Origin of the sequence: Paenibacillus tyrphae, from assembly GCF_024158745.1 — a bacterium.
GTDB lineage: Bacteria > Bacillota > Bacilli > Paenibacillales > NBRC-103111 > Paenibacillus_G > Paenibacillus_G tyrfis_A.
The window spans coordinates 57672-170997 of the sequence record NZ_JAMZAW010000020.1; the positions used below are offsets into that span (position 1 = coordinate 57672).

Annotated in this window: 46 protein-coding genes and 3 pseudogenes (1 of these 49 running past the window's edge); 24 read left to right on the forward strand and 25 right to left on the reverse strand. The window is 57.1% G+C overall.

The features are described from left to right. A protein-coding gene (locus NI000_RS26355) for a 2-hydroxyglutaryl-CoA dehydratase (protein WP_253414348.1) crosses the window boundary here: on the forward strand, nucleotides 1–179 show its 3' end. The gene continues 1462 nt to the left of window position 1, outside the view; the window shows 179 of its 1641 coding nt (coding positions 1463–1641); the start codon falls outside the window, past its left edge; its stop codon occupies nucleotides 177–179. Nucleotides 180–249: 70 nt separating this feature from the next. On the opposite strand, the gene cls is transcribed toward NI000_RS26355, so the two are convergent. Genes cls through NI000_RS26375 form a run of 4 tightly spaced genes read right to left on the reverse strand, consistent with a single transcriptional unit; the run spans nucleotide 250 to nucleotide 2942 of the window. Beyond that, a complete protein-coding gene (gene cls, locus NI000_RS26360) occupies nucleotides 250–1668 on the reverse strand; it encodes a cardiolipin synthase (RefSeq protein ID WP_253414349.1) in 1419 nt (472 codons plus the stop codon). 14 nt (nucleotides 1669–1682) lie between these two features. Beyond that, on the reverse strand, nucleotides 1683–1946 hold the full coding sequence (locus NI000_RS26365) for a YetF domain-containing protein (RefSeq protein ID WP_253414350.1): 264 nt from the start codon (nucleotides 1944–1946) through the stop codon (nucleotides 1683–1685). Then, a complete protein-coding gene (locus NI000_RS26370) occupies nucleotides 1861–2274 on the reverse strand; it encodes a DUF421 domain-containing protein (protein ID WP_253414395.1) in 414 nt (137 codons plus the stop codon). Before NI000_RS26370 ends, NI000_RS26365 begins: the two co-directional genes overlap by 86 nt. Nucleotides 2275–2312: 38 nt before the next feature. Beyond that, nucleotides 2313–2942 (reverse strand): L,D-transpeptidase family protein, encoded by a 630-nt coding sequence (locus tag NI000_RS26375; RefSeq protein ID WP_253414391.1) that lies wholly within the window; start codon nucleotides 2940–2942, stop codon nucleotides 2313–2315. A gap of 656 nt (nucleotides 2943–3598) precedes the next feature. Between NI000_RS26375 and NI000_RS26380 the strand changes: the two are divergent. The 5 genes and pseudogenes from NI000_RS26380 to NI000_RS26400 form a co-directional block, all read left to right on the forward strand. Next, a pseudogene (locus NI000_RS26380) lies at nucleotides 3599–3797 on the forward strand (IS110 family transposase); the annotation flags it as partial. A gap of 202 nt (nucleotides 3798–3999) precedes the next feature. Further along, entirely contained in the window at nucleotides 4000–4170 is a 171-nt protein-coding gene (locus NI000_RS26385) for a hypothetical protein (protein ID WP_253414351.1), read from the forward strand. A 16-nt stretch (nucleotides 4171–4186) separates the two neighbouring features. Continuing rightward, a complete protein-coding gene (locus tag NI000_RS26390) occupies nucleotides 4187–4909 on the forward strand; it encodes a helix-turn-helix domain-containing protein (protein WP_253414352.1) in 723 nt (240 codons plus the stop codon). 286 nt (nucleotides 4910–5195) lie between these two features. Next, entirely contained in the window at nucleotides 5196–5672 is a 477-nt protein-coding gene (locus tag NI000_RS26395) for a nuclear transport factor 2 family protein (RefSeq protein WP_253414353.1), read from the forward strand. Nucleotides 5673–5734: 62 nt separating this feature from the next. Beyond that, a complete protein-coding gene (locus NI000_RS26400) occupies nucleotides 5735–6514 on the forward strand; it encodes a TrmB family transcriptional regulator (RefSeq protein WP_253414354.1) in 780 nt (259 codons plus the stop codon). A 93-nt stretch (nucleotides 6515–6607) separates the two neighbouring features. On the opposite strand, the gene NI000_RS26405 is transcribed toward NI000_RS26400, so the two are convergent. Beyond that, on the reverse strand, nucleotides 6608–7105 hold the full coding sequence (locus tag NI000_RS26405; protein ID WP_253414355.1) for a DinB family protein: 498 nt from the start codon (nucleotides 7103–7105) through the stop codon (nucleotides 6608–6610). A 306-nt stretch (nucleotides 7106–7411) separates the two neighbouring features. On the opposite strand from NI000_RS26405, the gene NI000_RS26410 reads away from it, so the two are divergent. The 13 genes from NI000_RS26410 (at nucleotide 7412) to NI000_RS26470 (ending at nucleotide 22280) form a co-directional block, all read left to right on the forward strand. Next, a complete protein-coding gene (locus tag NI000_RS26410) occupies nucleotides 7412–8425 on the forward strand; it encodes a thiamine pyrophosphate-dependent dehydrogenase E1 component subunit alpha (RefSeq protein WP_253414356.1) in 1014 nt (337 codons plus the stop codon). Nucleotides 8426–8437: 12 nt separating this feature from the next. Beyond that, nucleotides 8438–9421, forward strand: a complete 984-nt coding sequence (locus tag NI000_RS26415) for an alpha-ketoacid dehydrogenase subunit beta (RefSeq protein ID WP_253414357.1) — start codon at nucleotides 8438–8440, stop codon at nucleotides 9419–9421. Nucleotides 9422–9439: 18 nt separating this feature from the next. Then, on the forward strand, nucleotides 9440–10732 hold the full coding sequence (locus NI000_RS26420) for a dihydrolipoamide acetyltransferase family protein (RefSeq protein ID WP_253414358.1): 1293 nt from the start codon (nucleotides 9440–9442) through the stop codon (nucleotides 10730–10732). A 35-nt stretch (nucleotides 10733–10767) separates the two neighbouring features. Continuing rightward, the gene (locus NI000_RS26425; protein WP_253414359.1) at nucleotides 10768–11907 is read left to right on the forward strand and encodes an acyl-CoA dehydrogenase; all 1140 of its coding nucleotides are present in this window, start codon (nucleotides 10768–10770) and stop codon (nucleotides 11905–11907) included. Nucleotides 11908–11921: 14 nt separating this feature from the next. Beyond that, nucleotides 11922–13262: an acetyl-CoA carboxylase biotin carboxylase subunit gene (locus tag NI000_RS26430; protein WP_253414360.1), complete on the forward strand. Its 1341-nt coding sequence runs from the start codon at nucleotides 11922–11924 to the stop codon at nucleotides 13260–13262. 17 nt (nucleotides 13263–13279) lie between these two features. After that, nucleotides 13280–13492, forward strand: a complete 213-nt coding sequence (locus NI000_RS26435; RefSeq protein ID WP_253414361.1) for an acetyl-CoA carboxylase biotin carboxyl carrier protein subunit — start codon at nucleotides 13280–13282, stop codon at nucleotides 13490–13492. A gap of 22 nt (nucleotides 13493–13514) precedes the next feature. Next, nucleotides 13515–14423 (forward strand): hydroxymethylglutaryl-CoA lyase, encoded by a 909-nt coding sequence (locus NI000_RS26440; protein ID WP_253414362.1) that lies wholly within the window; start codon nucleotides 13515–13517, stop codon nucleotides 14421–14423. Nucleotides 14424–14466: 43 nt separating this feature from the next. Then, nucleotides 14467–15249, forward strand: a complete 783-nt coding sequence (locus NI000_RS26445; protein WP_253414363.1) for an enoyl-CoA hydratase — start codon at nucleotides 14467–14469, stop codon at nucleotides 15247–15249. A 30-nt stretch (nucleotides 15250–15279) separates the two neighbouring features. Then, nucleotides 15280–16818 (forward strand): acyl-CoA carboxylase subunit beta, encoded by a 1539-nt coding sequence (locus NI000_RS26450; RefSeq protein ID WP_253414364.1) that lies wholly within the window; start codon nucleotides 15280–15282, stop codon nucleotides 16816–16818. Nucleotides 16819–16965: 147 nt separating this feature from the next. Further along, entirely contained in the window at nucleotides 16966–17865 is a 900-nt protein-coding gene (locus tag NI000_RS26455) for a LysR family transcriptional regulator (protein ID WP_253414365.1), read from the forward strand. A gap of 127 nt (nucleotides 17866–17992) precedes the next feature. Next, nucleotides 17993–19495, forward strand: coding sequence for a thiol-activated cytolysin family protein (locus tag NI000_RS26460; protein WP_253414366.1), 1503 nt, complete (start codon nucleotides 17993–17995; stop codon nucleotides 19493–19495). Then, entirely contained in the window at nucleotides 19452–20681 is a 1230-nt protein-coding gene (locus NI000_RS26465; protein ID WP_309247934.1) for a sulfite oxidase, read from the forward strand. Before NI000_RS26460 ends, NI000_RS26465 begins: the two co-directional genes overlap by 44 nt. A 153-nt stretch (nucleotides 20682–20834) precedes the next feature. Beyond that, nucleotides 20835–22280: a flavin monoamine oxidase family protein gene (locus NI000_RS26470; RefSeq protein WP_253414367.1), complete on the forward strand. Its 1446-nt coding sequence runs from the start codon at nucleotides 20835–20837 to the stop codon at nucleotides 22278–22280. 715 nt (nucleotides 22281–22995) lie between these two features. On the opposite strand, the gene NI000_RS26475 is transcribed toward NI000_RS26470, so the two are convergent. Then, nucleotides 22996–23613, reverse strand: coding sequence for a TniB family NTP-binding protein (locus tag NI000_RS26475; RefSeq protein WP_301292706.1), 618 nt, complete (start codon nucleotides 23611–23613; stop codon nucleotides 22996–22998). A gap of 109 nt (nucleotides 23614–23722) precedes the next feature. After that, complete coding sequence (locus NI000_RS26480; protein WP_253414369.1) at nucleotides 23723–24496, reverse strand: hypothetical protein; 774 nt, start codon at nucleotides 24494–24496, stop codon at nucleotides 23723–23725. A gap of 8 nt (nucleotides 24497–24504) precedes the next feature. On the opposite strand from NI000_RS26480, the gene NI000_RS26485 reads away from it, so the two are divergent. Next, nucleotides 24505–24657, forward strand: coding sequence for a hypothetical protein (locus NI000_RS26485; RefSeq protein ID WP_253414371.1), 153 nt, complete (start codon nucleotides 24505–24507; stop codon nucleotides 24655–24657). 114 nt (nucleotides 24658–24771) lie between these two features. Beyond that, a complete protein-coding gene (gene fabZ, locus NI000_RS26490; protein WP_036691017.1) occupies nucleotides 24772–25197 on the forward strand; it encodes a 3-hydroxyacyl-ACP dehydratase FabZ in 426 nt (141 codons plus the stop codon). A 54-nt stretch (nucleotides 25198–25251) separates the two neighbouring features. On the opposite strand, the gene NI000_RS26495 is transcribed toward fabZ, so the two are convergent. From NI000_RS26495 to NI000_RS26560, 14 genes and pseudogenes are all read right to left on the reverse strand, one after another. Further along, nucleotides 25252–33054, reverse strand: a complete 7803-nt coding sequence (locus NI000_RS26495; RefSeq protein WP_253414372.1) for an SDR family NAD(P)-dependent oxidoreductase — start codon at nucleotides 33052–33054, stop codon at nucleotides 25252–25254. 14 nt (nucleotides 33055–33068) lie between these two features. Continuing rightward, complete coding sequence (locus tag NI000_RS26500) at nucleotides 33069–45506, reverse strand: PfaD family polyunsaturated fatty acid/polyketide biosynthesis protein (protein ID WP_253414373.1); 12438 nt, start codon at nucleotides 45504–45506, stop codon at nucleotides 33069–33071. A gap of 53 nt (nucleotides 45507–45559) precedes the next feature. Then, on the reverse strand, nucleotides 45560–46309 hold the full coding sequence (locus NI000_RS26505; protein WP_253414374.1) for a polyketide synthase: 750 nt from the start codon (nucleotides 46307–46309) through the stop codon (nucleotides 45560–45562). 22 nt (nucleotides 46310–46331) lie between these two features. After that, a complete protein-coding gene (locus NI000_RS26510; RefSeq protein ID WP_036691009.1) occupies nucleotides 46332–47105 on the reverse strand; it encodes an enoyl-CoA hydratase/isomerase in 774 nt (257 codons plus the stop codon). Beyond that, nucleotides 47105–48364 (reverse strand): hydroxymethylglutaryl-CoA synthase family protein, encoded by a 1260-nt coding sequence (locus NI000_RS26515; protein ID WP_253414393.1) that lies wholly within the window; start codon nucleotides 48362–48364, stop codon nucleotides 47105–47107. Before NI000_RS26515 ends, NI000_RS26510 begins: the two co-directional genes overlap by 1 nt. A gap of 11 nt (nucleotides 48365–48375) precedes the next feature. Continuing rightward, complete coding sequence (locus NI000_RS26520; protein ID WP_253414375.1) at nucleotides 48376–49602, reverse strand: beta-ketoacyl synthase N-terminal-like domain-containing protein; 1227 nt, start codon at nucleotides 49600–49602, stop codon at nucleotides 48376–48378. After that, nucleotides 49580–49828, reverse strand: coding sequence for an acyl carrier protein (locus NI000_RS26525; protein ID WP_253414376.1), 249 nt, complete (start codon nucleotides 49826–49828; stop codon nucleotides 49580–49582). Before NI000_RS26525 ends, NI000_RS26520 begins: the two co-directional genes overlap by 23 nt. After that, the gene (locus tag NI000_RS26530) at nucleotides 49825–66204 is read right to left on the reverse strand and encodes an SDR family NAD(P)-dependent oxidoreductase (RefSeq protein ID WP_253414377.1); all 16380 of its coding nucleotides are present in this window, start codon (nucleotides 66202–66204) and stop codon (nucleotides 49825–49827) included. The genes NI000_RS26525 and NI000_RS26530 overlap by 4 nt, the downstream gene beginning before the upstream one ends. A 249-nt stretch (nucleotides 66205–66453) precedes the next feature. Beyond that, complete coding sequence (locus NI000_RS26535) at nucleotides 66454–74778, reverse strand: SDR family NAD(P)-dependent oxidoreductase (protein ID WP_253414378.1); 8325 nt, start codon at nucleotides 74776–74778, stop codon at nucleotides 66454–66456. Nucleotides 74779–74875: 97 nt separating this feature from the next. After that, nucleotides 74876–90385, reverse strand: a pseudogene (locus NI000_RS26540) (SDR family NAD(P)-dependent oxidoreductase); the annotation flags it as partial. Between the two features lies 1 nt (nucleotide 90386). After that, complete coding sequence (locus NI000_RS26545) at nucleotides 90387–101903, reverse strand: SDR family NAD(P)-dependent oxidoreductase (protein ID WP_253414380.1); 11517 nt, start codon at nucleotides 101901–101903, stop codon at nucleotides 90387–90389. Between the two features lie 23 nt (nucleotides 101904–101926). Then, nucleotides 101927–105328, reverse strand: coding sequence for an ACP S-malonyltransferase (gene fabD / locus NI000_RS26550; protein WP_253414381.1), 3402 nt, complete (start codon nucleotides 105326–105328; stop codon nucleotides 101927–101929). 35 nt (nucleotides 105329–105363) lie between these two features. Next, nucleotides 105364–106044, reverse strand: a complete 681-nt coding sequence (locus tag NI000_RS26555) for an MBL fold metallo-hydrolase (RefSeq protein ID WP_253414382.1) — start codon at nucleotides 106042–106044, stop codon at nucleotides 105364–105366. Between the two features lie 90 nt (nucleotides 106045–106134). Further along, nucleotides 106135–106896: a 4'-phosphopantetheinyl transferase family protein gene (locus NI000_RS26560; RefSeq protein ID WP_036690986.1), complete on the reverse strand. Its 762-nt coding sequence runs from the start codon at nucleotides 106894–106896 to the stop codon at nucleotides 106135–106137. Between the two features lie 328 nt (nucleotides 106897–107224). On the opposite strand from NI000_RS26560, the gene loaP reads away from it, so the two are divergent. Beyond that, nucleotides 107225–107779 carry an antiterminator LoaP gene (loaP, locus tag NI000_RS26565; RefSeq protein WP_253414383.1) on the forward strand — a complete coding sequence of 185 codons (555 nt, stop codon included), beginning with the start codon at nucleotides 107225–107227 and terminating at the stop codon, nucleotides 107777–107779. Between the two features lie 138 nt (nucleotides 107780–107917). Next, nucleotides 107918–109269, forward strand: a pseudogene (locus NI000_RS26570) (IS1182 family transposase). Between the two features lie 142 nt (nucleotides 109270–109411). Here NI000_RS26570 and NI000_RS26575 read toward each other — a convergent pair. The 4 genes from NI000_RS26575 to NI000_RS26585 all read right to left on the reverse strand — a co-directional run bounded on the left by NI000_RS26575 (nucleotide 109412) and on the right by NI000_RS26585 (nucleotide 111644). Next, entirely contained in the window at nucleotides 109412–109564 is a 153-nt protein-coding gene (locus NI000_RS26575; protein ID WP_253414384.1) for a hypothetical protein, read from the reverse strand. 97 nt (nucleotides 109565–109661) lie between these two features. Beyond that, nucleotides 109662–109832: an ATP-binding protein gene (locus NI000_RS37190; RefSeq protein WP_375541005.1), complete on the reverse strand. Its 171-nt coding sequence runs from the start codon at nucleotides 109830–109832 to the stop codon at nucleotides 109662–109664. 9 nt (nucleotides 109833–109841) lie between these two features. After that, entirely contained in the window at nucleotides 109842–110897 is a 1056-nt protein-coding gene (locus NI000_RS26580) for a sensor histidine kinase (RefSeq protein ID WP_253414394.1), read from the reverse strand. A 9-nt stretch (nucleotides 110898–110906) separates the two neighbouring features. Further along, a complete protein-coding gene (locus NI000_RS26585) occupies nucleotides 110907–111644 on the reverse strand; it encodes a response regulator transcription factor (protein WP_253414385.1) in 738 nt (245 codons plus the stop codon). Nucleotides 111645–111759: 115 nt separating this feature from the next. Here NI000_RS26585 and NI000_RS26590 point away from each other — a divergent pair, with 115 nt between their 5' ends. Then, nucleotides 111760–113172 carry a stalk domain-containing protein gene (locus NI000_RS26590; RefSeq protein WP_253414386.1) on the forward strand — a complete coding sequence of 471 codons (1413 nt, stop codon included), beginning with the start codon at nucleotides 111760–111762 and terminating at the stop codon, nucleotides 113170–113172. The last annotated feature ends 154 nt before the right edge of the window (nucleotides 113173–113326 follow it).

Here is a 113326-nt window from a genome sequence, read left to right on the forward strand (position 1 = left end):
AAAAAGGCATTGCCGACGAGCGTCTTCAGCAAATCCAACAGTGCCGGAAATGGAACCGTCCTCTGCGGACCAACCCTCATGTCGTCGCTTGTACAGCGGCCAATTTTCTTTACGGGATGCGCGGCGGGGGCAGCGGATTTTCTTTCCGCCGCTACAAGCAGGAAATTCAAAAAGTATAATCCGCCAGTTCTTGCAGGCTCCTGATTTGGATCAGGGGCCTTTTTGGTTGGAGCCGACCTCCTGCGTGCATCAAAATAACGGCGAGAGCGCCCGGGCAAGAGACTCTTTTATTTTCTGGATTGCATGCCGTTTACGGAATTCTGCAAGCAAGATCTCCGAACTTGCCTGTAAGTCCCGCTCGAAATCTTCCTCGAAGCGATCAACGACCTTGCGCTCAAAAAATACGGCATGGACTTCGAATTGGTCAAAAAAGCTGCGCATATCCATATTGGCCGTGCCGCAGCAAGCCAAGTCATCGACAATCATCACTTTGGCATGAATGAACCCTTTGTCATACTGAAAAAAACGAACTCCCGCCTCAAGCAGCTCCTGGACAAAGGATAAAGTCGCCCATTGCACAATTTTGGAGTCGGAAACCGCCGGAATAATGATGCGAACGTCAACTCCGCTCGCCGCAGCCGTCTTTAATGCCATCAAGATGCTCGGATCGGGAATAAAATAAGGCGTCTCCATATAGATCCGTTCCCTTGCCGAAACGATGCAAGAGAAAAACACCTCCAGCATCGTATCTCTATGCCCATCCGGGCCGCTTTTAATGATTTGCACCATCTCTTTCCCTGGTGAACCATCCATTGGAAAGTAATTGGATCCGGTTAATGCTGCTCCTTTGACATAGAACCAATCGGTTACAAATGTATACTGAAGCCATAACACCGCATCGCCTTTCACGCTTAGATGAGTATCGCGCCAGAACCCAAGATTCGAGTCTTTCCCCAAATATTCGTCCCCAATATTCAAGCCGCCGAAGAAGCAAATTTTTCCGTCGACGACCAAGATTTTTCTATGATTGCGGTAATTGAGGCGCCTGTCGATGAATGCCCTCCATAAGGGGGAAAAGCATCCCGTCTCGACGCCGGCGTCATGCAGTTGTGTCAAATAGTCCTCATTCAATTGATGGCTGCCGATCCCGTCATAAAGAAGGCGTACCTTGACCCCTTGTTTTGCTTTTTCAATCATCAATTGCTGAAAGCGAGTGCCGATATGGTCATCGCGGACAATGTAAAACTCGATATGGATATGGTCCATTGCCGCATTCATCGCTTCCAACATGGCTTCAAAGGCGTGAGCGCCATCAGGGAATACGCTTGTCTCATTGTGAACGGTGATTGGGGCGGACGGTATGTTTTGGAGTGAAGTAAGCAGCCCCTTTTGAAACCCAATGGATTCATTAAGCGATTCTTCAGCAGCCCGCTTCCTGCAATGAACCAACAAGTCCGTCTTGATTCGTTCCAAATCTGTGCTTGTGTATTTCGGTCGGGAGGAATATTTCTTCGCGATAAAAAAATACAACGGAATTCCGATGAGTGGGAAAATAAACTGAATGATAATCCATGCAATAGCTTTTTGAGGACGATGGTGTTCGATGATGACAATCAGTGCAATCTGAATGATAAATAGTAGAAGTAATCCCATTATGATCCACAGCAAATTTTTAGCCTGCCTTATCTTGAATATATTGAGTATTTTTCCCAAAAGGGTATGAAAGAATGCATTGGGCCGAATTCGATACGGACGGGCCTTCCGTTCGACTTTTTATCCAGAGTAATACTCCCGTCACTTTGCAGCTCGGCAAAAAACACCTCATGAATGGACTGCGCACCTAACCGCTTGATTTGCTCTTCAAGCCACTCGCGATTTAATTGCAGTTCCTTTAAATTCTTTTTTACGATTTTGCCATCGGCAATAAGCTCGGTTGGAAGATACAAACGCTCTTGAACAGGTAGCTGCAGATCCTTTTTTGATGACGATTGCCGGTTCTCCGTCGAGTAAAACTCGAATCATTGGAGATTTAAGACTTAGCTGCTCAATCATTATCGTTAGTAACGCCCATATGGTCATCGCCGTGATACCGGCAACGACTTTAATTTCTTTATTTACAACCATTTCACCGGCTATGTTTCCGAGAGCAATACCTGTAATATAAGTAAAAAACGTCATTTGACTTAATTGTTTTTTTCCTAAAATGCGCGTTAATAGCAGCAATACAATAAAACCTAACAAAGTTCGGATGGAGTATTGCCAAATCGTATCCATAATTCATCTCCATATGCATCATGCGCCCGGTGCGTTTTTTATTCCAACAATCCCAACTTTTCGTACACCTTTACCGAGACGACACCGTTAGGCGCCAAGCGGTGATCGCGTTGAAATTGTTTTACGGCCGCGGTTGTATTGGAGCGGAACTTGCCGTTACATATTCCATTGAAGTAACCAGCACTTTTCAAACGGGATTGAATGAGCTGCACGTCACCTCCGACGTCGCCCTCCGCCAAATCCCTTGGTCCATGATTCGGATCTCCCAATACATGCCCGTGAATTTTTACTACGGTGCCGAGCGGAATCATGTCGTACAATTCAATGACATCGCTATTGCGCATGCGGATGCAGCCATGGCTCAAATGCTGCCCAATAGAGTAAGGCTTATTTGTCCCGTGAATACCGTAATATCCCCAAGGCACGTTTAGACCAAGCCAACGCGGGCCAAAGGAAGGCCCCCAATCTTTACCCTTATAAATAACTTGGTATTCTCCAACCGGGGTAGGAGTGGATGGATTGCCGACGGCAATGGGGTATGTTTTGAATCGCTGTCCATACGCCCACACAACCAGTTGATGACGTTGAGGGTAAACCTCTATCGTATACATTCCTTGGTCAGCCACAATCGGTAAGGGCGGGTCATCATAGGGAGCCGAATGAGCCATTCCATGAGTCACGGTCAAAAGCAGCAAAGCTATTGTGATGGTACGCAGTAGAAGGTAATGAAGATTTCGCATGTTTTGTCTCCGGAAGTGAATATTTAACATGTTTTTTTAGGTTATCCTTATGGTGGAAGTTCATTCATCAATATTGAATGCTATGGACAACAAGTTCTGAAACTTGCCGGTATGAGCGCCCTCTGTTAAGCGTAAAGAAGATCGCTAATCACTTGGCCAAGCTGGCCGGATAGGGCGATCTCCCAGTGCCCCACGATCGTTGTATTACCGATTCATAAAACCGATAAAAAAGGCTTTCCATAGCCACCCTTTCGGGCGATTATAAAAAGCTAATCTGCTTTGCAGAGTCTATCGCGTTCGCTCAAAATTTTCCAGGAAACTGTTTGACAATGCCATCTGTCAGGATGTCCGCTAAATGAATCATATATCTGCTCCTCTGTACGTTTGAACTAAAACAGGCTGTTTTATATGGGGAAATATCTTATTTTATACAGAGGATTATTTACGGCGCTATGCCATTCTGCGAAGCCATGCATAGAGCACATTTTCTCAGTCTAATCGCACATAGCCTCGCGTTCACCACCATGGATGAAAATGGGGTTGCAAGTCGAAAAGTTTTTGGTGTTCGAACCCGGAGCCTAATCATGGAAAGTACAGGGGTATATTGGAAACCAATATGGAACATTCTAGAGTCCACCTGTCGATTGACTGGGCAAGAAAACCGATGTCAAAGATGATGTATGGATCGCTCAATTACATCGATGCGGACTCATCGAAGGAAGCTTTGTTCCTGAAGAACGAATTCGAAACTTGCGCGACTTAACTCGTTATCGTCGAAAATGGTCAAAACCAGTTTTTGAAAAAGAAGCTTGCCAACCGTAACAAGAGCGGAATCCAGTTCATAACATAAAGTGTGTTCCGGTGAGATCTGCAACGGAGGTTAAAAAAATGGATGATTTCAAAAAAGATCTTCAAAAATTGAGCCTTTCCGATTTTAGAACCAGTGAGATGGTACCTTCTCACATTCAAGCTCGACCCGGCTCGGATGCTCGTCTATGCTTCTTCAGCTGTTTTGGTTTCGGAGGCTTCATCTGCTTCAACTGTTTTAATTGTTTCAACTGCTTCAACTGCTTTGGTTGTTCTCGATGCTTTAGTTGCGCGCGTTGTTTCCGTTGCGCACGTTGCTTCTAATTTTCAAGCTTTCCCAATGGGATAATATCCCTCCCGGTCTAATGCACGACGCTTCGTTGCATTCTAAACATGTGATAGCTTTGCATGTCTCCCGGGAACCTTTGAAGCTGCGAATCTTTGAAGCGGCCAACCAGCATGAGAAGATAATCACATCCGGGCAAATTCAAATTTTACCCGCTGGAGAGAACATGTACTGCCAATGGGGAAGCACCTTATCTTTCATAAAATTAGAGGTGAATCCTTCGTTTCTCGATGGGGTAGCGGATGAATCGGGTTTTGGACATGCGGACAAACGGAGGCTGGAACAGCGACTGCTTGTTCAAGACGGCAAGCTTCTATTGCTTGCCAGTTGGATGCTGGAGAAGCTGCGTAACGGCGGTGCAAGCGGAAAGCTTTACAGCGATTCGATTGCGACGATGACGGCGGTCCATTTACTCCGGCACTATACGGCGAGCGTCAATCGGAACTTGAAGTCATCCACGTCGACCAACAAGCAAGTCTCAACAGTCATAGAATACATGCAGATGAATTTGGAAAAAGACATATCCCTTCAAGAACTTGCGATCGTTGCCAATATCAGTTTGTCACATTTGGTTCGGCTTTTTAAAAAGCAAACGGGTATGACGCCTCATCAATATTTGATTCATTTGCGGATCGAGCGTTCCAAGCAGTTCATTCGCTGCGGAAACATGAGTATGAGGGATGTCGCCGCTCAAGTCGGATTTTCCACCAGGCCCACTTCACCAAGTTATTTAAAAGAGTGACCGGATTGACTCCAATGAGTATGCTTCTGCTTTATGAAATGACACGATAACGTTAGCCCGAACCGCCGGCGGCAGTGCAATCAATTGCTACCCGGCGTTTTTTTATGGCGATTTTTGACCAAAACCTGCGCATTCCATTCAATATTCAGAGGCAAAGGGGACGCTATACTTGGGGTGTGAGTACGAAAAAATCGAAGAAAGAGGGAAGGGCAATGGAAGCTGCAAAGCTCGTAAGACAATTTTTGGAACTGGAAGCAAAACAGGATGTCGTGGGGTGGGGGTATTCATGGCCAACGATATTGTCTATGAGATGCCGTTCGGACTGCAGGGCGCTCGCGTCCAGGGCAAAGAAAACCTGATTCAATTGCTGGAGCAGTTTATTGGAAAAGAAAATGGGATGTACTCGTCATGGGACATTTTCAACATTCGTGTTTACGCGGCCGGCGGAGGCGAAGTGGAACAAGAAATCGTTTTCGCTGAAATGGATAGCAGAGGCATTGTAAAGCAGAACGGGTATGAGTATACACAATCCTATATCAGCTTGCTGCACGTCATCGACGGACGGATTACCTTGTGGAGGGAGTATTTCAATCCGATTCATCTACTACAGCTCGACAGGAATTACAAAATGGCCAGAGCAGCGGAATTGGATGCAGAGGTACGTGTGGTGCGGGTTGCCGAGCTTGCTCCCGAGGCGGCTATTGCTTCCCTGGATGAGTGGCTATTTTGGGCCCGAACGTTTGTTGGAAGCAGGGCATATTGACTTTTACAACAAATGGTAGTAGTATTTTGAAATACCCATAAATACAGAAGGGAGGTAACCCTTTGATTGACGAACTTCGCAAAATCGGTTTGTCGGATCTGGAGGCAAGATGTTACATGGTGCTTCATGAGGAGCCGAAAATATCCGGATATGAGGTAGCCAAAAAAGTTTCTGTTTCCCGCACAAATGTATATGCTGCACTTCGTTCATTGACTGACAAGGGCATGTGCCGGATGATAGAAACCGAACCTGTTCTGTATGATGCCGTGCCTATTGAGCAGGTTGTTCGATTGCTGCATACGGAATTTGAACAAACGACGAGATTGCTTCTGGAACAGTTGCACTCGCCCCCGCGGACTTCGCCGTCCTTCTATAGTTGGCAAGGGGACAAAGCGATTGAAACCGCGATTCGGCGTTTGGTATCGAATGCAGACAAAAGCATCATCGTCGATATTTGGTCTGAAGATATTCACTGGGTGGAAGAACCGTTGATGGAAGCGGAGAAACGAGGCCTCGCCGTCACACTGATCTCGATCGGCGAATGCCATGCGCGGCTGAAGAATGTTCTGGTACACAAACGAAGCGACGATTGGAACAATGCCCTTGCCAGAAAATTCTCCATTCTTTGCGATTCCCGCTCGACCCTGCTTGGCAGTTTTGGGCATGGGCTCAGACCTACAGTCCTGGAAACCGACCATCCCTCGCTTGTTGAATTGTTGCAAAATACGTTCTATCACGACATCGTTATGGAACAGATTGAGCGGGATTTCAGTAAGGAGCTGGCGGAAAAGTACGGGGACCATTACGAACGTATTATTGACTCCTATCGGAAATACTTGTGAAGGGTGAGTATTTCTTTTTTTTCGTCCCGAAAAAAAAGTCGCAGAGTACCGGCGGTCATGTCGATGCCCTGCGACTTTTTGGCGCGTCTTAGTTCATTTGCCTTCCTCGTCGGCGGAGGGACCGTAGAGGCCCGGCACCGGAATATCGAGAAGCCGCAAATAAACCCCGAGCTGTGCCCGATGGTGGACCATGTGGCTTAATCCGAAGGTGCGAAGCGCGATCGCCCGCGGTTGGCGCAGGATGATATGGTCGCCGTTCCGCAAGGTCCATTCCTCGCCGAGCGTTTTCTCATCGCTTTCGGCTAACAGCTTTTCAAGCTTGACGACGTTCGCGTCGAATTCCTCCAGCACGTCTTCGCGTCTTTCCAAAGGTTCCCGCCGAAGCGGCACGGTCGAAAGATCGAATTCGGGGTAAAGAAAAATCGCGACTTGCCAGTTCAGCAGGTTGATCAGGTGCGTGGACAGCCCGCCCAACGTCATCGATTTCACGTGCGGCTTCCACGTCATATGCTCCTCGGGCAAGCGCTCCAGGATGCGGCGCGTAGTGGCCAGCTCATGCATGGCGTCTCCGACGATCAGTTGTTTCACCATAGATTCCCTCTCCTTCCTTATATGGCTAGCATACTATAAACTCGGTCGAGTGGAAAGGCTTGTCTCGGTCGTTAAGTTTACATAATAATTATTACGTAATCTAAAAACGAAGTTCGGAAAATACTGCGTGCAATGACATAGGTGGATTTTAGGATACGAATTGTATCGCCAGCCAACAAAACCAACGTGGCTATATTTTTTTTGCATAGTTTCTATGCACAATATATATTTCACGATTGGAATGACGGTATGTAAAAATAAAGGAAACCGCAATATGCAGCGGCACCATTGTCGGAGGGATACGATATGAATGAAACCGGAAACGGTCAAGTCAAGAACCGGCACCAAGCATTAGGGTTATCGGATCAGCAGGTTCTTGAAATGTATCAGCATATGGTTTTGGCGCGAAAAGTAGATGAACGGATGTGGCTTCTGAATCGTGCGGGAAAGATCCCTTTTCTCGTTTCTTGCCAAGGTCATGAAGCGGCACAGGTAGGAGCGGCTTATGCGCTGGATCCAACGAAAGATTTTCTTTGTCCGTATTATCGGGACATGGGAATGGTCATTGTATTCGGGATGACGGCAAAGGAATTGATGCTTTCCGCTTTTGCCAAGGCGGGAGATCCGAACAGCGGCGGACGCCAAATGCCAGGGCATTATGGGAGTAAACGATTGAACATCCTTACGGGGTCCAGCGTCGTAACAAGTCAAGTGCCGCATGCTGTTGGAATCGCTTTATCTGGAAGTATAGAAGGGGAAAAGTTTGTCGTGTTAACGGCCTTCGGGGAAGGGGCCAGCAATCAAGGGGAGTTTCACGAAGCGGCAAACTTTGCCGGGGTGCACAAGCTGCCTGTCATTTTCTTCTGCGAGAATAACAAGTATGCCATTTCTGTCCCCTATTCCAAGCAGGCGGCTTGTGAAAGTATCGCGGATCGGGCAAAAGGTTACGGCTTTCCCGGCATCAGTGTGGATGGCAATGATCCCTTGGAAGTATATAAGGTCACGAAAGAGGCGGCCGATCGGGCCAAAAGAGGAGAAGGGCCAACGCTGATCGAGGTGGTCGTCTATCGTTTAGTTCCTCATTCAAGCGACGACGATGATCGAACCTACCGTTCCCGCGAAGAAGTGGAAGAAGCCAGGAAGAAGGACCCGCTCGTATCCTTCGGCCATTATCTTAAAGATTTGGAGATATTGGACGAACATCAAGAAAAGGAAATCCATGACCGGATGCTCACGGAAGTCGATGGGGCCACGGAATATGCGGAGAATGCCCCGGATTCGGCTCCGGAAGATGCCCTTAAACACGTTTATGCAGAATAGGGGGAGTGAGAAATGGCCGTGATTTCCTATCTTGATGCAGTGAGCCAAGCTCTTCGGGAGGAAATGCAGCGAGATCCGAGGGTATTCGTATTAGGAGAAGACGTCGGGCTACGCGGGGGTGTGTTTCGGGTTACACAGGGATTCTATGAGGAATTTGGCGAACAACGGGTTATCGATACGCCGCTATCGGAAGCGGCCATTGTCGGTGTATCGGTTGGGGCAGCCGCTTACGGATTAAGGCCTGTAGCCGAAATTCAGTTTGCCGAGTATATCATGCCTGCCGTCAACCAAATTGTGAATGAAGCTGCCAAAATGAGATACCGCTCGAACGGGGATTGGAACTGTCCCTTGGTCATTCGTGCCCCTTACGGAGGGGGAGTTCACGGCGCCCTTTATCATTCGCAAAGCGTCGAAGCCATGTTTTGCAATATTCCCGGGTTAAAAGTGGTCACACCTTCCACGCCTTATGATGCCAAAGGACTGCTAAAAGCAGCCATCCGCGATGAAGATCCCGTTCTTTTCTTTGAACATAAGCGATGTTATCGGTCGATCAAAGGAGAAGTGCCGGACTCGGATTACATGGTTCCCATCGGGAAGTCGGATATTAAGCGGCAAGGAGAAGACCTTACGGTTATTTCTTACGGACTTGCCTTGCATTTTGCGTTGGAAGCGGCAGAAAAGCTTTCCCGGGAAGGATACAGCGCTCACATTCTGGATTTGCGCACCCTCTATCCTTTGGATAAGGAATCGATTGTAGAGGCTGCCCGTAAAACCGGTAAAGTGTTAATTATTCATGAAGACAACAAAGAGGGCGGCGTTGGGGCGGAAGTTGCAGCTGTGCTCGCAGAGGAATGCCTTTTTGAATTGGATGCCCCGATCAAACGCCTTTGCGGTCCGGATGTCCCCGCTATGCCATATAGTAAGCCAATGGAGAAATTCTTCATGCTCAATCCGGATAAAGTATATCAGGCCATGAAACAATTGGCCGAATTTTGATCCGATCGGGAGGAGAGTATGGCCGAGAACATTGTTATGCCCCAGTTAGGGGAAAGTGTAACAGAAGGAACCATCTCCAAGTGGCTCGTCAACATCGGGGACAAAATCAAAAAATACGAGCCCGTATGCGAAGTGATTACCGATAAAGTGAATGCGGAGGTTCCTTCTACTTTTAGCGGCACGATATCCGAAATTGTCGTTCAAGAAAGCGAAACGGTACCGGTGGGAGCTTTGATCTGCCGTATTGCGGTGGAAGAGCAAGCGAGCACGCCGGTTGAATCCAAGACGCCAGCCGCCGCTCAAGATCAAGGAGCCGATGATGTGACAGCGCAGGCAGCCATGAGCCCGCGCTATTCGCCGGCTGTGCTTAAACTGGCGCAAGAAAACAACCTGGATCTTTCCCGTATGGAAGGATCAGGCGCTGCCGGACGCATCACCAGAAAAGACATCTTGGAGATTTTGCAAGGAAAGAGGCAGGCTGTAGCCGCTCCCGTTCCAAAAGCAGAACCTCCATCTCCGTCTAAGCCGTCCCAACCGGTAGAATCGGCCCGCGAAATTCCGAAACCGTCCGGTTCGGTTGAGGCCTTGTCTGCCGTCCATTTTCCGTCAAATCAAGCCGACGAGACGATTCCGGTTACCGCTATCCGCAGAACGATTGCCGAACGAATGGTAAAAAGCAAGCAGGAGATCCCCCACGCTTGGCTTATGGTCGAATGCGATGTCACCAATCTGGTACGTTATCGGGACCGGATCAAAGAGGAGTTTAAGCAAAAAGAAGGCATCCATTTAACTTATTTGCCATTCTTTATCAAGTCGGTTGTAGAAGCCCTGAAGGAATTCCCCATCTTAAATTCGCAGTGGGCAAACGATCACATGATCGTCAAAAAAGCGGTTCATCTCTCGATTGCCGTCGCCACCGATCAAGCGCTATTCGTTCCCGTCATTAAGAACGCCGACCAAAAAAGCATTTTCGGCCTTGCCAAAGCCATAGACGAATTGGTCAAGAAGGCGAGGGACGGCAAGTTAGCACTGGAGGATATTACCGGCGGAACGTTTACCGTCAATAACACAGGCTCTTTCGGCTCCGTCCTTTCAGCTCCCATCATCAATCCTCCGCAAGTGGCCATTCTAAGCGTCGAAGCCATCGTAAAACGTCCGATCGTCATAAATAACATGATTGCCGTCCGCGATATGATGAACATTTGTCTTTCCTTGGATCACCGGGTGTTGGACGGTCTTGTGTGCGGCCGCTTCTTGAAGAGAGTCAAGCAAAAGATTGAAGGCTATGGCATGGAAACCGGACTCTATTAACAACTCAGAATGTTTAAGTTAGGGGCGATGAAATCATGCACTTTGATTTAAGCGAAGAGCAAGCGTTGATCAAGAAGATGATGTGCGATTTTGCGGAAGGCGAGGTGGCTCCGGGCGCAGATGAACGGGATCGTACAAAGCAATTTCCGGAGGATGTTTTCGATAAATTAACGAAGCTGGGGGTCATGGGCCTGCCTTTTCCCGAACAATATGGCGGCGGGGGAGCCGATACCATAAGCTTTGCTATCGCGGTAGAAGAATTAAGCCGGGTATGCGCCTCCACAGGGATCACGTATTCCGCCCATATTTCGTTAGGCGGGGCGCCCATCCATTTATTCGGAACGCACGAGCAAAAGGAAAAATACTTAATCCCCCTTTGTACAGGAGAATACTTGGGCGCGTTTGGACTGACGGAACCGAACGCAGGTTCCGATGCAGGCGGAACCCAAACGACAGCGAAGCGGCAAGGGGATCAGTGGATTATTTCCGGTTCCAAATGCTTTATTACCAATGCAAGCTTTGCCAAAAACCTGGCGCTCACAGCCGTAACGGATCGCTCCAAAGGGACGGATGGAATCAGTGCGTTTATCGTGCCTACAGATGCGCCGGGCTTTACGGTCACCAGCAATTACGAAAAGATGGGTCTTCACGCCTCGAATACAACGGAGTTGGTTTTGGACAATGTAGCCGTTCCCAAAGAAAATCTCTTAGGGAAAGAAGGAAACGGATTCAAGCAATTTTTAGCTACGCTTGACGGTGGGAGAATCGGGATCGGAGCCATGGCGGTCGGGATCGCCCAAGGGGCTTACGAAAAATCGCTCCAATATGCCAAAGTAAGAAAACAATTTGGCCATAGCTTATCCGCCTTTCAAGCCATCCAATTCAAACTGGCCGACATGGCCATGACGATTGAAGTGGCACGCAACATGGTGTATAAAGCGGCCTGGCTAAAAGATCAAGGAAGAGGCTTCAAGAAAGAAGCGGCGATGGCCAAATTATTCGCTTCGGAAATGTGCATGAAGGTGTGCGATCAAGCCGTTCAGATCCATGGCGGGTATGGCTATATGAAGGAATACCAGGTGGAGCGGTTCTTCCGGGACGCCAAGCTTTTGGAGATCGGGGAAGGCACTTCGGAAATCCAACGTATGGTGATTGCACGTCAGATCGGCTGTTAAAGGGGATGGATTCTATGTTCAAGAAGATTCTAATCGCCAACCGGGGGGAAATTGCCTCCCGGGTGATCCGTACTTGCAAATCGCTGGGTATTGCCACCGTCTGCATCTACTCGGAAGCGGATAAGGAGGCCCCTCATGTCAAGATGGCAGATGAGGTCTACAGGGTGGGAGGTCCCAAAGTAGCGGAGAGCTACTTGAATATCGATAAAATTTTGGAAATCGCCCATCTTTCCAACGCGGACGCGATTCACCCCGGATACGGCCTTCTCTCGGAAAATGCCGAATTTGCCCGCCGCTGCGAGGAAGCCGGTATCGTATTCATCGGTCCGTCGGCGGACGTCATCTCCCGCATGGGCAGTAAAATTGAAGCCCGGAGTATCATGGAAAAGGCAGGTGTGCCTGTCGTCCCCGGCATTTCCTATCCGTTAGCGGATGCGGAAGAAGCGGTACGGACAGCCAGCCGTATCGGCTATCCGGTCATGCTCAAGGCTTCGGCCGGCGGTGGCGGGATCGGCATGCAGATCGTTCGCAGCGAATCGGAAATTCAGAAAGCATTTGAAGGGAACCGGAAGCGCGCCACAGATTTCTTCGGAGATGGGGCCATGTATATAGAGAAGGTTGTGGAAAATCCCCGGCACATCGAAATTCAGATTTTGGCCGATTCCTACGGGAATACCGTCTATTTATGGGAACGGGAATGTTCCATTCAGCGCCGCCATCAAAAAGTAGTGGAGGAGGCTCCTTCCACCTATTTGGATGAACTCACACGCAGCAAAATGGGAGAAGCGGCGGTAAGGGCGGCTCAATCCATCGGATACCGGAATGCAGGAACCATCGAGTTTTTAGTTGACGGGAACAAAAATTTCTATTTCCTTGAAATGAATACTCGTCTACAGGTCGAGCATACGATTACAGAAGAGATTACCGGCTTGGACTTGGTTGCAGAGCAACTGCGAATTGCGGCCGGACATTCCTTGAATTTCAGCCAATCCGATGTGGAACGCGACGGTCATGCGATTGAAGTGCGGATTTACGCGGAAGATCCGAAGACGTTCTTCCCATCTCCGGGAACAATTACGAAGTTTGCCATACCCGAAGGACCGGGAATCCGCCATGAGCTGGCTGTACATGAGGGCTCCGTGGTCACGCCTTTCTATGATCCGATGATTGCCAAGCTCGTGGTCAAAGGGAAGGATCGAGACGCGGCGATTGACCGGCTTCAAGAGGCGTTAGCCCATTATCAGGTTCAGGGAATCAAAACAAACATCCCGATGCTGCAAGAAGTCATCGCGCATCCCGCATTCCGTTTAGGCGATACATCAACGGGTTTCGTCGATAAGTATTTACGATCGTAAAACAGGAGGTTATTCAGGTGGGCAAAATCGTGGCGTTTATGGCGGGGAATGTGTACAAAATTCTGGTCAAGCAAGGGGATCAAGTCGAAGCGGGACAAGATGTGGCCATTTTGGAATCGATGAAAATGGAGATCCCGGTCACGATAAGTTCCGGCGGTACGGTAAAAGAAGTAAAAGTGAGCGAAGGCGACTTTGTGGATGAAGGAGATCTATTGATCGAGCTGGATTAAACGCATGCTGGAGGTCGGAGAAATGAACTGGCCGGCGAATGTAACGATCAAAGAGGTTGGTCCGAGGGACGGGTTGCAGAATGAGAAGGTCTTTGTTTCTACAGAGGATAAAATAGCTTGGATCAACCAGTTGTCCGGCACCGGAATGAAGTCTATTGAGATCACTTCGTTTGTGAATCCCAAGTGGATCCCGGCGCTGGCAGATGCCGCTGAAGTTGCGAAAGGAATCGAACGGGTGCCTGGCATCGTTTATTCAGCCCTCGTTCCGAATCGTCAAGGTCTGGAGCGAGCGTTGGAAGCCGATGTGGATGAAGTGGCCGTCTTTATGTCCGCCAGCGAAACCCATAATCACAAGAACATCAACAAGTCGATAAGCGCTACTTTTCCTATCTTAAGAGAAGTGGTGCAAGAAGCTCTTTCCGCAGGAAAGTCGGTCCGCGGTTATGTGTCAACCGTCTTCGGGTGTCCTTATGAAGGTCCTGTTTCCGTCGAGGAGGTGATCCGGGTATCGGAAACGTTGTTCGACATGGGGATTGACGAGTTGTCGCTCGGGGATACGATCGGCATTGCAAATCCTAAGCAGGTGCAAGATGTATTGGATGTTCTTTTAAAGCGTTTTGATGCCAAAACACTGGCCCTGCACTTTCACGATACGCGCGGGACGGCGCTTGCTAATATTCTGGTGTCCATGGACATGGGGATCACGACGTTTGATGCCTCCGTCGGCGGTTTGGGCGGATGCCCGTATGCGCCCGGGGCCTCGGGCAATGTGGCTTCGGAAGATTTGCTTTACATGCTGGAGGCAATGGGGATTCAAACAGGGGTAAATCCGGAAAAGCTGCTCTCCGCGGCCCGGTTTATTCAGGACAAGATCGGAAGAGCTTTACCAAGCCGTAATCTTCAGGTCGGCGGTCCGAACGAGAACGGATAGGCAGGCTCAGGCTCAGGGTTCGGTTCAGGGAAGGAGGGGGACTATGGAAAAAACTGTATTAGTCACCAGCATCGGAAACGGAATTGTACTCATCACTTTAAACCGGCCGGAAGCCGCTAATGCGCTATCGATCAAGATGCTGGAACAATTGCGGGAGGCGGCTGCGGCATGTAAATTTGACCGGTCTGTTCGCTGTATCGTAATCACAGGGGCTGGAGAGAAAGCCTTTTGCGCAGGTGCCGATTTAAAAGAGCGCGCAGGCATGGACGTGAACCAGGTGCGCAGGACGGTTGCTTTGATTCGCGAGTGCATCAATGATTTGGAAGCCTTGCCCCAGCCGGTCATTGCCGCCGTGAACGGAGCCGCTTTTGGCGGGGGAGCGGAATTAGCGTTGGCCTGCGATATTCGGATCGCCTCCGAAACGGCAACATTTGCCCTTACGGAAACTTCGCTTGGGATTATTCCCGGCGCTGGCGGAACGCAGCGGTTGCCGAGGCTGATCGGGAAGGGGCGCGCCAAAGAGCTCATTTTCACCGCAAGAAAAATCGATGCCAAAGAGGCAAGGGACATGGGGTTGGTAGAGTATGCGACACCGCCTGAATCCCTTCTCGATAAAGCACTGGAAATCGCGGGCAGAATTGTTCGAAATGCTCCTGTCGCCGTGGCGCAGGCCAAGTTCGCCATCGATAAGGGGTTTGATGCGGATCTGAGCACCGGGCTGGCGATTGAGCAAAATGCCTATGAAGTCACGATTCCGACAAAGGACCGCCTGGAAGGACTGGAGGCGTTCAAAAATAAGCGTCCCCCCATATTTAAGGGCGAGTAATAGCATTTTGGAGATAAGGAGGAATAGGGGATGTCTAGGGAAATAAAGCCGGAGGAGCTGCAGGAACGTATTTCACGGGTCTTCCAAGGGGGGGCGCAGACTTATCATCAAAAGAATGCGGCACAAGGAAAACGATTTGTCCGCGACCGTTTGAAGCTATTGTTTGATCCGGGTTTCGAGCTGGAGGATGCGTTATTTGCCAACTGCGCGGCAGAAGACCTTCCGGCGGATGGCGTGGTTACGGCGATTGGAAAGATTAACGGGAGAATCGTTTGTGCGATGGCCAATGATTCCACCGTCAAAGCCGGTTCTTGGGGGTCGCGTACGGTAGAGAAGATCATTCGAATCCAAGAGACGGCCGACAAAATGAGAGTGCCGTTGATTTACCTCGTAGATTCTGCGGGTGCCCGCATTACGGACCAGGTCGAGATGTTCCCCGGACGACGCGGGGCTGGCCGTATTTTTTACAATCAGGTCAAATTGTCGGGTAAAATCCCCCAAATCTGCTTGCTCTTCGGTCCTTCGGCTGCAGGCGGAGCCTACATTCCGGCATTTTGCGATATCGTGATTATGGTGGATGGAAATGCATCCATGTATCTCGGTTCCCCGCGGATGGCGGAGATGGTTATCGGAGAAAAGGTTACGTTAGAAGAAATGGGCGGCGCGCGCATGCATTGCTCGGTATCCGGATGCGGTGATGTGCTGGCCAAAAACGAAGAAGAAGCCATTTCGATGGCACGGCGATACCTCTCCTATTTTCCCGCCAATTATTCCGAAAAACCGCCGGTGATGGAAGCAGCGGCACCACAATCCTTTGAGAAATCATTGGAAGAGCTCATCCCGTCCAATCAGAATGCCCCGTTTAATATGTATGACCTGATTGACCGGATTATTGACGAGGGGTCATTCTTTGAGATGAAGAAGCTGTTTGCCGGCGAACTGATTACGGGATTGGCCCGAATGAACGGAAAACCGGTTGGGATCGTTGCCAATCAGCCGCGGGTGAAAGGAGGCGTGCTGTTTCACGATTCGGCGGATAAGGCAGCCCGATTTATTACCCTGTGCGACGCGTTTCATATCCCGCTTCTGTTTCTCGCCGATGTCCCCGGTTTTATGATCGGCACCAAGGTAGAGCGGGCAGGCATTATCCGCCATGGCGCAAAAATGATTTCGGCCATGTCCGAAGCGAGCGTACCTAAAATCTCGGTGATCGTCCGTAAAGCATACGGAGCGGGCCTCTATGCGATGGCTGGTCCTGCATTTGAACCGGATTGCTGTCTCGCCTTGCCTACGGCTCAAATTGCGGTGATGGGACCGGAAGCGGCGGTCAACGCTGTCTATGCCAATAAAATTGCCCAACTCCCCGAAAACGAGCGGGCCTCCTTTATCGAACAAAAGCGGGAGGAATATAAGCAGGATATTGATATTTACCGGCTAGCCTCCGAAATGATCATTGACGGGATTGTTCCGGCCAATTCGTTACGCGACGAGTTAGTGAATCGATTCGAGGCTTATTCGTCCAAGGCTGTCGTCTTCTCCGAGCGGAAGCACCCGGTATATCCGGTTTAATTCGCCGGCATTTTCCGAACAGCACCATGCGTTTAGCGACGCGTCGGTGCTGTTTTTTGCGTGGACGGCATATCATAATCTTGAGCCGGAGGAGGAATGGTTTGGATACCGCTTTGCCTATAGGGGAAGGAGGCAGATCCGGATCGGATGGATATAAGACAGCTTCAATATTTTGCAGAGGTGGCCAAGCATAAAAATTTTACAAAAGCTTCGCAGGTCCTGTTTGTTTCTCAACCATCCATCAGCAAGATGATCAAAAGCCTGGAAGACGAATTGGGCGTTATTTTGCTTGACCGTTCCGAGAGGGAGATTGTACTCACGGATACAGGAAAGTTGGTTAACGAGAAGGCTTTGACCATTTTGCAGTTGCTGGACGAGTTAGCTTCTTCTGTTAATGAACTGGTTCAAGTACAAAGAGGAACCGTGAAAATGGGGATCATGCCTACAATCAGCGCATTGCTTTTCCCGAAAATCATTGCCGGATTCAAGAAGAGATATCCCGGGATTGAGATTCAAATGGTAGAATACAGCGCGAAACAGGTAGAGACGCAGATGGAGCAAGGAAATATCGATTTTGGAGTCACGGTGCTGCCGGTGAACACTCGGCTGTATGAAACGGTTTCGTTGTTATCTGAAGAGCTGGTTGTCATCGTAAGCAGTCAACACTGGCTTGCCGGAAGAGCATCCGTCAGTTTAGTCGAATTAAAGAATGAGCCGTTTATTCTGTTCACCAAGGAATTCGCCCTTCATGACGTCGTTTGGCAAGCATGCTTGCAGGCCGGGTTCGAACCCGAGGTGGCTCATATGACCTCCCTGTGGGATTTCTGCTGCGAGATGGTGGCTTCTCAATTGGGAATTTCATTGATCCCCAGATCGATGGCGAGCCGTTTGCATCATCTTGCCGTTCATACCGTTTCGATTTCCCATCCGCAGATGGCTTGGGAGCTGGCGCTTATTTATCCACGGGATAAATACCTTTCTTATGCATCCCGGGAGTTTATTGCCTATATCCAGGCCAATCCGCCGAATGAACAACCGGGATTATGAACAGATCCGCGTATATCGCGGATTTTTTTGTTTGGTATATTTTTCTAGAAATCTAATAATTCCATGCCAAAATACCGATACAGTTAATACAAGTGCTATTATTTTACAAAAAAAGGAGGGGGCCTTTATGAAGATTTCAAAACATGTTAAAAGAACGAGAGTGCTCGTAAGTCTATTAGTTAGTTTAAATGTGCTTACTTATTCAAGTATTTCCTTCGCTGCAGCAAACGAACTTCATGATATTGATGCCGGGATCGCGAGCCTAAATTATGATCGTAATGAAGTTTTGGCCGTAAAAGGTGATCAAATCAGTAGTTTTGTTCCCAAAGAAGGTCTCCAAACCAATGGTAAATTTATCGTGGTTGAACGCGAGAAAAAATCACTCGCAACCTCACCGGTAGATATATCCATTATTGATTCGATGACGAGTCGCACTTATCCAGGCGCAATACAGCTTGCAAATCGGGCTTTTTCTGATAATCAGCCTGACCTGATTATGAGCCCAAGAAAACCTTTAAATATCAGTATTGATTTGCCTGGGTTGAAGAGTGAAAATACAATTTCGGTTCCAAATCCAGTTTACAGCAGCGTTTCTGGTGCCGTCGATCAGTTAGTGTCGACTTGGGTTGAGAAGTATTCGGGCACTCATACATTGCCTGCAAGGTTACAGTATGCAGAATCTATGGTTTACAGCAAAAATCAAATTTCCAGCGCGCTTAATGTGAACGCTCAAGTGCTGAACAATACGCTCGGAATCGACTTCAATGCGGTTGCAAGCGGCGAGAAAAAAGTGATGGTAGCTGCGTATAAGCAAATCTTTTATACCGTAAGTGCAGCTCTTCCTAACAATCCATCGGACCTTTTTGATAAAAACGTGACATTTGCCGAATTAGTCCGTAAAGGGATAAGCAAAGAGGCTCCGCCGCTTATGGTATCCAACGTAGCTTATGGCAGAACCATTTACGTGAAATTGGAGACAACCTCGAAGAGCAGTGACGTGCAAGCTGCATTTAAGGCATTGCTCCAGAATGCCAGCATCCAAGCTAGCGGACAGTACAAAGATATTTATGAAAACAGTTCGTTTACTGCTGTTGTATTAGGCGGCGATGCACAGACGCATAATCAGATCGTCACGAAAGACTTCAATGTCATCCAAAATGTAATTAAGGACAATGCACAATTTAGCACGAAGAATCCGGCTTACCCCATTTCCTATACAAGTGTCTTTTTGAAAGATAATTCAATTGCCGCTGTTCGCAACAACACGGAATATATTGAGACTAAAACTACGGAATATGCCAAAGGCAAAATAACGCTGGATCATCGTGGCGCATATGTAGCTCAGTTTGAAGTGTCTTGGGACGAATTTACATTTGATGCCAATGGACAAGAACTCATTACTCATAGAACTTGGGAAGGAAGCGGTCGAGATAAAACAGCGCATTTCTCGACAGAGATTCCGCTTCCGCCTAATTCCAAGAACATCAAAATTTTTGCAAAAGAATGTACAGGTCTTGCCTGGGACTGGTGGAGAACCATTATAGATGAAACGAACGTTCCATTATCCAGCAATATAAAAGTTTCGATTGGAGGAACAACGCTATACCCGTCAGCATCCATTAGTCATTAGTCATTTCTGCAAATCTTCCCATTCCTTTGGGGAGATTTTCTTTTTGGGCTCCGCAAGCGAAGCGATTCACGCCTTATCATCATTTGTACGGTACCCTCATATATATTGGTTTGGGGTGGTACCATTGCATTCACCTGTCATAAAGCCTTATCCGATTACTCGAGGATTGGTTTCGGAGATTCAAGAACATCCGATCCATTTTGTTTCTGGAGCGATTACGCCGGAATTCTACTTTTATCTAAGAAATCATTTTCCTTATCCTCGTATTTCCGAGCAGTCGTTTGTGCTGTGTGTAGGCGGGGAAGTACAAAGACCTCGAACCTTCCAATATGAAGAACTGCTCCGTATGCCGTTTAAAGAATTGACAGTGCCTTTGGAGTGTGCAGGAAACAACAGAGGACTTTTTCGACCGAGAGTATTTGGCGAACAATGGGGAAGTGGAGCCATTAGCCAAGGCCTCTGGAGAGGAGTCCCGTTAAGAGACCTGCTCCGATTGACCGGACTGCAAGCGTCCGCAAAGGAAATCGTATTTGAAGGACACGATTCCGGGAGACGCCCCGATCTGGAAGGAGAGTTCGTATTTGCAAGAAGCCTTCCTTTGGAGAAAGCGATGCATCCGGATACGTTAATTGCTTATGCGCTAAATGGGGAACCGATACCATACAAGAACGGTTATCCGCTGCGGTTAATCGTACCCCAATGGTACGCCATGGCTTCCGTCAAATGGCTCCGAAGCATTACCGTCATTCGTACTCACTTTAGCGGGCCTTTTCAAGACATCGATTATATGTATTATCCGGAAAAAGACAGCGATACAGGGAAAACCCCCGTTACAACAATCCAGGTGAATTCCATCATTCAGCAACCGTTAAATCGCAGTGTGCTGGACAAAGGGATGCATCAAATTTACGGATTGGCCTGGACAGGAACAGGCTGCATTAGCAATGTTGAGATCTCGACGGACGCAGGGGAGAATTGGAGACCTGCTGTTGTTCAACCCATGTCGCAAAATGCGTACAGCTGGACATTTTGGAACTATACTTGGATCGCGGATCAAAAAGGAGAATATACGATTATGTCGAGAGCGACGGATTCATTCGGATCCGTTCAACCGGCAGCAGCCAAATGGAATCGAAAAGGTTACGGATATAACGCCTGTTCCGTCGTACATGTCAAGGTAGAGTAAGAATTGGACATCGGCGCAAAAGCGAAAGCTGTTGCGATAGCGTGGGGGAGGGCTGCGTTACCGTACGCGGAGCGGGAGCGGGAGACGGCCATCCTCAGTTGAGAGAGCTTTGGAGGTGCTTCAACCATCCCAACTTCACTTTCCCCGAACGAAATGATCGAAATGATCAGGCACGGGCTCCGAAAATCAACAGTCCCCAAAAGCATCGTAATTGTAGGTGCTGGCTTGTCGGGGCTTGTCGCCGCTTCCTTGCTGAAGGATGTTGGGCATAACGTAAAAATCTTGGAGGCGGACAACCGGGTCGGAGGACGTGTCTACACTTTGCGGGCCCCGTTTACGAACGGATTGTATCTGGATGCAGGAGCGATGCGCATACCCGAATTTCACTATTTAGTCATGGAGTATATTCGGAAATTCAATCTGCCGCTTCAACCGTTTATTAACGAAACGCCCAATGACATCATCTATGTGAACGGGATTAAAACAAAGCTGTCGAATTACCTTCGTCAGCCGGATGTACTCCAATACCCGGTCGCCCCTCATGAAAAGGGGAAAACCGCCCAACAATTGCTCGATATGGCGGTACGGCCCATCTTTGATTTCATCAATCAAGACCCGGTCCGTCATTGGCCTTTGGTCGTTAAGACATTCGATCGGTATTCGCTGTACGCTTTCTTAAAATATTATCCTCATTCATTCGGAACCGGACTGTCCGAGGGGGCGATCGAGATGATCGGAGTACTTCTCGGTTTGGAAGGATTGATGCAGCAGGCTTTCCTGGGAACTTTGCAATTTTTTATGCCACTAGTACGGCAACGCTTGTACGAGATTGTAGGAGGCAGCGATCTGCTGCCACGGGCTTTTATTCCACAATTGCAAGAAGACATCCTGTTTCAGCGAAGAATAACCAGAATTATTCAACATTCGGACGAGGTGACGATCCAAGCGGTCGATGAAAAATCATCGGATCGATATTCCATATCCGGCGACATTGCGATAGTGTCCATTCCGTTTACCGTTCTGAAATTCGTCGAAGTAGAGCCCCGGCATTCTTTTTCGCACCAGAAATGGAAAGCGATTCGAGAGCTGCACTATTCCGCCGCTACAAAAATCGGATTGGAATTCAAAAGCAGATTCTGGGAAAGGGCTGGCCAACATGGGGGCAGAACGATAACGGACCTGCCGATCCGGTTCGCGTACTATCCTAGCCATGGAATCGGCGAACCGGGGCCGGCTGTCCTATTGGCGAGCTATACCATGGGGGAAGATGTTATGTCGTGGGACGGTCTACCGAACGAAGGGCGAATTCGGTATGCCTTAATGAACCTTAAAGCGATCCATGGGGATGTCGTTTATCGAGAATTTGTGAGAGGCTTTTCCAATAGTTGGGCCCAAAACCCATATTCCTGCGGAGATTGGGCGATGTTCAATCCGGGTCAACAAACGGAGCTGCATCCATTTATTGCAATGCCTGAAGGACGTGTTCACTTCGCCGGGGAACATACAAGCCTTACCCACGGCTGGTTACAAGGGGCGATTGAATCCGGCATTCGGGTCGCGGTTGAAGTGAACGATTTGCCAAAACAAGGATTTTTTTAATTTGTAAATAATGGTATTTTATCAATTTCTGTTGTAATCTGATAGTAATTTTTATGATGAAGGGGAGGGTGGAGCATGTTCTCTCATAAACCGGCAGCAGATTTCCATTCACGCGAGCGAGCTGCCACAAATTTCAGCCCGGGACAACGCCGTCGGGCAATATGGTTTTGACATGAATAATGCCAATTTGGCCGGTTGGGCCGGTGGCACTTTTATCAAAATAGCTCCGGCTCGTGGAAAATCGCAACTAGTGCCTTGAGAGACTTACCAAAATTTAAAGCGTACAAGAAGCAAGCTTCAGGTCACGATGGTGCTTTGGAAGAAAGACGATTTCGTTAAACAGGTTCAGCCTAAAATTCCACGGGGCGCATTAATTCAATCAAATGTTTAAAAATAAGCTGGTACACATTTTCATAACATTATTTAATTTATTTTTGGTTTTTGAGAAAGCTAAAAAACCAAATAGCGGTTAGAGTGAGTCATTATTAAAAAAACAGTAAAAAGGCATTAAACATTAAAATCCAAATCGATTCTATATTACATATTCACAAAACCCGTATTTTGTACATATGTCTATAAACTGTTTAATACCTCGAGTTACACCCCACGCGCCTGTCGGATGACAAGAATTTGTACCGATAAATGACAAGAATGTATTCCGATTGTTCTTTTAAAGTTTTACGTCGTCTCTTAACTTTATTATAGCCTTTGGGAACTACCCATTATTTTGTAGCGATTCCTTTAAGATTTTTCTTGCATAGATCATTGGCATCTCTGAGGTTACATTCGCAATTAATTGGTGCACTTGTGCCATATTTAGTCCAGCTTTCATGATCTTAAGACCAAATCTATGTTTAAAAGCTGTTGCTTTAAAATGGAATCTTCTTCCATTTTCGTCAATTATATTGACTCTCTCTGCAAAACGATCTAATGACCGGAGAACTGATAGTTGCAAAAAGGGTTTTCCAATTCCTTTTGTGCCAGAATATCGTAAAAACATGAAATCCTCATCGATCACAAGCATGATTCGGCGCATCCTGGATCGTTCGCCCTGCTCTAACATCAGATTTACGATTTGTTGTCGCATCGCAGATGGATTTCTTTTCGCTGGAAATGGAAATTTTAAATCTGAAAGCATATCTCCAAAAAACTTTTCTTCGGTTGGTACGCGATAGCTACTACATTTTGTCCTCAAAATCGGAAAGAGCGTCCCCAATTGCATTGGCAAATAGTTTAATGCAAATTCGATGGATTTACTTTTACCAATCCGTGGTCTTCCGTACACGATCATGCCTGGAAGCCGATTAATTACGATTTTGGTCAAACTCTCCATAAGTCATTTTACTTCCATAGTAGGAAGGATATATCCCCCTTGTTCAATGGGATGAGTTCCTGCTGGAATCACTGGTCTATTCATGCCTTTCCCTCCCTAACTTATCAGCTTAAAAGGTAATTGTCCTGTATTTTGATAGAAAATCTTCCATGCTGCCTGACTGTTTGTCCTTTTCTTCCCTGACCAACTGCCGAGCTCTATCCAGAGCTTCGTTTGTTTTAATTACTTGTTCCAATACATCTTTACGATCTTTTGGTAAATTCTTACTTCTTAGTCGGTCCTTAACTAAATTACCCAAGTGAGATTTCGCATTATCGAAACATATTACATCAAAAACAGCCCATTCCAGCTCCGGGAAAACCTCTGAATGATAACCGCCGTTCTCATTAAACGATAACCCGTCAATGGCAAGCGTGATTGGCAGGTAAGGCATTATGGCGTTTCGAATGCAAGTCATAACATCGCTCGCGCTATATTCCTTATTTAAGCTAATCGCCTTACCAATAACGCATCGAGTGGCGACATCAATCAATGTTAAAATCCAGAAGCGTTCCAAAACTTTAACAACGATGTCTCCATCAGGCGTCACTAATTCAATAGCAAAAACGCCGTCAATCCGATGTGCATCAAATTGAACTCTTTGAAATGGAGTTCTGGTCACAGGATGGTTCTGCTCCCCTATGCCGCTGCTTCTCGATTTTTGCTCTGCATCGTAACCATGTCTTGATGATGCTTTGCTAAAATATTTTAGATTCAATTTCCTTAAGTAACGATACAACGAGCGTATCCCCAAACGATCAGTATTAAAGGGATACTGTGTAAGTGGTATGTTCTTTTCTTTACAGGCATCTATAAATTTTTTGTGAATATGCAGCGGCTTCATCGCGGTATGTGGCGCGCGCGATTCGGGCGCTCATCTGCGACCCCGATGTCGGGCGGTTTGCCGGGCAAACGCTGAGTGCGTGGGGGCTGTCGGAGGTCTATGATTTTGTGGATCTCGACGGACGGAGACCTCATTGGGGACGGTACTTTCGGACGATCTAAGCCTAAAGACCTGAACGCGGGCCTGTCCTCCCTCATGCCTTCTTTTCTCTTCTTGTGAATGCTATAATACTCATATCCATTACCAGATATCGTATAAAAGGAGGGCATCCGTTCATGAACGCGAACCAAATTCTCGAAACGTTGCCGCATCGCTATCCGTTCCTGCTTGTCGATCGAATTGAATCGGTTGAGGAAGGTCAAAAGGCGGTCGGGATCAAGAATGTCAGCATCAACGAACCGTTTTTCCAAGGGCATTTCCCAGGATTTCCGGTGATGCCGGGGGTGCTGGTCGTCGAGGCGATGACACAGGTTGGAGGCGTCGCGATGTTGAGCGTGCCGGACTTTAAAGGCAAGATCGCCTTCCTGGCCGGGATTGACGGTGCTCGCTTCCGCCGCCAAGTCGTTCCGGGCGACCAACTGCGCATCGAAGTCTCGATCACGAAACTCAAAGGCGTCATCGGCAAAGGACAGGCCGTCGCTTATGTCGACGGCGAGCTGGCCGCTGAAGCGGAACTGACCTTCGCGATCAAAAAAGACTAATTTTGAAGAAAAAAAAGGGATTCTCACGACCCGCGTGAGAATCCCTTTTTGGCGTTATGAAGTGGTGCCGACGAGACTGCGATGCTCGTGGGCAAACGTTTCAAGGAACGTCGGTGCCAGGCCGAATGCAGAGTAGAGCTCTTGGCAGAAGGCAAGGATCGACGCAGCTGCTTTTGGTTCCGAGAGCAGCATCATGTGGTTGGACGAGTCGATGTCGAACAGGTGGAAATCGTCGATCTGACGTTCAAATTCGGTCCAATAATCCCCTTGGTCGAATACGGGGCTCGTCTTGACATTGAAGTACGGTTCCAGCGCCCCGAGGAACGAGCCGCTTTTGTTGCGGAAGAAATAGGCGCTGACCTCTTGCGGATTGGGCAACGGCAAGATGGTAAATCCGCTGCGGTCGAACGCTTCCTGCACGTCAGAACTACTCTGAATCATGGTGTTCAGGTAGTCTTCCGTGCGCTTGTAGCCGCGCTCGCGGGCCAGGGTCAGCAACTGCTTGGAATATTCCTCATCCGAGAGCGTCGGGTCCAGATCATCACGGTGAATCAATGTGGTCGGAATCTTCTCCGGCTCGTGCTGAATCTCGGTGAGCAGGGTCATGTTGAACGATTGCAGGATCGCGGTTTTTCTATCGAACATCGCTTCCGGCAACATGGTCTTGGTGTAGATTTTGTCCGAATACAAGGTGTCGAGGAACATGATGGAGTTCACTTTTTGCCCCAGTTCCTGCAACTGACGGGCCACTTCGTAGGCGAGGAGGCCGCCGAGCGAATAGCCGCCGAGGTCATACGGCCCTTCCGGCTGCACGGTCTGAATGATGTGCACGTAATACGCGGCCATCGCGTAGATGCCTCGGATCGGGGTGCGGTTGCTCATCCAACCACGCGCTTTGATGCCGTAGAAGGGTCGGTTGCTCACTTTGGCGATCATCGAGTAGATGCCGACGCCGCCTGCCGTCCCGTGCATCCAGAAGATCGGACGACCTTCCGTGGCTTGGTTCAGCAGGACGAGTTCCGGGAACTGCGACAAGCTGGTCTGCACGGGCTTGTGGGCCGGCGGTGCTGCAAGCGGTGCTTGCGGCGGTGCGGGAGTCTGGCTCACGATCTCCGCTTTCGGTTTCGCCTTGGTCGCCCCATTGGGGACCAGCTCTCGAATCAGGTCTTCCATCGATCGGCATTCGCTCAGTTTGACGAAGGAGAAGAACGGGTCGATCTGCGTTTGTATCTGCCGTAGCAGCTGCATGTACAGAATCGAGTCAAACCCGTAGTGGTCGAGCGGCTTGTTCACCTTCAGCTCCGCAGGCGTGAGGCCCACCAGTTCGGAGATGATGCCGATGACTCGCTCCTGCAGATCCTCCGCGATGGCGAGGTCTTGTTCCTCACAGACGGGAACCGCCTCGGAAGCAGAAGCTGCAGCGACTGCTGGCAGGCTCTGCGTTGCCAGCTCTCGTCTTGCGATTGTCGGAGCGGTCAGCCAGCAGCGGCGGCGCTCAAACGGATAGGTCGGCAAGGAGATGCGACGGGCGGACGCTCCGCCTTGCAGCGCTTCCCAAGGAATCTTGCCGCCTTTCGCCCAGTAGAGGGCTAATTTTCCAAGATTGCTCTCTGCCAGCAAGGCTCGAAGAACGGTCTCTCCGGTGATCCCGGCCAGAAGATCGAGGATCTCGGAATGAGACTCGTTCAGGTCGCCGAGATAGAGCGCGATGGGCGCGTCGCCTTTTTTCAAATAGCCTCGCAGACCTTGCATCAGCTCGTCGCGGCTTTGTACCACCATCGCAAGTCGCGCCTCCATCTCGTCACGGCCGACTTGCAGCGTGTGCGCGATGTCAGGCAGCTTCAAGCTCTCGTCGGCTTCGAGGAACGCGAGCAGCTGTGCGGCAACCTCGTCCAGACGCTCGCGATTCTTCGCGGAGAGGACGATGATCTGCGGTGCATCCGTCGGTTCGTGATCGACCGCCTCTTGCTGCGCCGGGATGTATTCTTCGACCACAAGATGCGCGTTCGTGCCGCTGATGCCGGTCGTGCTGACTGCACCGAGGCGCGGGCGCTCATCGGCCGTGGTCCACGATCTGTTCTTGGTATGAATCACGAACGGGCTGTCTGTCAGGTTGATGTAGTCGTTGCTCGACTCATAGTTGTGCAGAGCCGGAATCGTCCGCTCTTTCATCGCCATCAGCATGGAGATCAAGCTGACGACGCCGGATGCGGCGAACGTATGCCCGATCAACGGCTTGATCGAGCTGAGCGCGCAGTATTGCGTCCGGTCGGTGTGTCGGCGGAAGGCGTTGGTGAGCGCCTGCACCTCGATGGGGTCTCCCAATCTGGAACCGACGCTGTGGGAGAGCACATACTGGATGTCGGCCGGGTTGATGCCGAAGCGCTTGTAGACTTGATGAAGCAGGTCTGCTTGGCTCGCAGGGCTCGGCGCGGTGATGCCGTTGGTCTGGCCGTCGTAGTTGACGGCGCTGCCCTTGATGCAGCCGTAGATCTGATCGCCATCCTCCAGCGCTTTGCTCAGCGGCTTGAGCACGACGACAGCTACCGCTTCGCTCGGCACCAGGCCATTTGCACGCCCGTCGAACACAAAGCAGGTGCCATCCGGGGAGAGCATGTCGAGCTTGCCCATGCCGTTGTGGATCATCGGCGAGATCAACAGGCTGACACCGCCGGCCAGCGCCATGTCGCATTCGCCTTGGCGCAGGGCTTGGCAGGCTTGGTGAATCGCGACGAGACCGGACGAGCAGGCGGCGGTGATCGCCATGTTCGGGCCCTTGAGGTTGAGCGCATAGGAGATGCGGGCCGCGAGCGTGGCGTTCTGGTTGCTGTTCAGCGGACTGTCCTCTCCGGCCAAGAACCCGTACTCTCCCTCTTCCACCCCGACATAGACGCCGCATGCGGTTCCACGAATGCGCTCGCCCATATAGCCGGCATCTTCCAACGCATGCCATGCTTCCTGCAGGAACAGGCGCTGTTTCGGATCGATGTACTCCGCTTCTTTGGGCGAGATCTTAAAGAACAAGGGATCGAAGCGGTCGACGTCCGGGACAAATCCGCCCCATTTGCCCATGCCCTTCTCTTCCCGCCAGTCCCAGCGGTCAGACGGGACGACCGTGATCGCTTCCTTCCCGTCTCGGATGTTTTTCCACAGTTCCTGCACGTTGCTCGCCTGCGGGAATCTGCCGCTAATCCCGACAATGGCAATCGGCTCCTGCGCACTGCGCACCGCTCCTCCGGCCGCGAATCGCGCCTTGCCGGTCTTTTTGCGCGAAGGGCGCTTGGACGGGGTGCTGACGATTGGAGCGACAGGTGCTGCCGCGATCGCCGGTGCGGATGCCGCTTGCTCTTGGTAGAAGTCCCGCATTGCCTCCCCATGTGTGACCGCATAAAACTGGGTCAGAGCTCTGATCGTGGAATGCTCAAAGAACAAGGCGGGCGTCACGGCAATGCTGTAGTGTTTCGACAGGAAACCGGCAAACTCGGCCAAGCTGATCGAATCAAACCCGAAATCGGCCAAGTTCTCCTCGACGTCCAGTTTGGTGCGCGGAATCTTGAGAACGGAGCTGATCTGCTCTTTGAGATCCCACTCCACGCACTGTTCGAGCGTGAATCCTTTCATCTCCGGACGTCTTCCCTTGCCGGAAGAGGTGTTGCTGCCGGAATGCACTGGCACCGGAGTGGGCGCTGCCGACTTCGCGAGGCCCAGCATACGTTCGATGCGGCTCGGCTGGCCGACCATCACAAGATGCTGGGTGCGGTTCTGCGACAGGATGCGGTCAAAGATCGCAAGGCCCTCTTCCACTTCCAAGAAGCGTTGCCCGCTGGTCTTGAAGTAGGCTTCCGTGTTTTCTTTCTTCTCAAAATGCATGCCCCCGGCTTTCCAAAGCGGCCAGTTGATGACGAATGTTGTCCCGTTGCGCAGCTCGCCATAGGCCATTTGGAAGCGGTTGGCAATCGCATAGTCGCACGAGCCGAAGTCCCCGATGATCGCCGACGAAGAGGAGAAGTAGCAGGTAAAATCAAGTTCCGGCTCCCCTTGCAGCAGTTCGTCGAGCAGAAGCGTTCCTTTGATCTTCGGGTCGAGCACTTGCTGGAACCGGCGGTCATCCTTGTCGAGAATGCTCTCGGCTCTGACGAGGCCGGCTGCGTGCAGGACGCCGTGAACACGGTCGAACTGCGACCGGGCTTCTGCAAGCCCCGCCTCCATACGCGTGCGGTCACAGACGTCCGCTTGCAGATAGAAGACGCGGCTGCCTCGTTTTTCAAGCGCTTCGATCTTCGCCTGTTTGGCAGCATCGAGCGCCGAGCGCCCGGTCAGGATCAGGTTGACCGGGTGTTTGCCAGCCAGATGCTCGGCGAGCAGGTAGCCCAGACCGCCGAGCCCGCCGGTGATCAGGTAAGTGCCACCCGATTTCAGCAAGGTGGAAGAGCCGGCTTGGATGCGGGTCGGCTGTACCTTGCAGACGTGGCGCTTGCCGTTTTGGTAGAGGACGCTTTCGATTTTGGAAGCATTGAGCTCGTCCAGAAGGAGATGCATGTTCTCCTGCAAGGAAACGGCCCCGGCTTCTTGCATCACGACAGCCGCTCGGGTATCCGGGAGCACCAAGCCCAAGGAGCGCTCAAAGCCGATCCATGATTCAAGGAACGCACGCTCGGTCGCATTTCGGTGCTGGCCGACGAGCATCAGGCTCTTGGCTTTAAGCTTCGTCGTCGCAAGGGCTTGTACGATGTCGAGGATCGGTTTCGTGTCCTCCACGAGCGAAGCGTCTTCCAGCGGCCAGAGGTAGAGCAAAGCATCAACTTCCCCCTGCTGTTCTTGGACGCTGCGGAGCGCCTGCTGGCAGGATGTCCCTTGCGCGACGAAAAGGACCTGCGTCTGCGGACTTCGCGCCTGCACCGCTTCCACGACCGCACGCTGAGCCTCCGCATTCGAGAGGAAGCAGAGCAGCGTGTTCAAGTTGGACGGCGCGTGGTTGTTTCGAGCTTGTTCTTGCCAGATCTCCTCAAAGGTCATCAAGGCAAACGGCTCGGCGGATGGAGAGACCGCTTGCGGGCGGTTCTTCTGCGTTTGCAGACCGCTGATTTGCAGACAGACCTTGCCTTGTTCGTCGCAGAACGTGAAGTTGCCGTCGTCTGCCACAACCCACATGGAGGAGGGGCAAGGGGCATAGATCGCGACCTCTTGCAAGGTGGCGGGCACACTCCCTTGCAGCACGGCATCCGGCAAGTGCGGATGGAGCAGAAACTGCGAAGGCACCATCGGCAGCGTGACGCGCGCGCCCCGCTCCTGCAAGGTGGACGCATCGAGGAGTGGCGCTTCGTCCTCTGTCAGCACGGCGCTTCCTGATGCGTGCAACTCTTCCTCGTCGTTGTAGATCTCAAAGGAGATCTCGCCATTAGCGGCCGGGTACAGTGCGATGTGCACCTGCGACCCGTCAGCATCCACTGCGAGCGGCGACTCCCAGACGATATTTTGCAAACGAAGGCGGGTGAGACCTTCCTTCAGAGCGCCGGACGCCTGTTCCACAGCCGCGCGCGCCATCTCCAACAGGGCGAATTCCGGCACCGTCCGATCGCGAAGGAAGGTCTCCTCGCCGGTGAAGATGGTGCTGTAGCGCATTTCGGTCAGGTCTGACGTGTTGCGATGGAGCAGCGGATGCAAGGCGTTGACGGCAGATTTTGCCTGCTTGCCGAAGCCTGTCTGCACGATTTCAAAAGCAGGCAACGGGTAGCGCTCTTGTGCAAACGAATAGGTCGGCAGTCCGGTCAGTCGCTTGACCGTCCCCGCCGGGTAGAGCCCTTCCCAGTCGATCCGGTTGCCGTTGACCCACAGTTCTGCAACCGTCTTGAGCTTGCGGTTGTGCAACAGGCTCAGGAGGAACGCTTGTCCCTCTTCGGTGTCGGCCGGATTGATCCCGTTGACGCTGCCGTTCTTGCCGACGGTGCCCACGAAGACTTCTCCAGACTTGCCGGCCCCTGCTAGGTAGCGTTCGAGCTGGCCGATCAGCTGGTCCCGGTCTTTGACAACGATGGCAAGCCGTTGTGCCATGCTCTCTCTCGCCACTTGGTAGGTGTACAGGAAGTCGGGGAGCGAGACGTCCGGGTGAGAGCGGAGGTAGCGGAGCGCGGCATCGGCATTGGCTTGCAGCGATTCTGCACTTTGGGCCGACAGCACGAACAGACCTGGCATCGCTTCGTTGATCTGCGCTGCAACCGCACGCGACGGATTGGGATAGTCTTCGATCACCACATGGGCATTCGTGCCGCTGTAGCCGAACGAGTTGACGGCAGCCAGGCGCTTGCCATTTCGATTGGGCGTCCACTCGCGACGAGCTGTGTTGACATAGACCGGGCTATTGGCAAAGTCGATGTGCTTGTTGCCCTGTGCATACTGGATGGAGGGCGGCATCTCTCCATGCTTCATGCTCATCAAGACTTTGATCACGCCCAGCACGCCTGCTGCAGCCGTCGTGTGACCGATGTTCGCCTTGAGCGAACCGATTCCGCAGAAGCCTTTCTGAGTCGTGAACTTGCGGAAGGTGTTGTTAAGGGCGTGAATCTCGATCGGATCGCCAAGCTTGGTGCCCGTGCCATGCGCTTCGATGTATTGAATGTCTTCCACGTCGATCTCGTACTTGCGGTAGATCGATTCTTGCAGCTGGCTCTGCGCGAGGAAGCTCGGCGCGGTGATGCCGGAGGTCTGGCCGTCTTGGTTGGTGCCGCTGCCTTGGATGATGCCGTAGATGTGGTCGTTGTCCCGCTCGGCATCGCAGAGGCGCTTGAGAATCAAGACCCCGACGCCGTCGCCGACGACGATGCCGTTCGCTCCATCGTCAAACGGACGACACTCGCCATTGGGAGACAGCATCCCGGCGTTGTGCATGGAGATGAACGAGCCCGGATGGCAGTAGACCGTGATTCCGCCTGCGATGGCGAGGTTGATCTCCCCGCTCTTCAACTGCTGGCAGGCCAGGTCGATCGCCACCATCGACGAGGAGCAGGCCGTGTTCACCGCCAGCGCCGGCCCTTTCAGATCCAGATAGTACGCCATGCGAGCCGCGAGGATGCTGATGTCATATCCGAGCATGGAATAATGGGAAAAATCTTGAGCGAGCGCCGAGGAACCGGCGGTGCCGATAAAGGTGCCGACGGGCTGCCCGCGCAGCTGCGTCGGGGTGTAGCCGGCATCTTCTAAAGACTTGTATGTTTCTTCCAGCAAAATACGCTGGGTGACGTCCATCTTCTCAGCTTCGATGGCCGAGATGTTAAAAAAGAGCGGGTCGAAGCGGTCGATGTCGTCCATCTTGCCATAGTTGATCGGAAACGGATTGGACGAATGGGCTTGGATGTATTCCAGCCATTTCGGATCGCTCACTTCGCTGATGCATTTTTTCCCGTCGCGAACCAGGTTCCAGAATTCTTCTTGATCGCTCGCCCCGGCACTCCGGACGGAGAGACCGATGATGGCGATCTCATCGGTCTCGACCCGTACTTCGCGAGTGGGCGGAGTGGGTGTCGGTGCTGGTGCTGGTGCTGGTGTTGGTTTCGGTGTCGGCGTTGGTGCCGATACCGTCGGCTGTGCTTGTTTTGCAGGTTGTACGAGGGTATGGAACTGCTTTTCCATGTAGACCGCCAGAGACTCAAGGTCTGCACATTCAAATACGATGCTGGTCGGCAGGTTCAGGTCGAACCGGACGTTGATCGCTTCGAGCAGTTCAACCGCATTGAGCGATCCGATCCCCAGTTCCTTGAAGGTATCCGATTGCTCCAGTTCGGTGCGTTCCAAACCCAAGGTCTGTTCGAAGATCTCGAACAGGATCTCTTTGATCTCAGTTCTGGTCATCCCGGAACTCATGCTCCCTCACTCCTTTAGATTTGTTGCAACATGTTGCGCCGAGCTTCCGGATACGGCGTCCTGTTGGACATCTGCTTTGCGTTGTGCTCTCGCAGTTCTGCCGGGCTGAGAGCTGAATTTTTGCTGATGACGAACAGACAGTAGCTGATCCAGCCTTTCTCAAGCGAGATCGAGCTATTGGCAAAGTTCCGAATGGAATTTTGTACGACTTCCGGCAGACCTTTCGTATTCTCCGCGTGCTCAGGATCATGCAGAGAGTTGGCGACCTGCTTGGAGACGTCAATCACTTCGTCAAGAACGAGGTGATGCTCCGCCAGCAGGTCGATCCAGCCTTGTACAGTCGGGATGTAGATGTCGATGCTCGGATCGGCGATGGCTCCGCGCAGGTTCGCGATGAAGTCCATCATCAGCACCTGCCCCCCTTCGTTGAGGGCCGAGGACATGTTCTGGAACAGCCCCTGCTTGTCAGGGATGTGGCAGCTGACTTCGATCCCGATCATCATGTCGTAGCGACCTGGGAATCGGTCTTTGGAGCTGTCTCCATGGAAGATGGCAGCTTGTGCGCCCAAGTTCAGTTCTTGAATTCTCCGGTTGCCAAGGTCCGCCTGCGCCTCCGTGATCGTAAAGCCCTGCGTTTTCAGATGCGGGTAGCGCTTGGCCAGCTGAATCACGTCTGTCCCATGAGCGCATCCGATGTCAAGCAGAGCGTGCGCGCGCTGGAAATCGCCTCGGCTGAACAGCACGCGGCGCATCTCGATCTGCTTGCTGCGCACCATCTCAAGTTCGGCCGGATATTGTTCCGGGTTCAGGTACACGCGGCTGATCGAGAAGCCGGGGATTTTTTCCTCAAACGGGCAGAAGGTCAGATACTCTTCTTGAAAACCGGAGTCTCCGCTTTCGACGACGCGCGTATAGAACTCGGCCGCCTTGTTGGAGATGGCAAATTCCTTTTCTTGCGGTTTCGGCCCCTCCACCCAGCATCTACGCTTCACAAATGGATAGGTCGGCAGCGAGACGCGCTGCACGTTCTTGCCGTCATGTAGTCGCTGCCACAGCACTTTGCTGCCGGAGAGCCAGAGGGCGGCCAGCTGCTCAAGATTGCGCTCTTGCAGCGCGGTTTCCACAAGGGCTCTGGCTTGGTGACGATCCGGTGCAGGACGGGTCTCGTCCACAACAGGCGAGGAGATGTATTCCTGCAAGCGCTGCAGCAGTTCTTCTTTGGAAGAGACGATGAAGGCTGCGCGCTTTTTCATCGGCTCGCGACCGACTTGCAGCGTGTAGGCGATCTGGGCGAGCGTCAGGGATCGGCCCGCTTCGCTCGCGAGATGCTCGGACAGACGAGCCGCCATGTGCTGCAGGCGGTCGTGGTTTCGGGCCGAGAGGATCACCAGTTGCTGTGCTGCGCCCGGTCGTTCTACCTGCACAGCCATCGCGGTCGGAATGTATTCTTCGATCACGGCATGGGCATTCGTGCCGCTGATCCCTGTCGTGCTGATCGCGCCGACTCGCGGGCGGCCTTCCTGCGTCGTCCACGCTCGGTTCTCGGTGCTGACGACGAACGGACTCTCCTCAAATCGGATGTACTCGTTGCTCGATTCGAATCCGTGCAAGCCCAACAGGGTGCGTTCGCGCATCGCCATCAGCATGCTGATCAGGCTGACGATGCCCGATGCGGCAAACGTGTGCCCGATGAGCGGCTTGATCGAGGAGAGCACACAGTTCTGCGTTTGAGCGCCAGGCTTGCGGAAGGCGCTGGTCAGCGCTTGGATCTCCATCGGATCGCCTAGCTTCGACCCGGTGCTGTGCGACATGACGAACTGGATGTCAGACGAATCGATTCCATAACGGTCATACACGCTGCGGATCAGATCGGCTTGAGCGTCCGGGTTCGGCGATGTGATACCATTCGATTGGCCGTTGTAGTTGACTCCGGTCGCTGTGATGCAGCCGTAGATCTGGTCGCGATCGGCGATCGCTTTGGACAGAGGCTTGAGCACGACGACGGCAACGGCTTCGCTCGGCACCAACCCGTTCGCACGCGAATCAAACACATACGAGTGTCCGTCCGGGGACAGCATGTCGATCCTGCTCATCCCTTGGTAGATTATCGGGGAGATCAAAAGATTGACCCCGCCGGCCAGCGCCACGTCGCAGTCCCCTGCGCGCAAGGCTTGGCAGGCTTGATGGAGCGCAACCAGCCCGGAGGAGCAAGCGGCGGTCAACGCCAGATTCGGCCCCTTCAAGTCGAGGGCGTAGGCGATGCGGGCGGCCAACGTCGCATTTTGATTGCCGTTGAGCGGGCCGCCATCCCCTGTCAGGAAGCCGTATTCACCCTCTTCGACACCGACGTAGACGCCGCACAACTTGCCGCGAATCTGATCGCCCATGTAGCCGGCATCTTCGAGCGCATGCCATGCTTCCTCCAAGAACAGGCGTTGTTTCGGGTCCATGTACTCCGCTTCTCTCGGCGAGATCTCGAAGAACAGCGGATCGAAGCAGTCGACGTCTTTTACGAATCCGCCCCATTTGGACGTGATTTTGCCTTCTTCAAAGTCACTTTGCCAGTCCCAGCGATCCGAAGGAATCTCGGTGATCGCGTTCTTGCCCGCTTTGAGGTTCTGCCAGAAGTCCTGCACGCTGTCCGCTTGCGGGAAGCGTCCGCTCATCCCGATCACGGCGATCGGTTCTTGAACGCCGGATGTCGGCGGCGGCACGAGAATCTCTTTTGTCACCGCGACTTCTTGCCGGGCCGGAGCGACAACCGGAACGGGTGTCGGTTCGGGGGCTGGTTCGGCAGTCGGTTCAAGGTAGTGCTGCGTCATCAACGCCTCGTGTTCGCGCAGGAAGTGCAGGGTCAATTTTTCCAACGTGGAGTGGCTAAAGAACAAGGCCGGCGTCACTTCGAGGCCGTATTGCTTGGAAAGACGGTTGCCAAGCTCGGCCAAGCTGATCGAGTCAAACCCGAAGTCGACCAGATTTTCCTCGACATCGAGTTCGTCGCGGGAGATTTTCAGGATCTGGCTGACCTGTTCTTTGAGATCCCACTCGATGCATTGCTCAAGCGAGAATCCTTGCAACTCCGGACGCATCGCTGTGCCCGACGAGACGCTGATAGTCGGCGGCGGCGTAGTGGGTTGAACCGCTGTCGGCGCTTGTGCAGCCATTCCGAGGAAGCGTTCGACGCGGCTTGGCTGCCCGACGAGGACCAGCTGCTGCACGTCGTTCTGCGAGAGGATCAGGTCAAAGAGCTCCACTCCCTCTTCCGCTTCCAAGAAGCGCTGTCCGCTCGACTTCAGGTAGTTCGCTGTGATCTCTCCTTCATCAAGACCCATTCCGCCTTCTTTCCAGAGCGGCCAGTTGATCACCAGCGTCTGGCCCGGCAACTGCTGTTCGTGACGGTGTTGCGCGTAGGCCATCTGGAAGCGGTTGCCGATCGCGTAGTCGCAGGAACCGAAATCGCCCAACACGGCGGATGACGAGGAGAAGTAGCAGACAAAATCAAGCTCGGTCTCCTCCGCCAGCAATTCGTCGAGCAGCAGGGTTCCTGCGATCTTCGGGCTCAGAACCCGTTCAAACGCCTTGATGTCCTTGGCAAAAAGGCTCTCGTCCCCGGACAATCCTGCTGCGTGCAGCACGCCGTGCAGAGGTCCGAAGCGATCGCGTGCACGAACCAGCCCGGCTCGCATCTGCTCTTCGTCACATACGTCCGCTTGCAGGTAGAAGACTTGGCTGCCCAGCGTCTCCAGATCGCTCAGCTTGCTGCGCTTCTCTTCGTCGAGCTCGGAGCGGCCGGTGAGGATGAGGTTCACAGGCTGTTTTTGGGCCAGATGCTCCGCGAACAAGTAGCCGAGCGCACCGAGACCGCCGGTGATCAGGTAGGTGCCGCCTGCCCGCACCGTGCGTTGGCCCGCTTCAAGGCGGGTCGGCTGGACGGTGCAGATGTGGCGCTTGCCTGCTTCATACAGGACGCTTTGCGCTTGCGGGGCATGGAGTTCACGCCAGAGCAGCGGCATCCAGTCTTGAAGCGAGGAAGAGCCCGCCTGCAAGACCGCCGTCACCTTCGTGTTAGGCAGCACTAGGCCCAAAGATCTTTCAAAGCCGATCCACGATTCGAAGTAGCTTCGCTCCACTCCGTTCTCGAATTGCCCAGCCAGCAGCAGGCGTTCGGGCTTCAGACCGGAAGCGTCGAGGAACTTCAGGATGTTCACGATACTGGAATACTCTCGGATCAGAGCCTTGTCTTCAAGCGGCCACAGGTACAGCATCCCGAAGACGTCTCGACGCTCCTCCTGCATGCGTTGGAAGGACTCTGGAATCGAGCTTCCCTGTGCGATGAACTCGACTTGCAGGCTCGGGCTCAGGGACTTGAGCGCCTCCCGCACCGTTTGCTGTAGTGCCGGATCGGACAGGAAGCAGACGAGCGTTCCAGCGTTCCGGGCTGTGACAGAAGGCAGGGATTTCTCTTGCCAGATTTCTCGGAATGTCATCAACTCGAAGGATTCCGGCTGCTTCTTGGCTTGTGCAGGTTTCGCTTGTGCAGGTTCAGCCTGCAGTCCAGTCAGGCGAACGCAGATGTTCCCTTGGGCGTCGCACAGTTCGATGTTGAGCGTGCCATCGCTTCCCTCTTGCACCCTTGCTTGCAGGTTTGTCGAGACCGGGGCCAGCACTTCAAGGTTTTCCACGACGCTCGAAGACATCAGGGTGCGTGCCGCTCCAGCCGTTCCTTCCGGCACCCAGTAGCGCTGTTTGGCAAACGGATAGGTCGGCAGGCTGATGCGGCGCGGCTTGTGTTCGCCGTAGAGCTTGTTCCAGTCCAGCTCCAATCCTTTGACCCACAGGTCGACGAGCTTGACGTGCTTGCGGCGCTGAATCCATTTTTCAATCGCTTCCTGCAGCTCTTCATCGGCGAGGAAGAGCGAGAGGGTGTCTCGGTTGGCTTTGACATGGCCGCGATAGAGGGTTGGGACATCCTCTTGGCCGGACACGCAGGCGCGCAACTTGGTCGCGAGGTCTTGAAGCGAGTCGACGAGCAGCGCCATGCGCGCATCGTGCGCTTCTCGACCGATCTGCAAGGTGTAGGCGATGTCAGCGAGGTCCGCATCTGTGAACGGCTGCGTCTCGATGGCGTGAAGCAGGCGCGCGGCCAGCTCCTGCAACCGTTCTTCGTTCTTGGCCGACAACACGATCACGGCCGGATTCTGCGGCGTCACCTCGACAGGCGTGCGCAGCGACTCTGCCGGTACGTACTCCTCGATGATCACGTGCGCGTTGGAACCGCCCGCTCCAAACGATGAGATGCCAGCGATGCGCGGCACTTCGCGAACCTGACCGCCGATCTCCACCAGCGGGCGCTTCCACTCCGCCAGCTCCTGCTGCACGACGAACGGGGTCGCGTCAAAGTCGATGTTCGGGTTGAGCACCTTGGCGTGCAGCGATGGTGCAAGTTGACGATGCTTCAGTTGCAACAGCACCTTCGTAACGCCGGCGATGCCCGCCGCGCTCTCACAGTGCCCGATGTTCGACTTGGCCGAGCCGATGGCACAGGATTGCAGTTTAGCGTTTTTCCCTGCTTGGAAAGCCTTGGTCAAGCCGGCGATCTCAATCGGGTCGCCAAGCGAGGTGCCGGTTCCGTGCGCTTCGATGTAAGAGACCATGCTCGGGTCAAGCCCTGCCTTGCGCAACGCCTGCTCGATCACATTCGCCTGCGCATTCGGGTTCGGGACGGTGTACCCGTTGGTTTTGCCCCCGTGGTTGATCGCGGTGGCCTTGATCATGCCGTGGATCTGATCTCCGTCTTCAATCGCCTTGGACAGAGGCTTGAGCAGCACCGCGCCCACGCCTTCGCCCGGCACGTAGCCGTCGCCCCCTTCGCCAAAACTCTCGCATCTGCCCTTGCTCGACGCGAACTTGCCTTGGCCGAGCAGCAGGTACTTGTTCGGGTGAATCGAGACGTTGACACCGCCGGCGATCGCCAGTTCACAGCCGCCTTGCTGCAAGCTCTGGCAGGCCAGATGAATCGACGTCAGCGAAGACGAGCACATCGTATCGACGGCAAGGCTCGGCCCGTGCAGGTTGAAGAAGTACGACACCCGGTTGGCGATCGACGAGGGGTTGCCAGACAGGGCAAGCGGTCGGCCGAGGATCGTCTCCTCTGCGCCGTACAGCTGATACTCTTCGTACATCACGCCGACATAGACCCCGACGTTGCCGTCAAGCCCCAGCCCGCGATGTTTGGCGAGCATCTCGCGCGTATACCCCGCATCTTCCAGCGCCTCGTAGACGGTCTGCAGGAACAGTCGCTCCTGCGGGTCCATGATCTCCGCCTCGCGCGGGGAGATGTTGAAGAACTTCGGATCGAATTGATCCACGCCGTCAATAAATCCGCCCCATTTGCTGTTCGTCTTGCCCGGCTTGCTTTTGTCCGGGTCAAAATAGAGGCTGTGATCCCATCGGTCTTTTGGAATCTCCGTGATGCAGTCCTTGCCATCCCGCAGATTTTGCCAAAACTCCTGAAGGTTGCGCGCCCCCGGATAGCGGCCGGAGACGCCGATGATCGCGATGTCCTGTTCTCCCTTGGCCGCCTTCGCAGGTTGCGCGACCGGCGCTGCATGCACAGCCGTCGAACTCGCGGCCAGCCTCGAACGTCTGCGGCTGCTGACAACCGACGGCTCAGGAGTGGACGTGGCCGCCACCGAAGCGGATTCCGAAACCCGCTCCTGCTCCCCGATGTCCAAGAGCTGCTGCAAGAGAACACGATGGGCGTCCAGGAAGTATCCGGTCAGCTCGCGGAGGTTTTGGTATTCAAAGAACAGCGTTTTCGGCAAGGAGCCAAACGTCTTTTCCAGTTGGTTGGTCAGCTGCATGACCAGAATCGAATCGATGCCGTATTTTTCAAAAGGCGCATTGGCTTCAATCCGGCTGGCTGGCATCTTCAGGACGGAAGAGAGCAACGTCTTGAAATACTCGATCGCTCTCTCTTCAAAATCGCTCGAAATGAGAGTCGGCCCTTCTTCCAGCCTAGACACTGGCCCAGCTGCGGCTGTCGGTGCTGTTTTTGCAAAAACGGCGCGGATGCGATCCAGATCGCCTTCGACGACAAGAATCTGGTCTTGCTCGGAAGCCATGCCCTGATACAAGGCGCGAATCCCGGTTGCCGTCTGCATCGGGATCATACCGAGGGTCTCTCGCACCGTCTGCTCCGTCTCCTGCTCCACCTGCATCCCGCCTTCTTGCCAGAGCGGCCAGTTGATCGACAGCGTCCGGCCGGAGCGTTTGCCATTTGCGACCCGCTCGTTTCGATACCCCGCAAAAGCATCGAGGAAGGCATTGGCCGTCGCATAGTCCGCTTGTCCCGGGTTGCCGATGGCTCCGGCCACCGAGGAGAACGTCACGAAGAAGTCGAGCGGCAGATGTTGCGTCGCCTCATCGAGATGCACGGCACCGGCCGCCTTGGGAGCCAGCACGTCCTGCAACTCCGCTGTCGTCTTCTTGAGGATCAAGTTGTCGCGAATCACGCCTGCGCTGTGCAGGATGCCGTGCAGAGCGCCATGCTCAGATTGAATGCTCTCGATCAGCTGCATGACCCCCGCGAAGTCGGTCACGTCCACTTGCCTGTACACAACATTTGCGTCCAAGGACTGAAGTTCTGCCTGTTTCTCAGCGCTCAGCGGCCCCCGTCCCGTCAGGACGAGCGTCGCCCCTTTCACTTGCCGTGCGATTTCGCCAGCAAAAATGCGGCCTAGGCCCCCTGCGCCCCCTGTGAGCAGGTAGACGCCTTGGTCCTTCCATGGAATGCGCAACACCTCTTCGCCCGGCTCGACTTCGCTCCATCCTGTTCCCCAGCGTTTGCCGCCTTGGTAACGGACGTGTGCGTCGCCTGCACAGCGAGCATTTTCTCGCAAGGTCTCCGCAAGGTTGCTCGCATCGTCAACTTCGATCAGCTGCCCGACAAGGTTCGGATTCTCCAGCTGAGCGGTCTTCAGCAGTGCAGAGAGGCCGGTGAAGACCTGCCCGTCCCCTTGCGCCGGAACGACGATCTGCACGAGCACCTTCCCTTTGCGTCTTTCTTGCAAAATCGACTTGATCGCCTCAAACGCATGTGCTGCATAGGCCTCGAAGCGTTGGGCAAGCCCTTTTTCCTCTGTCTGCAAGATCAGGCTCCGCATCCCGCTCTGTTCGATCTCAGCGTCCACTTCGCAGAGCATCACCAGATGGTCCGCATACACCGTCTGTACAGCCTGCAGATTGACCGGACGCTCTGTCCAGTCCGGTCTGAGCATCAGCGTCCCCGCCTCGGCTCCTCGCTCGCGGTCGAGTATGCGGGAGGAATAGCCCTTCATCCGCACGCGGACGCTTCCGCTCTCGTCGCACAGGTCGAGATCGAGCTTGTGTACCTTGTCCCCTGGCTTGTTACCTTCACTGCGGCGCACGAAGGCCCACATCGAAGTGGTGCAAGGCCCGAAGATCTCCAGCTCCTCCAGCGCGAACGGCAGGGCCGGCTGGAGCGTCGTTTCGTCAGTCAGGAAGCCGATGGCCGTCTGCAGAGTCGAGTCCAGCAGGCTCGGGTGCAGGATGAACTGACGCGCGGTGCTCGCGACGGCGGCTGGCAGCGACAAGCGGGCCAAGATCATCTCCTGCCCGACATAGAGGTGCTCCATCCCTTGGAAAGCCGGCCCGTACTCAAGGCCCGCTCGGCGGTACAAGTCATAGCATTCCGCCGCGCCTCGTTCGCGCTGCCCGCACTGCGCTTGCAGAGAAGCAAGATCGAGCACGGGAGCCTCGACGTCCGACAGAGCCGGTACCGCGCGCCCTTGGCTGTGTACGATCTCGCCGTCCAAGCCGCTGTACACTTCAAATCCGATCTCGCCGTTCTCTTCCGGGAACAGCCCGATCTGCACCGACACCGCGTCTTCTTCTGCGATGATCGGACGCGCCCAGACCACATTTTTCAAAGAGATCGACGGCATGTCGGCGGCCTGCTCCAGCGCGGCGCGCGCCATTTCCAGATAGGCGACACCCGGCAGCACCTTCCGCCCTTGCACCTGATGATCGGACAGGAAAAATTCTCGCCCGGTAAACGTCGAGGAGAAGCGTTGCTCCGTCAGTTTGGAGGTATTGCTGTGCAGCAGCGGATGCAGGGCGGCTGTCATCGTCGAAGCCTCCCCTTCCTCCATATCCGGCTCCGGCACCCAGAAGCGCTCTCTGGCAAACGGATAGGTCGGCAGATGAGCACGGCGCGGTCTCGAATCGGCATAGAGTTCCGACCAGTCGAGTCGGACGCCCTTCACCCAGAGTTCGGCGATCTCTTGCAGCGGCTTGTTTGCAATGCCCTGCGCCTCCTCCTGCCCCGTTCCCGACTGCGACGTCAAGAGACCGGGGAGTATCCGCCCCTCTGCATAGGTTTCAAAATTCTGACGCGCTTCGTCTCTCGAACGGGCCACAAACGCCAGCCGCACCTCTCTTGCATCGCGTCCCGTCTGCAGGGTGTACACGATGCTCGCAAGGCTCAGGTCGCGCTCCCGTTCGAGGAAGCCCGCCATCGAGGCTGCATACGTCCGCAGCTGTTCCTCGGTCATGGCAGACAACACAAAGAGCAACGGCGCATCCGCTTCTCCCGCTGCCGAAGCCAGCCTCTCTTTTTCCAAATGCTCTTCGATGACGACATGCGCGTTCGTCCCGCTGAATCCGAAAGAGCTCACCCCGGCACGGCGCGGCATCCCGGCTGGCACCTCCCATGGAATCAGGTCGGTATTGATGTAAAAAGGACTCTTCGCGAGCCGAATGTGCTCGTTCAATTGGTTAAAATGCACCGTCGGCGGCACCTGTCGATGCTTCATGGCCAGCAGCACCTTGATCACCCCGGCCACTCCGGCTGCCGTCAGCAGGTGTCCGATGTTGCTTTTCACCGAACCGAGAGCGCAATAGCCGGTTTTCTCCGTGAAGTGCCGGAAGGACTCGGTCAGCGCCTCCACTTCAATCGGGTCGCCAAGCTTCGTGCCCGTCCCATGCGCTTCGATCAGGGAGATCGTCTCCGGGTCGATGCCAAATCGTTCATACACGTCCTGCTCCAGCTGGATCTGCGAATTGACGCTCGGCGCGGTGATCCCGTTCGTCTTGCCGTCCTGGTTGACACCCCAGCCGCGAATCACGCCATAGATCGGGTCTTCGTCCCGCACAGCATCTTCAAGGCGCTTGAGCACCAAGACGCCCACGCCCTCCCCCGGCACAAAGCCGTTGGCGCGCGTATCAAACGAATAGCAGCGTCCGTCGGGCGACAACATGCCCGCCTTGCTCGTCATGATGTGCAAGGTAGGCCCGGCCGCCGCGTACACCCCGCCGCTCAATGCCAAGTCGCTCGTTCCGAGCAGCAGGCTGTTGCAGGCTTCGGCCATCGCCACCAGCGAGGAGGAGCAGGCGGTGTCGATCGCAAGGCAAGGGCCTTTGAGGTTGAGCAGATACGAGATGCGAGCGCTGAGGATCGAGGAAACCGCCCCCATCAGGCCTTGTGCGTTCAAGCCTTGATGGTTCAGCGCCTGCCCGTAGTCGTTCGTGCCGCAGCCGACGAACACGCCGGTTCGGCTGCCGGACAGAGAGGACGGCGCGATGCCGGCGTCTTCGATGGCCTGCCATGCGCTCTCCAAAAATAGCCGCTGCTGCGGGTCCATCAACTCCGCTTCGGCAGGCGAGATGTTGAAGAACAGCGGGTCGAACTTGTCCGCATCCTCCAGCACGCCCATCCACTTGGAGTAGGTTTTGCCCGGTGCGCTCGGGTCCGGCGAGTAGTGCTCGTCGAGCGACCAGCGCGTCGCCGGAATCTCGGAGATGCAGTCGCGGCCTTGTGCGAGGTTGTTCCAGAACTCGTCTGCATTCTTGGACTTCGGGAATTGACCGCTCAGCCCGATGATCGCGATCGCCGCCCCTTCAAAACTCGGCACCGCTTCTGCGCCGGCTGCCGAAACGGACGTGGACTGACGGGATTCCAGATGTTCACACGCCTTGCGCATCAGCAGTTCTGCCACCGTGTTCACATGGCGCTGCTGCCAAGACTCATACGGCGTGCCTTGTACCCACCTGTTGAACGCCCCCATCGCCGGGCCGCAGAAGATCTGAAAATTATCCCGCTCCTGCTCATCCCCTCGCAGGGTCGCCTGTGCGGAATGGGCAAAATACCACTTGAAGATCAGCCCCATCTTGAAACGCGGGTTCTCGGCCGCCTCTTCGAGCTGCTCCGGATGTTTGGCGCGCTTGTAGGCGCAGACGAGATCCCAGACTTCCTCAAACGTCTTCTTAAAATATTTCGTTTCGATCTCATGCCGGATCGACAGCGGAATCTCGTCGATCGAGTTGTATTGGTGGAACAGCTGGTGCAGCTTGTTGGCGCGGGCGGCGAACTGGGTGTGTTTTTTCACCACCTGCACCTTCGCGCCGATCTCAAACATATCGCCTGCAACCGTGATCGCCATGTCGTGGATCGAAACGGACTGCAGCAGGTCCTTGACGACCGGATGGGCCCCGCTCTCCACCGTGCATTGATTGATCGATCCTGTGAAAATAAAATCAGCCCCGAGCATGAAGGCCGACGCGACCGCTTCCGGCGTGCCGACCCCTCCGCCGCAGCCGATGAGAATCTCCTCTTGGTAGCGGTACTGCCGCTGGAGTTGGTCTTTGAGCGCGCGGATGGCGGGCAGGAGGGAGAACGATACGCCTTGGTTCGTGTGACCGCCCGAGTCCGCTTCGATCGCGAGGTCGTCGACCAGCGGAATCGTTTGCGACAGGGCGGCTTCTTCCTCGCTGATCAGGCCGTAGCGCAGCAGCTGCTGGACGAGCGGCTCCGGCGGCGGCGAGAGAAACACGCGCGCCGTGTCCAGATGCGAGCATTTGGCGATCAGACTGCGCGGGAAGATCAGCCGGCCGTTTTGACGGGACAGGCCCTTGAGGCGCAGATAGACCAGCGGGAGCGTCGGAGCGGAGAAGGCGGACACTTCGATCGCCTTCACGCCGTACTCGACGTACAGTTCCGCTGTGCGCCGCTCTTCGTCCGGGTCGTTCAGGTTGGCGATCAGGCACATGCCATACGGCTTGTCCGAACCCAGCCGCGCCTGAATGCGCTGCAGGACGGGCTCCAGTTCATGCACCTGAAAACCGGCGCTGCCAAAAAAGGCCAGCAGACCGGCCTGCCCCATGCGCACCACCATCTCCTTAGATGCGATCCCTCGATACATCGAGCCGGCAAAGTAACTCCAAATGGTGCGGTATCTCGTTTGGAACAGCGGATGGCCTAGCGATTCCGGCTGCAGGCGAACCGCCGGATCAACGGACAGTTCGCGCACAGCATTCGCAAGGGGGGCGGACATTTGCAACTCGTGGGATCGAGCCCCTGCAAGGACCTGTTTGGCCTCTTCAGGGCTGATCTCTTTGGCTTCAAGCGCACGTAAGATCTCTTGTATCTTCATCTGAACCCCTCTTTTACAGCAAAATGTATAGTCGCAAGCACGGCGAGTGCTTGTTAATTTCCGAACAGGGAGATGATTCTGTCTTTCACTTCCGGTTTATGGAATGTCTTTTCATGCATGGCCATCTCTTGCTCGATCACGCGAGGCAGTTCCTCCCGGATCGGTCGGACCAGATGGTCCTTCAAGGTGATCAGCGACACTCTCGGTTTTTCTGCCAGTTGGCGCGCCAGCTGCAGCGCCCGGTTCATCACGTCTTCACGCGGAACGACGGGGAACGGCACGCCCCTTTTTTCCAAATCGGCGCCTCTGTAATTGTTGGCGCTCATCAGCATCTCTTCTCCGAGGGAGAAGCCCAACTTCTTCGGCACGATGTAGGTAGCCCCCATACCGGGTGTGAATCCAAATCGCATAAAACTGGTCGTGTACACGCTCTCACGGCTCAAGATCACAAAGTCGGCAAACAGCCCGACGACAAACCCGCCGCCGATCGCGTGCCCTTGCATCGCGGCGATCACCGGAACCTTGCACTCCAAGGCGAGCGCGAAGACGTTCGCATCGGTGAACCGGCCTCTTCCTTCATGAATCGCCAGCAGCCCTTCCATCGTGCCGCCGGAGCAAAAATAATTGCCATAGCCGGTGAGGATGACCGCCTTGCAGCGTTCATTCGCGGCGATCTCCTCAAACGCTTCGATCAGGCCGCGCACCAGCCCTTCGGTAAAGGTGTTCTTCTGTTCCCGATCCTGCAAGGTCACTTGCACGATCCCCGTCTCGATCTCTCTGCACTCCACCACTGGATTCGCCATGTTCTCCTCCACTCTCCGTGGATCAGCTCTCCCACGGGAATTGACCTGTTTCGATATAACGGAAAATCAGCTCTTGGTTGCGCGGATCTGCAAACACTTCCCGGTTCGCTTCGAGCGCCAACGGCTTGGCGCGGTGCAGACCGTCCTGCAAGCTGTTCATCAAGCGCTTGTATCGCTCGATGCCGCGCTTGGGCACATAGCGCAGCCGCATGAGATGCTTGCGAAGCAATGTCTCGCTCTCTGCATCGCAGGCATCGACAAGCCCCCACTCCACGGCTTGTCGGACGTTGACCGGCTGCGTCATCAGCGTCAGATAGTTCGCCTTCTGAAAACCGATCCGCCGGATCAAAAACGGCAGCACGCATGCTGGCAGAAGTCCGAAGAGCAATTCGGACAAGGAGAACTCCGCCGTTTCATCCGCCAGCACGATATCGCAGGTGGCGACAAACCCGACGCCGCCTGCGTTGACCTTGCCGCGAACGTGCGAGATGGTGATAAACGGGCCAGTCGCCAGATCGAGCCACAAGTCGTACAGCGGCTCCGGTGACGGGTCGAGGCTCTGCCCGCTCGCCTTTTTCTCATGCAGCTCTTGAAAATCGGCCCCGAAGCAGAACACGTCCGGCAACCCCTCCAGCACGAGGATCGAAGCCTGTTCCCGGCAGTGATCGATCACCTGGCGACACTCGTACACCAAGCGCTCGTTGATCGTGTTCTTCGCCTCGGGACGGTTGAACTGCAAAAAGCACACCGGGCCTTGCATCCGCACCCGGATCGTCTCGTAGGCGGCCGTGTTCATCAGCACCACCGGTATTCTCGATGGAATTCTGAGATCTCTTCCAGATACAGGCGCTGTCCGGCTTGCCCGGAAGCGAGGGCGCCCGGGATCAGGTTCAAGTCCAGCTTGACATTGCGGGTGCCGAATTTGACGGCGCTGCTGCTGTGGAGAATCTTTTCATATTCGTCCATCGACAGTCGGTAACGGCTGTTCAGTTGCTCTTGAAGCTTGAAGCCGCGCAGGACTTCTTGACTGCGAGGGGTGACGACGCCGCTGTAAAATTCGGAGCAGCAGCCCGAGCCATAGGAGAAGATCCCGATGCGCTTGTTCCCTTCAAACTGCCCGTTGTCGATCGTGCTCGCCAAGGAGAGCAGAACGGTGGCCCCCATGATGTTGCCCACGCGCTGGCAGTAGGTCAGACCCGGCACCACGCGCTGTTGGAAATCGGCTTCGATCTCCGGGCCTTTGACCTTGGCGATCTTGCGCATCATCGTGCGGTGCGCGCCTTTGACCATGCCGCCAAACGGCGTGTGGAAGGACAGGTACTGGAACGTGTCGCGGTACTCGACATCGGCGACGCGGCGCTGGTATTCCAGGAACGCATTCTCGCAGCAATCCAGATACGAGAGCAGGGAGAGGTCCGCGTCGCCCGCTTCGCTGTCGGCCACCGGGCGGCAGGTGTCCATCACCTCGTAGCCGTAATATCCGTTGGCTCCGACATCGACTTGGAACACGTGCGGCTTGTCGCTGACCAGAAGCGCCACCGCACCTGCGCCGCCGCTCGGTTCGGCGAACGACCAGTCTTCGCTGAGCGCATCTCCGCCTTCGACGGCCAGGAACCGGGAGATGTCCGTGGCGACGACGAGCGCTTTGGCTCCGGGCGAGACTTGGGAGAGGATGAAGTTGATCGCCATCTGGAATCCGGCTGTGCCCGAATAGCAGGCTTGCTTGATCTCGAACAGGCGGCAGGTACGGCTCAGTCCCAGATGATGATGCACGTAGGTGCTGAGCGACTTGCCGAAGTCGATCCCGGATTCCGTGCAGGTGATCAGCAGTTCGATGCGGTTTTTTTCTTCCTCGGACAGCGCATCGACCACCGGCTTGGCCGCGTTGACGGCAAATGTCACCGGGTCTTCAAACGCCAAGGCGACCGCCTTTTGCTTCATCAGCAAATTTTCAAATCTGGGGTTGTCCAGGTTTCGATGTGTGGCCAGATCCATGACATCGAGATACGCGGTCCCCCCGAACACATTCATCGCTTCGATACCGACGGCAACCATAGTCGTCCTCCTCATACTCGTTGTAAACAGATGGCGGTGTTAACGCCGCCAAATCCCATGCTCAGGCTCAGGGCTCTGTGCATGTCATGCGGCTCCGCTTCTCCACGTACCCAGTTGAACTCGACGTCCATCGGGTCCTCCAAGTTGCGGGTCGGATGCAGCTGAGACGCTCTCATCTGCAGCAGCGTGGCGACGATCTCCACAGCGCCGGCCGCCGTCAGCCCGTGGCCCGTAATCGACTTGGTGGCGTTGATGCGCGCCGCAAGCAGCCCGCATTCGCGCAGAGCCTGCAATTCGGTCTCATCGCCGATCCCCGATCCCGTTCCATGCGGGTTGATGTAGTCGATCTCCTCGGGTGACAGGCCCGCTCGTTCCAGCGCTTGTCGAATCACTCGAACCTCCCCCTCGCACGAGGGGTTCGGGTTGCGGTTGGCATCCATCGCCAGGCCCCAGGCGACCACGCTCGCGTAGGGTCGGACCTGCCGTTGGATCGCATGTTCGGCCCGTTCGATCACGATGACGCCGCATCCTTCCCCGTAAATGAACCCGTCGCGTCCCTTGTCAAACGGACGGCATGCCCGAGCTGGGTCGTCCGCATAGCGGTCGCTTCCCATCGCGCCGAGTGCTCGTAATCCCTGAAGCTCCATGTAGGACAGATCCATCAAGCCTCCCATCGCGAGGCAGACATCAACTTGTCCCGAACGAACCGCTTCAGCGGCCTGCAAGACCGCCAACTGTCCGCTGGCCGAAGCCCCGCCGATCGTGTAGCCGAACCCGCGTATGCCGAACTGTTCGGTACACAGGCCGCTCAGGTCGCTGTCCAGAAAAGAGAGTCCGTAGGTCGGACGCAGAAAGTCGAGCTGGTCCCCGTAGGATTCATGCGTTTGCAGCAGTTCGCGCTGCTGCAGGTTGGAGCCGCCTACCACAAGGCCGATGCGGGACGGGTCGACCGTGCTGAGCTGCGCTTCGTCCCACGCCTCTTGCAAGGTGGCCAGCGCCACTTGCCCGGAAAAAGAGAGCGTGCGCAACAGCCGTTTGGTAAAACGCTCCGGAAGAGACAAGGAAGGAACCTCCGCTCCGAGGAAGGAGGTTCCTTTTTGTCTGCCCTGGCGTTGCATCACGCCGAACGCATGGCGGCCTGCCAGCAGAGCGGAGGTAAAATCCGACTTGCCCTGCCCGATGGCCGAGGTGACGCCAAGGCCCGTGATGAGCAACTCAGGCGGTCTGGAGCTTGCCATAGAGGACCTCGACCAGTTCACCGATGTTTTTCGCCGTGGACAGCTCGACGCGCGGGATCTTCAGGTCCAGCTCTTCGATGGTCATCATGACGATCTCCGCGCGATCCACCGAATTCGCGCCAAGATTGGCCAGTTGGTCCGTCGGCTGGAAGGTGTGACCTTCTAGCTCCGGGAGCACTTCACGGGTATTGCGGACGATGACTTCAAAGATCTCTTGTTTGGTCATTTTACTTCCTCCTTGATTTTGAACTGCTGAAGCAATTGATCGGCTTGTTCGCTGTCGAGATTCCCTTCATACACCTGCAAGAGCAGATCGTCTACGGAGAGCTCCGTTGCCGGCTGTTCCGCGATCGGATGCTTGTGCAGCTGCTTGCTCAAGTAGGCGGCGAATTCGCGAAGGGTCGGGTAGTCGTAGACTTTGGTCGCCGGGATGTCGGTGCCATGTTGCTGGTTGATTACGCGAATCCATTCCACTCCGACGATGGAGTCCAGGCCCATGTCGACGAACTTCCTGTCGAGGTCGATGTCGCTTGGCTGCAGGAACAGCGCGTCTGCGAGACTGGTGCGCAGTTCTTCTTGCAACGCCTCTGCGGACGGGGCACTGGGGATCGGGCTCGCCGTTTTGATCTCTGGCTGGCTAGGTTCGCTCGGCTGCACCTTCAGGGATTTTGACAGATAGGTGGCCAATTCGCGGACGGTCGGGTAGTCATAGACTTTGGTCGCCGGGATGTCGGTGCCGTACTGCTGGTTGATTACGCGAATCCATTCCACTCCGACGATGGAATCCAGCCCCATGTCGACGAACTTTTTGTCGAGGTCGATGTCGGCCGCTTGCAGGAACAACGCGTCTGCGAGACTTGCGCGCAATTCTTCGTGCAGGGTGGCCGCCGAGACGGAAGGAGCCGCCTTGGGAGCTTTGATTTGCGGTGCAGGCGTCGGCGTTGGTGTCGGTGCTGGTACAGGTGCCGTTGCCGCTCTTGGTGCGTTTTTGCTCAACACGTTTTCGATGTAGCCGGCAAACTCGCGGATGGACGGGTAGTCATAGACTTTGGTCGCCGGGATGTCCGTGCTGTACTGTTGATTGATCACGCGAACCCATTCCACACCGACGATGGAGTCCAGCCCCATGTCCACGAATGCCTTGTTCACGTCGACGTCGCTCGGCTGCAAGAACAGCGCTTCGGCCAGGGTCGCTTGCAGCTCTTTTTGCAAAGACTCCGCCGGGATGGATGCCGGAACAGACGGTACAGGCACCGCCACTTTGATCTCCACAGGGGCCGGTGCCGTCGTCGCTTGACCTACAGGTGACAGTTGGATCGGTCGACGGGGTGCTGACCGTTCCGAGGACGGCTCGCGGACAGCCGACAGCGGCTGCAGCGCGATCCCGTTCGTTCGGACGGAACGGTTCGATCTGCCGGAACGGTTCGACGACGCTTTGGCCGGTCCGATCGGCTTGAGTTCGCCCTCCGGTGCGACTGGTGCGACTGGTGCTACCGGTGCTGCCGGTGCTACACGGATCGCCGGGAGCCAGATGCGTTGTTTGGCGAACGGGTACGACGGGAGACTGATCAGGCGGGGCTGGTGTGCACCGTGCAGCTTTTTCCAATCTAAGGTCAATCCCTTGACCCACAAGGAAAGGAGTTTGCCGAACTTGCGCTTTGCAATCCACGCTTCAATCGTCAGCGCCATGTCTTCATCGGCGGCAAACAGCATCAGATCCTCATTGTTGCGTCTGAATTGCCCGCGATACAGGTCTTCTACGCCCGTCTCGCCAGCTGCATAGCGCTTCAGCTTGTCAGTCATCTCTTGCAGAGAGCCAACGACCAGCGCCAGCCGCTCTTCCATCGGCTCGCGTCCCACCTGCAGCGTGTAGGCCGCATCGGACAGATTGGCCTCCGTGATTCGCCCGTCCTCGACGGCTGCCAGCAGCTGCAGAGCCTGTTGGCGAAGCTGCTCTTCCTGGCGAGCCGACAGCACGATCACAGCCGGGTTCTGCGGCGTGACCCGCGCCTGCATCCCAGACGCTTGCTCAGGTCTGTACTCTTCGATGAGGATGTGCGCATTGGCACCCCCTGCACCAAACGAGGACAGACCTGCGATGCGCGGACCTTCCTGTTCTTTGCCGTCGATCTCTACCACCGGACGCTTCCAGTCGGTCAGCTCCTGCTGCACCACAAACGGCGTTTTCCCAAACTGAATGTTCGGGTTCAACTCTTGCGCATGCAGGCTCGGCGCAAGTTGGCCATGCTTCATCTGCATGACGATCTTCGCAAGTCCCGCGATGCCGGCTGCCGCTTCCAGATGTCCGATGTTCGACTTCACCGAGCCGATCGCGCAGAATCCGGTGTCCTTCGTATGGCGTCGGAAAGCTTGTGTCAGCCCGGTGATCTCGATCGGATCGCCGAGCTCTGTGCCCGTGCCGTGCGCTTCGATGTAGCTGACTTGGCGCGCGTTGAGTCCGGCCCGCTGCAAGGTCTCGAAGATCAGGTCGCCTTGCGCAGTCGGGTTGGGCACGGTGTACCCGTTGGTCTTGCCGCCGTGGTTCACGCGGGAGGCTCGGATCAGCGCATGAATCTGGTCGCCGTCCGCGAGCGCTTGCGACAACGGCTTGAGCAATACTGCGCCCACACCTTCGCCCGGCACGAATCCGTTGCCGTTCAGCCCTAAGCTCTTGCATTGCCCGTCCGTCGAGAGCATGCGCTGCGCACTGAGGAACACGTAGGTGGAAGGATGCAGGTACAGGTTCACCCCGCCCGCGATCGCCATCTCGCAGTCCCCGCGATACAAGTGCTCGCAAGCCTCATGAATCGCGCTCAGCGAAGAGGAGCACATCGTATCCACCGGCATGCTCGGCCCGTTGAGGTTGAGGAAATACGACACGCGGTTCGCAACGGAAGCAAAAGACGTGCGCGGGAAGATCTTCTCCCCTTGCTTCCACAGATCCGGCCCATACAGCTCAAAGCCGGTTTTGGTCACGCCGACAAACACCCCGACGCGGCCTTCGTGCTGGTCCGCGATGCGCTCCTTGGTATATCCGGCATCCTCCAGCGCCTTCCAGCTCTCTTCCAAGAAGAGGCGCTCCTGCGGGTCGATGTTGATCGTCTCTCGGGGCGACAGGTTGAAGAACTGCGGATCGAAGTCTGCGAATCCGTCTACAAAACCGCCCCATTTGCTATAGCTTTTGCCTTGTCTCATCGCTTCGTCTTGATTCGGATGGTAATAATCATCCAGCGACCAGCGTTCGCTCGGAACCTCGGAGACGCAGTCTCGGCCCGCTTTTAGATTCTCCCAATAGTGCTGTAGCGAAGGCGACTTGGGATAGCGGCCGGAGATCCCGATGATCGCAATCGGTTCACGCTCGTTCGGTTTCGTCGGCAATGGCGCTACAGGCGCGATCCGTTCGACCGGTCTTGCCGGCGGCTGTGCAACAGATGCATCCGCTGCGACGGGTGCTTCATACCCCGTCCACCGCTGGCAGGCCGTCCGTTCTTCCTCGACAAAATAGTCGGCCAGCGCGCCCAGCGTGCGGTATTCAAAGAAGAGCGTCTTGGACAGATCGCCAAAGATCACGGCGAGCTTCTGGTTGAGCTTGGAGATCATCAGCGAATCGATCCCGTAGCTCTCCAGCGGCTCTTCGGCATCCAGCTGGTTCGCGCGGATGTCGGTGGTCTCGCTGAAGAGAACTTTTAGCGCATGCAAGGTCTTGGCGCGCAGTGCGGCGTCTTGCTCCTTGGCAGGCGTGACGACCTCTGCGGCTTCGGCTTTGGCTGCGCGTGCCTCGATGCGTTCTGCCACTTGACGAAGCGTGGTCTCATAGAGCGAAGCCGACGTGAGTTCCAGCCCGTATTGACGGTTGATCTTCTGCGCCAGTTCGCTGAGCAGGTACGGATCGAAGCCGTATTCCGTCAGTTGGGCATCCGGATCGATCTCGTTCCCCTTCACGTTGAGCAACTCGGAAACCATGTGCAGCAGGGCTGCTTCCAGCGGCGGCAGGACCGCCGTCGAGGAAGCGGACGTTGCGTGAACCGGTTCTGAGTGCAAGGTCTGCTTGATTTGTGCACGTTTGCCTTCCAACACCATCACCTGATCTTTGCCGGTTGCTAGACCGCGATACAAGGCCTGCAACCCGGTTTGAGTTCGCAGAGGGATCATCCCCATGCGTTGCAGCAGCAGCTTTTCCGTCTCTTCGTCAACGCGCATTCCGCCCTCTTGCCAGAGCGGCCAGTTGATGGACAAGATGCGTCCGCCGCGAGAGTTCGCAAAGGCATCCAGGAATGCGTTCGCCGTCGCGTAGTCGGCCTGTCCGAGATTGCCGAAGACGGCTGCGACGGAGGAGAAGAGCACGAAGAAGTCGAGGTTCAGGCCTTTGCTGGCCGCATCCAGATGCACCAGACCTGCAACCTTGGGAGCCAGCACCTCGGCCAGCTCCTCTTGTGTTTTCTTGAAAATGAACTGATCCCGGTTGACGCCCGCACCATGCAAGATGCCGTGCAGGGTGCCGTATTTTTCACAGATGCCTTCGATCAGGCGTGTCACCTCAGGAGCAGAGCTCACGTCGACTTGTCGATATTCCACGCATGCGCCCATGCCCCGCAGTTTCCGCAGACGGGCCTGACCAGCGTCCGACAGCGGGGATCGGCCCGCGAGAATCAGGGTCGGGTTGGCGGCCTGCCGTGCGATCTCCTCGGCGACGATCATCCCGATCCCGCCGGCGCCGCCCGTAAGCAGGTAGATGCCTCCTGAACGCCACGGAACCGGGGCGCGCTCTTGATCGATCTCCACTTCGCGCCACCCGGCAACAAGACGCTTGCCGTTTTGATAGCGGACATGGTCGTCTTGCAGGGCGTGCAGGTTCTCTTGCAGTCTCGCTTCAAGCCCTGCGCCCGACTCCACTTCGATCACTTGCCCGATGAAGTTCGGGTTCTCCAACTGCGCCGTTCGCAACAGGCCGGACAGCGCGGTGAACAGCTGCGAATCCGCCTGTGACGGCACGGCGATCTGCATCAGCACCTTGCCCTTCGGCTTGTTCTGCAGAAGGGTCTGAATCTCCGTGAACACCTGTGCCGCATACGCTTGGAAGCGTTCTGCAAGCGCAGCGGAGCCGGCTTGCAGGATGCGATACTGCAACGAATCGAGCTTCGCCTCGACCTCGCAGAGCAGCACAAGATGCTGCGCGAGAGACGGTGGTGAAGATTGCGGGACCACCGCCTGCTCGGTCCAGATCGGTTCAAACAGCAGCGCTTCATAGGCATCCTGCGCTTGCGAAATCCAGTGGCGCTCCTTCGCGAACGGATAGGTCGGCAGGCTGAGACGGCGCGGTCGGTTCTCGCCGTAGAGTCGGTTCCAGTCAGAAAACTGGCCCTTCACCCAGAGTTCGGCGATCTGCTCCGCCCCTCGCGATTCCGGATGAGCGGCCGCTTCGGCCGAGCTCGCCTTGCCGCGCTTGACCTGTCCTCGCCAGACACCGTTCAGCCCGGGCTGCCCTTGCAAGAACGCCTGCAATCTGCGCTCCATCTCTTCAACCGACGTGACGACCAGCGCCAGGCGCTCTTCCATCGCATCGCGCCCAACTTGCAGCGTGTAGGCGATGGATGCGAGGTCTTCGTCGGCAAACTCCTGCGCAACGAGGGCGTTGCACAGTTGCCGCACCTGCTCCTGCAGGCGCTGTTCATTCTTGGCTGACAGCGCGATGACGACCGGGTTCTCGGTGGAGGTCTCCGTCTTCGATCTCGGCTGCTCCTTCGGCAGATACTCCTCGATCACGACATGCGCGTTGACGCCGCCGAACCCGAAGGAACTGACGCCCGCACGGCGCGGCAGGTCTTGGCCGGCTGCGTCTTGCAGAGCCTCCCATCGCTTCGCCTCCCGCACGAGATAGAACGGGCTGCCCTCCAGTTGGATGTAGGGATTGACCGTTTCGCAATGCAGCGTAGGTGCCAGCGTCCGGTGACGGAGCTGCAGCAGCACTTTGATCACGCCTGCGATGCCGGCCGCGAGTTCAAGGTGGCCGATGTTCGTTTTCACCGAACCCAGCCCGCAGTGAACGCTCTCGACCTCTTGCGTCCCTGTTCTTCTGTACAACTCTTGGAACGCGCTCTTCAATCCGTTGATCTCAATCGGGTCGCCCAATTCGGTGCCCGTTCCGTGCGCCTCGATGTAGGTGACGGTCCGCGGGTCGATGCCGGCTTTGTCGTACGCATTGATCAGCAGGTCCGCTTGGGCCTTCGGGTTGGGAGCCGTCAGCGAGTTCGCGCGTCCCCCGTGGTTGACCGCCGTCGAGCGAATCAAGCCGTAGATATGATCTCCGTCGCGCTCGGCAACCGACAGCTTTTTCAAAACGAGCATGCCGACCCCTTCGCCGCGCACATAGCCGTTCGCCGCGTCCGAGAACGTCTTGCAGCGTCCGTCTTCAGATAGCATGCCGGCCTTGTTGAAGCTGATGTGCGCCTCCGGGGTTACGATCGTGTTCACACCGCCGACGACCGCCATGTCGCAGTCGCCGTTCTGCATCGCGCTGACGGCGCGGTGGATGGCGACCAGCGAACTTGAACAAGCGGTCTCCACCGGCTCGCTCGGGCCGTGAAGGTTCAGGGCATAGCTCGTGCGGTTCGGTCCGACCGACGGCACGACGCCCGTGGACGAGTACCCTTCAATCGGGAAGTTCGCCTGCGTGATCAGTCCGCTGTACCCGCTGCTTCCCGTTCCGACGAAAATCCCCGTCTTACTGCCCGACAGGCTCTGTGCCAAATAGCCCGCATCCTCGATCGCCTTCCAGACATAGGTCATCAAAAGGCGCTGCTGAGGGTCCATCAGCTTGGCTTCAAGCGGCGAGATGCCGAAGAAGAGCGAATCGAACTTGTCGGTCTCGTCGAGGAAGCCGCCCCACTTGATGTTCGTTTTGTTGGCTTCCGTCTTCGGGTCGCCAAAATAGGCTCTCCAATCCCAGCGTTCCGGAGGAATCTCGGAGATGCAGTCGATGCCTTCCACGAGGTTGTGCCAGAACTCCTGCATGTCGCGGGATTGCGGGAAGGCCCCGCTCATCCCCACGATGGCGATCGGCTCGGTCACCGCCGATTGTGCCTGTTGCACCACAGCGGTACGCGGGCGGCGCTTTTGTCTCGTCGCCCGGGTCGGAGTCGCTTCTTGCAGCAGGGGCGCTGCGACTTCCGCCCGTGCCGTTTCCGCTTGCACGGGGGCAGCCGGGGAGGAAGGAGCCGTCAAGCGCGAGGCGAACACATCTCGGAATTCGTCGGCCAAATAACCGGCAAACTCATGCAGCGTCGGATGCTCGAAGAAGATCGTCGGCATCAGGTCCAGCTTGTACGCCTCGTTTAGATCGTTGGCAAACTCGGTCAGCGTGATCGAATCAAAACCGTACTCGCTCAGCTCTGCATCCGCATCCAGCTCTTCTGCATCGACCTTGAGCAGACGGGAAACCGTCTGAGTCAGCAGGCCCAGCACGCGCTCTCGCAGGTTCATGCTGTCCGCCTTGTCATCGACAGCAACAGCGACAGAGGACGGCGAGACGGAGACAGATGCCGGCAGCAGTTTCTTCTTGATGCGCTCCGCTTTTCCTTCGATCACCAGCACTTGGTCCTGACCCGATGCCAAGCCTTCATAGAAGGCGCGAAGTCCGCTCTTGGTGCGCAGCGGGATCATGCCGAGGCTCTGCATCATCATCTTCTCGGTTTCCGGATCGACATGCATGCCGCCCTCTTTCCAGAGCGGCCAGTTGATCGACAGCGTCCGGCCAAGGCGACCCCCGGCGGCCACCCGTCTGTTGCGATGCGCCGCGTACTGATCCATGAACGCATTAGCCGCCGCATAGTCGGCCTGCCCCGGATTGCCAAGGCCGCCGGACAGCGAAGAGAACAAGACAAAGAAGTCCAAGGCCATGTCTTGGCTGGCGACATCAAGGTTCACAAGCCCGCGCACCTTCGGTGCCAGCACTTGCGTCAGTTCCGCCGCTGTTTTCTTGATGATGAAGCTGTCTCGGATCACCCCGGCGCTGTGCAGGATGCCGTTCAGGGTACCATGATCCGCCCGCAGCTCTGCAAACAGCTTCTCGACTGCCGCTCGATCGGTCACATCCACCTGCTTGTACACCACGCGCGCCCCCAGAGACTCCAGTTCGGACAGCGCCTCTCGTTGAGGCTCGCCCAGCACGGATCGACCTGTGAGCACCAGCGTTGCACCCGGCGCCTGTGTGGCGATCTCCTTGGCAAACACCAGTCCAAGACCGCCCGCACCGCCGGTGAGGAGATAGATGCCGCCCTCTTTCCACGGTGTCAAAAGGGCATCTGCATCTGCGGATGCGCGAACTTCGCGCCAGCCCGCCACTTGTCGTGAGCTTCCCTGATATCTAATGCGGTCTTCCTTCCCGCTGTTGCGATCTCCCAGCAGCTTCTCCTCAACCGCTTTGAGCTCATCGACTTCGATCAGCTGCCCGATCAAGTTCGGATTTTCCATCTGGGCGGTTTTCAGCAGACCTGACAGCCCGGCGAGCAGAAGTTGTTCCGCGTGGGCCGGCACGACGATCTGCACCAGCACCTTGCCCTTGGGCTTGCCTTGCAAGATGCGCTGAATCTCCTCCAACGCCTGCATCGCATACGCTTCAAAACGCACCTCGATGTCTCTCTCATCCGCTTGCAACGTCAGGCAGCGCGCCTCTTGCACGTCAGCTTCGAACTCGCAGGACAGCACGAGATGATCCGCATAGGCCGTCGCCTCTTGCTGTTCGTGCGCCTGTTCCGTCCAATGCGGTGCCAGCATAAGCGTTTCGAACGCCTCCGAGTCGGCCTGATTTTCCAGCACGCGAGAGGAAAAGCCCTTCATGTGCGCACACACGTTGCCTTGCTCGTCACAAAGGCGAATGTCGAGCTTCTGCACGCTATCCCCCGGCTTGCACCCCTCGCTGTAGCGAACCTGCGCCCACATCGAAGACGTGCAAGGAGCATAGATGTCAAGCTCCTGCAACGCAAACGGAAGCGCCGGCTTCAGCGATGCCACGCCGAGCTGGAACCCGATCGCCGCCTGCAAGGCCGCGTCCATCAGGCTCGGGTGCAGGACGTATTGCGAATCGGTTCCCGTCACGCTCGACGGCAGTGTCAAACGAGCCAGAATCTGCCCGTCGCCGACCTGCAACAGATCGAGCGCACGCTGCGCCGGACCATACTCCAAGCCCATCGCGGCAAAGCTCTCATAGCACTCCGACGCGCTGATCTCACGCGTACTGCAAGCTGCCTTCAACTCCTCAACAGGCAACTGCTCCACCTGTTTCTTGCCCATCACGACAGCACGCCCTTGGCTGTGTATGTTCGCGTCAACGCCGCTGAAGATCTCGTAGGAGATCGTGCCATCTTCCTCTTCGCACAGTCCGATGTGTACCTCGACAGGCCGCTCGCCAACTGTGACAGGGTGCGTCCAGACCACATTTTGCAGACGAAGGAATTGCGTGTCCTCGCCGGGAGCTCCGGCCGCCAGTTCGACGGCGGCGCGCGCCATCTCCAGATAGGCGACGCCCGGCAGAACTCGCTGTCCCTTCACCACATGATCGGCGAGGAAAAACTCCTGTCCCGTCAAGCTCGTGCTGTATCTCTGTTCGGAAAAATCGGACGTGTTCCGATGCAAAAGCGGATGAAGCGCGTCCGTCGTCAAGCCTGCTCGAACGACGGCCGGACGCTCAAGCTGCGGTGCCCAGCAACGCTGTTTGGCAAACGGATAGGTCGGCAGGCTGATGCGGCGCGGCAATTCCTCGCCCCACAGCTTGCTCCAATCGAGCGCCAGGCCCTTGACCCACAGGTCGGCCAGCTTTGACAGCTTGCGGCGCTGAATCCATTTTTCAATCGCTTCCTGCAGCTCTTCATCTGCGGCGAAGAGCGAGAAGGTGTCTCGGTTGCCTTTGACCTGCCCTCGGAACAGTTTACTGATCTCTTCCTCTCCGCTGATAAACGCCTCCAGCTTGCGAACCAGCTGCTGCACCGAACCTGCAACTACGGCGAGACGCTCTTCCATCGCTTCTCGTCCCACCTGCAAGGTATAGGCCATGTCCGCGAGATCTTCGTCGGCGAATCGTCCCTCCTGCAGTGCGGCGAGCAGGTTCTCCGCCTGTTGACGCAGGCGCTGTTCATTTTTGGCCGACAGCACGAGCAGCACCGGATTCTGCGGCGACACCTCGACAGGCGTGCGCAGCGGCTCAGCCGGAACGTACTCCTCGATGATCACATGCGCGTTGGAACCGCCCGCCCCGAACGACGAGATGCCGGCGATGCGCGGCACTTCGCGAACCTGACCGCCGATCTCCACCAGCGGACGCTTCCACTCCGCCAGCTCCTGCTGCACGACGAACGGGGTCGCGTCAAAGTCGATGTTCGGGTTAAGCACCTTGGCATACAGCGAAGGCGCGAGTTGGCGATGCTTCATCTGCAGCAACACCTTCGTAACGCCGGCGATGCCCGCTGCGCTCTCGCAGTGACCGATGTTCGACTTGGCCGAGCCGATGGCACAGGATTGCAGTTTGGCGTTTGCCGTGGCCTGGAAGGCCTTGGTCAAGCCTGCGATCTCGATCGGATCGCCAAGCGAGGTGCCGGTACCGTGCGCTTCGATGTAGGAGACCATGCTCGGGTCAAGTCCCGCCTGCCGCAGCGCCTGCTCGATCACATTCGCCTGCGCATTCGGGTTCGGGACGGTATACCCGTTGGTTTTGCCCCCGTGGTTGATCGCCGTCGCCTTGATCACGCCGTAGATCTGATCGCCGTCTTCAATCGCTTTGGACAAAGGCTTGAGCAGCACCGCGCCAACGCCTTCGCCCGGCACGTACCCGTCGCCCCCTTCGCCAAAACTCTCGCATCGCCCTTTGCTCGACGCGAACTTGCCTTGGCCGAGCAAAATGTACTTATTCGGGTGAATCGAGACGTTGACACCGCCGGCGATCGCCAGCTCGCAACCGCCTTGTTGCAAGCTCTGGCAGGCCAGATGAATCGCCGTCAGCGAAGACGAACACATCGTATCGACGGCAAGGCTCGGCCCGTGCAGGTTGAAGAAGTACGACACCCTGTTGGCGATCGAAGCCGGACTTCCCGCCAGCGCGATCGGGCGGCCAAGCAGCGTCTCCTGTGCGCCGTACAGCTGATACTCTTCGTACATCACGCCGACATAGACCCCAACGTTGCCGTCAAGCCCCCGTCCGCGCTGCTTGGCGAGCGTCTCGCGGGTATAACCGGCGTCTTCCATCGCTTCATAGACGATCTGCATGAACAATCGCTCCTGCGGGTCCATGAGCTCAGCCTCGCGCGGGGAGATGTTGAAGAACAGCGGATCGAATTGATCCACGCCGTCAATAAATCCGCCCCATTTGCTGTTCGTCTTGCCCGCCTTGTTTTTGTCCGGGTCAAAATAGAGGCTATGATCCCAGCGTTCTTGAGGAATCTCCGTGATCGAATCCTCGCCGTCCCGCAGATTGCCCCAGAATTCCTGAAGGTTGCGCGCCCCCGGATAGCGGCCGGAGACGCCGATGATCGCGACGTCCAGCCTGCCGTTCGCTCCCTCTTCTTGTGCATGCGCCATCGAAGCGAACCGCTGGCGTCGACGGCTGACGAGCGCCGTCCGTTCCGGCGTCTCCTTGACCGCAGGCTTGCGGGCCGGCGCGGCGTCTTGCGCCGGTTCCTCGTCCCCTGTCAGCCGCACCAGTTGCGCTCGATGCGAGTCGAGGAAGTACCCAGCCAGGTCTCGGAGGTTCTGGTACTCAAAAAAGAGCGTCTTGGGCAGAGAACCAAATGTTTTTTCCAACTGGTTGGTCAGCTTCATCACCAGCATGGAATCAATCCCGTACTGTTCGAGCGGCGCATCCGCATCAAGGCGGCTCACCGGCCATTTCAAAACGGTGGACACCTGCTCTTTGAGATACGCGATCGCTCTCTCCTGCAAGGGGTCCGCGCTCGCAGCAGCTACCTCTTCCCGGCTCGTTTCCACGAGCTTCTCCGGCACAGCGGCCTGCTCGTCTTCCGCAACCGCTCCAGCTTCCAGCACGCGGGAGGTATACCCTTTGAGACGGATGCGAACGCTTCCTTCCTTGTCGCAGAGGTCGACATCGAGCTTTTGCACCTTGTCTTCCGGCCGGCTGCCCGCGCTGTATCGAACGAGCGCCCACATCTCGGCTTCACACGGCCCGAAGACATCTAGCTCCTGCAACGCAAACGGCAGTGCCGGCTTGAAGATCTCTTGCCCGATCAGGAACCCGACGGCCGATTGCAAGGCCGCATCTGCAAGGCTCGGATGCAGAAGGTAGTCGGCCAGAGAGTCGGTGACGACGGACGGCAGCCTCAATCCGGCCAGCACGCGCCCTTCGCCCACCTGCACCTGCTCGATGCCTTGATAGGCCGGCCCGTACTCCATGCCCATCGCACGGAAAAATTCATAGCAGTCCGCTGCCCCGTACTGTCCCTGCACGAAGGATGCTTGCAGTTCCTTCAGGTCCCACTTCGGCGCTTCTTCCGCCGGCGCATTCCGCACGGCGCGTCCTTGGCTGTGCACGATCTCCTCCCCGTCTTGCAGGGTGTAGACCTCATATCCAACCTCTCCGCCCGCCTCCGGGAAGAGGGCGATGTGTACCTCGACAGGTTCTTCGCCGACGAGGATCGGCCGCGCCCAGACCACATTGCGCAGGCGAACATCCTTCAGGCCAGCCGCCTGCTCGACCGCCTTGCGGGCCATCTCCAGATAGGCCACGCCGGGCAGCACCTTCTGCCCCTTGACCACATGATCGGCCAAGAAGAACTCCGCTCCCGTGAACGTCGAGGAAAAGCGCTGTTCCGCAAAATCAGACGTGTTCCGATGAACCAGCGGATGCAACTGCGACGCCGTCGGAAGAGCGCTGACCTCCGCCTTCTGTGCAACCCAGTATTCTTCCCGCGCGAACGGATAGGTCGGCAGGTTCGTGCGCGTAGGTCTTTCTGCGCCGAACAGCGCGTCTCCCGCGATCTCGCCGCCTTGGCAATACAGACCGGCAAGTGTACGAAGGTGCTCCTGATAGGCCGCAGGGTTCGTCGCCAATTCGCGGCTCTTCCCTGCCAGCTCCAACGCCTGCTCCTGCAGGGCCGGCTCTCCGGCCTTCTCGCGCGCCACCTTGCCGCGGAACACGTTGGCATCTTGCACACCTTCCCGCGCCTGTTTCAGAACGCGCAGCATCTCCTGCGCATCCTGCACCACGACCGCCAGACGATGGGCAAAATGCTGCCGCCCCTCCAGCAACGTGTAGCTGATCTGCGCGAGACTGCCTGCCGCGCCCGAATCGGTCTCCAGCATCGCGATCATGTCTTGCAGTTTCTCTTGCAGCGCCTCGTCCGTTTTCGCCGAAAATGCGAGCAGGTAATGCGAGTCCTGGGGACCGGTATTCCCACCCTTTTCAAAACTGCGGACGACCATGTGCGCGTTGGTGCCGCTCATGCCGAACGAACTCAACGCTCCCACACGGCCTGCGCCCGCCCGCTTCGTCCACGGCTTGCTCGTCTTATTCACATAAAAGGCACTGTTCTCCCAACGGATGTACTCGTTCTCCGTCTCGCAATGCAGGCTGGCCGGGATGGTCTCATGCCGCATCGCCTGAACCAAGCTGATCAGGTTGACCAAACCTGACGCCGCAAACGTGTGGCCCAGATTGGTCTTGGTCGAAGTCAGCGCACAATACCCGCGCTTTTGCGTGCGGCGCTTGAAGACGTCCTGCAGCGCATGAACCTCGACCGGGTCCCCGAGCTTCGTCCCGGTGCCATGCGTCACGATGTAGTCGATCTCTTCCGGGTCTACCTCGTGCTGCTCGTACACATCCTGTACGAGATTCGCCTGTGCGACGGTGCTTGGCGCCGTGATGCCGTTCGTCTTGCCGTCATAGTTCACGCCGCTGCCTTGGATGACCGCGTAGACCGGGTCGCCGTCCGCCAGTGCTTGCGAGAGCCGCTTGAGCACGACCACCGCCACGGCTTCCCCCGGCACCAAACCATTCGCCCCGTTGTCAAACGCCTTGCATTTGCCATCCTCCGACAGCATGCCGGCCTCCGTCATGCCTAGGTAAGCGGCCGGCGTCAGCAGCAAGTTCACGCCGGCGACCACCGCCGCGTCACACTCCCCATTTCGCAGGCTCAAGCAGGCCTGATGGGCTACCACCAACCCGGAGGAGCAGGCGGTATTGATCGCCATCACCGGGCCGCTAAAGTTCAGGAAATACGGCAGGCGCGCCGCAAGAATCGCGTTATGGTTCGACGTGATGCTGGTATCCTCGCCTTGAGACAGCATCTGATAGTCGCCTTCTTCCACGCCGACGAACATGCCGATCTTGCTCTCGTTCAGATGTCGCTTGCCCAATCCCGCATCTTCCAGCGCCCGCCACGCCTCTTGCAGGAGCAGGCGCTGTTTCGGGTCCATCGCTTCGGCTTCCAGCGGCGAGATCTCAAAGAACAGCGGATCGAACTCCCGCACGCCCGGGATCGCACCCAGCCATTTGCTGCGGCTGCGGTCGCCATAATACTCCCGCCAGTCATAGCGGTCTTCCGGAATCTCGGTGACCGCATCCCGTCCTTCGGCGAGGATGTCCCACAGTTCGTCGATGTCGCGCGCCTGCGGGAAGCGCCCGCTCATCCCGATGATCGCAATCGGCTCCGGCCCCGCTCCCGAGGTCTCGGTCGCCGCCGTTTCCGCAATAGTGTCCTCAAGAGACGCTTCCGGCTGTTTCTCCACACGCTCAGGCTGCACTCGCTCCGTCGCGTAGAAGGCGCGCACGACTTCTCCATGCTCGCTCTCCAGATGCGAGACCAGCGCCTGAATCGTCGAATGCCCGAAAAACACCGCCGGGGAGATCTCCACGCCAAAATGCTTCGTCATCGCAGCGGCCAGCGCGGCCAAGCTGACCGACTCAAATCCAAAATCGGCCAGGTTCGTCCCCACGTCCAACTTGTCCCGCGAGACCTTTAGAATTCCGCCGATCAGTTCTTGCAAATCCCACGTCAAGCATTGTGCCACCGTAAATCCCTTCATCTCCGGACGTCTTCCGGAACCGGAAGAGAGGACCGCTTGCGAGGTCGGAGCCTTCGAAGGCTCCGGCTGCGACAGGCCGAGGAAGTGCTCGACTCGACGGCGCTCTCCGGCCATGACCAGATGCTGCGTCCGCTCCTGCGAGAGAAGGAGGTCGAACATCGCCAGCCCTTCTTCCACTTCCAAGAAGCGCTGACCGCTCGTTTTCAGGTAGATCTTGGCGCTCTCCTCATCTTCCAGCCCCATGCCTCCGTCTCTCCAGAGCGGCCAGTTGATCACCAGCGTCTTACCGGGACGCCCATGTTCGTTTCGCATGGCTGCATAGGCCATCTGGAACCGGTTCGCCAGCGCATAGTCACCCGAACCAAAGTCGCCGAGGACCCCCGAAGACGACGAGAAATAGCAGACGAACTCCAACGCCTCTTCGTCTGCGAGCAGCTCGTCAAGCACTTGGGTGCCCCTGATTTTCGGGTCGAGGATGCGCTTGAAACTCTCCGCATCTTTCTCAAGGATGCTCCGGTCGCTCGTGACACCCGCCGCATGCACAACGCCATGAATCGCGCCAAACTGCTCACGCGCTTGAGCAAGCCCTTCCCGCATCGCATCCGCCTCGCAGACATCCGCTTTCACATACAGGACTTGGCTGCCCAGCTGTTCCAGAGCACGGAGCTTGGCCAGCTTCTCATCGTCAAGCGCAGAGCGGCCAGTCAGGATCAGCTTGACCAGACCTTTTTTCGCAAAATATTCCGAAAATAAATACCCAAGCCCGCCGCATCCTCCGGTGATCAGATAAGTGCCCCCTGCTCTCACCTTCAAGTCGCCCGCTTGCAAGTCGGTCGGCTGCACGGAGCAGACATAGCGCTTGCCGGATCGGTAGAGAACGCTGGAGAGCGACGGCGCTTGCAGTTCCGTCAAAATCTTCGGCAGGCACGCAGCGAGCGAGACCTCTCCCTCTTGAATGAACATGGCCGCCTGCGTCTGTGGCAGCACGAGCCGTAGCGAGCGGGTCAGCGCGATCCACGACTCCAGATGACAGCGCTCCAATTCGTTGGCATAAGAACCGAGGAGCAGCAGTCGCTTGGCCTGCACGTTCGACTTCGCCAGATCTTGGACAAGAGGAACGAGCGCAACCGGGTCCTGACGGCAGCTCGCATCCTCCAGCGGACAGAGGTACAGCACGGCGTCCACCTCTTGCCAGTCCTGCCGCCCGTCGCCGAGCACGTCCTGAAGGCTCTCCCCGCTGGTGACGAACGCAACCTGTGTGCGATCATCGACAGCCTGCACCGCTTCCACGACCGCTTGCTGATGCTCCGGCTCTGTCAGGAAGCAGATCAGCTTGCTCGCACGAAGCGGCGTTCCCTCGGCCGCCTTTTCCTCCTTCCAGACTTCTTCATAGGTCAACAATTCAGAAGCCGGCTCAGAAACGGACTCGTTTCTGCTTGCCGCCTGTGCATTTCGAATCATATCTATCGCTTCGGATTTGGACAAACGATTGTGTTTCACTTCAGACAATAGTTGCTGCAGGAAATCTTTCATATGTGCCTCCTCGCGGTTCGGCGTTCCTTTTCGAATTTCTCTCATAAAATAGAAAAAAGGGAGGATCGCTCCTCCCTTTTCTTAGGTTCTGCTATGAAAATATGTCATGCGGACATACTCTTCCCATGTCATCTGCCCACATGCACACGACACAATGCAACTGGATGTGCCCCTTACGCCCGCCAACGCGCCGCAACATCGATTGGAAAGCAAATAAGGAGTTTGTTCCAAACATGCTATGATTTACCTTCTTATACCTAATACTAATCTCGCAACATTCATTTAGTCAAGAGATCAATTCGGGATCAGGGCGCTGCTGATTTTCAGAAGGGCTTCTTCGAGGGTGATCTCTTCGTCCACCATCTCGTCCAGAATCTGCTCATAGAACCCTTCGTCAAAATTCGGCCCCTCCACCGCCCAGCATCTCTCCCGGGCAAACGGATAGGTCGGTAGCGAGAGGCGGCGCGGTCTCTCCGTGCCATACAAAGAACCGTACTCCACACGCAGGCCCTTGACCCAGAGGTCGGCCAGCTTGGCAAGCTGGCCGCTCTCCCACCATTTCGTCACGAGCTCCTGCAGATCTTGATCCGCCGCGAACGACAGCGAGCTGTCCGTCGCGCCTTTGACCTGACCGCGGAAGACCGCGCCAAGCGCCGGACGGCCTTGCAGATAGGCGGACAGCTTCTGCTGCAGGTCCTGTGCGGAGGTTGCCACCACGGCGAGCCGCTCTTCCATCACTTCGCGCCCCACCTGCAAGGTATAGGCCGCATCAGCGAGCGTGTCATCCGTCACGACCTGTCTGTCGATCGCCGCCTGCAGGCGCAGCACCTGCTCGTGCAGACGCTGCTCGTCTTTGGCGGACAGCACGAGCAGAGCCGGACGGTTCTGCGCGATACGGGCAGCCGCTCGCGGTGCTACCTCCGGCACATGCTCCTCGATCACAAGATGCGCATTGGAACCTCCCGCTCCGAACGAGGAGATGCCAGCGATGCGCGGAACCTCGCGAAGCTCGCCGTCCACCTCCAGCAGCGGGCGCTTCCACTCCGCCAGTTCCCGCTGCACGACGAACGGCGTCCGACCAAAGTCGATGTTCGGGTTCAGCACGTCTGCGTGCAGAGACGGCACCAGTTGGCGATGCTTCATCTGCAGCAGCACTTTGGTCAGGCCCGCGATGCCAGCCGCACTCTCGCAGTGGCCGATGTTCGATTTGACTGATCCGATCGCGCAGAATTGCGTGTCTGCCGTGTCTTCTTGGAAGACTCTCATCAATCCGGCGATCTCGATCGGGTCGCCGAGCGCCGTTCCCGTGCCGTGCGCTTCCAAGTAAGAGAGGGAGCGCGGGTGAATGCCGGCCTTTTTGAACGCGCGTCCGATCACGCGAGCTTGCAGATTCGGATTCGGGACGGAGTAGCCGTTGGTCTTGCCGCCGTGATTGACCGCCGTCCCCTTGATCACGCCGTAGATCTGGTCGCCGTCCTCCAACGCCTTGGCGAGCGGTTTGAGCAGCACAGCGCCGACGCCTTCACCCGGCACGTACCCGTCGCCCCCTTCACCAAAGCTCTCACAGCGCCCTTTGCTCGACGCGAACTTGCCTTGGCCGAGCATCAGGTACTTGTTCGGATGCAAGGACAGGTTGACCCCGCCGGCCACGGCCAGCTCGCAGTCGCCTTGCTCCAGACTCTGGCAGGCCAGATGAATCGCCGTGAGCGACGAGGAACACATCGTATCGACCGCAAGGCTCGGGCCGTGCAAGTTGAAGAAATAGGACACGCGGTTGGCGATCGACGACGGGTTGCCCGACAAGGCCATCGGACGGCCCCGCAGCGTCTCCTCCGCTCCGTAGAGCTGATACTCCGAGTACATCACCCCGACGTAGACCCCGACATTGCGCTCCTCGCCCGATTCCCCGCCTGACACGAGCGTGTCGCGGGTGTAGCCCGCATCTTCCATCGCCTCATACACGGACTGCAGGAACAGGCGCTCTTGCGGGTCCATGATCTCAGCTTCCCGAGGTGCGATGTTGAAGAACAGCGGGTCGAACTTGTCGACATCGCGCACGAACCCGCCCCACTTGCTGTACGTCTTGCCACGCTTGCTGCGATCCGGGTCATAATACGGGCTGTGATCCCAGCGCTCCTTTGGAATCTCGGTGATCGAGTCCCGACCCTCGCGCAAGTTGTTCCAGAATGCCTCCAGATCATCCGCCTGCGGGTAGCGCCCTGACAGGCCGATGATCGCGATGTCGAGCGCGCCGCTCTGTTTGGTCGGCTCCTTGACCGCCGCGCGAACCGGCGCGACGACCTTCCGCACAGGCGCTGCCACCGAAACCGATGCAGGCTCTGCCGGTCGCTCCTCGACCCCGAGCAGGTCGATCAGATGGGCACGGTGATTTTTCAAAAAGTACCCGGTCAGATCGCGAATGTTCTGGTACTCGAAGAACAGCGTCTTCGGCAACGCACCGAACGTTTTTTCCAATTGACGGGTCAGCTGCATCACCATGATCGAGTCGATGCCGTACACTTCCAGCGGCGCAGACGCTTCGATGCTCTCAGCCGGAACTCCCAGGACGGAGGACAGCTGCTTTTTGAAAAAATCGGCCGCTGCGCTCGCCAGAACCGCCTCTTCCTTGGCAGTCGGGATCGGAGCTGCGGGAACCTGCTTGTCGGTTTCGCCTGTCAGCAGGTCGATCACCTGCTGGATCGTCGGCAGTTCCGAGAAGGTGCTCGGCGTCAGATCCAGGCCGAACTCCTCGTTGAGACGATCGGCCAGCTCATTCATCAGAAACGCATCGATCCCGTAGTCCAGCCACTCGGCCTCGGCATCCAGTTCATCAGGTCTGACCTGCAGCAAGTCCGAGGCGATCTGGAGCACTCTCGCTTGCACATGGTCAGCCACGCTGTGAACCGGGCGGGCAGCAGGGGCAGGGAACAGCGGGTGCAGCTTCTCCGTGATCCGGGCGAGGTCGCCTTGCACCACCATCACCTGATCGCACCCGATGGCCAAGCCCTGATAGAGAGCCCGAATCCCGTTCCGGCTCTCCAGCGGGATCATCCCCGTATGCTCTCTCATCCATTGCTCCGTCTCTGCATCCACCTGCATTCCGCCGTCTTGCCAGAGCGGCCAGTCGATCGCAAGCGTGCGGCCTTGGCGTTGCCCGCGAGCGACCAGACGATTGCGCTCGGCAGCATAAGCATCCAAGAATCCGTTGGCCGCCGCATAATCGGCCTGCCCCGGATTGCCGAGGCAGCCGGCCACAGCGGAGAACAGCACGAAGAAGTCCAGCGGCAGCCCGATGCTCGAACGGTCGAGGTGGACCAATCCGCTCACTTTGGGAGCCAGCACCTCCTGCATCTCCTGCCCGGTCTTGCGGATGATGAAGTTGTCGCGGATCACGCCCGCTCCGTGCAGGATGCCTTGGAGGGTGCCATAGCGCGCCCGGATCTCCTCAAACAGTCCGGCAACCGCCTCTTCCCGCGTCACATCGACCTGTTGGTACTCGATGTGTGCGCCGAGGTCCTTCAACTCCTGCAGAGCCGCTTGCTGCTGCAGGCCCAAGGGGGAGCGGCCGGTGAGGATCAGTCGCGGAGCCTTGACTTGGCTTGCGATCTCTTTGGCAAAAATCAGGCCGAGTCCTCCCGCACCGCCGGTCAGAAGGTAGACGCCGCCATCGCGCCACGGGATGTGGAACGCCTGCTGCGAGACTTCCGCCACATCCCAAGAAGCGACCCAGCGCTGCCCGTATCGGTAGCGGATGCGGTCATCTTGCAGGGAATGGCGATTTTCCAAAAGCTTGTGTTCCAATCCTGCCGTGTCCTCGATCTCGATCAGCTGCGCGATCAGGTTCGGGTTCTCGCGGCGGGCGGTGCGAAGCAGTCCGGCAAGGCCGCTGAAGACCTGACCTTCTCCGTCGGCAGGCACCACGACTTGCACCAGCGCCTTGCCCTGTGGCTTGCTGCGCAGAAGGGTCTGAATCTCTTCGAACACGCGCACCGCATACGCTTGGTAGCGCTCGGCGATGTCCTGACGATCCGACTGCAGCGCCACGACCTGTCCACCGAGCACGAGAGGTGCCGTCAGCTCGCAGAGCAGCACCAGATGCTGCGACAGGGCAGGAAGGGCCGTCTTCTGCGCGATGCCCTGCTGCTTCCAGCTCGGCTGCAGCAAGTGCGCTCCCTGCGTGCGCCCCCCTGCTCCCTCTTCCAGCACGCGCGAGGTGTAGCCTTTCAAGCGCACGCGCAACTGACCATTTTCGTCACACGCGTCCACGTCGAACTTTTGCACCTTGTCTTCCGCTGTGCTGCCTTCGCTGCGGCGTACCACGGCCCACATCGAGGGCGTGCACGGGCCGTAGATCTCGACTTCCTCCAACGCGAAGGGCACAAGCGGCTTGAATGACGCAGTGCCGAGCATCAGGCCGATCGCGGCCTGCAGCGCCGCGTCCATGAGGCTCGGGTGCAGAACGTAGCGGCTCTCTGTGTCAGCCACGCAATCGGGCAGCGACAACTTCGCCAGCACCTGCCCCGTTCCGATCGACAGGCTCTCGATCACTTGGTGTGCCGGCCCGTAGTCCAGCCCGGCTTGGCGGAAGAGCTCGTACAGCTCGGAAGCGCTGATTCGGTTCTGCGAGCAGGCCGTCTGCAGAGTGGCGAGATCGACGGCAGGAGCATCTGCCTTACCCAAGCGTCTCGCCCGGCCTTGGCTGTGTACGACAGCCCCCCGCCCGTCTCTGACTTCAAAGGAAATCGCCTCGGCCTCTTCCGCCCGCAGCCCGACCTGAACCTCAACCGGCCCGTTCCCTGCGAGGATCGGGCTTGCGAAGCCTACATGCTGCAAGCGCCATGCGCTGCCTTCTTCGCTCGCTCCTGCCGCCAGCTCAAGAGCTGCGCGGACCATTTCGAGATGGGCCACGCCCGGCAGAATCCGCTGTCCGTTGATCACATGATCGGCAAGGAAGAACTCTTTTCCTGTAAAAACAGACGCATAGCGCTGCTCTTCCAGCACCGAAATGTTTTCGTGCAGCAACGGATGCAGCGTGCGGGAGTTTGTGCCGCCCGCCTTCGCGACAGACTGCGCCGAACCCTCCGGCTTCCAATACCGCTCCTTGGCAAACGGATATGTCGGCAGCGGGATGCGCGCATAGGGCAGCCCTTCAAACAGGCGTCCGTACTCCAGCGCATAGCCTTGTGCATACAGATCGGCCACGGCCGCGAGCTGTTCGAGCAGGGCTGCCCCTTGGGCAGCATGGCGACAGTTTTCGATGCACTGGTTGCCGTAGTGTTTGAGCGACGGCTGTTCCCGAAGTTCGTTCTCAAGCAATTCGCCGTGATGTACACCGGCGACTTTTCCCGTCTCCAGCCATTTTTGCAGCGACTTGACCAGTTCCGGCACATCGCGCACCACGCAGGCCAAGCGGTGAGGCAGATGCCTGCGCCCGATGAGCAAGGTGTAGCTGATGTTGCCGCAGTCCGCATTCGGTTCCTGCTCGCAGAAGGCGATCAGATTCTGCACCTGCTTGCGAAGCTGTTCGGCGGTGCGAGCGGACAGCACGATCAGATGCCCAGCTCTGTCAATCGGCGTCCGAACGGTCTGCGGCGCTTCCTCGATCACCATATGCGCGTTGGTGCCGCTGAACCCGAAGGCGCTGATCGCCGCGCGGCGCTTGCTCCCCGGCTCGATGCTCCAGTCCCGCAGCTTGGTGTTCACATAGAACGGGCTGCCTTGATGCTCGATGTTTGCATTCCACGCATCAAAATGAAGCGAGGGCGGCAGTTGCTTGTGTTCCAGCGCGAGCAGGATTTTGAGCACCCCGGCGACCCCGGCCGCCGCAGCTGCGTGTCCGATGTTCGTTTTGATCGAACCGATCGCGCAGTATTCCTTGCGATCCGTGTAGGCGCGGAAGGCGCGGGTCAAGGCGTCGAACTCGATTGGATCGCCGAGCTTCGTTCCGGTGCCGTGCGCTTCGACCAGTTGAATCTGCTCCGGGTTGATCCCATGCGTCTCATAGACTTCGCGCTCCAGACGCTCTTGCGAATTGGCGCTGGGAGCGGTGATTCCGTTCGTCGTGCCGTCCTGGTTGAGCGTTGAGCCTCGAATCACGCCATAGATATGATCTCGGTCGGCGAGCGCGTCTTTCAGTCGTTTGAGGACGACGACCCCCACACCTTCTCCCGGCACGAATCCGTTCGCCTGGTCATCGAACGTGTGACAGCGCCCCGTCGCCGAGAGCATGCTCGCACGCTCTGCCGTCAAGTAGAAACGAGGCGTGCTCTGGATGAAAACGCCGCCGGCCAGCGCCATGTCCGTCTCCCCCGACCGCAACCCTTGGCAAGCCAAGTGGATGGAGACGAGCGAACTCGAACAAGCCGTGTCGACCGCGACCGCCGGGCCTTGAAGGTCTAGGAAATACGAGATGCGCGCCGGAATCACAGAGGCGGCGTTGCCCCACATCGCTTGTGCCGGTGCCTGTTCAACCATCGACTGCTGGTAGTCGCATCCGTTGATCCCGACATACACCCCGCAGGAGGCTCCTTTGACCGCGTCGCCGGCATAACCGGCCACTTCGAGCGCTTTCCAAGACTCTTCGAGGAAAATGCGCTGCTGTGGGTCCATGTACGTCGCTTCAACGCCCGAGATGTGGAAGAACAGCGGATCGAAGCGGTCGATGTCATTGAGGAAGCCGCCTTCGTTGCAAAAGCGTGCTCCCTCCGCATGATAAGAGCGAAGATCCCATCGCGTCACCGGGCCAACGAGATCGTCTCCGTTCGCCAGGTGCTCCCACAGCTCGCCCAAGTCCCCCGACTTCGGAAAACGCCCGCTCATGCCGACGATCGCAATCGCATCAAGATCTCCGCCTTGTTCGGAGATCTTTTTCCCCGCATCGTCTCGACCATCAACTCGACCGCCTTCTCGACCGCCTTCTCGAGCACTTTCTCGAGCGCCTTGCTGAACGTCAGCTTGAGCTCTTGCCGTTTGCACCAATGTTGCTGCCGATGCAATTGTATTTGCAATTGCAGGGTCATTTGCGATTGCAGTCGCTGAGGTCGTCGCCGATGTTTGAGGCTTGGCGGGAGCGAACGCTGTGGCAAGCGCTTCTTTGTATTGCCGGAGCATGTAGGAAGCGAGTTGGTTGACCGAGCTGTAATCGAACAGGTTCGTCGTCTTCAACCCGACCGGCAGCTTGTCGTTCAGCGCCTGCACCAGATGAACACCCGTGATCGAATCCAGACCGTAATCGGCAAACGACTTGTCGGAATCAATCCGATCCCGAACCACTTTTAACGAAGAGACGAGCTGGTCCTTGATCGCCTCCTTCACCCGCTCCTCGATCAGCGCTTCCGTCACCTCGGAGGCCGTCACCTCGGATGCCGGAGCCTCGCCCGCTTCTCTCGACACAACGGGGGTCTCCGTTTTCGGCGACTTCGCTGCGGTGGAGGCCACCGTCGGCCCTTGCCCCTGTTTCTGTCGCACCACCCCGTCGCTTTCCGCCACGATGATCTGCTGGCCGAGATCGTGCGCCTTTTGCGCCGGATGATCGACCGCGCGGAATCCTTCCGCTTTCAGCACCGAGGACCAGGCCTGCGGAGACAAGCCCGGGCAACCCGGCATGCGCAGCTCCGCATCCTCATACCGCCACCATCCATCGAGCAGGCCAAAGGTCAGGTGCGTGAACACCGAATTACGGCTCATCTCGTTGAGCAGCAACAGGCCGTTTTTTGCTAAAACAGCCTTGGCATTGCGCAAGGTCTGGCGAATGTTCTTGGTGGCATGTAGGCAGTTGGTCGCCAACACGAGGTCATACGCCCCCGCGTCCAGTCCCTGCCCGGCGATCGGCTCCTCCACATTGAACACTCGATAGGTCAGATACGGAGCCTTCGGAGCATACTCCCGTTCGGCATGGAGCAAAAACGCCTTGGAGATGTCCGTGTAGCAATATTCTTCGACGTGCTGCTGATAAGGTTGTAGCTTGTCAAACACCATCGCGCTCGTCCCGCCGGTTCCGGCTCCGATCTCCAAGATGCGGATGCGCGCCGCCGGTTCGTTTTTCAAACGCTCCTGCAGGTAGAGGACCACCGTGTCGGCCAGCACTTCGTTGAAGCCGTCGGAGATCGCGTTGTTTTTATACACGCCTTCCACGAGCTTCATCGAGGCATCAGGGAACAGGATGTCCGTCGCCGCCCGCTTGCCCGTCAGAATGTCCGGCAGTGCGCGCATCGTCGTCTCGACCAGCACGACCTGCGCCTTGAGTTCCGCTTTTTCCAGCCAGCGAGACTTTCTCGCCTCCCACTCCTGCCAGAGCGTTTCCGACGATGCGTCGAAGCTGAGATGCGCATAACGGGTCAAGAGGGCGAGGCTTTCTTCGTACCACTTGTTATATAAGTCGGCCAACCCGCGAGCCGGGTTCTTGGCCGGATGCAGTCCCAGTTCGCGCAGGTGCGCCCCGAGCAGACGACAGAGGAGTTCATCCAGTTCCTCGCGATCACGGCTGCCTTCCGCCCAGACGCGAAGGAGGGTGGCGTCATCAGACACGAACTCCTTGCGGATCTGTTTCACAATGGAGGGATGCTTCTGCGGATAGACGGTGATGATGTCTCCTGCTCTTGTCCCTAGATACCGGTTCATGATCTTGCCCCCTCAAGTCAGGTGATTTGCTTTCCTATCTTTTGCATAAAAAAAAGCGCCCCCCTTCCCGGACAGGAAGAGGAGCGCTTTTCATCTAGTTCAAAATCTTCATCAGTGCCATCTGATCCATCGGACCTGCCAGCAGCGCCTCCAGCGCCTGCATGCCCTCAGGCGGCTCGATCGAGCCGATCCCCGCCTGGGTCATGCGTTCCTGATAGGCCGGAGATGCGACGACCCCGACCGAGCCCCAGTAGCCCCAGTTCATCACTTTCACGGCACAAGGCCATTCCTGTGCGAGCCGGTGCGCAAACGCGTCGGTAAAGGTGCAGCCGGCCACATAGTTGCTCTGGCCTGCCGCTTTGAGAAACGCGTTCACCGAGGAGAAGATCATCACGAAGTCGAGCGGTTCTTCGCCAAACACCTGCGCCATGCGGACGCTGACATCCACCTTGGCTGCGAGCGAGGCGCGGAACTGCCCCTCCTCCATGTTGGCCAGGCTGCTGTCCGCCAGCACGATCGCGGAGTGTACGATCCCGTCGACCTGTACGTAGCGAGCCTTGATCTCCTCATAGGCGCGCTCCAGCGACTGTCGATCCGTCGCATCCGCCGCGATGTAGTGCGGTGCAGGCCCCAGTTTGGACAGGGCGATCCGCTTGGCTTCAATCGCGGCATCCTGCGAACGGCGGCCGATCCAGACGATCTGCGCCGCGTAAGTACGGATCATGTACTCGCTCCAGACTTCGCCGATGCCGCCGGCCCCGCCGATCACCACGTATACGCCGCCCGGCTTGTAGATCGTCTGATCCGGCTGTGGGCAACTCAGCTCCGCCAGTTGCTGGCGATGCCATTGCCGTCCTCGATAGACCCATGCATCCCCTTGCGGGTCTGCCGGGATCGTGAACAGGTCGGGCAGCGGCCATGCCTCCTCTGCGTCCAGATCGACCAGGCGAATGTTCCAGTTCGGATACTCCTTGGCCATCGAACCGATCAGGCCATGTAAACCGGCGTGAACCGGGTTGACCGCCTCTTCGCGGTGCAGAGCCTGCGTCTGCGTCGTCAGCACCGTCCAGCCAAGGCTTCGAGCTCCGTACCCGAGATCGAGCACCGCTTTGATCAGGCGGAAGGCGAGCAGAACCCCTTCGTGCTGCCCGGCGATCACCGCCTCCAGCTCCAGCCCGTCAGAAGAACGGTCGGGCGCGATCCAGAAAATGTGATCGAGCGCACCGCGCGCCTGCAGCTTGCTGGCGATGGCCTCCACGCTCTCTCCCCGCTTGATGTCAAGTTCGCGCGCGTTCGGCAGATACTGCCGGATCGCTTGCTGCTGCTCCGGCGTGCCGCCTACGATGGCGATCTGATCGAGCGGGGATGGGTGCAAGGGGCCTCGCTCCAAGGGAACCGCATCCCAGACAGGAACCAGACTCACAACCTCGCCTTGCTCATCGTGCAGAAGGTTCGCTTCTGTGCTTGAAGTCTGCGGTGCAAAGGAAGCCACTCCCGGATTCTCCATCAGCGGCTCCACCCAGCAGCGCTGCTTGGCGAACGGGTAGGTCGGCAGGGAGATGCGTCGCGGTCTGTTTCCTTCGTAGAGCCGGCTCCAGTCAAACGCCAATCCTTTGACCCACAGGTCGAGCAGCTTCGCATATTTGCGATTGCTCACCCACGCCTCGATCGCCGCCTGCAAGTCTTCATCGGCCGCAAACAAGGACAGGGTCTCTTTGTTGCCTTTGAGCTGACCACGGTACAAGCCGTCGATGCCGTCCTCCCCATTCAGGAAGCCCGCCAGCTTTTCCACCAACTCCCCGACGCTCGAAGCCGTCAGGGCCAACCGCTCCTCCATCGCTTCTCGTCCGACCTGCAAGGTGTAGGCGAGATCGACGAGGTCGGCTTCGGTGAACGCTTCCTCTTGCAAAACGGTCAGGAGATGCCTTGCCTGCTCGATCAGGCGCGGCTCTTCTTTGGCCGACAGCACAACGACCGCCGGGTTCTCTGCGGTGACCTTCCGCTGCACGCGAACCTCCGCTTCGGGAACGTATTCCTCCAGCAAGAGGCAGGCATTGGAACCACCCGCGCCAAAGCTGCTTACAGTTGCTCTCCTCGGCACTTCCCGCCCGTCGATCACCGGCCGCTTCCATTCCGCCAGCTCCTGCTGGACGACGAACGGCGTGCGGTCAAAGTCGATGTGCGGGTTGAGCACGGCTGAATGCAGAGAAGGCACGAGCTGACGATGTTTCATTTGCAGCAGCACCTTCGTCAGACCGGCGATGCCCGCGGCGCTCTCCGAGTGCCCGATGTTCGATTTGACCGAACCGATTGCGCACTTCTGCCCGCCGACACGCGATTCTTGGAAGACCTTGGTGAGACCGGCGATCTCAATCGGGTCGCCCAGCGACGTTCCGGTGCCGTGCGCTTCCACATAGGAGAGCGTGCCCGGATCGATGCCGGCCTCTTTAAAGGCGCGGCCGACCACGCTCGCCTGCGCGTTCGGGTTCGGGACCGTATAGCCGTTGGTCTTGCCGCCGTGGTTGATGGCGGTCGCTTTCAGCACGCCGTAGATCTGGTCTCCGTCTTCCAGCGCTTTGGCCAGCGGCTTGAGCATCACAGCGCCCACGCCTTCGCCCGGCACATATCCGTCGCCGCCTTCGCCAAAGCTCTCGCAGCGCCCTTTGCTCGACGCGAAGTTGTTCTGCCCGAGCAGCAGGTACTTGTTCGGGTGCACCGACACGTTGACGCCGCCGGCAATCGCCACCTCGCACCCGCCATGCAGCAAGCTCTGGCAGGCCAGATGAATCGCGGTCAAGGACGAAGAGCACATCGTGTCGACCGCCAGGCTCGGCCCGTGCAGGTTCAGGAAATAGGACACGCGATTGGCGATCGAAGACGGGTTGCCGGCCAGCGCCATCGGCTTGCCGAGCAGCGTCTGCTGCGCCCCGTACAGCTGATACTCTTCATACATCACGCCGACGAACACCCCGACATTGCCGTCGAGCCCATAGGCGCGGTGCTTGGCGAGCGCATCGCGGGTGTAGCCCGCATCTTCCATCGCTTCATAGACGGTCTGCAGGAACAGCCGCTCTTGCGGGTCCATGAACTCCGCATCGCGAGGGGAGATGTTGAAGAACAGCGGATCGAACTTGTCCACATCTTGGAGGAAGCCACCCCACTTGCTGTTCGTTTTGCCCGGTTTGCGCTTGTCGGCGTCGTAATACGGGCTGTGATCCCAGCGGTCAGCCGGAATCTCCGTGATCGAGTCCCGCCCGTCGCGCAGGTTTTTCCAAAACTCGCGCAGGTTCTGCGCCTCCGGGTAGCGGCCGGATACGCCGATGATCGCGATATCCAGCGGTTTTGCATCAGAAGTTGCTTCAACGGTCGGCACGTTTGCACGCACCTTCGAAGGAGCTTGTACGAAATGGCCTCTCCCTCGCTTGCTGAGCACGGGCGCTTCCCGCTCTGCGACCGGCTCAGCGGCTGCCGGAGCCGGCTGATCTGTCGGCACCTCGACCCCGAGCAGCTTTTTCATCGGCTCCGGATAGGAGTCGATGAAGTACCCGGTCAGGTCTTCGATGTTCTGATATTCGAAGAACAAGGTCTTCGGCAGCGAACCGAACGTTTTTTCCAGCTGGTTGGTCATCTGCATGACCATGATCGAATCGATGCCATAGTCCTCCAGCGGCGCATCCGCTTCGATGCGGGCCGTCGGCATCTTCAGGACGGTCGATAGCAATTTTTTGAAAAAGAGAATCGACTTGTCCCGCAGGATCTCTTCCGACACCGAAGACGTGCTCAGCACAGAAGCCGATGCAGTCGGAACTGCTGTCTCTTGCGGCTGCTCCAACAGGGAAGCCCGCAGCTGTCTCATGTCGCCGTGAAACATGACAACCTGATCCTGTTCCACCGCGAGGCTCTGATACAGCCCCTGTACGCCGCTCAAGGTCGGCATCGCGGTCATGCCTAGCTGTTCTTGCAAGGTTCGCTCCGTCTCGGCATCCAAGCGCATGCCGCCGTCCTGCCAGAGCGGCCAGTTGATCGACAGCGTGCGACCTTGGCGCTGCTTGGCTGCCACCTGCCCGTTGCGATACTGGGCATATGCATCCAAGAAGGCATTGGCCATGCTGTAGTCTGCTTGGCCCGGATTGCCGAGCACACCGGCGATCGACGAGAAGGTGACGAAGAAGTCGAGAGGCATGTCGCCGCTCGCTTGATCCAGATTCACCAGACCCGCCACTTTGGGAGCCAGCACCTCGGCCAGTTCCGCTTCCGTTTTCTTCAGCATGAAGTTGTCGCGGATCACGCCGGCGCTGTGGACGAGGCCGTCCAGCTTGCCGGAGTCGGCGCGGATGGCGTCAAACAGGCGCGCGACCTGTGCTCTGTCGGTCACATCCACACGCTTGTACTCGATGCGAGCACCTGTCGCTTGCAGCTCCTGCATCGCGGTCTGCTGTGCCGCTCCAAGAGCAGAGCGGCCGGTGAGATACAAGGTCGTGCCGCTGACTTGCTGCACGATCTCCCGAGCCACGATCAGGCCGAGACCGCCTGCGCCGCCCGTGATCAGGTACGTCCCGCCATCTTTCCACGGGATGTGCACCTCCTGCCGGGAGACCTCCGCTTCGCTCCAGCCTGCCACCCAGCGCTTGCCATCTTGGTAGCGAACGTGACGGTCTTCCAAGCGGGCGAGATTCTCTTGCAGGCGAGCGGCCACTTCCGTCGCGTCGGACGTGCGCTCCAGTTCGATCAGTTGCCCGATCAGGTTCGGATTCTCTTGCGACGCCGTTCGCAGCAGAGCGGAGAGTCCTGCGCTCAAGCGATGCTCCGGCTCGGTGCCGACTGCGATCTGCACGAGCACTTGGCCTTTGGGCTTCTGTTGGAGCAGAGCTTTGATCTCTCGGAACGCTTGGGTCGCGTGCGCTTCATAACGCGCTGCCGGATCGGATGTCTCCGAGCGCAAAGTTATGCAGCGAGCGTCGTGCACGTCTGCCTCCATGTCGCAGAGGAGCACCAAGCGCTGGCTGTAGCTCGGCTGTTGTGCCGGCTCGCCGACCGGTTGCTCCGTCCAGTTCGGGAGCAGCATCAGCGTTCCTTCCCGGCCGCGCCCATCGTCCAGTTGTCGTGCGGAATAGCCCTTGATGCGAACGCGGACATCGCCTTCTGCGGCGCAGAGGTCAAGGTCGAACTTCTGCACCTTGTCCCCCGGACGGCTGCCAGCGCTGCGGCGCACGAGCACCCACATCTCGTCCGTGCACGAACCGAGGATGTCCACTTCCTCCAACGCGAACGGCAGAGCCGGACGCTTGATGTCGGCACCGTCGGACAGCAGGGCCAGCGTGACCTGCAAGGCCGAATCCATCAGGCTCGGATGCAGCACAAACGAGCTTTCCTGCTCAACGGAAGCCGGCAGCACAAGGCGGGCGAGCGCTCGATCCGTGCCCAGATGCACGCGCTCGACGCCGCGATGTGCCGGCCCGTGGTCGATGCCAAGCGACTCAAACATCGAGTAGAACGCGGAGGCATCGAGCGTCTTCAGGGAGCACTGAGACTGCAAAGTCTTGAGGTCAAGACTTGGCATGGCTTCAAACGACTTCCAGACCGCACGCCCTTGCGAGTGAATGACCGGCTCCTGACCTGCCTCCTCCTCGCGATAGACCTCAAACCCGATCTCGCCATCCGCTTCCGGGAACAGGCTCAGATGCACATCCAGCGGCTGCTCCCCGAGGAGGAGCGGGCTTGCCCAGATGACATGCTTCAGGCGCAGGCCGTCTCTTCCATCTTTCAGAGAAGCAGCCGCCAGTTCGACAGCTTCGCGCGCCATCTCCAGATACGCCACGCCCGGCAGCATGCGCTGGCCTTGCACGACATGGTCGGCCAAGAAGAACTCCTCCCCTGTGAAGGTCGAGGTAAATCGCTGCTCGGTCAGGTCGGACGTGTTGCGGTGAAGCAGCGGGTGAAGCGCCGTGTTCATCGCTTGCGACGAACGGCGTCCGCTGCCTGCCGTCCCCTCCTCCTTGGACATCCAGTAGCGCTCTTTGGCGAACGGATAGGTGGGCAGGCTGATGCGCTGCGGTAGGGTTTGATACAGCTCGTTCCAGTCAATGCTGCCACCAAGGACCCAGAATTCGGCGAGCTTGTCGTGCTGACGATTCTGCATCCAATCGCTTGCTTCGGATGCGAGGTGACCAAGGCTCGGCTTGTCCTTGCCGCGTCTGACCTGACCACGGTACAGCCCGGCGATGTTTTCCTGCCCTTGCACGTACGCTTCCAAACGGTCTGTCAGCTCTTGCAAGGATCGGACCACGAGGGCCATCCGCTCTTCCATCTTTTCGCGTCCCACCTGCAACGTGTAGGCCGCGTCCACCAGATCGGCATCCGTGATGCGTCCTTCCGCCACGAAGGCGAGCAGTTGGCGGCTCTTTTCCTGCAGGCGCTCCTCATTCTTCGCCGACAGCACGACGATCACCGGCTGCTCCGGCGCGGTGCCTTTGGTCTGGCGTGCTCCGCTCGGGATATATTCCTCGATCACCAGATGCGCGTTCGAACCGCCGGCGCCGAACGACGAGATCCCTGCGATGCGCGGATATTCTCGACGAACCCCATCCAGTTCCAGAACCGGACGCGGCCACTCTCCCAGTTCCTGCTGCACGACAAACGGCGTCTTGCCGAAGTTGATGTTCGGGTTCAGCGTCTTGGCGTGCAGGGTCGGCGCGATCTGTCCATGCATCATCTGCAGCAACACTTTGGTCACGCCCGCGATGCCTGAAGCGCTCTCGCAATGGCCGATGTTCGACTTGGCCGAGCCGATCGCGCAGAACTGCTTGTCCTCCGTGCCTTTTTCAAATGCTTTGGTCAGGCCGGTGATCTCGATCGGGTCGCCCAGCGACGTGCCGGTTCCATGCGCTTCGAGATACGAGACCGTCCGCGGGTGAACGCCCGCCCGCTGCAGAGCGTCTGCGATGACGCGAGACTGCGCGTTCGGGTTCGGCACCGTGTAGCCGTTGGTTTTGCCGCCCGCGTTCACCATGCTGCCCTTGATGACGCCATAGATGTGGTCGCCGTCGGCGATCGCCTTGTGCAGCGGCTTCAGGAGGATCGCCCCGACGCCCTCTCCGTCGACAAAGCCGTCGGCCCCATCGCCGAACGCCTTGCACGCATCGGTCGCCGAGAGCATGGTCATCGCCGAGAGCCGCAGATAGTGCGCCGGATCAGAGATCAGGTTGACACCGCCTGCGATCGCACAATCGCTCGTGCCGCTGTACAAGCTCTCCAAGGCGAGATGAATCGCCGTCAAAGAGGACGAGCAAGCCGTGTCCACATTGATGCTCGGCCCTTGGAAGTTAAAGAGATACGAGACGCGGTTCGCCAGCGACCAGAAGTTCGCACCCGTCGGGTAAAAAGCGTTCATGATCCCGGCGAACATCCCGACCTTGCCACTCTCCGCGAGAGTGCCCGGCGTGTACCCCGCATCTTCGATGCTCGCGTATACCGTCTCCAGGAACAACCGCTCCTGCGGGTCCATCTTCTCCGCTTCGGCAGGGGAGATCTGGAAGAACAAAGGATCGAACTTGTCGATGTCCTTCAGGAACGCTCCCCATCGGGTGTACATCGTCCCCGCTTTTCCTTTTTCCGGGTCAAAATAGTCCTGCCAGTTCCAGCGTTCTTGCGGAATCTCGCCCACGCTGCTGCGGCCCTGCTTCAGATTGTTCCAGAAGCTGTTCACATCGTCAGCGCCCGGGTAGCGCCCGGCCAGCCCGACGATCGCGATGTCCTGCAGGCGCATCGGCGGCTCTTCAGCTCTCACTTCGCGGGCGACAGGTGCCTCTTCTTGCCGCTGCAGATAGCGCTTGGAGGACGTGCGGAAGGTCAGGTTCGTGCGTGTTTGCGCGGCCTGTGCAGGCACGGAAGCCTCCGTGCGCGGCGTCTGCTGCACCTCCGTCTGCCCGGCCAGCCCGAGCTTTGCGACAAGCGCCTCGCGCTGCGTGTCGACCAGATGATCGGCCAGCGAGTCTAGGGTCTGGTATTCAAAGAACAGCGTGCTGTTGAGATCCTCCCCGATCCCTTCGCGCAACGCATTGGTCAGCTGGACGACGAGGATCGAATCGATGCCATACTCCTCCAGCGATTCGGACGGGTCGATCTGGTCACTCGGAATCTTCAGCGTGTCACCGACCACATTTTGAAGGTAGGCGATGACGTTTTCACGCAGGCGTTCTTTCGTAACAGGAGCCTTCGTGACAGGAGCCTGCGCGACAGGCGCGACGGATGCCGGCTGCACAACCGCAATCGGTTCTGCTCTCACCGGTTCCAGCTCGAAGCCGATCGCCTTTTGCAAAGCGTCCTTGTGCGCCTTGACAAAATAGTCGGCCAGCTCGCCGAGCGTCTGATATTCAAAGAACAAGGTGCTGCTGATCTCCCCGAACACCTCGCGCAGAGCATTGGTCAGCTGCACGACGAGGATCGAGTCGATGCCGTACTCCTCCAACGCTTCCGTCTCGTCGATCTTGTGCACCGGAATCTTCAGCGTGTCGCTGACGAGCTCTTTCAGATACGTCACGCTCTTCTCGCGCAGAGATTCAGGAGAAAGCGCGGCGACCGTCGCCTGCACAGGGGTCGGCTTGATCGATACCGCTTGCGGTTTTGCTGCTTGTGGCTTGGTCGCCTGCTTGGCCACCGGCTTGCTTTTCTTCGCCGCCTGCTTCTGGCGAACGACGCCGTCGCTCATGGCGACGACAACCTGCTGGCCGAACTCATGCGCCTGCTCTGCCGGATGGAACACGCCGGAGAAGCCTTCGCTCGCCAGCACCTTGCCCCAAACCTCCGGGAACAGGCCCGGGTTGCCCGGAATGCGCAACTCTGCATCTTCGTAGAGCCACCAGCCTTCGAGCAGGCCGAACGTCAGATGCGTGAACAGCGCATTTTGCGAGATCTCGTTCAGCAAAAGGAGGCCGTTCGGTCGAAGCACGGCTTTGGCGTTGCGAATCGTCTGCCGGATGTTCTTGGTCGCATGCAGGACGTTGGTCGCGATGACAAGGTCGTAGGCCCCCGCTTCAATGTCCTGTCCGGCGAGCGGTGCTTCGACGTTGAAGATCTTCGGTGCGAGATACGGATTGTCAGCCCCGTACTCACGCTCTGCATGCAGCAGAAACGCACGCGAGATGTCGGTGTAGCAGTACTCCACAATGCGATCCTGATACGGCCGCAGCTTGCGGAAGACCATCGCGCTCGTGCCTCCCGTGCCGGCGCCGATCTCCAGAATGCGCAGGGAGACGGCCGGATCGTCCGCCATCCGTTCCTGCAGATAGGTCACCACCGTGTCGGCGAGCACCTCGTTGAAGTAGTCGGAGATCTGGTTGTTCTTGTAGATCCCCTCCACCAGCGCCATCGAGGAGTTGGGGAACATGATCTCCGTCGCCGGCACGCGGCCGGTCAGGATATCCGGCAAGGCGCGCAAGGTGGCCGCAACGAGCTGCACCTGGGCTTTCAGGTTCGGGTTGGTGAGCCAGTGCGGCTTGTTCGCTTCCCATTCCTGCCAGAGCACCTGTGCCGGCGTATCGAACTTGAGCGCAGGGTCGCGCTCCAGAACGGCGACGCTCTCCGCCAGCCATTTGCGGTAAAATCCGCGCACCGCATTTCCGTCCTGCAATTGCGGCGCTTGCAGCTGCGCGCCGAGCAGACGAACCAGCAACTCCTCCATGTCCGTCTTGTCCAAGCTCTCGTCCGCCTTCATGCGCGCCACGCGACCGTTCTGATCCGGCAGGCGCTTTTGCAGCGACTCTGCAAGCGCAGGCAGAACGTCCGTCCCGATCTGCATCGTTTCGGTCGCGTTCACCCCTTCGACCTGCACGGCCTTGGTGGTTTTCATCAGCCCAAATTGGGCGATCGGGCGCGTCAGCAGCGTCTCCAGAGCTTCCATCGCTTCCTTCGGCTCGACAAATCCGATGCCGACCTGCGACAACAGCTCCCCTTCTTTGGAATGCACGATCTCCTCGGCGTTCCAGTAGCCCCAGTTCATCACCTTCACGCGGCAAGACATCTCGCGCGCCATCTGATGGGCAAAAGCATCCATGAACGTGCAACCAGCCGCATAGTGGCTCTGGTTCGCATTTTTGATGAACGAGATGATCGAAGAGAAGAACAGGACAAAATCAAGCGGCTCGTCGCGGAACACCTGGGCCACGCGCAAAGAGACGTCCGCCTTCGCCGAGAATCCGGTGCGGAATTGCGCCTCCTCCATGCGATCCAGTCCTGCGTCCTGCAACACCATCGCCGAGTGGATGATCCCGTCAATTCGGCCATACCGCTGCTTGATCTCGTCACGCGCCAGCTGGAGCGACGCGGCATCGGTCGCATTGGCGGCCACATAGTGCGGAGCCTTGCCATGCCGTCCGAGGGCTTCGAGCTTGGCTCGAATGGAGGCATCCGGTTGACGGCGACCGATCCAGACGACCTGCGCCTCGTAGCGGCGGATCATGTACTCGGTCCATGCTTCTCCGATCCGTCCGGCCCCACCGATCACCACATACACGCCGCCCTGTCGGTACAGCGTGCCGTCAGCTGGCGCCGCTTGGAGCAAGACGAGCTGTTGGCGGTGCCATTCGCCGCCTCGATAGACCCAAGAGCGACCACGGCGATCCGTCGGGAGCTGCAGCAAGTCAACCAGCGGCCAGGCGCCCGCTTCGAGATCGACCAGGTGGATTTTCCAGCGCGGGTACTCCTTCGCCAGAGAGCCGACCAATCCGTGCAAGCTGGCGTGGGTCGGGTTGACCTGCTCCTGCGCGTGCAACGGTTGGGCCTGCGTCGTGAGTACCGTCCAGCCCAGCGGACGGGATTCGTATCCCGCTTGCAAAAGAGCTTTGACCGTGCGGAAGAGCAGCAGCACGCCTTCTTCCTGCTCGCGGACCAGCGCCTCGTTCGTCACCGAGGAGAGAGCGCGCTCCGGAGCGATCCAGAAAATGTGGTCGAATCTGCCGAGGCGCTGCAGCTTGTCCCCGATCTCTGTGATGGAATCGCTCGGCTGCAGGTCGAGCGACTGCACGTTCGAAAGGTGCAAGCACACGGAACGCTGCTGCTCCGAAGTGCCTCCGACCACCAGCACGCGATCGGCAGAAGCCGGGAAAGACGGCACGCGTTCCGGCGTGACGACATCCCATACCGGTGCCAAGGTCAAGTTGCCGACCAGCGGGTCGTTTTTGCCCTCCTGCCCGGACGGCGTTTTCGCATCCAGAGCACGGTACGTGAAGCCTTTGATTCGAACCGAAACGCGGCCTGCCTCGTCGCAAAGATCGATGTCGAGATTTTCCACCGCGCCGCCTGCTTGGCTGCCTTCGCTGTGGCGGAGCACCGCCCACATCTCAGAGGTGCAGGCTTGGTAGACCTCCAGCTTTTGCAGCACGAACGGCAAAATCGGGTTCGGCGAGAGGTCTCCGCGCGCGCCGAGCAGGAAGCCGACCGACGCCTGCAGCGCAGAATCCATCAGGCTCGGATGCAGAACATACCGGCTGGCGGATGCTGACAACGCGGACGGCAGAGACAGTCGAGCCAGCACGAGACCTGCGCCGACGTAGAGCTCTTGAATGCCACGATGACCTTCCCCGTACTCGATGCCCATCGACGAGAAGGCTTCATAGCAGGCTGCCGAAGTCAGCACCTGTGAGGACGCTTGCTTCTGGAACGAGGCAAGATCGACCGTCGGAGGAGCCGTGACAGAAGCGAGCAGCGCGCGGCCTTCGCCATGCACCACCGGCTCGGAGTCCTGCCTCACGGTGTAGATCTCATACGCGACCTCGCCGTTCTCTTCCGGGAACAGTCCGATGTGCACCTGCACAGGCTGCTCTCCTACCGTGATCGGGCGAACCCATGCGACATTCTGCAGTTGCACCTCGCTCGGCCCTTCGACCAGCCCGCCGGCTGCATGCTCGACTGCGGCCCGCGCCATCTCCAGATAAGCCACGCCCGGCAGGACGCGATTGCCTTGCACCCGATGATCGTTCAGGAAGAACTCCTCGCCGGTAAAGGTCGACGAGAAACGCTGTTCGGCAAAATCGGACGTGTTCTGATGCAGCAGCGGATGAATCACGCTCTGCACGCCCGCCGTTTCGGCCGCGACCTGTGCCGTCGCTCTGTTTGCAGCCTTGGGAACCCAATAGCGCTCCTTGGCAAACGGGTAGGGCGGCAGGCTGATGCGCTGCGGACGCCCTTGACGGTAGAGGCGATTCCAGTCGATCTCCACGCCTTTGACCCAGAGGTCTGCCAGCTTGTCATGCTTGCCTTTGGCGATCCATCGGTTCAGGAGTTCCCGCGAGTCTTCGTCTGCGCTGAAGAGCGCAACCGTCTCTTTGTTCTGCTTGACGGAGCCGCGATGCACGCCCGCCTGCCCGTCCGGGTCTGCCAGATACGCTTCGAGCTTTTGCTTCAGCTCCGAGAGGTCGCGGACGACAAAGGCCACGCGCTCCTCCATCGCCTCCCGACCGACTTGCAGCGTGTACGCGAGGTCGATCAGGTTGAGGCGTTGAAGAGCCTCCGCAGCCGGGGTGACAGACTCTAGATGCAGGCCGGCCGCCGCCGTTTCCCGCACCGCTCCCTCAAGCCCTGCCACGTGGGCCACCGCCGCCGCGATCGACTCTTGCTCCAGCAGTTCTTTAGGATCGACCTCCAGTTGGAATTCCGCTTGCAGACGCTCGCTCAGCTGGGCGAGGTGAATCGGTTCGATGCCATATTCGCTCCACTCGACATCCGCTTCCAACGCGTCTGCCTTCACGTGGATCAGCTCCGCGAGCATCTCCCGCATCACCGCTTCCAAACGCAGTTCCATCCCTTGCGCTTGTACAGGCTCCAAAGCTTGCACAGCCACCCGCACCGGATTCTGACGCTGCGCCTCCTCGTTCTTATTCAGAGCCGCCAGCAAGCGGCCCGCATAGGCGACCAGGCGCTCTTTGTTCTTCGCGGACAGAGGAACCAGCGCGGCACCCTGCCCTTCCGTGCTCGTCACCGCTTGCGGCGGGATGTATTCCTCCAAGATCACGTGCGCGTTCGAGCCGTACGCCCCGAACGAGCTCAGCCCGGCACGGCGCGGGTATTCGACCCGCTCACCGTTTTCGATGAGCGTCGGACGCTGCCACTCTTCCGTCTTGTGCTGGACGTAAAAAGGCGAATTTTCCAGATCGATATACGGGTTGAGCTCCACCGAATGCAGCGACGGCACGAGCTTTTTGTGATGAAGCTGCAGGGCGACTTTGTGCAGACCGCTGATGCCGGCCGCCGATTCGCCGTGGCCGATGTTGGACTTGACCGAACCAATCGAGCAGTATTGCTTGTCCGGCGTGAAGTGTCGGAACGCCTTGACCAGCCCTTGGATCTCGATCGGGTCGCCGAGCGACGTCCCGGTGCCGTGCGCTTCCATATACGAGATCGTGCGCGGATCGACACCCGTTTTTTCCAAACATGCCTGAATCATGTCCGCTTGGGCCACCGGGCTCGGGACGGTGATCCCGCTCACCGCGCCCACGTGGTTGGTCGTGCTTCCTTTGACCACCGCATAGATGTGGTCGTTGTCCGCAATCGCCTTGCTCAGCGGCTTGAGCAGCACCGAGCCGATGCCTTCGCCCGACACATACCCGTCGCCGCCCTTGCCGAACGTGTGGCAGTACCCGTCGCTGGAATGCATGTCCATCATGCCATACGTCATGTACTTGTTCGGATGCAGCGACAGGTTCACCCCGCCGGCCAGCGCCACTTCACACTCGCCGCGCTTGATGCTCTCCAGCGCCAGATGCACGGCGATCAGCGAAGACGAGCAGACGGTGTCGATCGCCATGCTCGGTCCGTGAAAATTGCAAAAATACGACACGCGGTTCGCGATCGACGCATAGCTAAGCGACAAAGGCTGCGGCTGTCCGTCGCGCACCGCTTCGGCTTGAATCAGCGTGTAGTCCTTGTGCATCACCCCGACGAACACGCCGACGTTGCGGCGCTTGTTCGGCCCTTTTGGCGTCACCACCGTCTTCGGGGTGTAGCCGGCGTCTTCCACCGCTTCCCAGCAGGTCTCCAGGAACAAGCGCTCCTGCGGGTCGATCGTCTCCGCCTCCCGTGGCGAGATGCGGAAGAATTGCGGGTCGAAGCGGTCCGGATCATGGATAAAACCGCCCCACCGCGACATCGGCTTGCCGGACGGAGACTTGACGCCCTCCAGCCGCTCCCACTCCCAGCGCGACTCCGGAACCTCCGTGATGCAGTCTTTGCCGGCCAGAAGATTCTCCCAGAACTCGTGAAGGTCGCGCGATTGCGGATACTTGCCGGACATCCCGATGATCGCGATGTCCTCTCCCGCATCCGGCACGCCATAGCTGCCGGTCTCCGGGAGTTCGCGCTCAGCTTCGTACAGCTCGTCCGCCGGCTCGCTCCACTCTGCCTCTGCCTGATTCGCTCCGCTTGCACCGCCGCCGAAACGATCCGCATGATGCTCAGCGAGGTACTCGGCCAGCTCCGTGATCGTCGTGTACTCGAACAACAGCGTCGGCATGAGCTGCGTTTCGAGCTTGCTGCCGATCGCCGTCACGACTTCCAGCAGCATCGACGAGTCGAGGCCGATCTCGTAGTACCCGACATCTGTCGCCACTTGATCTTCCGGTTTGCCCAGCTTTTCGGCGATCAACCGGCGCAGGAATGCGGACGCCTCCTCGACCGCCGAACCGCCTCCCGACGCATACGCAGGAGGTGCGACCGGTGCGGAAGGTCGGGGCTGTGGTTTTGGCTTCGGCTTTTCTTGCACAGCGGCCTCCGCCTTGCGGGCCGGATTGATCAGCCCTGCCCCGCGCACCAGCTTGCCCTTGTAATTGAGCAGCTCCGCGATCTTCTTTCCGTTCGTGTCAAAAAACTCCATCGTCAGAAAATTGAGCTCTTTCTTCCGCTCAACCGGCTTGGCGATGCGAGTCCAGCACTCCGTTCCGAGCAGAGCGGCGGCGCGGAATTTTTCATAAAACAGCGGCAGGAACAGCCGCTGCTCCTCTTCGTTCGTGTTGTCGAACAAGACACCGGTGCCAACGCCGCTGCCATCGATCAGCGTCGGGTGGAACATGAAGCCCTCCGCACTGCGGCGCGCCTCGTCCCCCAGCGCGATCTCGATGTAAGACGCCCCGTTCTCGCCCTCATAGACCACGCCGTCCGCCAGCATGAACCCGGTATGCACGAGCTCTTGGTGGCGGCACTGCGCATAAAACGAATCAAGCGATACCGAGCGCGCGGCCGTCTGCTTAATCCGGCTGATATCAAGAACCTCGTCGAACGTCAGCGGATCGCACAGATGCATCTCCGCCGTGATGTGCAACTTGCGCTCCGGGGACAAGACCCCCTTGCGCTGCTCCTGCCCTTCCACGCGAATCTGCCAGCGGCCGGCTTCCGTCTCGTCGCACTGAACGCGGAGCAGGACGTTCAGATCCTGCCCCACGACCAGCGGGTTATAAATGGAAAGATTGAGAAGATCCAGCCGTGCGAAATCATAGCCCCGCTCTCGAAACAGCTGATAGAGCAGATCGATGTACGCAAATCCCGGAAACAGCTCTTGACCATAGGCCTTGTGATGCTTGACGACCGGATGATCCTTGCCGATTAGAATTTGATCTTCCATGTTACACCTCAACTCCAATTTGCTTCCAGATATTCATCGCGCTCTCTGCCCGTTCGCCCTGTCCGCGCCCGCTCACATCGCGGCGCTGCAAGACAGGAAGCGGAATCGGCTTGCGAAGGATCGAACGCTCCTCAGACTCTTCCCAGCCTTCGAGGATCACGTGCGCGTTGGTGCCGCCGTCGGCAAAGCAGTTGATCGCCGCGATGCGAGCCGTGTCCGTCCAAGGCATGAGTTGACGGGCCATCTCAAACGGCGACGCCTGCAGATCATAATGCGTCATCGCCTCTTCGCCCGACAGGAACGGCACCATCTGCCGACGCTGTAGCATCAAGACGACTTTGATAAATCCGGCGATCCCTTCCGCGCACAACGGATGCCCGATGTTCGGTTTCATCGACCCCAATCCCAGCGGGAGGTTCGAGGAAGCGCGATACACCGATTGGATCGTCTTCAGTTCCAAGAGGTCGGTCACTTCCGTGCCCGAACCGTTTGTTTCGATATAGCGAACCGCTTCAGGCGATACCCCGCCTTTTCGGAGCGCCGCCTGCAGCACTTGTTTCTGTGCCTCAAGGCTCGGGGTGGCAGGTCCGGCGGTCCGTCCGTTGTTGTTGACAGCGACCGCTTTGATGACGGCGTAGATCGCATCGCCATCGCGCAAAGCCTGCTCCACCGTCTTCAGCAAGACCATACCACACCCTTCCCCGACCACGATGCCGTCGGCTCGACGGTCAAAGAGGTGGAACGCCCCTTCTCGGTTCAGGATGTTGCGCTGTTCAAAGATGCGGTGCGTCTCATCGGTGGTCAGCAGAGAGACTCCGCCGACGATCGCCGACTCGATCTCCCCGCTCTGAAGCGCCTGCGCTGCCATGTTCATCCCCACCAGAGCGGAGGAGCAAGCGGTGTCCACTACGACACACGGGCCGCGCAAGTCAAAATACTGCGAGATGTTCGCCGCCAGATAGTTCTGTCCGACAGCCAAAATCGGGTTGCGCGTCTGGCCCAGATCCGCCGTGCTCGGCGAGTGCTTGCTGCGCGCCCCGAGGTAGACGCCGACCGAGCGGCCTTTGACCTCCTGCTGGGTGTAGCCGGCGTGGCACAAGAGCTTGAGGCTCTCTTCCAGCACCAGAAGGGCTTGCGGGTCCATCGCTTTGGCGTCTTCCTCCGAGAGATGGAAGAACGACGGGTCATACTGCGTGATGTCGTCGAGCAATCCGGCATAGAAGCCGCTCGAATACCCCCAGCGCCCCTGCGGCACCTCGCGAATGGCGGAACGGCCCTCGGACAGCAACTGCCAATACTGCTCCAGAGAAGCCGCCCCCGGCAGTCGGCAAGACAGGCCGACGACGGCCAGATCAGCGGCCCCAGAGGCCGGAGCCGCTTTGCGCACGGCTGCTTGTCCTTGCTTCGCGACACGCGGCTTGGTAGGACGACTCGGCGCACGATAAGAAGGTGCCGCCGGCTCTTCTTGCTGAACCTGCGTGGCCCCCGTCGCGTTGGCGAGGGCTGGCCCATGCAGAGCCTCCAAATGCTTCGCCAGCGATTCGATCGTCGGGAACTCCAGCAGGAGAGACGGGTCGAGCTTCACTTGCAACGCCTGCGCGATCTGACGCAGCAATTGCGCTTGCAAAATGGAATCGACCCCGTAGTCTGCAATCTGCGCATCGACCTCGATCTTGGCCGGGTCCATTTTCAACTCTTTTGCAAAAATCGACCGAACCCAAGCCTCCGCTGTCTGCCCTTGGCCGCCTGCCACCACGCTTGCTTTCTGCGCAGGGGCCGCCGGACGCTGTGCCGGAACCACAGGGGATGTCGGGAGCGCCGCCGTCTGCTTTTTGCGCTGCATCAGCGTTTGCGGATTCCAGAGCGATGGGTTGACCACGGCGGACATGACGACCGGGCCGATTTTTCTCGCCAGCACATAATCGAGGAACTCCAGCCCCTCGGCGTTGGTCATCGTCAGAAGGCCTGTCTGCTCGTAGGCTCTGCTCTTGACTTCGCCCATGCCCGCCTCTTTCCAGCTCGGCCATTGCACGCTGACGATCGGACATTCCGGACGCTTCGCTTCCGCCAGATAATCCATGTAGGCATTGGCCACCGCATAGTCGCTCAACCCCGCCGCGAGCGACGGGATCGTGGCCGACACAGACGAGAACGCGACGAAGAACTGCAGCGGCTCTGCGCGGAGACTGCGGTACAACGCGTCAAGTCCCGCCACTTTCGGCTCCAGCACCTGCTCGATGCCTTCGACCGTCTTGCGAATGAAGGCCGAGTTCTCTTCATCGAGCAGGCCCGCCGCATGCAGCACCCCGCCGATCAGGCCGAGGCTGCGGCGAACCGCCTGCACGCTCTCTTCGACCGCCTGAACATCGGACAGCGGCACAGACAGAACCATCACCTGCGCCCCTTCTCGCTCCAGAGCTTGGATGCCCTGAATCTTCCGGGAAACAGGCGTCTGCTCCCGAAGGTGCGCCGCCCACGTCTCGCGCGGCGGCAAGGTTTCCCGTCCGGTCAGCACCAGGCGCTTGACGCCATAGTGTTTGACAAAATGCTGCGCGCACAGATACCCAAGGCCCCGCGTGCCCCCGGTGATCCAGAGCACTTGATCTTCCGGGAACGGCGTTCGCGCTTGCTGCTCGCCTTTTTCCCATTCCTTGAGCCGCGCGCGATAACGCAGCCCGTTTCGCCAGCACGCTTCCGTCTCCTCATCTTCGACAAGGAACTCAGCGGCGATCTGCTCGGCCAGCCTCGTCTCATCAGAGACCGGCTCCAGATCGAGATGGCGGGATTGCACATGGCCATATTCGCTCTGCAGCATGCGATAGAGCGCCGCACGGGAGGCACCTGCGAGGTTGACCGTCGCATTCTGATACCCTTCCAGCCCCTTGGTGACACCCAAAAGCATCATCCCATCGCGGCGGCCGTGTTCGATCAGCAGCTGAAGCCAGCTCATCCATTCCGCCGACTCCTTGCGCTCCTGACCGCAGCCGACCAGATCGATCAGGCCGTCATACGCCTGCCAATCCAGCTCTTGCGGCTCTTGCGCCACATCGAACAGGCGGCTTTGCGGCAGTCTCTTCGCCAGCTCGGTGGCCAAACTGCGCGTCTCCGGCGTGGTCAGGATCGCCACCGCCCGGTTGACGCTGCGTCTTGGAGCTGCCGAACATGGCTCCCACACTTTTTTCAGAAAATACATCTTGCGCTCTGCCGCCGTGCTGTTTCCTTGCCACTCGCCTTCGACCGGCTCCAGCACCAGTCCGCGCATCTGCACACAGACCTCGCCCGTTTCGTCGCAGAGGTCGAGGTCATAGCCGGCCTCGCCGCTTCGAATCAGCGCCCACATCGCAGACGGGCACGGACGGAGGATGTCCAGCGACTGCAGGGAGACCGGTCGGGTCGGCTTGCGGTCGGTCTGTTTCAGCGTAAAAGCGTTCACGGCCTGAACCGCAGCTTCCAGCAAGGTCGGGTGCAGCACATAGTCCGCTTCCGTGGCAAGAGCTGCTGACGGCAGGGCGAGCTTGACCAGCGCGTGGCTCTCTCCCAGATAGAGCGTCTCGATCCCTTGCAGGCTCGGCCCATAGGCCGTCCCCATCGCGCGGAAGGCATCGTAGCATTGCTCAGCCGTCAGAACGCCGAGTCCCGACTGCACCTGCAAGGCGTGCAGATCGAGCGGCGGTGCCGGATCGAACGCGCAGATCTCGACTTCGCCATAGCTATACAGCGTCGGAGCTTCCTCCCCTTGTGGGATGTCACCGCTGATCTCATAGGCGATCTCGCCGTCCTCCAGCGCATGGAGTCCGACATGCAGACGTATAGATTCGCCTGCTGCGACGATCGGTTGCGGCCAGACGACATCTTTCAAACGCATGGATGTCGGATCGTTCGCTTCAAGACCCGTCGCCAGCAGAGCAGCCGCTCGCGCCAGCTCCAGCTCTGCGACGCCCGGCAGTACCGGGTTGCCATAGACGACGTGATCGCGGAGGAAGAATTCGCGGCCCGTCAGCGTCGAACGGAACCGCACTTCGGTCAGGTCGGACGTGTTCTCGTGCACCAGCGGATGCAGCATCGCGGCGCGTCCTACGCCCGTCCCGCTCTGCACAGCTCCGTCGATCGGAAGCCAGTAGCGCTCCTTGGCAAACGGATAGCCCGGCAGCGAGATGCGACCTGGCTTGCCTGTTGCATATTGCCGGCTCCAATCGATCGACAGCCCTTTAGCCCACAGGTCGAGCAGCTTGCCGAACTTGCCTTTTGCCTGCCATGCCTCGATCACCGCCTGCATGTCCTCGTCCTGCGCGAAGAGGGCCAGCGTGTCCTTGTAGTGCTTGACATGTCCGTGGAACAGGCCGTCGATGCCTCGTTTGCCGGACAGGAAATCTTGCAGTTTGGCACTCAGTTCCTTGAGCGACGAGGCCAGCACGGCCAGACGCTCCTCCATCGTCTCGCGGCCCAGCTGCAAGGTGTAGGCGATCGCCGGCATGTCCGCGTCGCTGTATGCACCGCTCTCGACAGCCTGCAGCAAGCGCTGTGCCTGTTCTTGCAGACGGTCTGCGTTCTTGGCCGAGAGCACGATGACGTGCGGAGCCGTTCCGAAATGGTCACGCTGTTGCTCTACCGCTTGGTATTCCTCGATGATCACATGCGCGTTCGCACCGCCGGCCCCAAACGACGAGAGGCCCGCAAGGCGCGGGAACTCCCTTGTCTGACCGTCGATCTCCACCAGAGGGCGCTTCCATTCCATCAGCTCTTGCGGCACGACAAACGGGCTGTTCCGGAAGTCGATGTTTGCGTTGAGCTGTTGAGAGTGCAAGGACGGAGCGATTCTGCGGTGCTTGAGCTGGAGCAGCACTTTGGTCAGGCCGGCGATGCCGGCGCTCGCTTCCAGATGCCCGATGTTCGACTTGACAGAGCCGATCGCGCAGAACTGCTTGTCTCGCGTGTACTTGCCAAACGCGCGGGAGAGCCCGGTGATCTCGATCGGGTCGCCCAGCGCCGTGCCGGTGCCGTGCGCCTCGATGTAGCTGATCGCGCGCGGGTTGATCTTCGCCCGCTCCAGCGCTTTCAGAATCATGTCCGACTGCGCCGTCGGGTTCGGCACCGTATACCCGTTGGTCTTGCCTCCGTGATTGACAGCGGTCGCCTTGATGACGCCGTAGATGTGGTCGCCGTCCTTCACCGCTTGGTCGAGCGGCTTGAACAGCACGGCGCCGATGCCTTCGCCCGGCACATACCCGTCGCCATCCGCGCCAAAACTTCTGCATCTGCCATCCGTCGCCAGGAACTTGTACTGGCTCAGGAACAGATATTTCCCCGCGCCGATCGACAGGTTGACGCCGCCGGCGATGGCGACGCTGCTCTCTCCGTTCAGAAGGCTCTGGCAGGCGAGATGCAGCGCGGTCAGGGACGAAGAGCACGCGGTATCCACCGTCAGGCTCGGCCCGTTGAAGTTGCAGAAATACGAAACGCGGTTGGCGATGCTGTAGAGCAGCGTGCTTGGGCTGAGCACATGGCCCTGCGCCTGTGCGAGCACACCAAGCTCTTGATACGGCTGCCACAGCGCCCCGACGAACACGCCGACCGACTGATCCCTGAGGCTCTGTCTCGTATAGCCGGCATCTTCGAGCGCATGCCAGACCACCTCAAGGAACAAACGCTCCTGTGGGTCCATCAGCTCGGCTTCACGCGGCGGGATGTTGAAGAACATCGGGTCGAACTTGTCCACATCATCGAGGAAACTACCCCATTTGCTGTACAGCTTGTCGTTTTGCTTGTCCGGATCATAGTAGCGCACATAATCAAATCGATCCGGTCGGATCTCTTCGATGCAGTCCTTGCCCGCTTGGATGTTCGCCCAGAATTCCGCCAGCGATCCGGCCTGCGGATAGCGCCCGGCAAGGCCGATGATCGCGATATCCCGCACAGCCGGAGCGTGCGGTGTCATCGCGACCGTCTCGACCACATCTGCGGAACGCGCGGTCTCTTGAGCACTCGCCACAGCCGCTACTGTCGATTCAACCGCCGCCTCTACCACCTCATCCACTTCAACCGTTTCCGGCAATTGCAGCAGCGAACGCAGCGTCTCTTCATACTCCTCCAGGAAATAACCCGTCAGATCTTCCAAGTTGCGGTACTCAAAGAACAGAGTCTTGGACAGCCCGGACCCGAACGCATCCTCGAACAGCTTGTTCAGCTCCAAGATCATCACCGAGTTGATGCCATACGCTTCGAACGCTTCCTCCGGCCGGATCATCGACGGCTCCAGCCCGATCGCCTCAGACAGCAGACCCCGCACGAATTCCTGTGCGCGAGATCTCAGCACAGCCACTCCACGGTCGCGAACCGCCTGCGTTTGGGCCGTCGACACCGGGGCCGCCGCCTGCACCAAGGCCGATTTTTCATAATTCGTCGCCTTGATCGAGAAATTGACGAGCCGCGCCACCACGCGCCCCTCCTCGTCGCAAACGGTCAGGTTAAACTTCTTGATGTCCGGGTTGTTCTTCGTCTTCGGGCTGACTTCGCTGTAGACGTGGCATCTGCGCGGCACGATCCCCCACATCTCCAAGCTTTCGATCGCAATCGGGATAAAATCGCGCTCGTCATCGCCGTGGAAGCGGTTGTTGATCAGCGCCGTCTGGAACACGCCCGTCAGCATCGTCGGGTGCAGCAGGTACTCCTCATACGTGTCTGCGATCATCTCCGGCAGTTCCAGCGTCGCCAGCGCTTCCTGCTCGTTGAGCACCATCTCCTGCATCGGCATGAAGCTCTCCCCGACGATCAAACCCTCCGCATGAATCTGCTGATAGACCTGCTCCCGCGTCCAGCTCGCCGTGCATCGCTCTCGAATCGCCGCGAGATCGAGCGTTTCCACCTCGCTCTGCGCCAGCTGCCACGGAGCATATTCCAACGCCCCGGTCGCATGCACGACGCGCTCGGCCCCTTCCATTCTGTAGATCTCGTAGTCGGTGCGCTCCCCTTTTGGCAGCAGTTGAATGAACACATCAAACGGCTCTCCGCTCGAAGACAGTTGCTTCGCCCAGTAGCAGTTGAGCAGCTTGCTCACCCGCTGGCCCGGAAGAGCGAGTGCGCCGGCCTGTCTGGCCATCTCGGCATAGCACGCGCCTGGCACGTTGTATTTGTTGTCCAGCACATGATCGACCTGATAGAACTCCGTGTTGTCATAACGTCGCTGGTACAGCCCCTGCTCGCCATCGACCTTGTTCAGATCGATCAGCCCCGAGCTGCGATACAGCGGAGCCAGAGCCCCCAGCTCGGCATAGTGCGCCTCGATGACCGCGCGCTGCCTGTCTTGCAGCAGATAGTCCAGAATCTGTTGCGAGGTTCCATGCTCAAACAGCAACGGCGGTTTGAAATCGACGCCAAAATACTGCGAGATCAGGTTCGCGATCTGCAGCAGCGACAGCGACGCCACCCCGAGCTGCTGCAGCGGCTGGCTGGCACCGATCTCCGCCGGAGCCAGGTGCAGCGCTTGTGCGAGGATGCTGTAGAGATCCCGACGGATCATCGTCGGCACATCCAGTTCTCGCACAGTCTCCGCCTTCTTGCGGATGCCAAAGTGCTGGTTGATTTTCATCTGGTCACCTTCGATCCCTACGATGTGAGCGAAACCTTCCTGACTTGCCAGATGCAGCGCTTCCCGGAGCAGGACCAAGCCCTGCGGCGTTTCCAGCGGCTGCATCCCGAACACCTTCCAGAGGTGCTCCTTCTCCTCCGGCTCCACGGTCATCCCGCCGTTCGCCCAGAGCGGCCAGTTGATCGCCAGCGACAGACCGCTGCGCCTGCCCTCGGCGACGAGCTGTTGCCGGTGCGCCGCATACGCATCCATGAAGCTGTTGCCCGAAGAATAATCGCACTGCCCTTGATTGGGCATCAGCGCTGCAATCGACGAGAACATGACAAAAAAGTCCAGTTCGTCGCCGGCCGTCGCGTCGTCCAGATGGAGCGTCCCCGCGAGTTTGGGCTGCAGGACTTTTTCAAAAGACTCGGTTGTTTTGCGCAGGATGAAGCTGTCTTCAATCAACCCGCTTCCCTGCAAAACGCCGTGGATGCTGCCATAGGTCGCACGCGCTTGCTCCACCGCCGCACGCACTTGTCCGGCATCGCCGAGGTCCGCCCGAATGTACAGGCCGGAGCCGCCCAGACTTGCCAGCCTGTCAAGCTGTGCCGCGATTCTCTCATCCTGCTCTCTTCGCCCGAGCAACACGACCTTCGCCTGATATTCCTTGGCCAGATAGTCGGAGAAAATCTGCCCCAGGCCGCCCGTGCCGCCTGCGATCAGATACACCCCGCCTTGGCGCAGCGCATAAGCCTCCTTCTGCAAGCCGCCCGCCACGGTCACCATCTCGCGCAGCTGCCTTGTCCCGCCTACATATCTCACTTCATGCAGCGGGGCCGGAGCACTCGCAAACAGCTCCTCCAGCAGCGCCCGGCCGCAGTTTTCAAAGCGATCCGTGAACGCCGCCACCTCCAGATGAAGGCGCGGGTACTCATACTTCAGCGTGCGAGCCAGCCCGCCGGCCGCATACAGGGCGGGCAGCGCCTCGGACGACATGCTCTCGCCGGCGTAGATGATCTTGATCGGCTCTTTAAACCGGCTCTTAATCAGAGCTCCTGCCAGCACGAGCAGCCCCCGCAGGTCTTCCACCCCCGGACGGACGGCCGGCACGAGAATCTGCCGCACGGCAAACCCGCTCGCCTTGACCTCCTGCAGCGCTTCCAGATAGCGATCCGGGTCCTGCTCGGCGATCGTCAAGCGCCGGAACGGCACCTCCTCGCCCAGTTCGCCGCGCATCCAATCGGCCAGCGACTCCGAACCGTTGAGGAGGAGCAAGCCCTTCGCCTCCGCTTCCGGACCGCAGGCTTCCTCCCGCCACTTCGAGGTGTAATAGAGCAGCCCCTGTTTGCTCGGCGCTTCTTTTCTCGTTTCTTCGTTCCTTGCTTCTTCTTTTCTCACCAACGCCCGCTTCGTAAAATTCTTCACCGAAGCCAGCACGCGACCTTCGCCGTCGCAGAGATACAGGTCGAACTGGATCGAACCGCTCTGCTGCACCTGACGCTGCTTAACATAGTAATAGCGCACCGCTTCCAAGCTTCCCGCAACCGTGAAGCTCTCCGCATAATACGGCACATACTGCGATTCGCTCGTCGTGCCGTTTCGCACGCTCAAGCACACCGCCGTCTGCAGCGCCCCGTCCAGAATGCCGGCTGCAATGCGCCCGTGATTCCGGACGTCCACCTCCGCAATCGCCTCGTCAGCCGAGCAGTGCAGCGTCTCGATCACCTGGAACGAAGGCCCGTACACCAGACCGTTTTCGGAAAAGAGACCATACAGCTCGGCCTTCGATTCCTTCGTCTCGCAGCGCTTGCGAATCTCCTCCACCTCGATGCGCTCTTCCGTCCGCGCCACCTGCTTGAGCAGGCGGCCTTGGCAGTGCAGGTCCGCACCCGAACGGATGCGCACAGCCCGGTCGCTTCCTTCCTCCTTCACGTTCAAGAGGAGGGTGCGCGGCTCGTCGAGAACGACCAGCGGCTTCAGCCAGTACACATCTTGGAACGTTACACCGGCTATCCACTCTTCCTTCAGCTCTCCGACGATCAGGTCCAGATAGCCCACGCCCGGCAGCACTTTCTGCCGCTGAACGAGATGGTCTTGCACCATCCGCTCCGTAGCAGGGAGCAGGATCTGCTTGTCGCCGGAAGCCGCATTCGCATCCGCCTTCACCGTCTTCGGCTCAAACCAGCAGCGAAACCGCTTAAACGGATACCCCGGCACCTCGATGCGAGAACCGTGGAAGCTCGCCTGCTCCCATTCGATCCCCTCGCCCTTCACCCAAGCCTCGGCGAGCAGGAACAGATCGTCCGTCGACGTAGCGACCTGCACAGGCGCGTCAGGCTTCGTCACCGCGACGCCTTGGAACAGCGACAGCGAGGCCTGCTCGCTCACATACCGCTCCAGCTCCTCCACCACCTGCTCCACCGACGAAGCGACCATCGCCAGACGCTCCTCGAACTCCTCGCGCCCGAACATCAGCGTGAACGCGAGATCGTCCACATGCACAGACTGTCCGGCTTCGCTTTGCAAAAATGTGAGCAGTCGCTCAGCCGATGCCCGCAACTTCCCTTTTTTCGCAGACAAAAGCACCAACCGCTTCTGCGACGCGCTCTTGGCGCGAGGTCTGTTGCTGCGCGGCGGCTCTTCCAAGATCACATGCGCATTGACGCCGCCCATGCCAAACCCGCTGACCCCCGCCTGTCTCGGCAGCAGCTTGCCTTCGATGCGCCGCTTCTTCCACGCGGTCGGAGCCGTGACGAGGCCAAACGGCGACCCCTCAAACGAGATGTACGGATTGATCTCTGTAAAATTGAGCAGCTCCGGCAGCACGCCATGCTTCATCGCCAGCAGCACCTTGATGATCGAAGCCATCCCGGCCGCGCTCTCCAGATGGCCGATGTTCGTCTTAACCGAGCCGAGCAAGCAAGAGTTCTCGCGCGGTTGCAGGCCCCGCTCCTCATAGTACTGCCCGTATGCTTTCTTCAGCGCATTGATCTCGATCGGGTCGCCCAGCGGCGTGCCTGTGCCGTGCGCTTCGATGTAGGAGATGTTGCGCGGGTCCGCTTCGGAGCGCTGCAGCGCCGTGTAGACCACCTCAGACTGAGCGGTCACGTTGGGGGCCGTCAGGAAATTCGAGCGCCCACCATGATTGATCGCCGTCGCCTTGATCACGCCCAAGATGTTGTCACGGTCTTCCACCGCCTTGTCCAGCGGCTTGAGGAACAGGGCCGCCACGCCTTCACCGCGCACATAGCCGTTCGCCGACATATCAAACGTTTTGCATTGCCCGTCCACCGACAGCATGCCGGACTTGGCATGGGAGATGTACATCCGCGGGCTGAGCAGCGCATTGACGCCCCCGACGATCGCCGCCTCGCATTCCCCTTCCCGAATATCGCGCACCGCGTTGTGCAGGGCGACCAGAGAACTGGAGCACGCGGTGTCCACGGCTTCGCTCGGCCCTCTGAAGTTGAAAAAATACGACACGCGGTTCGCGAGGATCGAGTGTACCGTTCCTGTGGAAACAAAGGCGCTGATGTTCTCCCCCATCAGCTCGGCATAGTCGTTTTTCGAAACGCCCGCATAGACGCCGATCTTCCGGCCCGACAGACTCTTCGGGCTGTAGCCAGCGTTTTCAATCACCTGCCAGACCGTTTCTAGGAACAGGCGGTGCTGCGGGTCGATAAAATTCGCCTCTTTGGGCGAGATGCCAAAAAACAGCGGGTCGAATCGATCGACCTCCTCGATGAATCCGCCCCACTTGCTGTTCGTCTTGTTCTCTTCCTTTTGCGGGTCGCCGTACACATCCTCCCACTTCCAGCGGTCTTGCGGAATGACAGAGATGCTGTTGAGGCCTGCATTGAGGTTGTTCCAGAATTCCTTCGTGTTCTTCGCCCCCGGAAAACGACCGGCGATTCCGACGATGGCAACTTCTCGCTTTGGCGTTTGTGTCATCCAGATCCGCTCCTCGTTTTTGCTTACAATCCGACCAGTTCAGAGATGCGCCGGTTCAGCAGGTCTGCCGTTTCGCGCATCAGTTTTTCGCCGATCACATCGACATGGCGCGCTCTCCAGCTTTCCAGCGGCGTGCCTTTCACCCAGCGGTTGAACGCCCCCAAGGCTGGGCCGCAATGCACCTGATAATCCACCGTGTGCTCAGCGTCCCCGCTGAGCGCCATGCGCGACGAATAGCCAAAATACCATTTGAAGATCAGCGCCATCTTGTGCTTGGGATTGCGCTCCGCCTTCTCGATCTCCTGCGGGGCCACATAGGCTTGCACTTCGCGGTAGACCTCGTCGAAACTGCGCTTGAAGTAACGCTCTTGCAAAATGCGGCGGGTCTTCTCATCGATCTCCTCCAGCGAGTTGAACTGGCGGTAGAGATCGTACAGCTTGTTCGCACGGGCCGGGAAAAAGACGCCTTTTTTCAAAACCTGCACGCGAGCGCCGATCTCAAACATGTCGCCCGCCGGCGCATAGGCCGTGTCCTGCACGTTCATCTCCTGCAGCAGATCCTTCACCGACTCGGACGTCTGCGCTTCCACCGTGCATTGGTTGATCGAGCCGGTCACGAGATAATCCGCCCCAAGCACGAGCGCCGCCGCCGCCGCTTCCGGGGTTCCGATGCCGCCGGCCGCTCCGATGCGAATCTTCTTCTTGTATCCGTACTTGCCCATCATCTCATCGCGCAGGCGAACGATCGACGGAAACAGCACGGAAGAGACCCCCTGATCGGTATGTCCGCCGGAATCGGCCTCGACGGTGATGTCATCCGCCATCGGAACTTCGCGGAGCAGATCTGCTTCCTCGCGCGTGATCCGCTGTTCCAGCAACAGCTTGTCGACGATGCGCTCCGGTGCCGGGCTCAGAAACGCCTCGGCAACTTCCGGGCGCGAGACTTTGGCGAGGATGCGGTTTTCGACGATCACGCCGCCTTCTGCCGAGCGTTTCAGCCCTTTCGCCCGGTAGCAGACCAATGCGGAGTTCACCGCCATGTAGGCGCTTGCCTCCACGTTCCGCACGCCGGTGCGCAGGAAGAGATCGACCGTCATGTCCTCCATCGATGGGTTGCCTTGGTTATGCAGCAGGTTCATGCCATACGCCTCACCGCGCGTCAACGCCTGCTGAATCGTGCGGATCGCCTGTTCGATCTGCTCCAGCTTCATGCCGCCGGTCCCGTAAAAACCCAGCATGCCCGCCTTGCCGACCTGAATGACCAGGCGCTCAGAAGCCACGCTGCGATACATCGAGCCCGTGACATAGGCGTACTTCAAGTTATAATCCTTCTTGAACTCCTCATCGCCCAGCGATTCTGCCGTGCTCGCCCTTCTCGACACACGCACGACCGGCTCGCTCACAGCTTCCCTCACCGGCACGACCTCCACCGGAGCCGGAGCAGGCGCCTCAACAGCGACTGCCACCTCCACCTCCGCGACCAACGCTTTCGTCACCTCAGGCACAGTCACAGACGCCGCCACAGCCACCAGCACCGCCTCTTCCGCCTCCTCCACGTCATCCGCTTCCGGCTCGATCACGAGCGGTTCCGCTTTGCGGCGGATCGTGGTGACGAGCTTGGTCAGGACATTGCCCGGCCCGACCTCTTCGATCTCGATCTCGCCAAGGCCCATCAGATAGCGCACGCTGTCCGTCCACTTGACCGGAGACACGATCTGCTGCACCAAATTATCCTTCACCTGCCGTTGCTTGTACGGACGCGCATAAATGTTCGAGATGACCGGAATCTCCAGTTTTGAAAATTCAAACGATTCCAGATACGCTTCAAAACTCCGCTTGCTCTCCGCCATATACCGGGAATGGAAAGCCCCGCTCACATTGAGCGGAATGTACATGCGCACGCCAGCTTCCTCAAAAAACGGCTGCGCGCGCAGGATGTCCGTCTTCAAGCCCGCGATGACGATCTGGTCCGGCGAATTGTGGTTGGCGATGTCGATCCCGTCCAGCCCGTTCTCCATCAGCACCCGGTCGATCTGCTCCACCGTAAACCCGATCACCGCCGCCATGCCCCCACCGCTCGCAAGGCTCATCAGTTCGCCCCGCTTCTTGACCATCCGCAGACCGGTAGCAAAATCAAACGCCCCTGCCGCAAACAGCGCATTGTACTCACCCAAGCTGTGCCCGGCCACATAATCCGGCTTGCATCCCGTCTCCTGCACCTTCTTGAGAAAACTCAGTGCGCTAACCACATACAGAGCCGGCTGCGTGTACTGCGTCTGGCCCAGCTGATTGTCCGGGTCCTCCAAGCACAGCCTTTTGATCGAATAGCCCAAGATCTCATCCGCTTGTGCCATCAGATCTGCAAACTCGTCAAACAGCGTACCTCCCATGCCTTTGTGCTGAGAACCTTGTCCAGGAAACACGTATGCTTTCATAGGTTGTCCTCCCTTTCTGATGGGCGATGAAATGAGTTGCTCCAGTTGCTCGCAAACCTTGTTGAAGTTCTTGAGATCCTGCTGATACGGCGTGAGGACCGCATAGCTTTGCGAGAGCGAATCCTGTTTAAAATTCCGCTTGGCCAGATTGGCCAGCGTTCCCGAAGGACCCAAGTCCACGTACAGGCAATCGTCTCCCTGCTCCAGCGCCTGCACCGCTTCGGCAAAACGAATCGGCTGTCGCGCCACCTCCCAGAAATACTCGCTCCTCAGCGCTATCTCCCGCCGCCCGGTCACCCCGGAATAAAATCGCACCCGAGGCTGGCGATACGAGAGCCCGCGCAGCCGCGCCACATAGGAAGCGGCAGCCGGATCAATCCATGAGGAATGGTACGCAAAGGAGACCGGCAGAATCTGATAGGCGATGCCTTTCTCCCGCAGCGCCTCCCCGATGCTCGGCAGCATCGCCGCCGGGCCGGCCACCACAAAATGCGCGTCCGAATTGATCGACGCCATCTCCGTGTTCTGACGCAAGAGCGGCATCCTGTCATAGAGGCTCGGCTCCTGCAGAATCCCGATCATCCCGCCGGGGAGACAGGTAGCCTCAAACGCCTTGGCCTGCTCTACCACCAGCTCCAACGCGACCTCCACATCGAGCACACCTGCCACAGCCGCCGCCGCGAACTCGCCCATGCTGCTGCCAAGGACCGCATCTGGCTTGACCCCGCGGGCCATCAGCGCCTGCGCCAGCGCATATTCCACCATGAAGATCGCGGGGTGGGTCAGCAGCGTCCGTTCAAACGGCTCGTCTCGGCGCTTGTCCTCCGCATACAGACGCGCCAGCACCGACTCCCCGACGAGCGGCGTCACCATCTCGTCCAACTTGTTCATCCACTTGCGAAACTCAGATACCTCCTCATAGAGCCCTCGACCCATCTGGTAAAACTGAGAACCCTGCCCGGAGAAAAGAAACACGACCGGCTTGCCCATCCATGCCCTCCTGAACGCGACTCGTCTGCCTTGATTTATTTAAAATTGAACAATTGCCCCTGATTCTTGCGCATCCTAAACTGGACAAAATGCTCTTTTTGCTCAATCTGAAAATAGATGTTGTGCTCCAGCACATCCCGAAACGCCATGCCCGGCTCCTTGCCATAAGAATGACCCGAATACACCCGCACATGAGGGGGAGTGGACTTGCGAATCCTCTGAAAACTGTCATACATCTGCTCCGGGGAACCTCCGGCCCCATCGCAGACGCCGCAGCCTTCAATAAACACCGTATCCCCCGTGATCAGATCGTCTGCGAGCCGAAAACAAGCCCCGCCGGCCGTGTGCCCTGGCGTCAGCATGCAGGTGATCGACGTCTCTCCCAGCCAGATCGTCTCCCCCTCCTCAAACGGATGCAGATTCCGACATGCGAACCCGTAGGCATCGATCTCCTTGACCGACATGTACGCCCGCGCCGCCGGGTAGAGCTCCAACAGCGGCTCCACCTTGTTGACATGATCGTGATGCGAATGTGTCAGCAGGATGCAAGCCAACTCCGCCTCCAATGAGCGAAGCATCCCGTCGATCAACTCCAAGTCCCAAGCCGGGTCCACCACAGCCGCCTGCCGGGTGGCTTTGTCCACGAGTATGTACGCATAATTTTTCATGAACAAAAATTCAACCTTCAACGGGTGCAACTCATAGCTCCGCTTCATCCTTCCTCCCCTCTCTTCAAACCCTAAAAAGCAAGCACAAAAAAATAGAGGAACGATCTCCTCTACTTTTTTGTGCTTGCTTTGGCTATTTTATATAACTTCTTCCACCTTGCACAACAGATCCTGCACGGCCTCCAAGTTCAAACGGCAGTCCTTGGGATAGGCGATCGCGAAGACGCGCTCCCCCACGACCCAGCCCGCAACTCGGAACTGCGGAAAATGAGAGTAAGCCGCCACCCAAGCCGTTCCCTGCTGTTCGAGCCCTGTGATCTCCAAAAACTCGAACGGCACCGCAAGGCCAGTTTTCAAGACTTTGGACAAGGCTTCCTTGGCCGACCAGTACAGCGTCATCAAGAGCGCCTCAGACCCCGGCTGCGCACCGATCCGCTCGCGTTCCCGCTCCGTCATCTGAGCCGCCAGCACGGCTTGCCGGGCCGGACGGATCTGCTCGACATCCAACCCCATCGGCAGCGCTTCCGGAAACACGAGCGCCGCCCCCAGCTCGTCGCAATGAGAGATGCTCACCTGCAGATTGAGAGCGGCAGGGTGTACGATCAGCGGCTGGTGAAGAATCCCCCGATCAATCCAGATCCGATCCAGACGTTCTTCCTGCACAGAGGCCGCCACCGCTCGCTTGGCCGCATAGCGTCCGGCCAGATAGCTGGTGATCCGCCGCTCAAACTGCAGCCCTTCATAAAACGCCAGCTCGTTCGGATGCAGAAACGGGATCGTGGCCTGATACTCCGCCGCCGATTGCGCACAGCAAACGCTCAACCAAGCGCTGTACGGCTCCTCTCCCCCTCGCACGTCAAGTCCCTGCACGAAGCTCTCCGGAGGACACACTTCACCCATGCCCCTTCCTCTCAATGCGATTCAATATGATACCCTAAGTTCCTTCAACGCGCCGAAACATCGATTAAATTAGCTTAGGGATTTTCTAAGATTCAACCAAATATTCGATCAATGAACTTATTAATTGAACAACATAACCCATTACACTAATACAGCTTAATACTACCCTCATTCAACTTTGTTCGTCAAGGATTACTTACCAGAGACCTATTTATTCTATCCCCACGTCTTGGTATGATATGGGTAAATATGGTATAATGTTGTAAAATATACTGTTTTTTGCTTGACTTTTTGTTTAACAACATACACAAGTTAGGGGATGGCTGTTTTGAATTGGTACGCACTATTCGTTGAATCCGGTCAAGAAGAGGTCGTGCAAAAGTTCCTGAACCTGTACTTTGATGAAACTTCCCTCCACTCTGTCGTACCGAAACGCAGAGTCCCCGAGAAGCAGGCAGGCGCTATCAAGCACGTGCTGAAGAAAATGTTCCCCGGCTACGTGTTGATCAAGACCCGCATGACCGATGAAGTTTTTCACACCTTGAAAAAAGTCCCCAAGTGCTACAAGCTGCTCAGCCAAGGCACGCTCTACTCCAAAGATGAAGGAACCTATTACTCCAAAATTGACGAACGCGAGATGTCGCTGATCTTGCAGCTGATCGGAGATGGAGAGATCGTTGGCTATTCGGGCATCTACATAGAAAATTCACGTGTCTCCGTAACCTCCGGCCCGCTGCAGGGCATGGAAGGCATCATCACCAAAATAGACCGTCACAAAAAGCGGGCGAAGATCCGCCTCAACTTCATGGGTGCCGAGAAGATCATCGACGTAGGCGTGGAGATCCTCTCCCCTTGCATCCCGCAGCTACAAAAGGCCACGTAAAAAACATCCCAGTTCCGGTAAGGAACTGGGATCAGCCTGTTGAGAAACCCTCAACAGGCTATTTCTTTATTTCCATTATTCATCCATTCACCGCGTTAATATGATATAATAAAGTTATCTTAACAAGGCGGTGATTGCATGCTTCGCTCTAATCCGAATGTGCAAAACAGCTACAAATTCGTTTGTTTGGAAGAACTCGTGCCTCAAAATCATTTGCTTCTCAAGATCCACAAACACATTGACTTTTCCTTTATTCTTGAAAAAGTGAAGCCATAGTACTGTGAAGATAACGGACGTCCCTCGGTCGATCCAATCATGCTCTTCAAAATGATGTTCATTGGCTATCTGTACGGCGTTCGTTCTGAACGCCAGCTTGAGCAGAAAATTCAACTCAACGTGGCCTACCGCTGGTTTGTCGGATTGGGTTTGACAGATCGCGTTCCAGACCATAGCACCTTGAGCTTGAATCGCAAGCGGCTTCAGGACAGTGATGTTGTCCAAGAAATCTTTGACCATATTGTATTCAAAGCCATTGAGCTTCGGATGGTTGAAGGCTGCGTGCTCATCACGGATTCAACCCACCTCAAAGCCAACAAACGTAAGTTCGTCAAGCAAGAAGTCGAAAAGAGCGTCCGAACCTACCTCGACGACTTGGACGAGGCTGTTCAGGGTGATCGGGCCGCTCATGGAAAAAAGCTTTAAAGCCCCGGAAGGAGGTGACCCGGACAAAGGAGACGAAAGTGAGCACAACGGACCCCGAGAGCGGGTACATGGTACGCGATGGCAAGCCGGAAGGCTTCTTCTATTTGGATCACCGGACGGTCGATCATAAATACAATATTATTACCGATGTACATATTACACCCGGAAATGTCCACGACTCAAAACCATATCTTGAGCGGCTTGAACTGTAAATCAAGAAATTTGGGTTTGACAAAACACTGGAAGCCGTTGCCCTGGATGCCGGTTATTACACAGCAGATATCTGCAAGAAACTCCATATTCGTAGAGTTTATGCCGTCATTGGCGGTCGAAGCTATACCCCAGTAAAAGGTTTGATCGCCAAGTGGCGATTTAAGTATGACCGAGAGCGCGACTTGTATATCTGTCCACAAAAACAAGAGTTGGCTTATGCTACGACAGACCGGGAGGGTTACCGCCAGTACAAGTCGGCCCCTGAAATTTTCAAAGACTGTCCATTGCTTTCCCAGTGTACACGTTCAAGGAACAAACAAAGGATTCTGACACGACATGTTTGGCAGGACAGCAAGGAGTGGGTAAAACAAAACGGGCGCTCTCGCTCGGGCAAATATCTGTACCGTCTCCGGTACCAAACGATTGAGCGAAGTTTCGCGGATGCCAAAGAGCTCCATGGACTTCGCTATTGCCGGTTTCGCGGCAAGAAAAAAGTCTTAGAGCAAGCGCTCATGACTGCCATCTGCCAGAACGTCAAGAAGATCGCCAACCATCTGGCCAAACTAGCCGGATAGGGCGATCTTCTGCTTTTTGTATGCTCGATGTTTCGGAAGATAGATAGTTATTCAAATAAGCTCTTTAAAAAACAGAGCTTTGTCAACAGCCTGTCCGCGATTTACGCGGTATTTAATCGGCCTATATTCTTGACACTCGACATTAGGTTAGTTTTAGTACCTCTTCCTTATGATTATTATCCGCAAGCTGGACTAACCTCTCTCTTTCCTTAACGACCATTTCAAGCCCGATCCGCGCTGCTTCCAACTCTGGGATGTTGAACAATATGTTCTGCATAACCCATTTTTCTTTCATCCGAAGTTACACCGCCTATTCAAAATGTTGCTTAAAGCATTGTTGCCAAAAGACCAGGCTGCCCATTATTCGCCCACAGCAGCAGCCTGGTCTTTATTCAGTTATGGTAGATAGGCAAGATTATCTCAAACTCAGTGGCATATTCTGTTTCACTAGAAGGAATTAATAAAATGGAGCCACCATGCTTTTCAACAATGCTTCGAGAAATGGCGAGACCCAAGCCGGACTGCCGTTTATCCGTGAAGGAGCGGTTCGCTCCCTGAGGGATTTTTTATGATCATGATTCAACCGGCAGTTCCGCATGTATCGTCACGGAACCATTCCCGCTCGTTGCCCAAACGCGTCCGCCTGCCCGTTCCACGATGTCGCGCACGATCGTAAGCCCAATGCCCGCACCACCGTACGCGCGCGAGCGTGAAGGATCAACCCGGTAAAATCGTTCGAACAAAAGCGTCAGATGCTCGGGAGCAATCTCCGCTCCAGTATTCGTAACCTCCACGCGGAGCATTTTAGCGTTCGCTTGCATCGATAAACGAACCGAATGACCATTCGGCGTATAGCGCATCGCGTTGTCGAACAGATTCTCAAATACGCGTACGGCGTGAACTTTGTCGATCATGACGCAGACCGGGGAGGACGGTACATCCTCTTGAAAAACAATTGCTTTTTCCTCCCATTTCGGCATATACCTTGAAGCGGCTTCTTGGGCAACGGACCGGAGATCGACCGGATTTGAGGGAATGGCCGCTTTCAAATCGCTCTCCGCCACAGCCAGACGGTGAATGTCCTCCACCAGAAAAACGAGCCGCTCCACCTCGTGGTAACATTTATCGAGCGTTTCGGGCTTTGCGGAGAGGACGCCGTCTTTCATCGCTTCCATATAGCCGCGTACCGTGGATAGCGGATTTCTGAGCTCGTGGGCTACGTCCGCCACAAGGCTTCGCCGGAGCTGTTCGATCCTCTCGAGCTGCTTGCCCATTTGGTTGAATGAACGAGCCAAATCGCCGATTTCGTCGTTCGATCGAATCTCTGCCCGCACGGTATAATCCCCGCTCGCGACTCGCTCAGTCAGCTTCCGCATCCCGGACAAGGGGCGGACGATCGAACGGATGAACAGCCAGTTAATCCCAATGGAGAGGGGAACGATGACTAGACTGGTATATAGAAAATAACGCCCCGTAGCCGATCGGAACATGAGGAAATTTTGGTACACCATCAAGCGGTTTTCTTCTATCAGTTGAAGCGTGTACTGACTAAATCCGATGCTGATTCCGGCTGCCAGCAAAATTAAGACTAGCGCGTTAAGCGCCAGGAGCTTGTAAATGAGTTTCATTTTCACCGTTTACCCTTCCTTTAACCGGTAGCCGATGCTCCGGACGGTTTCAATGAGATCGAATCCGGGATCGGTATCACGGATCTTTTGCCGGATATTGCCGATATGCACATCCACGATGCGGTCGACAACATCTTTATCGCCCAGCGGATACAGCACGTTCAGCAAATGCTCGCGGGTACAGACTTTTCCTTGCATTTTGAGCAAGGTGATGACGATTTGCGCTTCCTGGTACGTGAATTGCAGGGGCGCTTTCTTCCAATAAAACCGATGGCTTTCGGAATCGTATGACAAATTCGCGTTATTGTTCAAAATGAGCCCCGAAGCTTTCCGCTCCGACGTACGCATCCGGCGTAGAATTGCCTGCATCCGGGCGACGAGTTCTCTCGGGCTGAACGGTTTGCACAAGTAATCGTCGGCTCCGCGTTCGAAACCCCGGATTTTGTCCTCTTCCTCGATTTTGGCCGTAAGCATGACTATAGGCGCGCTGCTGATTTTGCGTATTTCCCAGCATGCCGTAGTGCCGTCCATGAAAGGCATCATAATATCCAGAATGATGAAAGATGGAGCCTCAGTTTTCACCAGTTCAACAGCTCGCTGCCCGTCGCTCGCGGCAAGCACTCGGCAGTTCAGTGCCCCAAAGTATTCCTGCAAAAACGAGACGAGCGAAGCATCATCGTCCGCAATCACAATAGGACCTTCAAGCTGCAGCTTGTCCATCGGAACGTTCACCTCCACGGCTATCATTTTATCATACATGATGCTTTCGTGTTCTTTATATGATCTTTACAATTCTCCATTACATTGGTCAAGAGCCCCGTCTTACGTTGGCTAAAAACTTTTTCAGAGAGGCGATGAGTGAATGATGGTAAACAAAATGATAAAACCTGTACTTTTTGCCGGAATGGTGCTTTCCGCTATTCAACCGGCGATTATTTTTGCTGCTGATAACAATCCGGCTTCGATCCCGGCTGCGGGAAACAACACCGCTGCGGCAATCCGCCCCTTTGACGGCGAGATTACCAATAACTCGTTGGCCGTAAGTCCCGACGAGCAAACTGCGGTTGTCTCGGATAGTCGTCAGCCATGGATTCGAGTCTATGATCTTGCCAAAGGAACTTTGCGTAAGGAGATCAGCGGCTTTGTCACACCAAGAAACATTATTTTCATTAACGGCGGTTCGCAGTTTGTCGTTTCGGATAGCACATTGGGCACCCTGCGATTTTACAAGACGGAAGACCTGGCATTGAAGGATGAAGTTGCAGTAGGTCAAGGCGCATTTGGAACTGATGTCACCGCGGACGGAAATACCATGTATGTCAACAATCAAGCCAGAAGTACAGTAACGGTTGTGGATCTCGGGCAGCATAAGACGACCGCTGTCATTCCGGGATTCTCCCAACCTCGTCAAGGGATAAAAGTATCTCCCGACGGTCATTATGTGTTTGTTACTAACTTCAAGGGAGACAAGGTATCGGTTGTGGATGTCAAAACCAATGCAATCGTCCATGAGATCTCCGGATTCTCGATGATTCGAGCGATTTCAATATCCGCCGATGGCTCTACCATGTATGCGGCAAACAGCGGGCGTAATAGTATTGCCATAGTGGACATCTCGCAAGGCAAAATCATTGGCGAGGTAAAGGTTGGGCGCGATCCTTACGGCGCATCCCTTTCTCCTGATGGAAAGGTTCTTTTTGCCAGCAACAAGTTGGATAATACCATTAATATAATCAGCACCTCCGACAACAGCATCATCGGGACCATTAAAGGATTTTCAGAGCCCCGGCAAGCGATCAGCTTCAGCAAGGATGGAAACTTTGCTTATGTCCTTAATCGCGATCTCTCCGTTTCTCGAGTGGATGCGAAGGCCGGTATGATTCTCGATACTGTAAGCGATAAAGATGATACTTATTATGATGTCAAGGTCAATGTTAAAGGCAAGCCGATTCAAAGTGAAGAGTATCCTTATTATAAATCCAAAGCCGACATCATTTATGTTCCTGTACGTTTCGTTTCAGAGGCTTTGGGTGCAACAGTGGAATGGAACAATGATTTTCAAACCACTCAAATCAACTACAACGGCAAAATCATTTCAGTTAACGTAGGAGGTAAAACCGCAGTGGCAGGCGATCAACAGATCCAACTCGATGGTCCAGTTGAAAAAAGCGGGGAACGCACCTTTGTTCCGTTAAGCTTTATTTCGAAAGTCATGGGAGCCATCGTAAAGTGGGATAATCCAAGCAGAACAGTAAATATTACGCCGGTTAAGTAATGATATAAAACGAAGCGGTTGTGGTGCAAAAATAATAAAAGAGTCTGTCAAGAATTTTGTGTAAGCTCTCAAAATTGATCTAGCAAACTGCGGTGCCGCGGCTTGACATGGAGCCTCTGTGGGCATGATGATCGGCGATGCGGCGATTCCCCAA

Bases quoted from the DNA above. Each gene is read 5' to 3' on its own strand.
- NI000_RS26450 (WP_253414364.1), top strand. From the start codon at position 15,280: ATGTCTAGGGAAATAAAGCCGGAGGAGCTGCAGGAACGTATTTCACGG.
- NI000_RS26505 (WP_253414374.1), bottom strand. From the start codon at position 46,309: ATGGCGAATCCAGTGGTGGAGTGCAGAGAGATCGAGACGGGGATCGTG.
- NI000_RS26525 (WP_253414376.1), bottom strand. From the start codon at position 49,828: ATGACCAAACAAGAGATCTTTGAAGTCATCGTCCGCAATACCCGTGAA.
- NI000_RS26415 (WP_253414357.1), top strand. From the start codon at position 8,438: ATGGCCGTGATTTCCTATCTTGATGCAGTGAGCCAAGCTCTTCGGGAG.
- NI000_RS26405 (WP_253414355.1), bottom strand. From the start codon at position 7,105: ATGGTGAAACAACTGATCGTCGGAGACGCCATGCATGAGCTGGCCACT.
- NI000_RS26510 (WP_036691009.1), bottom strand. From the start codon at position 47,105: ATGAACACGGCCGCCTACGAGACGATCCGGGTGCGGATGCAAGGCCCG.
- NI000_RS26585 (WP_253414385.1), bottom strand. From the start codon at position 111,644: ATGATAGCCGTGGAGGTGAACGTTCCGATGGACAAGCTGCAGCTTGAA.
- NI000_RS26535 (WP_253414378.1), bottom strand. From the start codon at position 74,778: ATGAACCGGTATCTAGGGACAAGAGCAGGAGACATCATCACCGTCTAT.
- NI000_RS26470 (WP_253414367.1), top strand. From the start codon at position 20,835: ATGATCGAAATGATCAGGCACGGGCTCCGAAAATCAACAGTCCCCAAA.
- NI000_RS26480 (WP_253414369.1), bottom strand. From the start codon at position 24,496: ATGAAGCCGCTGCATATTCACAAAAAATTTATAGATGCCTGTAAAGAA.
- NI000_RS26475 (WP_301292706.1), bottom strand. From the start codon at position 23,613: ATGGAGAGTTTGACCAAAATCGTAATTAATCGGCTTCCAGGCATGATC.
- NI000_RS26590 (WP_253414386.1), top strand. From the start codon at position 111,760: ATGATGGTAAACAAAATGATAAAACCTGTACTTTTTGCCGGAATGGTG.
- NI000_RS26580 (WP_253414394.1), bottom strand. From the start codon at position 110,897: ATGAAACTCATTTACAAGCTCCTGGCGCTTAACGCGCTAGTCTTAATT.
- NI000_RS26515 (WP_253414393.1), bottom strand. From the start codon at position 48,364: ATGGTTGCCGTCGGTATCGAAGCGATGAATGTGTTCGGGGGGACCGCG.
- NI000_RS26530 (WP_253414377.1), bottom strand. From the start codon at position 66,204: ATGAGAGAAATTCGAAAAGGAACGCCGAACCGCGAGGAGGCACATATG.
- NI000_RS26410 (WP_253414356.1), top strand. From the start codon at position 7,412: ATGAATGAAACCGGAAACGGTCAAGTCAAGAACCGGCACCAAGCATTA.
- NI000_RS26455 (WP_253414365.1), top strand. From the start codon at position 16,966: ATGGATATAAGACAGCTTCAATATTTTGCAGAGGTGGCCAAGCATAAA.
- NI000_RS26545 (WP_253414380.1), bottom strand. From the start codon at position 101,903: ATGACACAAACGCCAAAGCGAGAAGTTGCCATCGTCGGAATCGCCGGT.
- NI000_RS26460 (WP_253414366.1), top strand. From the start codon at position 17,993: ATGAAGATTTCAAAACATGTTAAAAGAACGAGAGTGCTCGTAAGTCTA.
- NI000_RS26395 (WP_253414353.1), top strand. From the start codon at position 5,196: ATGGCCAACGATATTGTCTATGAGATGCCGTTCGGACTGCAGGGCGCT.
- NI000_RS26575 (WP_253414384.1), bottom strand. From the start codon at position 109,564: ATGAAAGAAAAATGGGTTATGCAGAACATATTGTTCAACATCCCAGAG.
- NI000_RS26375 (WP_253414391.1), bottom strand. From the start codon at position 2,942: ATGGCTCATTCGGCTCCCTATGATGACCCGCCCTTACCGATTGTGGCT.
- NI000_RS26390 (WP_253414352.1), top strand. From the start codon at position 4,187: ATGCACGACGCTTCGTTGCATTCTAAACATGTGATAGCTTTGCATGTC.
- NI000_RS26430 (WP_253414360.1), top strand. From the start codon at position 11,922: ATGTTCAAGAAGATTCTAATCGCCAACCGGGGGGAAATTGCCTCCCGG.
- NI000_RS26520 (WP_253414375.1), bottom strand. From the start codon at position 49,602: ATGGCAAGCTCCAGACCGCCTGAGTTGCTCATCACGGGCCTTGGCGTC.
- NI000_RS26420 (WP_253414358.1), top strand. From the start codon at position 9,440: ATGGCCGAGAACATTGTTATGCCCCAGTTAGGGGAAAGTGTAACAGAA.
- fabD (WP_253414381.1), bottom strand. From the start codon at position 105,328: ATGGGCAAGCCGGTCGTGTTTCTTTTCTCCGGGCAGGGTTCTCAGTTT.
- fabZ (WP_036691017.1), top strand. From the start codon at position 24,772: ATGAACGCGAACCAAATTCTCGAAACGTTGCCGCATCGCTATCCGTTC.
- NI000_RS26495 (WP_253414372.1), bottom strand. From the start codon at position 33,054: ATGAGTTCCGGGATGACCAGAACTGAGATCAAAGAGATCCTGTTCGAG.
- NI000_RS26500 (WP_253414373.1), bottom strand. From the start codon at position 45,506: ATGAAGATACAAGAGATCTTACGTGCGCTTGAAGCCAAAGAGATCAGC.
- NI000_RS26385 (WP_253414351.1), top strand. From the start codon at position 4,000: ATGCTCGTCTATGCTTCTTCAGCTGTTTTGGTTTCGGAGGCTTCATCT.
- NI000_RS26555 (WP_253414382.1), bottom strand. From the start codon at position 106,044: ATGAAGCGGAGCTATGAGTTGCACCCGTTGAAGGTTGAATTTTTGTTC.
- NI000_RS26445 (WP_253414363.1), top strand. From the start codon at position 14,467: ATGGAAAAAACTGTATTAGTCACCAGCATCGGAAACGGAATTGTACTC.
- NI000_RS26440 (WP_253414362.1), top strand. From the start codon at position 13,515: ATGAACTGGCCGGCGAATGTAACGATCAAAGAGGTTGGTCCGAGGGAC.
- NI000_RS26560 (WP_036690986.1), bottom strand. From the start codon at position 106,896: ATGGGTGAAGTGTGTCCTCCGGAGAGCTTCGTGCAGGGACTTGACGTG.
- NI000_RS26425 (WP_253414359.1), top strand. From the start codon at position 10,768: ATGCACTTTGATTTAAGCGAAGAGCAAGCGTTGATCAAGAAGATGATG.
- NI000_RS26370 (WP_253414395.1), bottom strand. From the start codon at position 2,274: ATGGATACGATTTGGCAATACTCCATCCGAACTTTGTTAGGTTTTATT.